A 113235-nucleotide genomic window follows, 5' to 3' on the forward strand; every position below is an offset into this window, starting at 1 on the left:
TGCAGGGAGGACGTCCTCGCCCGCCGGGCGGGGACGTCCACCGGCGGCTGATCCGCCTCTACCGCCCGCACAGGTTGGCGCAGGAGTGTCTTGAGTCGCGAAGGAGCGGTCTTCCGTGGATCGCTCAGATAGATCTCATGGTGCGGGCCGGCAAACGTGTAGCCCAGCGATGGCATCACCTCCTGGTGCAGCCTCGCGAGTGTCGGGCCTTCATCCTCATAGGGGCCCACGTGCAGCGTCTGCAGGCAGAGACCCTCCTCCAGCCGCTGCAGGCGCAGGCTGGAAGGTGGCGCACCGAGCTTCGCCCTCACCGTCTCCGTTGCTGCAGCGAACCGCGGCGTGTCGACGGCATCCGGGGTGCGGATCATCAGGGTCCAGGTCCATTCGTCCTTGCGGCGGGCGACGAAGCTGCCCGGATCCTCAGCGCTCCACAGCCCCTCCAGCGGCGCAACCACATGGTCCTGTCCCACCGCCTTGAGGGCGAACTTCAACGCATAGCTGACGGAGTAAAGCCAGCGTACGGCCTCGGCGTAGGCGATTGCCGTGTTGGGGTCGCCGCGGCCGTCAATCATCACGAACGGCAGGGAGGGCACTTGGAGCAGGACGAAGTCGCCGGTCGGCGCCCGGTACAGGGTGCGGTCAAGCGTCTTGAAATCGACTTTGCCCATTGGAGCTCTCCAGTAGACGGACAGCATCGCACGCGCGTCAGCATGCCACAGTTCCTGAATGCGTTCATTCGACTTTGCCGAACGAGGGATTCCGGCGTGGCGACACCTGCGGCTGCGATGCTCCGCGCCCCACTGCGCGCACGGTGCGACAACGTGTCGCAGCCAGAATGGGGCCTTTCCTGCGGAGGATCATTGTCAATGCCTTTCTTAAATGGTGGGTGACGGCCTAAAATTGCAAGGCTGACTCGACCCCACCTCCCTGCCTGTCTCCGGACGGGTGGGACCGGCTTTGGCCGGAGCGGGCAGGACGGGGAACGGCATTCCCTCGCAATTGGATCGACCGATGATTCCGTTGAAAACCCTTGGGCGCTGGTTGCGCCCGGGCCTGCTGCTCGCAGTGCTGGTGATGCTCACCGGCTGCGATGCCGTGGCCATCCTCAGTCCGAAGGGCCAGATCGGCCAGGATGAGAAGACCCTGCTGATCACGGCCACCGTGCTCATGCTGCTGGTCGTCATCCCGGTCATCATCATGACCCTGACCTTCGCGTGGAAGTACCGCGCTTCCAACACCAAGGCCCGTTACGAGCCGAAGTGGTCGCACTCGACGGCGATCGAGGTGGTGGTGTGGTCGATCCCCTGCATGATCGTGCTGGTGCTGGCTGTGCTGACCTGGCGCTCCTCGCACGCGCTGGATCCGTACAAGCCGCTGGAATCGGACGTCAAGCCGGTCACCATCGAGGCGATCTCGCTGGACTGGAAGTGGCTGTTCATCTATCCGGAAGAGAAGATCGCGGTCGTCAACGAGATCAAGTTCCCGGTCAACACCCCGCTGAACTTCAAGATCACCTCCGACACGGTGATGAATGCCTTCTTCATCCCGCACCTGGGCAGCATGATCTATTCGATGGCGGCGATGGAGACCAAGCTCCACCTGATCGCCAACGAAACCGGTGAATTCCCGGGCATGTCCTCGCACTACAGCGGTGCGGGCTTCGCCAAGATGCACTTCACTGCCTATTCGGTCACCGATGCCGAGTACCGCCAGTGGCTGGACCAGGTCCGCGCCGGTGAGCAGACGCTGGACAAGGCCTCGTTCAAGGCCCTGGGTGAAGCGCGCAATGCCGAGTGGTATCCGGTGACCTACTACGGCCGGTCCGAGGAGGGCCTGTTCGACTGGGTCATCGCCAAGCACATGGGCGACAACAAGCACTACGGCATGAAGCACGCCCATGCGGGCGCCGCTGCCGCCGATGCTGCCAGCCATGAAGGGCACGAAGGCCACGCCCCGAGCGAAGAGCACAAGTCCAAGGAGTCCGGGGAAAACCTGGATGCCACTGAACACGAGCACGCCGGCCACGCCGGTCATGCGGGCTCGGGAGAATGAACATGCTGGGAAAACTCTCTCTTGAGTCGATCCCCCACGATCCGATCGTGCTGACCACACTGGTCGGTGCGGTGCTGGGTGGCTTGGGCGTCGTCGCCCTGATCACCAAGTTCAAGCTGTGGGGCTATCTGTGGAAGGAGTGGTTCACCTCGGTGGATCACAAGAAGATCGGCGTGATGTACCTCATCGTCGCCTTCGTCATGCTGCTGCGCGGTTTCTCCGACGCGATCATGATGCGCACCCAGCAGGCCATCGCCGTCGGTGGCTCCGAGGGTTACCTGCCGCCGCACCACTACGACCAGATCTTCACCGCCCACGGCGTGATCATGATCTTCTTCGTGGCGATGCCGTTGATCACCGGCCTGATGAATCTGGCCGTGCCGCTGCAGATCGGTGCGCGCGACGTCGCGTTCCCGTTCGTCAACTCGCTCAGCTTCTGGCTGTTCGTCGCCGGTGCGGTGCTGATCATGCTGTCGCTGTGGATCGGTGAGTTCGCCGCCACCGGCTGGCTGGCATTCCCGCCCTTGTCGGGGATCGAATACAGTCCAAGCGTAGGCATGGACTACTACATCTGGGGTCTACAGGTGGCGGGTCTGGGTACCACGCTGAGTGGTATCAACTTCTTCATCACCATCCTCAAGATGCGCACGCCGAGCATGAAGCTGATGCAGATGCCGGTGTTCACCTGGACCGCCCTGGTGACCAACGTGCTGATCGTCGCTGCCTTCCCGGTGCTGACCATCACCCTGGTGCTGCTGACCCTGGACCGTTACCTGGGTACGCACTTCTTCACCAATGACGGTGGCGGCAACGCCATGCTGTACATCAACCTGATCTGGATCTGGGGCCACCCGGAGGTGTACATCCTGGTCCTGCCGGCGTTCGGCGTGTTCTCGGAAGTGATCGCCACGTATTCGCGCAAGGCCCTGTTCGGTTACAAGGGCATGGTCTACGCCACCGCCTGTATCGGCGTGCTGTCGTTCATCGTGTGGCTGCACCACTTCTTCACCATGGGTTCGGGTGCCAACGTCAATGCCTTCTTCGGCATCACGACGATGATCATCTCCATTCCCACGGGCGTGAAGATCTTCAACTGGCTGTTCACCATGTTCCGCGGCCGCGTGCAGTTCACCACGCCGGTGCTGTGGACGATCGGCTTCATGGTCACCTTCACCATCGGCGGCATGACCGGCGTGATGCTGGCCATCCCGGCCATCGATTTCGTGCTGCACAACAGCCTGTTCCTGATCGCGCACTTCCATAACGTGATCATCGGCGGCGTGGTGTTCGGCATGTTCGCGGGCATCACCTACTGGTGGCCGAAGATGTTCGGCTTCCGCCTCAACGAGTTCTGGGGCAAGTGCGCGTTCTGGTGCTGGTTCATCGGCTTCTACGTGACCTTCATGCCGATGTACGTGCTGGGCTTCATGGGCATGACCCGTCGCCTGCAGAGCACGGTCAATCCGGCCTATGAGCCGCTGCTGCTGGTTGCTGCTGCAGGTGCCTTCATCGTCGGTGCCGGCATCCTGTGCCAGATCATCCAGGTGGCCGTGTCGATCCGCGACCGCAAGAAGACCGTCGACCTGACCGGCGATCCGTGGGATGCCCGTACGCTGGAGTGGGAAACCTCTTCGCCGCCGGCGTTCTACAACTTCGCCACGCTGCCGGACGTCACCGAGCTGGACGATTTCTGGGAGCGCAAGCAGCGCGGTGAGGCCTGGCCGAAGCCGGCGAAGTACACCGACATCCACATGCCGCGCAATACCGGCACGGGTGTTGTCATCGGTGCCTTCAGCCTGGTGTTCGGCTTCGCGATGATCTGGCACATCTGGTGGCTGGCCATCGTCGGCTTCGTCGGCATGATCGCCACGTTCATCTACCGCACCTTCGACCAGGACGTGGACTACTGGGTCCCGGCCGCCGAGGTGGAACGCATCGAGAACGAACACCGCAAGCACCTGGAAGCCCAGGGCCTGGTGAAGTCGGAGCTGAAGGCATGAGCACCAATACCTCGACCCTGAGCCACGGGCACGCCGCGCATGCGGCGGCCCATGGCCATGACGACCACGAGCATCACGACACCGGCGGCAACACCGTCTTCGGTTTCTGGGTGTACCTGATGAGCGACTGCCTCATCTTCGCGTCGCTGTTCGCCACCTATGTGGTGCTGGCCGGCGGCACCGATGGTGGCCCCGGTCCGAAGGACCTGTTCGAACTGTCGTTCGTGGCCTGGGAAACCGCGCTGCTGCTGACCTCCTCGCTGACCTTTGGTCTGGGCATGATCGCCCTGCACCGCAAGCAGGTGGGCCAGATGTACCTGTGGCTGGCAATCACCTGGCTGCTGGGCTTCGGCTTCATGTGCATGGAAGTGTGGGAATTCCAGCACCTGATCCACCAGGGCTATGGTCCGGACCGCAGTGCCTTCCTGTCGGCGTTCTTCGCCCTGGTCGGTACCCACGGCCTGCACGTCAGCGCCGGCCTGCTGTGGCTGCTGGTGATGTTCGTGCAGCTGAAGAAGTACGGCCTGACCCCGACCAACAAGACCCGCATGGCGTGCCTGAGCCTGTTCTGGCACTTCCTGGACCTGATCTGGATCGGCGTGTTCTCCGTCGTCTACCTCAATGGAGCGCTGTAATGGCACATGACAACCACGCACACGATCATGGCACCGGTGGCGAAAGCCACGGCAGCGTGAAGTCGTACCTGATCGGCTTCGTGCTGGCAGTGGTGCTGACCGTCATCCCGTTCTGGATGGTGATGTCGGGCGACTTCTCCCGCACCGTCAACGGTGTGGTGATCGCGATCACCGCCGTGCTGCAGATGCTGGTCCACCTGGTGTTCTTCCTGCACCTGGACCGCTCCTCGGAGAGCCGCTGGAACGTCAACGCTGCTGCCTTCACCATCGTGGTGATCGGCATCATCGTGGTCGGCACCCTGTGGGTCATGCACAACATGAACGTGCATATGATGCACTGACGTCCCCGCGACGTTGCCACGCAGAAAGGCCGCCCCCGGGCGGCCTTTCTGTTGTCAGGTGGATGGGGTCGGATCCCATGTCGCAGGCGAGGGCTCCGACCTCGCACGCCGGGCCTCACCCCACCTTGCGCAGGAACTCCTCGGCATCCATCGGCCGACCCAGGTGGTAGCCCTGCAGCTGGTCGCAGCCCAGTTCGCTCAGGTACTCGCGCTGGGCCTGGGTCTCCACGCCCTCGGCCACCACCTGCAACTGCAGCGTACGGCCCAGGGCGATGATCGAGGAGACGATCGCGGCGTCTTCGGCATTGCGTTCCAGGTCGTGCACGAAGGCCCGGTCGATCTTCAGCTCGGTGGCCGGCATGCGCTTGAGGTAGAGCAGGCTGGAATAGCCGGTGCCGAAATCGTCGATGGCGATGTGCACGCCCATCGCGGTGAGATCGTTGAGAATCGCCAGGCTCGCGTCGACATTCTTCATCGCAGTCGTTTCGGTGATCTCAAGCGTCAGCAGAGGCGGATCGATGGCGTGTCGTTCCAGCGCCGCACGCACGCTGGCCAGCAGCGTCGGCGAGGCGAACTGCAGGGGAGACAGGTTGACCGCCATCGTCCAGCCGCGATGGCCGGCATCATGCCACGCACGCAGCTGGGCGCAGGCGCGATCCAGCACCCAGTCACCGATCGGCAGGATCAGCCCGCTGCGCTCGGCGATCGGGATGAACACGTCCGGTGCCAGCAGGCCCAGTTCCGGGTGCTGCCAGCGCAGCAGCGCTTCGGCGCCGCTGGCGGGGGCATCGGCGGCGGGAAATTTCGGCTGGTAGTGCAGCACCAGTTCGTCCCGGGCGATGGCCTTGCGCAGATCCTGCAGCAGCCGCAGCTGGCGGTTTGCACTGAGCTGCATCGAGGGAGTGAAGAACGTGTAGCCGTTCCGGCCGGTGTCCTTGGTGTGGTACATGGCTGCATCGGCGTGGGCCATCAGCTCGCGTTCGTTGCCGGCGTCGTCCGGGTACAGGGCGATGCCGAGGCTGGCGCTGACCTGCAGCTCGGCCGCGTCGAGAATGAAAGGCTCGCTGGCCGCGGCGATGATGCGCTCTGCGACGACCACGGCGTCATCCGGGATGTCGATCGCCAGCACGATCACGAATTCGTCCCCGCCCAGGCGCGCGAAGGTGTCCTGCGGTCGCAGCAGGCCGCCGATGCGTTGCGCGACGGCGACCAGCAGGCGATCACCCAGTTGATGACCGTAGGCGTCGTTGACCGCCTTGAATCCGTCAAGATCGCAGAACATCACGGCCACCGCGTGCTGGTGCCGGCAGGCCTTCTCGATGGCCTGTTCGATGCGGTCCTGCAGCAGCATGCGGTTGGGCAGCTGGGTCAGCGGGTCGTGCAGCGCAGCCTGGATCAGCCGGTTGTTGGCGTGCGCCAGCGAATCGGCCAGCAGCCCGGTGCGGACCCGCATCTGGCGATCGAACAGGGAGGCCACCAGCGCGATGCCAAGCGTCGCCACGGTGGTGACGATGACCAGTACCGCCAGCCAGCGGGCATCGATGCCGCCGTTGACCACGGCACCGCAGATGCTGCCGTCCGCGAAGCGTGCGGCGGCCATGCCGGTGTAATGCATGCCGACGATGGCCAGCCCCATCACCAGCGAGGCGAGCAGGCGCAGGCGCAGCGTGTTGCGCTGCTCGGTGCGCAGGCGGAAGGCGATCCACAGCGCAGCGCCGGCTGCGCCGATGGCCACCACGATCGATGTCGCGAACCATCCTGGGTGGTAGTCGATGCCGGGCTGCATGCGCATGGCGGCCATGCCCAGGTAATGCATGGCCGCGATGCCGGTGCCCATCAGCACCGCACCGGCCAGCAGCCGCCGTCGCGGCAGGCTGGGGCGGGAGACCAGCCACAGCGCATAGGCCGATGCGCCGATCGACACGGCCAGGGAGTAGAGGGTGATGGCCAGGTCGTAACCGATCGGGATCGGCAGGTCGAACGCCAGCATGCCGATGAAGTGCATCGACCAGATGCCCAGGCCCATCGCGGCGGCGCCACCAGCCAGCCACCAGCGGGCGACGCGTCCCTGCGCGCTGGCGACACGCCCGGCCATGTCCAGGGCCGTGTACGAAGCAAGAATGGCCACCAGCAGAGAGATGGCGACCAGGCTCTGACTGTAACTTCCAGTCATGTTGAATCCAGTGGGAAAGGGAGGGGCGCCCGCAAGGCGCACGCCCGCGACCCCTATCGGCGCAGGTGGGCGGTACTTGAGCGGTCGCAGCACCTGCGACCGGGCTCGGCTATCCTGCCACGCCCGTCCCCGCCGCAGGAAATTCCCAGATGGCAAAAGCCCGCACCGCCTACGTCTGCAATGAATGCGGCGCCGAGTACAGCAAATGGCAGGGCCAGTGCACCGAGTGCAATGCCTGGAATTCGCTGTCGGAAATCGTCCTGGAAAGCGCGGCGGCGGCCAAGGCGCCGGCATCGCGGCGGGCCGGCTGGGCGGGCAAGGTCGATCCGCCGAAGATCACCGCCCTGAAGGACGTGGAGCAGACCGAGCATCGCCGGGTCAGCACCGGCATCGGCGAGTTCGACCGTGTGCTTGGCGGCGGCCTGGTGGAGGGGGCGGTGGTGCTGGTCGGCGGCGATCCCGGCATCGGCAAGTCGACCCTGCTGCTGCAGGCGGTCGCCAGGATGGCGGCCGAGCTGCCGGTGCTCTACGTCACCGGCGAGGAGTCTTTGGCCCAGGTGGCCGGTCGCGCGCATCGGCTGGAACTGCCCCTGGATGGCGTCAACGCGCTCGCTGAAACCGGCGTCGAGTCGATCCTCCAGCACGCGGCCAAGGCCGGCCCGCGCCTGATCGTGGCCGACTCGGTGCAGACGCTGTGGACGGAAAGCCTGACCGCCGCACCGGGGTCGGTCAGCCAGGTGCGCGAGAGTGCCGCACGGCTGGTGCGTTTCGCCAAGGAAACCGGCACCGCCGTGTTCCTGGTCGGCCACGTCACCAAGGAAGGTGGCATCGCCGGCCCGCGTGTGCTGGAACACATGGTCGATGCGGTGCTGTACTTCGAAGGCGAAAGCGGCAGCCGCTTCCGGCTGCTGCGTGCGTTCAAGAACCGTTTCGGCGCGGTCAACGAGCTGGGCGTGTTCGCCATGGGCGACAAGGGCCTGAAGGAGGTCTCCAATCCGTCGGCCATCTTCCTGTCCGGTGGAAGTACGCACCAGCCCGGCAGCTGCGTGATGGTGACCCGTGAAGGAACCCGTCCGCTGCTGGTGGAGGTACAGGCGCTGGTCGACGCGTCGCCGCTGTCGAACCCGCGCCGTGTCGCCGTAGGCCTGGAGCAGAACCGTCTGGCCATGCTGCTGGCGGTGCTGCACCGGCACGGCGGTCTGCTGGTGGGCGACCAGGATGTGTTCGTCAATGTCGTCGGCGGCATCCGCGTGCAGGAGACGGCCGCCGACCTCCCGGTGCTGCTGGCGGTGCTGTCGTCGCTGCAGGACCGGCCGTTGGCCGAGAAGACAATCGCCTTCGGCGAAGTGGGCCTGTCCGGCGAGATCCGCCCGGTGCCCAATGGTGAGGACCGGCTGCGCGAGGCGGCCACCCATGGTTTCAGGCGTGCGATCGTGCCGAAGGCCAATGCGCCCAAGGGGGGCTCGGTCAAGGGCATGGAGGTGATCGCCGTGGAGCGCCTGTCCGAGGCGATCGACGCAGCGTGATTCCATCGGAGGCGCGCCGGCGGCCGCGATCCTGTTGAGCCGGCCCACGCGCGTCTGCTTCACCGGCGAAGGACCGCCGGGCATGGGCCAGACCCTGCAGACGTCAGATGCGGCTACGGTCAGCCTCGCTGTGCTAGTTTTTCCCGCTCGACGAAGGCGCCCTGTGGCGCCTTTCCGCGCCCAGGAGTAAACGATTACATGCAGGACCCCGCGCTTACCGCCCCCGCCGCCGAAATCCGCCGTGCGGGCGTCGACCTCAATGGACTGATGACGGTGCTGGGCAAGCACCTGTACTCCACGCCGATGGTGGCCCTGCGCGAGCTGGTGCAGAACGCGCATGACTCGATCATCCGCCGTCGCATCGAGCAGCCGGGCAGGGACGTGCCTTCCCGGATCTCCGTCCAGGTCGACGCCACCGTCGGCGTGCTGCGCATCAGCGATACCGGGGCGGGCCTGACCCGCCAGGAGATCCACGATTACCTGGCCACCGTCGGTGTCGGCTACACCCGTGGCCTGCGCCAGGGCGGCGCCGACGAGGATGGCCTGATCGGCATGTTCGGTCTCGGCTTCCTGTCCGCCTTCGTGCTGGCGCGTCGGGTCAGCGTTCGCACCACCTCCTACCAGACGCCGGACCTCGGCCATCTGTACGTGTCCAGCAATGCCGAGCAGTACACGGTCAGCGAAGTGCCCGCGCGCGAGATCGGAACCGAGGTCGAGCTGGAACTGCACTCCGACTTCCTGCCGCTGGCCAACGAAGCACGCCTGCACGAGGTGCTGGGGCGGTACTGCGCGCTGCTGTCCGAACCGATCTTCATCGGTGCCGCCACCTCGGCGATCAATCCGGAGCCGCCACCTTGGCGGGGGCAGGGCGAGGTCGCGTTGCACCCGGTGCAGGCGCGCCGGCAGTCCCTGCAGTTCGCCGCGCGTTTCGAGCATGACTTCGAGCCCATCGTCACCCTGCCGCTGCGCGCCGATGGCGTCAGCGACGCCACGGGCCTGTTGTGGGTGCAGGATGGCGCCACCTATGGCACCAGTGACAACCGCAATCTGTCAGTGTTCGTGCGCGGCATGCTGCTGGACGACGATGCACGTGACCTGCTCCCGCCCTGGGCCGGCTTCATCGGTGGCGTGATCGAGTCCTCGCGGCTGACGCCCACCGCCAGTCGTGAGGATCTGCAGCGCGATGATCATTACCGCGCCGTGCAGCACGCCCTGCTGGAAGCGTTGATCGATGGGCTGGCCGAGGTCGCACGGCAGCAGCCTGAAGCCTGGCGCCGGGTGCTGGCCCGCCACAACGAAGCGCTGCTGGGCGCGGCGCTGTGTGATGACCGCTTGTTCGAACTGCTGGTGGAGCACGTGCGCGTGCCGACCTCGCAGGGCGATCTGCCGGCCAGCGCGCTGCCGGCACGCGGCGCCGTGCATGTGATCCTCGACAACGGTGGCGGTTTCGAAGAGATGCTGTTCCGCGCGATGGGGGTGCCGGTCGCGCATGGCCATCGTTATGCGGTGGTTCCGTTCCTGCGTCGCTGGGCCCAGGCCAAGGGCCTGCGCCTGGTGGAACTGGGCACCGAGCAGGGCAACCGCGCGCTGTTCCGTACCGATGACAGCCTCGATGAGGCGCAGCTGGCCTGGCTGCGTGAGCAGTTGGGCGATGGTGAGCAGCTGCTGCCGGCGCGCTTCAGTCCGGAGGCACTGCCGGTGGTGGTGGTGCCTGACCGCGAGGCCGAACTGAAGCAGCGGCTGGAGGACGACGAGAACGACAAGCGGGTGTCGATGGCCGCGCTGCGGCTGGCCCGCCAGTTCACTGCACGCATCGAATCGCGTGCACCGTCGCGGCTGTATCTCAACCTCGACAACACCGCAGTGCAGGCGCTGCTGCGCGCACAGCGCGAAGGCCACCCGCAGGCCGAAGCGGCCGCACGCCTGCTGCGCTCCCTGAAGATCATCGTCGCCGCGCAGGGCAGGCCCCTGGCGCGGACGACGGCAACCGCAGGCCCCGACCTCAATGGAGCCTTCACCGACATCGCGGGCGCGCTGCAGCAGATGCTGCGCTGACGCCCGCTCTCATCCAGCCTTCGCTAGACAGGAGCACGTAATCCCCTCATGGACATCTGGAACTGGGTAGAAAAACTGCAGGGCGACCTGCGCCAGGCCGGGCAGGCGCAGAACGCGCACCTGCTGAACCGCCTTGCAGACGACGTCAGCGAGCTGCAGGTCGACCGCGTCGATGCGCTGTTGCCCGAGGCGCGTGCGCTGGGCAAGGCGCTGGACAATCCCTGGGTCGATGTCTACGTCGGCCACTGGGCGCTGCGCAACCGCGTGGGTAACCGCGTCGAAGGTGAAAGTGCACTGGGCGAGGCGGTCGCGCTGTTCGAGCGTGCGCATCGCGAGGACACCCTGGAGTGCCCGCAGTCGATCTGCGTGACCCAGGATCTGGCCGCCTGCTACGGCAACATCGACGGCCCCGGCTGGGTGCCCGAACGGGTCGAGGTCTGCGACGAGACCCTGGCACGCATCGATCCGAGCTGGGCCTGCTTCCAGTGCCTGAGCTGCGAGAAGGCGGACGCGCTGCTGGACGACGATCGGGGCCAGGAGGCGCTGGATTACCTGCAGGCACAGGCCGACGCGATCGAGGCCTGCGGCAAGGAGGTGTTCGACAGCTTCCCGGAGATGCAGATCAAGATCCTTCTGGGCCTGGGCCGCGCTGAGGAAGCGCTGGCGCTGATCGAAAAGCGGGAGGCCGAGGTGGTCGCGTCGGGCGAGTATGAGCCGGCCAACTGCACCGTGCCGCGCCGCCTGTCCAAGGCCTGGGCGCTGGCACAGCTGGGCCGCGACGAAGAAGCGCTGCAGCAGATGGTGCCGTGGAGCGAGCTGACGCCGAACTACTGGCGACTGTGGGCGAACACCGCCGCCGCGTTGTGCCGGCGCGATCCGGCGCGCAACACCTGGGACCTGGGTACGCGCTTCAACACCATCATCGAACATTTCGCCCGCGTCGGTTCGCACCGGCTGTTGATCGAGGTGGCTGCACTCAGCCTGGAGCTGGCGCTGCAGCGGGGCGCGCGCTGGGTGGCGCAGCGGCAGCTGGGCCTGGCCCGTGCCCACCTTCCGCAGCTGCGCCAGGACCGCGGCGCGTCCGCGCTGGTGGCCGCCCTGGCTGCACGCGTGGAAAGCCTGCCGGAGGTCGCGCCGTTGCCGGTGCCGGCCACGGAGCTGCTGGCGTGGCTGGAAGCGCGCGGGGAGCAGAACCACTCGCGCGATCCCGAGCAGGAGGCGCAATGGTTGCTGCAGGCCCACGCACAGTGTCCCGATGATGAGCCGTTGGCCGACACGGCGGCTTCGGCGCTCAATGCCTGCGGCGCGCAGGCCGAAGCACGCACACTGCTGTGGGACTTCGTGGCGGCGCATCCGCAGCACGATGGTGCCGCGGCCTACACGCTGATGCGGTGGCTGGCCGAACAGGGCGATGACGCGGGCCTGCGCCGGTTGGCGGATGTGTTCCGCGACAGCGTGCCGGTGTTCGCCCACTGGTGCGAGGTGCAGCGCGCGCGCCGGGTGTCCGACTGGCCGGCGTTGGAGCTGGCCGCAAAGGCACTGCTGGAGCTGTCGCCGGGATCGCATGGCGCGCGTGGCACGCTGGCCCGCATGTACATGGAGACCGGACGCTTCAGCGATGCCCAGGCCTGCTACGCGCAGCTGATCGAACTGCTGGAGGAGCCCAATGCCGCGCATTGGGACCACATGAGTGCCGCCAGCGCCGCGCATGACTGGGACGCCGTGCGGCGGTCGGCGGCGGCGATCGGCATGGAACTGTCCAGCACCGAGGGTGTGGTCGAAGAGCCGTGGGGCTGGGTGATCATCCGCAGCGAGGAAGAGGGCGAGCCGATGGAGTACTACGCCCGGCGCAGTGGCCCGGTGACCGCCCGCATCGTCGAGAACGCGCCGGCCAACCGCGCCCAGCAGGTGGGTGACTGGGTGGTGTTCGACGCGGCGCTGGTGCATCCGGCACCGGAAGACGAGGAGGCACGCGAGCACTTCATCCCGACCTACGCACAGGTGCATGTGCTGGAGCGTGGCGGCTTCGCCCGCAGCTGGCTGATCGACGGCGCCCATCCGGGTGAGGACGCCTGGAATGCCCTGGTCGAGGCGGTTGAGGCGCAGGGCTGGAAAATCTGGGCCCACAGCCGTCCCGACTACACCGTGACCGACCCGGAGGCCGAGGATGGCACGCTGCCGGGGCTGCTGTTCACCATCGCCCAGCCTCAGGATCACGCACCGCTCGCGCTGCACCGGTTCCTGCAGCAGGCCACCGCCGGCTGGGCACATCCGCTGTGCTGGCTGCGCCTGGCCGAAGCCTGCGACCAGGATCGCCAGCCGCATCTGGACGTGATCGAGCGGTACGGCCTGTAGGCACGCCTCGCTCGCCGGGGCATGGCCCGGCGCCACTGCTCTGCGCCGCCGGGCGATGCCCGGCGGACCTGTCATCCGATCAACGGGAGTGTCCGAACACCAGCTCGATCGCGAACTGGCTGCCGAAGAAGGCCAGCAGCAGCAACAGCATGGCCGTCAATGTCCAGTGCACCGCCTTCACCCCGCGCCAGCCGTAGCGGCGGCGGCCGATCAGCAGCACGCCGAAAACGATCCACGACAGCACGCTCAGTACGGTCTTGTGCACCAGCTTCTGTGCAAGCAGGTCATCGACGAACAGGACGCCGGTGACCAGGGTCAGCGTGAGCAGGGCGAAGCCCACCGCGATGACCCGGAACAGCAGCGCTTCCAGATCGGCCAGCGGGGGCAGGGCGCGCAGCCAGGGCCGGAATTCGCGGCGGCGCAGCGCGCGTTCCTGCAGCCACAGCATGATCGCCAGCAATGCCGCGATGCTCAGCGTGGCGTAGGCCAGCAGGGCCAGCCAGGCATGGCTGGCCAACCGCCAGCCCAGCACCTTGCTCGGCTCGTGGCCATAGCCGTGATAGGCCAGCAGCAACAGTGCCGCGAGCGGAAACACCACCACGCCCAGCGCGGACATGCGGCCGCGTGCACCCACCAGCGACGTCAGCCAGGCCATGCCCAGGCCGACCAGCGACAGCGCCGCGAAGAAATGCATGTCCGGCCCGCCGTTCGTGCGCATCGCCACCATCACGTGATAGCCGCCATGCAGCACGATGGCTGGCAGCGCCGGCCACAGCCAGGCGGGCGAACCTACGGCACCATCGCGGCCGAGCGCGCGCACCAGCAGGACGCTGGCGGCCAGGTAGAGCAGGACGGCGATGAGAACGATTGTCATCGTGGCAGTTTCGCATACCCCCGGGGTGCTGGCGACGGCCGCCGTGTCGCAGCCCGGGAGCAGGGGCGGACCGGCTATACTGTGTGCCTTATTGTCCCCCGTTTTCAGACAGGTCGCACCGCATGTTCGAGTCCCTGACCCAGCGCCTTTCCGGCACCATCGAGCGCCTGCGCGGCCGTGGCCGCCTGACCGAGGAGAACATCCGCGAGGCCACCCGTGAGGTCCGCATCGCGCTGCTCGAGGCCGATGTCGCGCTGCCGGTGGTACAGGCGCTGATCGAGCGCATCAAGGTGCGCGCCGTTGGCCAGGAAGTATTGAAGTCGCTGACCCCCGGCCAGGCGCTGATCAAGGTCGTCCGCGACGAGCTGACCGCGGTGATGGGCGCTGAAGCCAGCGACCTGAACCTCAACGTGCCGGCGCCGGCCATCATCCTGATGGCGGGCCTGCAGGGCGCCGGCAAGACCACGACCGTGGGCAAGCTGGCCAAGCACCTGAAGGAAAAGCGCAAGAAGAAGGTGATGGTGGTCTCGGCCGACGTCTACCGTCCGGCGGCGATCGAGCAGCTGAAGACCCTGGCCGAACAGGTCGGCGTGCTGTTCTTCCCGTCCAGCGCCGACCAGAAGCCGGAAGCCATCGTCCGCGCCGCCATCGACGATGCGCGCAAGTCGTTCGTCGACGTGCTGCTGGTCGATACCGCCGGCCGCCTGGCCATCGACGAAGCGATGATGGCCGAGATCAAGGCCCTGCACGCAGCGGTCAACCCGGCCGAGACTCTGTTCGTGGTCGATGCCATGACCGGCCAGGACGCGGCCAACACCGCCAAGGCCTTCGGGGATGCGCTGCCGCTGACCGGCGTGGTGCTGACCAAGACCGACGGTGACGCCCGTGGCGGTGCCGCCCTGAGTGTGCGCTACATCACCGGCAAGCCGATCAAGTTCGTCGGTGTCAGCGAAAAGCCGGACGGCCTGGATGTGTTCCATCCGGACCGCATCGCCAGCCGCATCCTGGACATGGGCGATGTGCTGTCGCTGGTCGAGCAGGTAGAGCAGCAGGTCGACAAGGACAAGGCGGCCAAGCTGGCCGAGAAGGTCGCCAAGGGCAAGAAGTTCGACCTGAACGACATGCGCGACCAGCTGGAGCAGATGCAGAACATGGGCGGCATCGGCGGCCTGATGGACAAGCTGCCGGGCCTGGGCAACATCCCGGACCACCTCAAGCAGCAGGTCAGCCAGGGCAAGGAAGTGCCACGCATGATCGCCATCATCAGTTCGATGACCAAGAAGGAACGGCGCAATCCGAACCTGCTCAACGGCTCGCGCCGCGCGCGCATCGCCAAGGGCTCGGGCGTGACTCCGGCCGACGTCAACAAGCTCATGAAGCAGTACATGCAGATGGAAAAGATGATGAGCAAGATGGCCGGCGGCGGCATGAAGGGCATGATGCGCAGCATGAAGGGCATGATGGGCGCCATGGGTGGCCGCGGCATGCCGTTCCGTTGATCAACATCGGGGGCGGAACCTGTTCGGATCCGACCCCGCCTGCAACGACTGGCGTATGCTGGGCGGCGACCTCTCCCGCAGGTATGTCGCGTGAACGCATCGCCGATTCTTGAACGCGCCGACGCCTTCTGTCGGCGTTTTTCATTGCAGCTTCCGATCCTCCTCGCCCCCATGGCCGGTGCCTGTCCGGTGCCGTTGTCGGCGGCGCTGGCCAATGCCGGCAGCATGGGCGCAATGGGCGCGGTGCTCTCCTCGGCCGCCGATATCGGGCGGTGGATGGATGAGTTCCGGGCCATCTCCACCGGCCCGGCGCAGGTGAACCTGTGGTTGCCGGACCCGGCGCCGACGCGCGACGTGGTCGCCGAATCCGCCAGCCGTGCCTTCCTCGCGCAGTGGGGACCGGAGGTGCCGGCCAGTGCGGCCGATGCCACGCCAGCCGATTTCGAGGACCAGTTCGCTGCGTTGCTGGCCGCGCGCCCGGCGGTGGCCTCGACCATCATGGGCGTGCTTTCCCCCGCGCATGTGCAGCGGTTGAAGGACGCCGGCATTGCCTGGATCGCCTGTGCCACCACGCTGGCCGAAGCGCGGGCTGCACAGGACGCCGGGGCCGATGCGGTGGTGGCACAGGGGGCTGAAGCCGGTGGCCATCGCGGGGCCTTCGATCCGGCGCTGGCCGAACGCCAGTTGGTCGGCCTGTTCGCACTGCTGCCGCGGCTTGCGGACCATCTTCAAGTTCCGGTGATCGCGGCCGGTGGCATCGCCGACGGGCGTGGCATCGCCGCGGCATTGACGCTGGGTGCCAGCGCGGTGCAGATCGGCACCGCGTTCCTGCGCACACCGGAGGCAGCACTGGCGCCGGCCTGGGCCGACGCGCTGGCGATCACGGAACCGGAGGATACCTGGCCGACGCGTGCGTTCAGTGGCCGACTGGGCCGCGGCCTGGCAACGCCCTATGTACGCGCCGCTGCGGCGGCCGGTGCGCCGGCTCCGCGCCCGTACCCGGTACAGCGTGGACTGACCGGGCCGATGCGCGCGCAGGCCACACGCGAGAACCGGCTGGCGGCGATGCAGGCCTGGGCCGGGCAGTCGGCGTGGATGGCACCGGCGCGGCCGGCCGCTGACGTGCTGCGCGGCATGTGGGAACAGGCGCAGGCGCTGCTGCGATGATGCTGACCTGCAACGGCCAGCCGGCGCAGGTGGAGGATCTGCTGCCGGCGCTGGTGAATTACGGTCACTTCACCTCGCTGCAGGTGCGTGGCGGAGCAGTGCAGGGATTGGACCTGCATCTGGCTCGACTGTCGCAGGCCACACGAGACCTGTTCGGCAGCGAGCTGGACACGGCGCAGGTGCGGGGCTGGATGGCGCAGGCGCTGCAGAGGGCCGGTCTTGCCGACGCCTCGCTGCGGGTGACGGTGTTCTCGCGTCACTTCGACTTCCGCGATCCACTGGCCCGCGTGGCGGTCGATGTGCTGGTGGCGGTATCCGCGCCGGTATCGCTGTCCACGCCGCGCCGCGTGCGCAGCGTCACCTGGCAGCGGGAGCTGCCGCAGATCAAGCACGTCGGCACGTTCGGCCTGTTCGCGCAGCGGCGCGCGGCGATGGCCGACGGGTTTGACGACGCGCTTTTCGTGGACACGCAGGGGCACGTCAGCGAGGGCACGACCTGGAACGTGGCCGTGCATGATGGGCACCAGCTGATCTGGCCACGCGCCGCCGCGCTGCGGGGTACCGCAGAGGCCCTGCTGCGTGAGCATTGGAACGGACCGCAGGTGTGCCGGCCCCTGCCGGCAGGCGCCCTGCATGGAGTGCAGGCTGCGTTTGCCTGCAACGCCAGCGGACTCTGGGCGCTGCAGAGCATTGATGGGCGGGCCCTGACCGGCTCGCTGGCGTTGGCTGAACAGGGCCGGGCGGTACTGGCCGGCGTGCCGTGGCAACCGCTTTCCTGAACGGATGCATGGCCTGCCGGCCGCCGGGCATGGCCCGGCGCTACCGTGACGCATGGGGTTGGCTCGGTCACGCTCTGCCGCTATAATCGCCCGCTTACCTCGCCATCCTGGCGACTGGGCAATAGGAAAACACACCATGGTCAAGATTCGACTGACCCGCGGCGGCGCCAAGAAGCGTCCGTTCTACCACATCATCGTCACCGACGTGCGCAGCGCGCGCGACGGCCGCAACATCGAGCGCGTTGGCTTCTACAACCCGGTCGCCCAGGGCGCCGAGAAGCGCATCGAGCTGGATCTGGCCCGCGTTGACCATTGGGTCAAGAACGGCGCCCAGCCGACCGACAAGGTCCGCAACCTGATCAAGGAAGCGACCAAGTCCCAGGCCGCTGCGGCCTGATCCTGACGGGCCACGCTCCGGCGTGGCCCTCCTGGTTGAAGCAGATGAAAGATATCGAGCGCCGCATCCTGCTGGGCAGGATTGTCGGCGCTTTTGGTGTGCGCGGCGAGATCAAGCTCGAGTCCTGGACCGAGCCACGTTCCGCCATTTTCCGTTACCAGCCATGGATCGTGCGCAGTCCGTCCGGCGTGGAAACCACGATTGAAGGTGTGCGGGGTCGCGACAGCGGCAAGCACCTGGTCGCGCGTTTCCCCGGCGTCGAGGACCGTGACGCGGTCGAAGCCATGCGTGGCACCGAGATCTATGTGCCGCGCAGCGCGCTGCCGCCGCCGAATCCGGATGAATATTACTGGGTCGACCTGGAAGGCCTGGACGTGAAGACGACCGAGGGCGTTGCCCTGGGCCAGGTCTCGCACCTGTTCAGCACCGGTGCCAACGACGTGGTGGTGGTCCGTGGCGACCGCGAGCGGATGATCCCGTTCGTGCTGCCGGACTTCGTCGTTTCGGTGGACTTCGAGGCGAACCTGGTCGTGGTCGACTGGGATCCCGAGTTCTGAGCATGCGTTTCGACGTCATCACCCTGTTCCCCGAGTTCCTCGCCCAGTCTGCTGGACTGGGCGTGGTCGGACGCGCGCAGGAGAAAGGGTTGTTCAGCCTTCACGGCTGGAATCCCCGTGATTACGCCGAAGGCAACTACCGCCGGGTGGACGACCGTCCCTTCGGCGGTGGCCCGGGCATGGTGATGCTGATCGAACCGCTGCAGGCCTGCCTGCAGGCGATCCGCAATGCCGATCCGACCCCGGCCAGGGTGATCTACCTCAGCCCGCAGGGGGCGCCGTTGACCCAGGCCAAGGTCCGTGAACTGGCGGCGCTGCCGCGCATGGTCCTGCTCTGTGGGCGCTACGAGGGCATCGACGAGCGCTTCCTGGAAGCCAATGTCGACGAGGAGATTTCCCTCGGCGACTACGTACTGTCCGGCGGCGAGCTGGGCGCAGCGGTCATCATCGACGCCGTGGCCCGCCTGCAGGAGGGGGCCCTGAACGACGCTGAATCGGCGGCACAGGACAGCTTCGAGGGCGACCTCGGCCTGCTCGACTGCCCGCATTACAGCCAGCCGGCCCAGCACCCGCTGGGGGTCGTGCCGGAGGTGCTGCGCTCGGGCAACCACGCGGCCATCGCCGCCTGGCGCCGCCAGCAGTCCCTGGTCCGTACCGCCCAGCGGCGCCCGGACCTGCTGGATGAACAGGCGCTGGGCAAGACCGACCGCAAACTGCTGGAGCAGGGCCGTCAGGCCCGGAAACAAAAGGCCAGCCCCTAGCGCAGGGCTGGCGTTATCGGCTATCATGGCCAATTCCCGCCGGCCCCGGCTGGCGTGCGCAGTACCCAAAACAAACGTGCAGCACAGTCCGGTGACTGCATGAGCCTACGTTGTCGAATCGACACGCCCACCCGAACAAGAATCGGTGTAACCCATGAGCAAGCTGAACAAGTCCATCGTCGCGGAATTCGAATCCGCCCAGATCACCCGCGAACTGCCGAAGTTCAGCCAGGGCGACACCGTTGTCGTCAACGTGAAGGTGAAGGAAGGCAACCGTGAGCGCGTGCAGGCCTACGAAGGCGTTGTGATCGGCACCAAGAATGCCGGCCTGAACTCCTCGTTCACCGTCCGCAAGATCTCGCACGGCTACGGCGTCGAGCGCGTCTTCCAGACCCACAGCGCCATCATCGACTCGGTCGAAGTGAAGCGCCGCGGCAAGGTCCGCGCCGGCAAGCTGTACTACCTGCGTGGCCTGGAAGGCAAGGCTGCCCGCATCAAGGAAGACCTGGCTGCCGCTGCGCAGGCCAAGGCTGCCCGTCTGGCCGAAAAGGCCTGATAGACAACTCCGGTTGTTGCCGCGACGGCCGCCTTCGGGCGGCCGTTTGCGTTTGTGCTCCTGCATCCGCTAGGTTCGTGCGATGAACAAGAACGACCTGCGCTATCCCGACCGCATCCGCGCGGCGCTTCGTCTGCTGGACGACAAGGGGCTGCCTCGCGCGCAGTCCGCACCGTTGCTGCATCGGACGCTGTGGCGGATGGGCGTCGCTGTGCCGCCGCCGATCCTGGCCGGTTTCCGCATCAACGCGCTGGTGCAGGGGCTGCTGTTCGGCCTGTTCTGGTGCGCCCTGATGTGGCTGCTGCTGTGGCAGGGCGGTGAGCGTCCACTCGGCCTGCTGCTGGGTGCCGGATTGCTGGCGGGCGGCCTGTTCGGTGTGGTGATGGCGCTCCTGATGCGCTCGCTTCAACGCCAACGACAGCTGCCCGAATGGCGCCAGTTCCTGGCCTCGCTGGCGGACTGAAGCGATGGCGCAGTGCGCCGTGACCGCAGGCTGCCGATGGCGCTAGTCTGCGGCTTCATTCCCATGCATGCGCCGTGCGATGCCTTCCAAGCGAGCCGCACCTTCCACTGCACCCAGGCTCCTGTCCGGGGGAAATCCGCAGATCGCCAAGGGCGAGGGTGATGCGCCGGTGCAGGCGTACATCGCCGCCATGCCGGACTGGAAGCAGCCCATCGGCGCACGCCTCGACGCACTGATAGGCCAAGCCGTGCCCGGCGTGCACAAAGCGGTGAAGTGGAACTCGCCGATGTACGCGGTGGCCGCCGATGCCGGCTGGTTCCTCAGCTTCCATTGCTTCGCCCGTTACATCAAGGTCGCGTTCTTCCGCGGCGCGGCCCTGCAACCGATGCCACCGGAGCCGTCCAGAAGCGCCGATACCCGCTACCTGCACATCACGCAGGAGGGCATGCTGGATGAAGCGCAGTTCCTCGAGTGGGTCCGCCAGGCCGCTGCATTGCCCGGCGAACGCATGTAAGCCCGCCATTCCGGACGTTCCGCCGACGAGAGCACACGATGACCACGCATGCACCGAACCCCGACGACGCCGGAACACCCGCGGCCGCACTGATCGATGCGCGCATCGCGGAACTGGGTGACTGGCGCGGTGAAACGCTGGCACGCGTTCGGGCGCTGATCCATGAAGCGCTGCCGGAGGTGCAGGAAACCTGGAAATGGCGGGGCATACCGGTATGGGAACATCACGGCATCCTGTGCACCGGTGAGACCTACAAGCAGGCAGTGAAGCTGACCTTCGCCCAGGGCGCGGCCTTGCCGGACCCGAAGCGCCTGTTCAACGCCAGCCTGGAAGGCAACACGCGGCGCGCGATCGACATCCATGAAGGCACCATGCCCGATGCCACGGCGTTCAAGACCCTGATGCGCGCGGCGGCCAAGCACAACGCCGCGAAGAACAAGCGGTAGCACCGGGCCATGCCCGGCGCTACCGGGTCACGGCATCCGGGTCCGCCACCGGTGACGGTGGGCAGGCGGGAATCTCCGACGGTGTGGCAATCGCCTCGGCCTTCGCGGGTGTGCTGATCATCTTCGCCTTGCGCCATCCCCCCCAGCGGTAGTACCCCAGCGACAGCAGCATCGACACCAGAGAACTGACCGGGAAACTCCACCAGATTGCATCTGCGCCCCAATAGGGCTGCAGCAGTTCGGCGAACGGAACGCGCACGCCCCACAGTGACGCGGCCAGGATCAGCAGTGGTGGAATCACCGCACCCGTCGAGCGCACCACGCCGGAAATCACGAAGCTTACGCCGAAGAACAGGAACGAGCCGACCACCACATGGTTGAGGTGGCGCGCGATCTGCAGCGACTCGCTGCCCTGCGGCAGGAACAGGGCCAGCGAGTACTGGTCCAGCAGCACCAGCGGCAGGATCAACGCACCGGTCAGCAGGAAATTGAACAGCACGCCCTTGCGTGCGGTGCCGCGGACGCGATCCCACTGCTGGGCACCCACGTTCTGTGCGGCCATCGTGGAACAGGCCGCGCCGATCGCCATCGCCGGCATCTGCACGTAGTTCCACAATTGCAACGAGGCGCCATAGGCCGCTGCAGTTTCGGTGCCGTACTGGTTGACCATGGTCATCAGCAGGATCACCGACAGCGAGATCAGCACCATCTGCAGGCCCATCGGCACGCCTTTGACCACCAGTGCCTTGAGGATGGTCAGGTCCAGCTTGAACAGGCGCATGTCGGCGCGACCCAGCCACAGCGTGTGGCGCTTGTGCCGCATGTACAGCAGCAGGCCGCCCAGCGAGAGGGTCTGCGACACCAGCGTGGCCCAGGCCGAGCCGGCGATGCCCAGCTCCGGGAACGGCCCCATGCCGAAGATCAGTACCGGATTCAATGCGATGTCCAGCACGACCGACAGCAGCAGGAAGCGGAACGGCGTACGCGAGTCACCGGCACCGCGCAGCGCGGCGCTGAGGAAGGCAAAGGCATACAACGTCGGCATTGCCAGGAAGATGATGCGCAGATAGGCCTCGGCCAGTGGCAGCGAGGCCGCCGGCGTGCCCATCGCCGCCAGCAGCGGATGAGCCATGAACCAGCCGGCGATGGCGATGATCGCCGACAGGCCGATGAAGAACGTGGCACTGGTGCCGACCACGCGCCGTGCCTGGGCGATATCCCGTGCACCGATGGCCTGGCCGATCAGGATGGTGGAGGCCATGCCGAAGCCGAACACCGAACCGATCAGGAAGAACATGATGTTGTTGGCGTTCGCGGTGGCAGTCAGTGCCGCTTCGCCGAGGAAGCGCCCGACCCATACCGCGTTCACCGAACCGTTCAGCGACTGCGCGATGTTGCCCGCCAGGATCGGCAGCGAGAACAGCAGGAGATTGCGGCCGATCGGGCCGGCGGTCAGGTCAAGCGGCGCTTTGGCCATGGGGTGGTGATCGAATCCCGGGAGGCGCACACTAGCACCAAGCCGGTTCGCGGGATGTGGCAATGCATCAACGACAGCAGGTGAGGTCGATGACGTTGGCCTTGATTGGCGGCCTGTTGGCCGCATGTTCGTCGGGAGACCGGCTGGGCGATACCCAGGTGCGGCCGACCGACCGCCCCGAATGTCTGGTCGGCAGCCAGCGCCAGGATCTCGCTGCCGGAGCACCGACCCTGATCGGGGGCAGCGGCTGCCGCACCGACCCCGACAATCCGCGCCCCCTGAACAAGCGAACGGAGTAGTACCTGCCGATGCCTGAGCTTTCCCCGCTGTCGCCCAGTGTCCGTCTGGACATCTGGTTGTGGGCGGCCCGTTTCTTCAAGACCCGCAGCCTGGCCAAGCAGGCCATCGAAACCGGCAAGGTCAGCGTGGCCGGTCAGCGGCCGAAGTCCTCGCGCGCGGTGCGCGTGGGTGAGCACCTGCAGGTCGATCGCGGCGAGGAGCATTTCGAGATCCAGGTGATGGGCCTGAGCGACCAGCGCGGGCCTGCCCCGGTCGCGCACCAGCTGTATGCCGAGAGCGAGGCCTCGAAGGCACGGCGCGCCCAGCAGCGCGCACTGCGCATCGCCGCGCGCGACGGCTTCCAGCCACCGGAGCACAAGCCGGACAAGCGCGCGCGGCGTCTGATCCGCGCGCTGGGCGACATCGACGCGCTGTAACGCGAACGCCCCCAAGGCAGCGCCGGGCCATGCCCGGCGAGCCCTTCAGTGGCAGCGCCGGGCCATGCCCGGTGGGCCTTCCGACAGCAGCGCCGGGCCTGCCGGTGATCAGCCGTGCAGGTCGTAGCGGTCCAGCTCCATCACCCGGGTCCACGCCGCGACGAAGTCCTGCACGAACTTCTTCTCGCCGTCTGCACTGCCATAGACCTCTGCCAGCGCACGCAGCACCGCATTGGATCCAAATACCAGATCAGCACGGGTGGCGGTCCAGCGTGCGGCGCCGTCGTTGCGGCTGCGGCCTTCGTAGGTTTCACGACCGGTGGCCTTCCACTGCGTGCCCATGTCCAGCAGGTTGACGAAGAAGTCGTTGCTGAGTGTCCCGGGCCGATCGGTGAAGACGCCGTGCGCGCTGCCATCGGCATTGGCACCCAGTACGCGCAGGCCACCGACCAGCACGGTCAGCTCCGGGGCGGTCAGCGTCAGCAGTTGCGCCCGGTCGATCAGCAGCGCTTCGCCCGGAACGCTGTAGGCGCCCTTGAGGTAGTTGCGGAATCCATCGGCCGCCGGTTCCAGCACCGCGAACGATTCCACGTCGGTCTGCTCCTGGCTGGCGTCGGTACGGCCCGGCGTGAACGGTACGCTGATGTCGTGCCCACCGGCCTTGGCGGCCTGTTCGATGCCCACGCCACCGGCCAGCACGATCAGGTCGGCCAGCGACACCTGCCTTTTACTGCCGGCATTGAACCCGCTCTGCACCTTTTCCAGCGCGGCCAGCACCTTGGCCAGACGGGCGGGCTGGTTTACCGGCCAGTCCTTCTGCGGTGCCAGGCGGATGCGCGCACCATTGGCGCCGCCCCGCTTGTCCGAGCCACGGAAGGTGGAGGCCGATGCCCAGGCCGTGGAGACCAGTTCAGGGACGCTCAGGCCGCTTGCGGCGATCGCCTGCTTCAGGGTGGCCACATCCCTGGCCTCAATGAGCGGGTGCTTTGCGGCCGGCAGCGGATCCTGCCAGATGAACTCTTCGGCCGGCACTTCCGGCCCCAGATAGCGCGCGCGCGGCCCCATGTCGCGATGGGTCAGCTTGAACCAGGCGCGCGCGAACGCATCGGCAAACGCCTGCGGATCGGCCAGGAAGCGGCGCGAGATCTTTTCGTAGGCGGGATCCATGCGCAGCGACAGATCGGTGGTCAGCATGGTCGGGCGGTGCTTCTTCGAGGCGTCGTGCGCATCGGGAATGACCGCCTCGGCATCCTTGGCCACCCATTGATGCGCGCCGGCCGGACTTTTGGTCAGTTCCCATTCGTACTTGAACAGGTTCTCGAAGAAGTCATGGCTCCACTGCGCTGGAGTACGGGTCCAGGTGACTTCCAGGCCACTGGTGATGGTGTCGCCGCCCTTGCCGCTGCCGAAGCTGTTGGCCCAGCCCAGGCCCTGGCTCTCCAGATCGGCCGCTTCAGGCTCCTTGCCGACGTTGTCTGCCGGGCCGGCGCCATGGGTCTTGCCGAAGCTGTGCCCGCCGGCGATCAGCGCCACCGTTTCTTCATCGTCCATCGCCATGCGGCCGAACGTGTCACGGATGTCATGTGCAGCCAGTACCGGGTCAGGATTGCCGTCGGGGCCCTCGGGATTCACATAGATCAGGCCCATCTGCACTGCGGCCAGCGGGTTCTCCAGCTTGCGCGAATGCACGTCGCCATCGGCATCGTCATCGGACACCAGCACGCCGTGGGATTCCACCACGCCCTCGGAGCCATGCTTGTAGCGCACGTCACCGCCCAGCCATGTGGTTTCGCGGCCCCAGTACACATCCTGATCCGGTTCCCAGGTATCGGGACGGCCACCGGCGAAGCCCAGTGTCCTGAAGCCCATCGACTCCAGCGCGACATTGCCGGTCAGGATAAGCAGGTCGGCCCAGGAGATGGCCTGGCCGTACTTCTGCTTGATCGGCCACAGCAGGCGTCGCGCCTTGTCCAGACTGACGTTGTCCGGCCAGCTGTTGAGCGGGGCGAAGCGCTGCTGGCCGCGGCCGCCGCCACCGCGGCCATCACCGATGCGATAGGTGCCGGCGCTGTGCCACGCCATGCGGATGAACAGGCCGCCGTAGTGACCGAAATCGGCCGGCCACCAGTCCTGCGAGTCCGTCATCAGTGCTTTCAGGTCTGCCTTCAGCGCGGCATAGTCCAGGCTCTTGAACGCCGATGCGTAATCAAAGCCGGCATCGAGCGGGTTGGAGCGCGCGGAATGCTGGTTGAGCAGGTCCACGCGCAGCTGGTTCGGCCACCAGTCGCGGTTGGTCGTCGCGTCACCGACGACGGCATGGTTGAAGGGGCACTTCGCTTCGCTTTTCATGGGTCTCTACCTGTGGACTGGCGAAAGGTGGAATCGGGGGAGGCCCGACCCACATTAGGTGGCGCCTGTGGATCGGTAAATTCGATTGATTCAACCAATGCGATAGTGGCTGTCTATTAGGTCCGGGGCTTGTACGGGTGTGTGCGATCAGCGCTTGAGCAACCCCGAGCCGAGCTTCAGCAGGTCGCTGGCCCCGAACTGGCCGTCGCCGTCCTGATCGAGCACACCGCCCAGCATGCTGCCGATGCCGCCGGACTGCTGCGCCTCCTGGCCGAGGGCGCTGCTGAGTTCGCTGGCGTTGCCCTGCTGGGCGAAGCGCTGGGCCAGGAAGGACATGACGATGGGCGCAAGGATCGCCAGCAGCTTGCCGGAGGTGCCGCTGTCCAGGCCGGTCTTCTGGCCAAGCACCTGCGCGGCCTGCGGCTGCTGGCCACCGAAGATGTGGCCGAGGATGCCGGCCCCATCGGTGGCGCCGCTGCCGCCGCCACCCATCACTGCGGCGAGGATGCTGCCGAGGTCGAAGCCGCCACCCCCACCACTGCCCAGATGGTCACGCTGCAGCGCATTGAGCAGGGACTGCGCGCCCTGCGGCTCGCTGGCGTTCTGGCCCATTGCGCCCAGCAGCAGCGGCAAGGCGCTGCCCACCGCCTGGGTGGTCTGGCTGCTGTCCAGGCCGAGCTGCTGGGAAACCTGCTGCAGGCCTTGCCCCTGCTGCAGCTGCTGGAAGAGGGATGCGGCGAGGGATTCGGTGTTCATGGCGGTCTCCGTTCTGTGAAGGAAGGACCGCCCGAGCATAACGCCGCCTGCACGACGGAAATGCGAAGGCTGCCGGGCGCAGGCTCGCTCTGACCGGGGGCGGGAGGGGGGCCGGCGTTGCGCCGGTCCCATGCCGGTTACAGCAGTGACTTCAGCCGATACAGCGCTTCCAGCGCCTGTTTGGGCGTCAGTTCGTCCGGATCGATGGCGGCCAGCGCCTCCTGCGCCTTGCTGGACGGGGCATTGAACAGGCCGAACTGCTGCGGGGCATCCAGCGCCTGAGGGGCCAGCTCCGCCGCATGGCTCTCGCTGCCCCGTTGTTCCAGTTCGGCCAGGCGCCGCCGCGCCTGTGCCACGGTCGATCGAGGCAGGCCGGCCAGCGCGGCCACCTGCAGTCCGAAGCTGCGGTTGGCCGGGCCGTCCTTCACAGCGTGCATGAACACCAGCGCTTCGCCATGCTCGACCGCATCCAGGTGCACGTTGGCGATACCGCTGCGGCCGCCCTCGTACTGCTCGTCGGCCAGCGCGGTCAGCTCGAAATAGTGGGTGGCGAACAGTGTGTAGCAGCGGTTCTCGTAGGCGAGGTGGCGGGCCACCGCGTCGGCCAGGGCAAGGCCGTCATAGGTGGAGGTGCCGCGGCCGATCTCATCCATCAGCACCAGCGAATGTGGGCTGGCGTGATGCAGGATGTAGCTGGTCTCGGCCATTTCGACCATGAAGGTCGACTGCCCGCGGGCGAGATCGTCGCCGGCGCCGATGCGGGTCAGGATGCGGTCGATCGGGCCGATCACGGCGCGGCTGGCCGGTACGAAGGAGCCGATGTGGGCCAGAAGCACGATCAGTGCATTCTGCCGCATGTAGGTGGATTTACCGCCCATGTTCGGGCCGGTGATGACCAGCATCCGGCGGTCCGGGTGCAGGTCCAGATCGTTCGGCTCGAAGGGCTGCTCGCGCACGGCTTCCACGACAGGGTGACGGCCGCGCTCGATCTTCAGGCAGGGTGCCGTTTCCAGTTCCGGGCGCGACCAGTCCAGTGCCTGCGCGCGCTCGGCGAATGCGGCCAGCACATCCAGTTCGCTCAACGCGGCGGCACACTGCTTCAGCGGCTCCAGCTGTGCACCCAGCGTGTCCAGCAGCTGCTCATACAGGAACTTCTCGCGCGACAGCGAGCGGTCGCGCGCGGACAGTACCTTGTCCTCGAACGCCTTCAGTTCTTCGGTGATGTAGCGCTCGGCGTTGGTGAGGGTCTGGCGGCGCGTGTAGTGCACCGGTGCGCGGTCGGCCTGGCCCTTGCTGATCTCGATGTAATAGCCGTGCACACGGTTGTAGCCGACCTTCAGTGTGGCAATGCCGCTGCTTTCGCGCTCGCGCCGCTCAAGGTCGACCAGGAACTGGTCGGCGTTCGTGGACAGGCGTCGCAGCTCATCCAGCTCCTCGTCGAAGCCATCGGCCAGCACGCCGCCATCGCTGAGTTTCAGCGGCGGCATTTCAGCGATGGCACGCGCGAGCAGCTGCGCGCAGTCGTCATGCTCGCCCAGCGCGGCGTACAGCGCCTGCAGGCGTGGCGAGTCCAGTGGCGCCAGCACGTCGCGCACCGCAGGCAACAGGCCCAGGCCATCGCGCAGTGTCGAGAAATCGCGGGGGCGTGCCGAGCGCAGGGCGACGCGGGTGAGGATGCGCTCGAGGTCACCCAGGCGACGGAACTGTTCGCGGATGTCGCCATCGCTGCCGCGATCGATCAGCGTCGCTACCGCATGGTGGCGCTGTACCAGCACCTCGCGCAGGCGCAACGGGCGATGCAGCCAGCGACGCAGCAGGCGGCCGCCCATCGGCGTGACGGTGCTGTCGAGCACGCCCAGCAGGGTATTGCGGGTATCGCCGTCGACCCGCGTATCCAGCTCCAGGTGGCGGCGGGTCGCGGCGTTCATGGCGATCGCCTCGCCGGCGGTTTCCATCGCGATCGAGGTCAGGTGCGGCAGGCGCTGCTTCTGGGTTTCTTCGACATAGCCGAGCAGGGCGCCTGCGGCGGCCGTGGCGCGTGGCTTGTCGTCGATGCCGAAGCCGCTCAGGTCATGCAGCTTGAAGAAGGCCAGCAGCTGCCGACGACCGCTGTCCGCATCGAACAGCCATGGCGCGCGGCGACGCACACCGCTGCGCTGGCGCAGGAAGTCCGGCCAGTTCTCCTCGTCCGGCACCAGCAGCTCGGCCGGCTCCAGGCGCGCCAGCTCGGCTTCCAGCGCGTCGTCGGTGTCGACCTCGTTGACCAGGAAGCGGCCACCGGCGAGGTCGGCCCAGGCCAGGCCGTAGCCCTGCCGGGTGCGCGACAGGGCCATCAGCAGGGTGTCGCGGCGTTCGTCGAGCAGTGCTTCGTCGGTGACCGTACCGGGGGTGACGATGCGGACCACCTTGCGCTCGACCAGCCCCTTGGCCAGGGCCGGGTCGCCGATCTGCTCGCAGATCGCCACGGATTCGCCCAGCGCCACCAGCCGTGCCAGGTAGCCCTCGTAGGCATGCACGGGCACACCGGCCATCGGAATCGGGGCGCCGCCGGAACTGCCGCGCTGGGTCAGGGTGATGTCGAGCAGGCGTGCAGCCTTGCGTGCATCGTCGTAGAACAGCTCGTAGAAGTCGCCCATGCGGAAGAACAGCAGCAGATCCGGGTACTCGGACTTCGCTGCGAAGAACTGCTTCATTAGAGGCGTGTGTTCTGCGCTGGCCTTGATCTGTTTCTTGTTTTCTTTTGAATCAGTGGTTTGCAAAATTTACGCCTCGATTTGTAACGGCCACTTCCGGTCAGAAACGGCAACTAACGGTGTTTTTTGTTGCGATCCTGTTGCGACGACTCTTGGTTGAGGTCAGAATCCTGTTGCGACAGAAAAAGGAGCGCTTGCATCCATGGCAAAAAATGTTGCGACAGAAACGGGCGCCCGACGAGCGGCGTTCAAGTTTAGTCTGACCCATGCTCAGCTGCTGCAGCTTTCAACCCACGTCATTCCCGAGCGCGTCGGCGATCGCATCAAGCTGGTCCCCCGCTCGCAGGCCGACATTGGGAAGCCCTATCGGATCGTGGATGCGGGTCAAGGCGCCCCTGTCGGATTTGGGTTCTACGTGGGGAAGACGAAGGTCACCTACGAGGTGGTGAGGCGAGGTCCTAAGGGGGTGCGTCGATTCGCCTTGGGCAACGCGACGGATATGGGCTTGGCTGAGGCCTATGAGAAGGCACGGGCCCATCTGGCTATCCTGATGGACACCGGAGAGAACCCCAAGGCCCACCAGGCCAAGGTCCGGAGGGTCGAAGAGAGCATCGAGCGGCTGGCAAGCATCACCGTGCGCCAGTGCATGGCCTCCTACCTGGCGGACATGGAAGACCGCTTGGCAAGGGGCTTGGTCAAAGCCAACAGCGTGTCTGCCTACAAAGACAGCATGGCTCGCTTGGCCCGACCTGAAGTGGCTTTGGCGGACAGGACGGTGAAGGAACTGCGCGAAGCGGACATCCGAAAGGCCTACGAGGCCATGCGCCGCAGCGCCATGGCCCGCTCCAATCGGATCCCCACGGCGATGCGCAACGCGTTGATGGGACACGACGACTGGGCCGAGCTCGACACCGCTACCTTGGAATCCTTGGGCATCACGGGGAAATACATCCAGCGGGTGAAGGCCTCTGGAGTTGCTGCAGCTGAGCACACCTTCACCGATGCCTACCGGGGCGTGAAGCACGTGGTGCTCAAAGAAGTGGAAGAAGCCAGCATCTCAGGGCGCCAGCCGCTGCTGTCGTTCAATCCGTTCTCCATCATTTTCAGCAAGAAGTTGGTGCGCAGTGCCCGCGAATTGCGCAAGCATTACGAACGGGCGGCGGTCAGAAACCCGCTGGACGACGACACGCTGCCTCGCGTGATGAAAGCCATTTTGGCCCGACGGGACGAGCAGGGCGGCCACAACGCCGGAGCGGCTGACTACCTTATGTTGACCTTGCTATGGGGCACTCGGCGAAACGAGGCAGTGGAGTTGCGCTGGTTTGATCGATGCACCAAAGGCGAGCTCTCCCAGCGTGAGGTTTCTTGGGTCTGGCTCGGTGAACCGGACGCGGTGAACCCTTACACCGGCCGGACCGGGCCGCAGGTCTTCATGAGCGACACCAAGTCCGGCGAGAGCCGTTTCTTGCCTGTTTGCTACTTCGCCCAGCGGATCCTGCGACGACGCTTGGACACCCGAATGGACGAGGTGGGTCCCAAGAAGGAGCTTGCTGCAGCCCGCCAACTGATGGAAGCGGCGCGCAAGAGTGGCGCTTCAAAAGCCGTGGTCGCAGGGCTTCAAGAAGCAATGGAGAAGGCAGAGCACGAAGTGCTGCGCTCAAAGTATGTCTTTCCTGCCCGTTCCAATCGCAGCAAGACGGGGCACTACTCTGACAGCAAGTCCATCCTGGCCAATGTGCGCCGGGACGCGGGCCTGACGGACGTCCGGAACGACGTGGATCAAGGGCTGACCCCCCACGATCTCCGCCGGACGTTGGGGAGGTATGCCGGTCTCCATCTCGGGGAAAGCCGTGTGGTCTCACAGATGCTCCACCACCACGTGTCCCAGCCTGGAGACCGCGGTATGGCTGAGGTGAGCAAGCTCTACACCGATCAAGAATGGAAACGGTTGCGCGAGGCCTTTACGGAAGTGGAGGAGCTGATGATTGCCCGTAGCCCACGGGTGTGGAACCGGCTCAAGGGCGCGGACAAGCCTCGGCTCGATGAATCGAAGGACGAACCGGTTACTATTTTTGCTCCCAGAAACCAGATCACGGCCCTGGATGACGATTGAACTTCAACGGACAGAAGAGCAGTTTCTGACGCGGCAAGCCGATGCGTTGGATCGGGAGCTTGATCGTGCTGCGGCGGGATTACCCCCGCCAACGGTGAGCACCCGGGCCGCCGCCCGATACCTTGGTGTTCATTTCGACACGCTGGGTGAGTGGCGTCGCCGTTCGCCTCCCCTTGGCCCCCCGTTCCAGAAGGGAGCGGGCCTGGTCGGGGCTGGGTTGAACCAGCACGTGAAATACCTCTACGGTGATCTGGTGGCTTGGCAGGAGGCTCGTCGGGGAAAGACGCCCAAGGAACGCCGCCTCCAAACCGAATTGGATCAGGCGCAGCAACGAGCACGGGAATTTGAGTTGGAGCTGGCCCTTCGGCAGGCCAAGGACGAGGTGGCAAGGCTTCAGAAGAAGCTGGGGCGGATTTCCCACTTGGCTACCCTGCGGGACGTAGCCATGGCCCCACACGATTGGGCGTTGGTGGGTAACCGAATCGCCGGCCACGTGCTGGTCGTGGATGACGTCGTTCTCGCGCAGGCCTTGGACGGGGGTGACGTGTGGGAAGGCACCTTAGAAGAAGCGTTGGCCCAGCCTTGGACAAGCACGGAGGCACGTCAGGCTTACCAGGATGCGTTTGTGGCCGTGCTCACCGGCACACAGCACCTGATCGAGGCCGCACGGTCGCGCCAGCATGCCAGTGATCTAGAAGAGCGGTTGGACAGTGCCACCCACGAGGCAAAGCCAGTGCGGCCGTTCGAAAAAGGAAGTGGTCGGCTTTGAGCACGCGTGATCCAGACATTCTGGGCGGGCGCCCTGGCCGGCCGTCGAAGGAGCCGAAGCCCCTGGCGTTGACAGCGGCTGAGGATGAGGAGTTTTCCAGGGCAAAGTCAGGCAAGCTGGAATGGGTCGGCCCTGGCGTGGCTGCCTACATGCTGGGCATTTCCAAGGATGCACTGAAGAAACGTCGCCAGCGCAACGAAGGGTTGATCCCAGAACACAAGCCCGTCAAGAATAATCGCCAAGGCGCGCAATACAGGTGGTCATCGGTGAGACGTTGTGCCGGTGCCGAACGCATTTCATCCGACGTTCTGGCGCAACGCCTCGGTGACGTCGTGGCCGCATTGAAGAAACTTGGCCTTGAAGGCTTGGAGCAAGACCTTCCCTGGGCCTACAACGACGTCGATCGCCTAGTGGGGTTTGCTTCGCTTCACCCACAACTGCCGGCGCGTGCGCTTACGGTGATTGAAGCCCTAGATGCACCGTGGGTAAGCAGCGAAGCACGTCAGCCCTTCCACGACTGGGCCATTGGCGTGCTCGATTCCGCCGCCGAAAGCGCCGCGAAAGCCGCCGACTAAACCTCATTCCCGACTTCTTGTCGGTAAACACCTAGGCGAGTCGCGCCAATGCTTTCCGGCCATTATCGGGACACTTGTCCCGATAAAACGGCGTTTGCGCGTGGATGGCCTACAGGGTCAGAACTGCAATCTCGTGTCCGTTCCGATTGGGAACGACATGCGGGATCGATATGCAGTCCAACGTTCTTCAATTCAAACGGGCCACCCGCCCCAACCGCCTCGCAGCGGCTAAACCCACCCGGCTCACCTCCGTTTGCTACAAGGCAAGCGACAAGGCCCACACGAGCGTCGATTGGTATACCCCGCCTGCCATCGTCAGGGCGCTGGGGGGAAGGCGCGGCTTTGACCTCGATCCTTGCACGCCCGAAGACCCGTCGCGGCTGCCGGCGCCCACGGCCCGCCGAATGATCCCGCCGAGCCAGGACGGCTTGGCAACGCCGTGGCCGATGCAGGCATTCGTGTGGATGAACCCGCCTTACGGAAAAGGGATGGAGAAGTGGTTGAGCAAGCTGGCCAACCACCCCGGCGGCGGTATCGCCCTGGTGCCGGTCAGCATGGAGACGGGATGGATGCACGACTGCGTGCTTTCCCACCCCAACGCGACGGCGATTCTGTTCACCCGTGGGAGGCTGAAGTTCGTGCGTCCCGACGGAACCACCGGCACGGCAGCGCCGTCGGGATCGTTGGTGGTGGCTTACGGCAAGCGCGCCGCCGGTCACCTTCAGCAAGCGCACGCAAGCGGCGTGCTGCGCGGGAAGTTCTTTGCCATCGAGCGGGTAGTGCAGGTGGCCAGTGCGAACCAGGGGAGTGCGAACGAAGAATGATCTTCTCGGGGACGGAACAAGCACCCGTTACACCCATCACAGGTGCTTGTTACGGCAGTTTGTCCAATGGATTCAATGGCTTTGCAGCGGCGAAGGCGCGTGTAACGGGTGTAACGGGTGGGTAGGCATTACTTGCAGCTGCATCAGAGATTTTGGCTTCAATGGCCAATCACTTTTTCAAATCAATGGATCTACTCGTTACACCTGTTACACCCGTGACAAACCTTGTCTGGTCAGGGTTTCAGCCGTAACAAGGGGTGTAACAAGCACCTGTTACACCTTGGCTGAAAAGCGTGAATTGCCTCTCGTTTATGCAAAAAATGCTGTTGAGGCAACAGATATTGGTTTTAGTCAAGAAGTTGATCTGGACAAGTTCGTGGGCTCTGTTTGGATGGGGTTGTGGCCACAACGGGACCACATCACCCAGGAAACGAGCAATGACGAACTCCCCCACATCGAAGAAGGCGACGCAACCGCGAGACGAAATGTTGAAGGCGCGGGTGAGTCGAGCGTTCAAGCGGCGGCTTCAAGCGGCGGCTGATGCCCAGGGCAAGACTTCATCGGAAGCCATGCGTCAAGCGCTGGTGGAATGGATGAGTCGCGTCCAGCAGGCCGCGTAATCAACAAAAAACCCCGGCGCCAACCGGGGTTCAAAAAACGGACAACACACACATGAACGATACAACACCAACTTCGGGTGTCAATGGGCGCCCCAGCAATGTCCTTTCCTTCCGTGGGAATGCGGCCCCCAAGGCGGCTTTTGGAGCACCAGCGCCCAAGGCAACCTTGAGCGATCAAGCATTCGAGGCAGATTTTGCCGATCACCTGAAAGCGACGGAGGAGTATGCGATCGGCGGCAAGTTGCCGGATGGTGACGACGATTGCAGCTTCTTCCGCTGGCTTCCTGAGCAAGGCTACTGGGACCGTTGCTCGGAGAAGGACATGGCGGCCAAGGCGCTTTCCTGGCTCCGATTGGAGCGCAAGGACAAGGCGAACGCAGGTCATGCAACCAGCTGCATCAACACGGCGGTGCTTGAGCTGATGGGGGATCGAAAATGCTGGTTGCCCAAGAAGTCCGATCGCAGGGCCATCGTTCCCCTCAAGGGGGGTTACCTTGAGATCGTCAAGCCTGACGAACCGCGTTGTGCTCGCGCAGCGGCGGATGGGGAAGAGGTCGTTGATCAGGACGTTTTTTCTGCGACGTATGGACAGGGTTTGGGCCCGCGGCAAGCACTCCTGTTTCAGAACGACGAGACGCCGTCCAGGGCGCGCATTCGGGTGCTGGCAGCCGCCAAGGAGCATGGAATCACTTACCAGGTCCCTGCCAGGCTGCGGCTGGAACAGGTTGACGGCGATGGCTACTACACTCCCAAGCCGCTGGATCCCAACTCGAAGTTCGGTCAATACCTGGATCTCTTTCAGCCCGACCTGGAGGTGCGTGCACTCCTTCAGGAGGCGGTGGCCAGCTCGTTGATGTCGATCTGCTTTGAGAAGGCCTTCTTCCTGGTTGGGTCGGGCAGCAATGGCAAGTCCACGTTCCTCCACATCCTGCGCGCCCTTCACCCCCGCAACGTGTCGCTGCGTCTGGAGAAGCTGGACGGGACTTTTGCCATGGCCCCACTGGTGGGCAAGAGCGCCTACATTGTCACGGAGACGCCAAAGGTCCTTGCCGCATCCATCCAGGAAGTCCTGAAAGCGCTCATTTCCCGTGACCCGATCCAAGTCGAGGCCAAGCGCAAAGACGCATACACCACCCTCCCGATCGGCACACTGTTCGCCAGCGTCAACGCCTGGTTCACGGTTTCCGGACATGAGCACGGGTTCTGGCGAAAGGTTCTGGCCATCCCCTTCAATGTTCGCATGGGTGAGAAGACCCATGAGGGCGCGAAGGGGGGAAATGGAAAGAAGCGTGAGCCTGACTTCCACCTGCAGATCACCGAAAGCGAGGAGGAAATGGCCCAGGTGCTGGACTGGGTGCTGGAAGGAGCGCTGCGCCTCATGGAGCGTGGCGGGTTTTCCGAAAAGCTGCCCGACGCCGTGCTGGCGCTGGCCGAGCAAAACCGAATGGCATCGGACACGACCATGGCCTACATGGCGGACCGCGACGCTTCCTACGACAGCGGTGTTTGCACCGACAAGACGGCCATTTACGCCGACTACCGCCAATACGTGTTGGAAGAGTTGGGCAAGAAGCCTGTCAACGCGGAGGACTTCTGGAAGCGCGTTCGCGAGAAGTTTCCCGAGGCCGGCATCTACCAAATCTCCCATGGGGGCAAGAAGCCTCGCGTGGCCGAGATTCGAATTGCGGGGATCAAACCACTGCGGGACATGGCGGATTTGGAAACGCCTGTGTGAGCCAGTTTCACAACAACCGTTTTGCGGTTGGCTGGCTTGTAGAGAGGCTGGGGCTCAATGCCGTCAACCGCAGGCGGAAGCAGTGGTCCCATTTCTCATCCAGCCCTACAGGCGCCCTGTCAGCAGGTGCGGTCGTGGCGGGGGGCTTGCCAAATCCCCATCTTGTCGCATGCTGAAACCATGATCCCTTCCGATGCTTTTGTGGACGACAGCATGGACCGCCAGGACGCCCTGGCGGCCTCCCCCCGTTTCACCGTGCACCGAACCCCCGAGGGCATCCGGGTGCAGCTCCAGGAGGGCGACACAGACCCCGGCACCGGTTTGACCATCGACCGGGTCTTGGCGTTGCTGGAGAGCCTGCTGGAGCAGGGGCGCGCCGTCACCATTCACGATTGAAGTTTCCAGCCTAACCCCCTTGGCGTTGCCGACAGGCGCCTTTCCTTGCCTTCCAGGAGAGCCTGCCCGTGTCCGATGCCACCCCCAACGAAAGCTTCCTTCAGCGCCATTCCCGCGACGTCGTCGAACGCCTGATCCGCCAGATGGAGGAGGGCACCGGTCCCTTCCTCAAGCCCTGGGACGCCCGCGTGGACCTCGGGTTGCCCATGAACCCCACGACGGGCAAGAGCTACCGGGGCGGAAACCTGCTCCACCTGTGGGCCCTGCAGAGCGCCTGGGACACCCAGGACAACCGGTGGATGACCTACAAGCAAGCTGCGCTCGTGGGCGCTCAGGTTCGCAAAGGCGAGAAAGCCAGCGTCATCGAATACTGGGATTGGTCACCGGTCGAAGAGGCCAAGAAGAGCGGGGACCCCGATCTCATCGCCAAGGCCCACCCCAAGGTCTTCTTCCCCCGCGTGTTCAACGCGATGCAAATCGATGGGTTGCCGGCGTTGGTCCTGCCACCCCCGCGTCCAGAGCCCGACATTCATCAGGCCTGCGAAGCGGTGCTCAAGGGTAGCGGAGCCGAGATCCACCACGACGGGGGCAACCAGGCGTTCTACCGGCCGATGACGGACAGCATTCACTTGCCCCAGCGCAACACCTTCCACTCGGCCAGCGGCTACTACGCCACCGCGTTGCACGAGCTGGGCCACTGGACCGGCTTTCCCACCCGCCTCAACCGCGACCAGAAAGGGGCCTTCGGGAGCATCGACTACGCCAAGGAAGAATTGGTCGCCGAGATCTCCAGCATGCTGATGGGCGAACGACTGGGCATTGGCCATGACCCCACCCAGCACGCGGCTTACGTGAAGTCGTGGATCCAAATCCTCCGGGACGATCCCCGGGAGCTCTTCCGAGCCGCGGCGGCGGCCGAGCGGGTGGTGGAGTTCCTGAAGGTGCCCGAGTTGGTTCGCGAGCCGCTCCCGAAGGTTGAGCAGGAGCGGCAGCTCGTGGCAGGCAACCAGCAGGAGCTTGAAAAACCTAAGGGCACGAAGGCCCGCACGAAAGCGCGTGAGAAGGCCAGGCAGAGGAGCCACGTGATGGTGGCCTGATACCCATTGCGCGTTTGCGAATCTGCGCTATGAGTGGATAGAACAACTCGTACTGGAGGTGACATGAACATTGCGCAAAGATTGAAAGAATTCGTGCGACTGACCCAAGAGGGGCCAGTCCTCTCAGGCCTCGCGCAGCTCATAGGGAGGTCAGCCGATACGGCCAATTCGGACCAGGAAGCGATGGGCATTGCGGACCTTGGCCCGGTGCCAAATCGTGAGGGCACACGTGATCTCCAACATGGCGTTCCGCTGCATGATCAGGTCGAAGCGGTGCCTGTCGTGCGACTTCATGCCGATACGTTCAATTCGGGCCAGGACGCGATGGGCATTGCAGACCCGGACCCGGCGCCAAACCGTGAGAGCACTCGTGACCTTCAAGGTGCTGTTCCGCCGCGTGAGCGGATGGAAGCGGCGCCTGTCGCGCTACTTCATGCCGGCGCGGTTGATTCGGACCAAGAAGCAATGGGAATTGCGGACCCAGACCAGGTCCCAAATCGCGAGAGCATTGTAGACCTTCAAGCTGCTGTTCCGCTGCATGAGCGGGTCGTAGCGGAGCCGGTCACGCTATTTCATGCCGCGACGTCCGAGGCGGTTGCCGCAGCACTGGCGCGAGGCGAGAGTGTAAGCGACACCGATGAGCAAGGCCGCACTGCTCTTCACCATGCTAGAAATGGGGAGGTGGTGCGGGCATTGGTGGAGGCAGGGGCCGATCTTGAAGCAAGGGATCTGGAAGGGAACATTCCTGCTCACACCGCGCACGATGATGCGATGGAGGAGCTGATCGCGGGTGTGGGTAGGAGCATCATCCAAGAAGGCGTTAAAAACAACCGTGGCGAGTGCGCATGGGATACCCGAGACTACTTTGAGGGGCGTCGCCGTGAGCAGGCCTACTACGAGCAGTTGGAAGAAGAGGAGGCAGCGAAACGAGCGGAGAGCGATAGGAGTGAACAAGCCTTCGTATTTAAGGCCGTTGCTCTCATTGAGGCCGGCGACTCGAAGGCGCTTCTTGAGCTGGTGGAGGACCCCGACACAGCGCTGGTCAGTAGGAGCCGTTCTTACAACATCGATGGTGACGAAGGATGGGCCTACAACGAGTATGCCGGCTACAGCGTCCTTCATGAGGCTGCGAGCGTTGGGAATGCCCAGCTGTGCCGCGAGTTAGTTTTCGCTGGGGCCGATTGGAACAAGAAGTGCTATTTGGTAGGCGAATCGGGCTTCGATGACTACGTCAACGGCTTTCGAGACGAGGGCCTGAAGCCCGTCGACTTTGCGGGGAACAAGGAAACGCGCACCTTCCTGGAAAATGCGGCGCATGAATTGCGTGCTCATAACCTTTCCAAGCGGTTGGAGGAGATTTATCCCTCCGCCGACTCCTGGAAGCCACCTGCAGGAGGCTTTGCCGCCGAGGCTCAGCGGCAAGCGACTGCCGCCTTGAGGGCAAATGGGCAGGACACCCAAGTTCAAGAGGCACCGCGCATGCGGGCCCGGCTCTGAACCTATGGAAAGGCAGCTAAAACCGCCTTTCCTTTTTCCGCCCCCCTTGCGCATTTCCAGAATCGATCTATGCATAGGTGAACCTACTCACGAAACGGAGGTGCACCTTGAAAACCATTGTTCTGGCCCTTGCGCTGGCGTTGTCTGCTCCGGCCGCCTTTGCCGCCGATTCCACCTCCGCTCGCCGTTACGGTTCGTCCGAGGCCCTGTCCGTCCAGGACGCCCGACTGGGTGAGGTCCTGATGGTCCGCACGGTTCAACTGAAGTCCGACCAGCGTCTGAACGCTGGTTCTGCCATTGGGGCGGCCGTTGGTTATGGGGCTGCTAACCAGGTCAAGAACCGGGACTACCGCAACGCCGCCCGTGTGGCAGGCGGCGTCATCGGTGGGGTTGCCGGAACCGCGGTTCAAAAGGGCCTCAGCGGCCGCCGTGCGGTGGAGATCTACGTGCGCGATTTGTCCGATCGCCGCCAGCGCGTCCTCGCGGTAGTCCAAGACGCCGACGTGGACGTGCGCGAAGGTGATCGGGTGTTCCTGGTGGGGAAGGGAAGCAAGACCCGGGTGGTGCCGATGGCACGGATTGAAGTGTGGGGTGGTGGTGAGAATGCATCGTCATGCAGAGAGCGCGCCTGCGGTGCCATTGGCTTGGCGGATGAGATGCGCTGATGAAATGGATTTCCTTGTTCGCTGGCTGGTGGTTGGGCGCATGAAGCGGCGATCCGTTGCCCACCGCCGCTCTGAAGTCGCCCGGATGTTTCGAGAGGGACACCGCCGGGCGGCCATCGCCCAAGCCCTGGGCGTTCCGTCGCCCGTGGTGAGCGCCGACCTGGCTCACCTGGGGTTGCGGCAAAAGCCCAGGCGCCCACTGGCTGACCAGCACGCCCTGGTGGTGCGCCTCCTGGAGCAGGGGAACAACGGCCCTGCAATTGCCAAGCGCCTGGGCGTGACCCGGCAGGCGGTTCACGCTTACCTGCATGCCCATGGCCTGCTCCCAACCCAGAGGAGGACCCCATGACCGTTTTTCTGGTGGTCGTGCTGTTTGAGCTCGCCATGTTTGCGATCACCTTCGGAATCGCGTGGCTGTGCGCCTCCAAAGCCCGCAGCGCCCGCAGCGGCTGGGAGGCGTTCCAAGCCGGCCGACAGGACGCCCCATCCGTGGCTGCGTTGCTGTGGCGGCTGGTCCTGTTCTACGCGTGCTTGGCGTTGCTGGCCTACCAACTTCAGCACGTGGTGACCGGGGTCTGGTTGGATCCTTCCAACCCATACCTGCCATCCTCGCTGGCTGTTGTCGTCTATTCGATGGCATGCGGGCTTCTTCACGGCAGCGGGCTGGCCCGGAGGCGAGCATGAGGACCAGCCATGGCCGGGTGCGCCCAGACCCGATCGACGCCCGCCCTCGCCACGACGGGCTGTTCCAGGGCGAAAGCACGGGCGAAGAGGTTCAGCAAGAGCGCGACCCGTTGCTCCAGGCGCTTTATACAGAATCGCTCCACGCCCGCGGGGACGTGGACGCGGTTGATCGCTTGCTCGATGCCCACCGGGAGGCGTTTGGGGAGCCCGAGCAAGTCGCCTATGCCCGTCAGCAAGACGAACGCCATGATCGGGCGTTGCCGTTGCCCAACATTGGTCGGCCGTTGAGGCCGTCCCTGGAGCGCTACTTGGACGAACATCGGTCATGGAGCCCACCAACCGCCAAAGAGGTCGCCATCGCACGTTCCAGGGGCCCCGCCATGGTGCGCGAAGGGAAGGCATGGCGTGCCGCAGACGACGTTGCCGAGGTTGCTGTAGAGGCGCCCAAGGACGCCCCACGGCAGCGGATGCGATGACCGCTCTATGGGACTTGAAGCGGTGTCTTGCCCAAGCCTTTGGCGGTGCGCTTGTTATGCAGGAAACACGCGAAGAAAACTGTGCGTGTTCTTACCAATGGCAGGATTCGGTAGGACCTTCTCTCCACCCAAAATCTTGCGGGCGATCTTCAGCGACGCGTCGTTGCCTTCGTCAACCACCGCCTCAATGACGTATCCACTCTTAAGCTTGCCCTGCATGCCGTTGGTGAATTCCATCAATGACTTCAACGCCACGGCGATGCCAAAGCCTTGCCCTCTGTAGCTTTCCAGAACCGCCCAGTCCATCTGAAACACCGGCGTGTTTGCTTCGACGCGATCGAGCAGCATGACGGAGCGGGCGATAACTTCGTTCTCGACGGTGGGGCTGATCATGACGTAAGTCAGCCTCATCATTCCAGCAGGTTGATCAGCGTGCGCAAAGATGTCTTCGTGAACCCGCCCGCGCTGGAAATCGATGTCCCCGTTCTTGGCGGCGATGGCCACCTGCCGAAGGCCTTCTTCCGCCAGCTCCGCCCCGGTCATAGGCTTGCTTGCCTGCTTTTTGAACTTGCCGAACATTCCTGTGTCCCCTGTTTGCGGTCCTTGATCCCTCAATGTATCGGATCGTTTGCATCCAGGCACGTGTTTTGACCACTGATTGCTCTCTTTGATTGCCATCCCCACCCGGGCAGTGGCCTCTTCACTGGGAATCCTGGCTCCGCTGACGCAGCCGCAAGGGCAGTCCTCCTCCACGGTGTTCCGGCCCTTCGCTGCGCGCCTGGCGGTGCTCGCTCCCGGGTGCGGATTCGTCCAACGCTTCGCCCATCGGTTCCCACGAGGCGCATCCCGCGCCGGTGGAGAAAGCAGATGAAGCGAGCCAACGACATTCGGGCCCAATACCAGCTGGCCATGGACGAGGAGGGCATCCTCCTGGCCGCCTCGCACATCCTGGAGCGTCGCCTCCTCCGCCAAGGAGCCATCACCGATCCCAGCAGCGCCAGCAGCTACCTCACTGCCCGCTGTGCGCACCTGGATCACGAAGTGTTTGGCACGGTGTTCCTGGACACCCGCCACCGCATCCTGGCCACCGAGCACCTCTTTCAAGGCACCATCGACGGGTGCGAAGTCCATCCCCGCATCGTCGCCAAGAAGGCACTGGACCACAACGCCGCCGCGGTCATTTTCTTTCACAACCACCCCAGCGGAAACCCCGAGCCCAGCGCGGCCGACCGCGCCATCACCGACCGCCTCAAGCAGGCCCTTGCGCTTCTCGACATCCGAGTGCTGGATCACCTGGTGATCGCGGGCGCCTCGCACGTGTCGATGGCCTCAAGGGGGTGGGTGTGACCACCCCCGTGGGAGAAAAAGCCTGTGCCGGAAGCCGCCGCCGGTCGCTGCGCGCCGGCATCTGAAAAAGCATCCGCATGGATGGAAAGCACCAACGCCTTCGGCGCGATAAGTGATGTTGGGAATAACTGCGGCCTTAGCTCCGCAGTCTTTGCTTTTAGTCAAAGTTTTGTCCGCTGCAGCCGTGGACAAATTTCCAGGGCGATCTACCTTGAATTCAGGGGTAGGCAGTGCCGCCGACCAAGCCAAGAGGTGTCACATGAGCGCAACCGTCACAACCAACGAAACCAAGATGATCGCGTTGGGATTGAATCCCGGCTTGATTTAAGATTATGCAGCGGTCTCCCTGGAGCCCGTGAGCTTTGAAGAAGAGGGCAGTCTGGGCTGGGCGACCACTTGGACCGCGGTTCATGCCGTGGAGCTCCACAACGGCGCGAAGGTCAACGCTTACGGACGATCCTTCCACGTCCCCCAAGCCAAGCCCGGCTACAAGCACTTGCTCAAGAGCTGGCGAGAAGAGCAGGGGCAGCGCGCGGACTTGCCTTATTGGGAGGCTCGGGATGGGCACTGATCTGGTGGGACACCGCTCTGCGAACAGTGAAGATGAGGCTGTGATGGATTGCCCTATCCGATGGATGAAAGAGCGCTTTTGTGAAGGCAGGACGAAACGTGGAAAGAGAACCGTTGTCATGGGGGCTATTCGATTCGCAAGTCCAAGCGTTTTTTTACGCTTGGGCGAGCGCGCAGGTGTTCTCACTTTGGCGGACCTTAGGGCCGTGCTATCGGATGCCAGCCTGTGCCGGGTGGCGGCGCGCGAGTTGCGGGACTATTTGGAATCCAGCGTCGAACCCCTCAGAGCGCAGCGTTGGGAGGGCTTGTGGGAGCCAACGGTGAACAGACTTTCAAGAACCTCTGCCAATGCCCAGCTCGTCATCGACTATGAGGACATTGGGGCGTTTGCCATTTTCATGAACCAGATGGTTTGCGAGGCGCTTGCGCGGCACAACGCGCACGCGTTGGACCAAGCGTGGCCCGAAGGTTCTCCCAGTCCAAAGAAGTGGCGGTTGTGATGGGTGCCGCGACCCCTCGGATGAACGGACATTGGGGAGACGGAGAGCTCGGAAAGAGTGAGAGGGCGACCGTGCTTCATGGCATCCATTTCATCAGTCCCTCGGTGGATGGCCCGCTGTTCAATACGGTGTGGCTTCCCACGCTGGCCGACTTGCGGGCGCTGCTCGCTGACGCCGACCTCTGCAAGGCAGCCGAAACCGAGGTGAGCGCGTTCATTGACACGTTCGTGGACCCGTTGCCCCCTGAGCTCGACGAGGTCATTTACCAGCCATCGATAAAAGAGATTTCCAGCTTGCCGGATGATTGCGGGATCGGCGTGGGCGTTTTTGTGACTGACGCTTTTGCGTTCGTCCTTCAGCGCCTGATTCAGGAGGCAATGGCTCAGCACCGTGCGCGTGAGCTGGATGGGTTATGGGAGCAGTCAGCCGCCGCAGGTGGCAAACGACCCAGGCTCTAACCGCTGGGTGGGTGGCCCCCTTGCGCCTTTTCAGATTCGAGGTATCGGTAAGGGGATGGCCCATTAAGGGCTACTCATCCCCACTCAATCCCTTTCAAGGAGACGATACCCATGACACGCAAGACCTTCCTTCGCGCCCTGCTGCCCATCGCCCTGGCCTCGCTGGCGGTGCCCGCCTTCGCCGCCGACACCACCGCAGACCTGACGATTCAGGGCACCCTGACCAACACCTGCAACTTGTCCGTTTCTCCGGTCACGGACATGGATTGGTCGGGCACTTCTGACAACTCCACCCGAACCTCTGCGTTGAGCATCGTGTGCAACCAGGGAACCACTTACTCCATTTCGCCAGGACAGGGACAGAACTTTGGAGCGTTGGCGGGTTACGAGACCTACCGCGCCGTCAGCACCGGTTCGGGTGCCTTCATCCCCAATGGCTTGTTCAAGGACATTCCCGGCACCCAGGCATGGGGCGATGATGCTGATGCGTTCGCGGGCACGGGTAACGGTGCTGTGCAAACCCACGAATTCGCGTTGAAGTTCTTCGCACTCAAGCAGGCCGTGGGCGGCAACTACACCGACACGGTCACCGTCACCGCCACTTACAACTGATGTCCCGACGCCCCCAACTTGCCCCGGGGGCTTTTTGTTGCCGAAAAGATGAGTAGGTATGGGTTGACGGAATGGTATTTCGATCTAGCTTGAATGGGGACACCCCCAAAGGAGACCCCATGACCCATTCCCAACGGTTTTTGGCTGTGGCCGCAGCGTCCTTGCTGCCCTTTTCGGCGTCCGCCGGTTCCATCTCCGTTGGCCCCACCACCCTGATGGCCGATACCTCGGCCAAGCACGTCGCCGTGACGCTGCACAACAGCGGGGACGCCTCGGTGCGTTACCAGGTGAAAGCGGTGGGGTGGGATCAGGCCACCGGGCAGAACGTGTTTTCACCCACCACGGAGATCGTGGGGGCGCCCACCTTCGTGGACGTCCCGCCCCAATCCAAGCGCACCGCCCGGTTGATGCGGGTGGGCGCGCTGGGCGAGCGGCGCTACTACCGCGTGCTGCTGATGCAGCTCAAAGACCCCAACGCCCAAGGCGTCCAGTTGCTGGTCAACCAGGACTTGCCCGTGGCCTTTGAAGCCACCAACGCACCCATCCCCCAGGTGACCGTCCAAGCGGTGGCCAAGGGCTACCGCCTGACCAACCACGGCCAGACCGCCGCCCGCGTGTCGTCCATCGGCCCGGCCGGTGGGAAGCCATGGCGCGAGGGTGCGTTGGGTTGGACGCTGCCGGGGGCTTCGATGACCTACGAGACCCATCCTGGCCAGCGCGCTGAGAACCTTTCAATCACCGTCAACGGCCAGCGCGTCACCGTCCCTGTGGGGCGGTGATCGATGCGTGGCCAAGCCTTGGCGTTGTTGCTGTTGGCTGCATCGTCGGCCAGCGCAGCGGTGCCCGATGGCGTGGCGCCAGCGTTCCTGGTGCCGGTCATCGGCGGCAAGGCCAAGGCGGATCCACTCCCCTTCTGGCAGCAAGACGGTGAGTGGTTCGCCGACCCGGTCACCTGGCGCGAGGTCGGGCTCCAGCTTTCCGCCGGTCAAACGGAGCCGGTGAGCGCCCAGGCGCTGGGCGTGGGCTTTGCCGTTGACGAGGCCACCGCCACGGTCGCTTTGGACCTGCCGGCAGACCGGCTCAAGGCCCAGCGCGTGGCCCGTGACCGCGCCGAGCGCGGCCCCATCGCGCCGCCCGCTCCCGGGGTGCTGGTGAACTACAGCGTGGCTGGCATGGTGTCCGAGCAACAGCAGGCGCTCTCCTTGGGGCACGAAGTCCGCAAGGCGGGCCGTTGGGGCGTTGTCAGCACCAGCGGGCAGGCCAACACCGACGCGTCGGGCACCGGCTACCTTCGCGGCGTGACGCGCTGGCAGAAAGACGATCCCAACCGCTTGGTGACCTACCAAGCCGGCGATGTGTTCGCTGGTCCTTCGTCCTCTCCGGTCAACCTGGGCGGGGTGCGCGTGGCCAAGGACCCGCGGGCCTTGGATCCGTTGACCCCAACCTATCCCGTCCCGATGCTCGGTGGCGTGGCGCTCGATCCGGCCACGGTCGAAGTCGTGGCCAACCGCGCCCGCGTGCTGCAGGGCCAGGTGGGGAAGGGGCCGTTCACCGCCGATGGCAGCGCCTTGGGCACCGGTGCACAGCAAACCCAGGTGGTGGTGCGAGACCCCTACGGCCGCGAAACCGTGGTGAGCGATCAGCGTTTCTACGTCGCCCCCACGTTGCTCCGCAAAGGGCTCACCACGTGGGAAGTCGCCGCCGGCCGTGTGCGCCAAGGGGAGAGCGATTACGAGGCATTGGGCGCGACCGCGTCGGTGGCTTGGGGCCTCAACGACCGGTGGACCCTGCGGGGCACCGCCCAAACCTCAACGGATGGGAAGGCCAACGTGGCGGTGGGGGCCACCACGGTGCTTGGCACCTATGGCACGTTGGATGTGGAATTGGGCACCTCCACGCAGGGCGGCCAACGTCAAGCCGTGGCTTACGACTACCGTGGCCTGAGATTTGGCGTGCGCTTGGAGCACGAGCGGCAGCAGGACTATTGGCGCCTGCGCGCCCCCAATGCGGTGGAGTTGGCGCAGCGCACCCGGGGCTCGATCTTCTGGCGGCCCACGCCCCAGTGGTCCCTCCGAGCAGGGTTCTCCGACGTGCGCACGCCGCGCTTTCGCACCGCTTACGCCGACGCCGGGCTGACCTGGCGTGGCGACGGGCACACCGTGGCCGTCTCCGCGTTGCGCGATCTGGAGCGCAAGGAAACTCGGGTGGAGGTGGGCTACAGCTACGATTTCGGCCGGGGCAAGGGCGTGAGCGTTAGGGCCCGGCAAGCCCCCGATGCCAACGCCTGGGCTGTCCAGGGACGCGCCCGTCCCACGGTGTTGGGAACCCCGGTCGGCTTGTCCGCTTCGGTAGACGAGGGGGCGGCCGGCCAGACGGCCCGGGCCAACGCCAACTGGACCACCCGGGCAGGGTGGGCCCAGGTCAACGCCGAGCACGGGCCCAGCAGCACCTGGGCTTCCGGTTCGATGGCCGGCGCTGTCCACCTGGACCGCCAGGGCGTGACGTTCCTAGGTCCGGCCGAATCCTTCGCCGTGGTGGACGTGCCCGGCCAAGCCGGGGTGCCGGTGAGGGTGGGCGGCAGATTGGTAGGGAAGACCAACGCCCAGGGCCGCCTGGTGGTGGGCGAGGTGACCCCAATGGTGCCCACCGAGGTCCGCGTAGACGATCGGGCGCTGCCACTGGGCACCCAGTTGGCCGAGATCGAGCAAACCGCCACCGCTGGCCGCCAAGCCGGCATGCACCTCACCTTCCCGGTCCTGACCGAGACCGCACGCACCTTCCGCCTCACTGGCCCAGCCATCGAAGCGGGCACGGTGGCCAAAACGGCGACCGAGACCACCCAGGTGGGCTACGACGGCGTGCTCTACCTGGAGCAGCCGCGCCCCGGCCAGACGGTGGATGTGGAAGGGGCCTGCAAGGCCACGTTGCCCAGCTATCTGGGTTCTGCGCAAACGGTGGCCGAGGTGGCTTGCCGCTGATGGGGAGAGCCTTTGGAAACAAAGGCTTGCTATGTCGCAGGTGCTGCGAAAGTGGCTCTCTACCATGGGGCTGAACGATACTTGGGACCTGTCTTTCGAGAGTTGCCGGATGTCATTGCTTCAACGCCACGTGGACTGCTCCCATCCTCCCTTCCGTCGCGCCTGTCACGGCGGGGCTTCGTCGTGGAACTTGGCCGTATGAACGCGGTGGAAATCGAAGAGGCCATCTACGAGCTGGCCCAGGCTCCCTTTGATTCTGCAGAATTCCCCTTCCAGTTCTTGGCGGCGTTTGGCAACAACGAGGTCACCCTCAAGCGCCTGAGAAAAGTCGGGTCAGGCGGGACGAATCTTTCCGACGTTCCAGGGGCCATTCTTCAACGCAACCACATCCACTTGGCAGTGTGCGAACGAGGAAAGGTGCGTGAGACGTTCGAAGCGTTGAAGGCCAGCGCCAAGAACTCGACGTATCGGATCAAGCTCGTCCTTGCCACCGACGGTGAATCCCTTGAGGCGGAGTATTTGGCCACAGGGGAGCCCTTGGCATGCCCCTATGCCGAGCTGGCCGAGCACTTTGGCTATTTCCTGCCCTTCGCCGGCATCACCACCGTTCAGGAGATCAAGGAAAACCCGATCGATGTCCGGGCGACGGGCCGTCTCAACAAGCTTTACGTGGAGCTGCTGACCCACAACCCAGATTGGGACACCGACGAGCGGCGATCGGACATGAATCACTTCATGGCCCGACTGATCTTCTGCTTCTTCGCCGAGGACACGGATATTTTCCACGGCGATAGCTTGTTCACGCGCACCGTGGACCGGATGTCGGCTCCTGACGGATCGAACACGGACACCGTGCTCGGAACGCTGTTCACGGCGATGAACTTGAAATCCGATGATCGTCCCAGCGCGGGCCTTCATGGTTGGGCGCTGGCATTTCCCTATGTCAATGGCGGGTTGTTCTCAGGCAGCACAGAAGTTCCGCGGTTCACCCGGGCTGCACGCTCGTATCTGCTCCGGATCGGTGAACTGAACTGGCGCCAGATCAACCCAGACATCTTTGGGTCCATGATTCAGGCGGTGGCCGACAAGGAGGAGCGCGGATCGTTGGGCATGCACTACACCAGCGTGCCGAACATTCTGAAGGTGCTGAACCCGCTCTTCTTGGATGACCTGAGATCACATTTGGAATCCGCGGAGGACAACAAGAGCAAGCTGCTCAACCTGCGCAAGCGGATGGCGCACATCCGTGTCTTCGATCCGGCGTGCGGGTCCGGCAATTTCCTGGTTATCGCCTACAAGGAAATGCGCAAGATTGAGGCGGAGATCAACCGGCGGCGCGGCGAGGAGGATCGGAAGTCCGACATTCCGATCAATAACTTCCGCGGCATTGAACTCAACGACTTCCCTGCTGAGATTGCCCGGCTGGCGCTCATCATTGCCGAGTTTCAGTGCGACGTGCTTTACCGCGGGCAGCAGCAGGCGTTGGCTACCGTCCTTCCGCTCGACAGCAAAAACTGGATCACCTGCGGCAACGCCTTGCGCATCGATTGGCTCTCCGTTTGCCCGCCGACAGGAACCGAGGTCAACCTCCAGGGCGACGACTTGTTCACTGCTCCCGCCGATCAGTCCGAAATCGACTTCGAAAACGAGGGGGGAGAGACCTACATTTGCGGAAACCCGCCCTACAAAGGGGGGACTGAGCAGGACGATCAACAGAAGGCGGACATGGAGGCGCTGTTCGGGAATGTCACCGACAGCTTCAAGTCCTTGGATTACGTTTCGGGCTGGTTCTACAAGTTTGCCCGCTACGCCCGTGCCACCCAGGCTTCTTGTGCTTTCGTAAGCACGAGCTCCATCACTCAAGGCGAGCAGGTCGCCCGCCTCTGGCCACTGTTGCTTGCAGAGGGCTTGCGGATCCGTTTCGCCTATACCCCATTCAAGTGGCGAAACCTGGCGGCGAAGAATGCAGGCGTGACAGTCATCATCATCGGCTTGAGCGAAAGGGACACAAGCAACCCCTTGCTCTTCCAGTCGGACGACAACGACACTATCACCAAGCGCGAGGTGGCGAACATCAATGCTTACCTCATCCCATTTCGAGACATCTACGTTCCCGCTCTTTCCAAACCGTTGTGCCCCATTGGTGAAATCATCAATGGCAGCAAGCCGGCGGACGGCGGTCATTTGTTGATGAAGGCAGATGGCGCGAGGGCTTTGGTCCAGGCAGAGCCCGAGACCGCGCGTTACGTGCGTCAATTCCTGGGTGCAAACGACACCATTCAAGGCAACTTGCGCTATTGCCTTTGGATCACGCCTGAAGAGGCGGAGCAGGCCATGGCCCTTGCTCCCATCAAGGCCCGCACCGATCAAGTGGTGGAGATGCGTAAGAAGAGCGGCAAGGCGCTCACCAAGGCAGGAGCCGCTACTCCCTATGCCTTCCAGCAGGTGCGCCAGACGGGCGAGGAGACGGTTATCTTGGTTCCGCGGCATTCTTCGGAAACCCGCCCTTATTTGCCTGTAAGCCTGTTTCCTCGAGGGGCCATCGTCGCCGATGGGGCATTTGCTATGCTCGATGCGGAGCTGTGGTCCTTTGCCTTGCTCGCATCCAAGATGCATCTGGTGTGGGTCGCAGCGGTCTGTGGTCGCATCAAGACGGACTACCGGTATTCCAGCACGCTGGGTTGGAACACTTTCCCCGTGCCGGTATTGACGGAGCAGAACAGGTCCGACTTAGAGGCCTGCGCGAAAGACATCTTGCTGGCGCGGGAGGCGCGTTACCCCGCCACCCTTGCGGACCTCTACGAACCAGATGACATGCCGGACGACCTCCGGCAGGCCCACGAGCGCAACGACGAGGTGCTGGAGCGGATCTACATCGGTCGCCGGTTCCGTAACGACACGGAGCGCCTCGAAAAACTGTTCGATCTTTACACCAAGTTGACGGCCACGCCGGCCAAGCCCAAGAAGGGGGGAGGGGCGAAATGACCATGGAAACCAATCCGACCAATCGGCACACCGTGCCATCCGTATCCATCACGGCCGCTCGCACCGGGGAGTCGAACAAGGTCAACGCGCTGGGCATGCGGCCCATGCAGGAGCGAGCCTACGCCAAGCGGGGCGAGCAGTTTCTGCTCATCAAGTCGCCTCCGGCATCGGGTAAGTCGCGAGCCCTGATGTTCATTGCGTTGGACAAGCTGGAGAACCAAGGGCTCAAGCAGGCCCTCATCGTGGTGCCCGAACGCTCGATCGGGGGCAGCTTTGCCGACGAAGAGCTAAGCAAGCACGGGTTCTGGAGCGATTGGGTGGTTCGGCCACAGTGGAACTTGTGCAACGCACCTGGCGAAGACAACGGGAAGGTCGCCAAGTCCAAGATCAAGGCCGTTGGCGAGTTTCTGTCCAGCGATGACCGGGTGCTGGTGTGCACGCATGCCACCTTCCGCTTCGCGGTGGACGAGTTTGGGATCGAGGCCTTCGACAACCGTTTGATCGCCATCGATGAGTTCCATCACGTCAGCAGTAACCCGGACAACAAGCTGGGCAGTCAGCTGGGTCAGCTCATCGCGCATGGACAGGTCCACGTGGTGGCGATGACCGGTTCCTACTTCCGTGGAGACACCGTGGCGGTGCTCTCGCCCTCGGACGAGGCACGCTTTGAAACGGTGACCTACACCTACTACGAGCAGCTCAACGGCTACACCTACCTCAAGTCCCTGGACATCGGCTATTTCTTCTACACCGGTCGCTACCTGGACGCGATCATGAAGGTGCTGGATCCTGGCCTGAAAACCATCGTCCACATCCCCAACGTCAATGCCCGGGAGAGCCTCAAGGACAAGCACCGCGAGGTCGAGGAAATCATGTCCCGCTTGGGCACCTGGAAGGGACTGGACCCGGGCACGGGGTTCCATCAGGTCGAGCTGGCCGACGGACGCGTGCTTAAGGTTGCCGACCTGGTGGACGACACCGACGCTGCACAGCGCACCAAGGTCCTGTCGGCGCTGAAGGATCCGGCGCACAAGGACGACCGAGACCACGTCGACATCATCATTGCCTTGGGCATGGCCAAGGAAGGGTTCGACTGGATTTGGTGCGAACACGCGCTGACCATCGGCTACCGCAGCAGTTTGACCGAAATCGTTCAGATCATCGGCCGCGCCACCCGCGATGCACCCGGCAAGGAGCGTTCCCGCTTCACCAACCTCATCGCCGAACCCGCTGCCGACGAGGCCGCGGTCGTGGACGCCGTCAACGACACCCTGAAGGCCATCGCGGCCAGCTTGCTCATGGAGCAGGTGCTGGCCCCGCGGTTCGAGTTCACGCCCAAGAACGCCGGCAAGTTGGACGGCTTTGACTACGGCGACGACGGCTACCAAGAGGGCGGTCACAACGTGGGCGTCAATCCGACCACGGGCCAAGTTCACGTGGAGATTGGGGGGCTGGCCATGCCGACCTCGCCCGAAGCGGCGCGCATCTGCCGTGAGGATCTGAACGAGGTGATCACCACCTTCATTCAAGACAAGACGGCGGTGGAACGTGGGCTGTTCGACAAGGAAAACACCCTGCCCGAAGACCTGACCCAGGTTCAGCTCGGCAAGATCGTGCGTGACCGATACCCGGACCTGACCGCGGAAGACCAGGAGGCCATCCGTCAGCACGCCATCGCCGCGCTCAACGTGACCCAACAGGCCAAGCAGCGTCTGGCGGAAGACGATGCCCAGGGGGAGCAGGGCAACACCTCGCTCATCGACGGGGTGCGGAAGTTCGTCAACGTGCGGGATTTGAACATTGACCTCATCGACCGGATCAACCCGTTCGATGCCGCCTACGCGGTGTTAGCCAAGGCCATGGATGAGAAGATTCTCCGTCAGGTCCAAGCCAGCATTTCAGCCAAGCGCGTGGCCATTCCTTACGACGAAGCCAAGGCGTTGGCCCTGCGTGCCCGCGCGTTCAAGGCAGAAAAGCAGCGAGCCCCCGACATCAACTCGCCAGACCCTTGGGAGCGCAAGATGGCTGAAGGCGTGGTGGCCTTGGCCAAGCACGTCCAGCAACGCAAGGCGGCAGAGGCTCGAGGCAGCGATCATGGCTGATTGGGACGAAGACGAGGCCTTATTGGCCGAACTGGGGCAAGATCTGGCCCCGATCAAGGCCGCTGCGCGAACGCCCCAGGAAGAACGGCTGATCGCCGGTTTCGAGGAAATCCTCCGGTTCGTGGATGAGCATGGGCGTTCTCCGCAGCATGGAGAGGAGCGCGACATCTTTGAACGCCTGTTCGCCGTGCGCCTGGACCGCCTGCGGTCGCTTGCCGATGCACATCCATTGCTCATGCCCTTGGATACGCACGGATTGCTCCGAGAAGCCCCAACCCTTGCTGCCACCGTGCAAGATGAATCGGTGGACGATGACGCCCTGCTGGCCGACTTGGGTGTGAGCGAAGGAGGAGCAGAGGACGACATCACCCAGCTGCGTCACGTTCGGTCCTATGAAGAGCGCAAGGCCTTGGAAGACATCGCCAGCCGCACGCCTTGCGCAGACTTTGAGCGCTTTGCGCCGCTCTTTGAGCGCGTGGAGGGGGATCTCAAGTCGGGGCTCCGGAAAACCCTGCGGTTTGGCCGCGACGCCAGCGTGGAGAAGGGCAACTTCTTCATTCTCGGCGGGCAGATGGCTTACGTCGCCGAGGTAGGCGAGCCGGTGCGCACGCCCAATGGGGAATCCAACGCCAGGCTGCGGGTGATCTACTCCAACGGCACCGAGAGCGATTTGCTCGAGCGCTCCTTGCAGCGGGCGCTCTACAAGGACGACACCGGCCGACGCATCACCGACGACGATTACGGTCCCCTGTTTGGGGATGCTTTGGAAACGGACGACGTGGTGAACGGCACCATCTATGTGCTGCGGAGCCTTTCCCGCAATTCATACGTCCAGGAGAATCAGCAGCTGATCCACAAGATCGGCGTTACCGGGGGTAAGGTCGAGACCAGGATTGCTAACGCGGAGAGGGAGTCGACCTACATGTTGGCAAAGGTTGAGGTCATCGCGACTTACAAGCTCGCCAACGTTAATCCCATTCGCCTTGAGAACATCTTTCATCGCATCTTCCAGTCTGCGCGTCTTGAGCTAACCCTCCGAGATCGGATGGGGGTTCCTGTGAAGCCGCGGGAGTGGTTCTTGGTTCCGCTTCCGGTGATTGATGAGGCGGTCAAGCGTATCCAAGACGGGAGCATCACTGACTACGTCTACGACCCTGCCCAGGCCATGCTGGTTCGCCGGAGCTGATCGTGCTGACGAACCCTCTCGATGACCACGTGTTGGAGCGGTGCTTGGGCGCCGCTTACGTGCTGCTCCAAGAGAGTGGGCACACCGACGCGGCTGATCTTCTTCGCACCTCCACCGCATCTATCCAGCACGACACGTCTGATAACTGGAATGGGGGCACGAACTACTGGAACGTGTTGCTGGAGGTGCCGGCGCCGGAGTTCGCGCGCTTGCGGCCCAAGCTCAAGGACGTATGCGAACAGATCACCGAGGCATTGTCGGAAGCCATCCCCCCGAATGGCCACGACTTCTTCGCCGCCCGGTTGATTCCCATCGTGGGCCAAAACGAAGACTGGCGCTCCGCCTCTCCGGTTGCCATTCCCCGAAACGTCCGCCGGAACATCTTCGATGGGCTTCGGCTGGAGCAGGTGAATGTGTTCGGCGCGTTGGACGACACCGAGTTCCTGAGCCGCATCTACGAGCTTCGGCGGTTGCCATCCACCGATCCGCGCTACAAGGATGCGGCCGGGGACATCTACCAGCACCGGGTCAACAATTTTGACTGGGACGATTACTGGATCTTCGACGACGACCGTTTCCCGTTGCTCGATGGTCCGGCCGATACCTTCCTGCGGTTCTTGGCGGAGATGGTCCACCCGGTGGTGAGGCCTGACCGGGAGGAGGCCGCCACCATCGTTGAGCACCTCAACGACCAACTGCGGCAAGCGGGTTGGCACTTGGTCGAAGTCGAGCGGATCGCAGGAAGGGCCCGGTATGAACCCCGCCCGTTGACCTCCAACGGTCACCGATCCTTTGAGAGGGGAAGGTCTGCCGCCGATTCCTTGGACGCGGGCGCCATCGCCAAGCAGATACAGCGCATGGAATACGCGGTTGAGAAAGATCCCGAGCTGGCCATCGGCAGCGCCAAGGAGCTGGTGGAATCGTGCTGCAAGACCATCCTGGGCAAGATGGGGGTGGAGATAGGCAAGAGCGACGACATGAACGACTTGGCCAAGAAGCTGGCCAAGAGCTTGGACCTGGTGCCCGAAGGGATCGATGACCAAGCCAAGGGGGCCGAGTGCATCAAGCGCATCCTGAGCAACCTGAACCAAATCGCCGGTAACCTGGCCAACCTTCGCCGCCTCTACGGCACCGGCCATGGCAAAGACGGCAAGCACCGTGGGCTGCAGCCCCGGCATGCGCGCTTGGCGGTGGCGTCTGCCGTGGCATTTGTGGATTTCGTCACGGAGACCTACCGGGACCGCACGCAAGCACGGCCGGCCAAATCGGAGGTGGATGGGTGACACCTCGATCGGCAAGGAAGCCGAAGTCGGCGCATCCTTCGGGCAAGAAGGGTCCTGTTGGGCGTTCTCCCAAGAAGCGGGTGTCAAAGAAGGTGCAGCCCAACGGACCGATTGTTCTGACCTCCGCCCAAGAGAGGTTCCTGGAAACGATCATCGTCGAGGGAATGACACGCATGGGGTGGTCCCGGGCCTGCGCGGAGCGCGGTGCGCGCATTTTTCTCCGCAAGGCCAATTCACCTTCGAAACTGCGCATGGTGGCTGCCAAGCTTGGCATGCTCAACGAAGCGCCGCCTGCACCGAAACCGAAGCCGCTTGAGAAGAAAGTGCCGGGGAAGACAAAGCTTCCTAAGAATCGGTTCAAGCCCTCGACCAAAATGAGCAAGGCTGAGATAGCCAAGCTGCCGTCCGTTGATGCCAGGCCAGCGCCCAAGACAGCGCTGCAACGTCTAGAGCGTGCGCTGGGTCCGGACGATGGGAGGCGGCGGCGAGGTGGCAGCCCGGTGGTGCAAGGCGGCAGTCCGGGGCTGGGGAGGCGCCGATGAACGCTACTTTCAACCAAATTCTCATCGTGGATTCCCTCCCGGAAGGCCAACTCAACACCGCAGCCCGCCTGTTCGCGGATGCCCAAGACTGGGCGCGGGTGATCGGCGACGTTCCTCACATCGCCAGCGTTCGTGTTCCTTCCAGCGGGGCTTTTCTCGATCTGTTGGCCCAGCTTGCTCAGCAAGCATCCAAGGAGCCCTACGTGCCGTTGCTTCACATTGAATGCCACGGTGGAGAGGGCGGGCTGGAGTTCGCTGACGGGTCTTGGTTGACGTGGGATGACATGAAGCCGGCGTTCGTAAACCTCAACGTGGCCACGCGCTTGAACCTCATCACGGTGGTGGCCGCATGCCATGGGGGGCGCCATCGCCAGTTTTGTTCGTGCCGAGCATCGGGCGCCGTTCTGGGCATTCTTGGCCCCCAAACGGCAGATATCGGCAGGAGATCTGGAAACAGCGCTGTCTGCGTTCTATCAAGCCCTGCTGATGACCCGGTCCTCGGAGCGGGCCATGGGTGCCCTTCGGGCAACGCAAGCTGGCGAAGAGTTCTGGCGGTTGAGCGCGCAGACCATCTACCGCTTGATTGTCGAAGGCTACGCGGAACGCCACCTGACGGACGAGGCCGTGGGACAGCAGGCCGAGCGTCTCCGGGTCCGCGCTGCGGAACCTGGCGCTGTTTGGACGCACGCGCAAATCGAGGCCATGATCCGTGACCCAGGAATCTTTGAAGGGTTCCGCCGGGAGTTCTTCATGATCGACCTGTATCCGGAACACGAAGAGCGTTTTCCGCCCGTCGCGCCTAGTCATCCCCTCGATTCTCCAGTGCCTGCGTCCGTCCCCCGGAGGCGGCATGTCCCTTCACGGGCCCAATCCCGACCTGAGCGTCCCATGGTTCAGCAGGCGAAGCAGGCACTCGGCCACGTCCAGTGCGGCGGCGGCCCACTCGTCATCATCGCCCAAATGCGGCTCTTCCTTGCCGCCGTGGAAGAGGTTGTTGCGCACGCGGCGTGCCGCTTCGAGCAATGCACCGGCATTGGATTGCTGAAGGGGCAGGCGCTGGAAGACAGCGTGGTTGAGGCCGTTGATCACCGCCACCTCCTGGACCATCGGGCGATCACGTGGAGGTGTGAGGATTTGCTCGTGCGTGCTGTCCGACACCCGATCGAAGAAGAGTGAATCGTCCAGCCGTGACACCGCTTCATCCACCGCGGGCCAGTTCACCTGGGCCATTCGGTAGGGACCGGCGCGAAGAAAGCCTGGATCGTTCTTGAGGCGAAACTCCAACTGCGCGAACGCCCGCAGCAGGTCGAACGCGAGGGGATCAGAGACGGGCATGGGCGCCTTCAAGGTCGGTGGAGGACGTGGGCTTTTTAATCTGTCGGCCAGAGGCCGCAGATTCTGAGTTTAGCCGTCCCGAAGCACTGGTCACCGCGCCGCTCTCTGTTTGCAGGGGGAGAAGGAATACAGACGTATTCCAGAAAGGAGGGTGATCCTGGGCGGCGGCGAGACGTCAAGGCGTGAGCGTGGTGGTGCTCATCCGTCGGGTGGTTATGATCCACGCGTTTCAATGCATGCAATGTCGCCGCGTCACCTGCGGACTTGGGCGTGGGACGGGCAGTTCTCCTGGCAAGACTTTTAGTCCAAATAGCTTGTAGCATTAAAGCTAGAAAATGGTTTAACGTGTCCAAGCCGCCTAGTTCGGCGGTCTACGGGGGGCGCATATGCAAAGGAAGAGCATGTGGTTGGCTGGTGCTTTGCTAGCCGTTTGTGGTCAGGCTTGGGCGGGTCAGGGGGAGGTGTGCTTGGCAGATAGCCAGAACACGCCCGCTGGCATCATGAAGCCTTTTGAGGACGCCACCGTCTTCCGCTGCAAGACGACCGGGGCGGTGACCGTCGCGCAGCTCTACGCGAAGGGTTGGCGGGTGGTCTCCGTGTTTCCGCAAAGCTCGCTCGATCCATCCAAGCCGGGTATGGCAAGCGTGGTCTGGACCATCGTGGCTGAAAAAGACGAGCGCTGAGCTCTGGGCCTCCGGTTGGAATTAGTGTTGATGCATCGATACCAAGAGGTTTCCCAGGAAGATCCATGGGGCTGCGCAGCCGCCTGCGTGGCCTCTCTCATGGCCATTCCGTATGCGCGAGCGAAAAGATGGCTGGAGAAGGAGAAGGGGCTGTCGGTGTCGGAGAAGCCCTATGGGTTCGAAATCGACGAGATAGCCAACGCCCTGTTTAAAAGGGGAACGAAGCTGATTGCCGACTGGAATCCCTCTTCGCCCGTTCCTGACGGCACCATCCTGTGTATCTACAGCAGAGTTCGCTACCGCGATTTTCATTACGTCCTCAAGGTCCCAGGGGGTTACATGGACCCCTGGTTTGACTTGAAGGAAGGCCAGATGGTCGGCAAGGTGCGTGCCTCCCTACCGAAGGGAACGAAGATCTACGTGGCACTTGTGCCGGCTCTTTAACCCGTGGTTCGCTCAAGGAGCGAGAGGCGTCGAGAGCTGGTGCTTAAGATGGAAGACTTCAGGGGGATCGGCTATAACCTTTGAATTCCCTAATGGAGCCCTCCCTTGGCCCTGACCACCCTGAAGTCCCTCAACGCCGAGATCAAACAGCTCGAAGCCCAGAAGAAGCTGGTCGAGAAGCGCGACGGCGAGGTGCCCAAAGCCCTGGCGGTCCTCCAGAAGTATGCGAAGGTCCTCAGTCCGGCCCAGCGGCGGCAGGTGGCCAAGCTCATCGGGGAAACGATCGACGCCAAGCCGGCGCGTGCCGCCAAGGCCGCCGCGGGTCCCCTCAAGGGACGCAAGCTTGGCAAGGTGGCGCCGAAGTATCGCCTTCCTACCGGTGAGGCGTGGGCAGGCCGTGGCTTGGCCCCCAAGGCCTTCACCGCGTGGGCCAGGTCCGCCGAGGGCAAGGCGTGGGCTCAGGCCAACCCGGGCAGCAAGTTCCCGTCGGCTGATGGGACGGTGAAGAAAGCTTCGGCCAAGGCGGCCAAGACTGCGGGCAAGCCGGTGAAGAAGGCCGCCCAGAGGGCCGTCAAAAAACTTGCGAAGAAGGCCGTCGCCAAGAAGGCCAGCAAGAAGGCTTGATCATGCGCGGCCTGTTTCCCAAGAAGAAGGGCCGGCTCTCGCCCCAAGGTAAGGCCATTGCGGCGGCCCACGCACTCCTGGACACCATGGAGGGCCGCCTTGACGAGAAGGCGGCTGGGCGTTGGTTGCGAGACGAGGTCGGGCTTCAGTGGTCAATGCTGACCTGCGTGCAATACCTCTCGGGAAAGGAAGCCCTCGGGGCGCTAAAGGCGCTGCCGAACGACTGGTCGGAGCGCGGTCGCACTAAGAAGCACCTCCAAGCCGCTTCCATCCTGGCCGCCCATGCCGTTGCAAACGTGCGGCAAAACGGGAGAATGCTGTGCGCCAGCGACTTTGCTCACGAATTCAAAGGAAAGACAGTCGAGCAGTGGTTGGCTGAAGCTTCCATTGGCGCTGCGAGCGGCACGGGGCCAAGCGTCTGACAAACTGGCGTCGGAGCGTTGGCAGCGGATCCGTCAGCTCAATCTCCGTCCCTGATCGGAGGTGCCCCCACCCCTGGCGCCCCTAGGCATGCTTTGACCTCGATCTTGCCCCTGGTCGCCGATTGTGGATAGAGCATGTTTGGCTCCCTATGCTTGGTCTTGTTGGCATCCTTTGGGCCGGCAATTCCGTGTTCAAGAGGCCCTCTATTTTCAGATCGTTAGCTCCTTCGATCGAGGCCGCGCTCCACCCGGCGGTTGCAAGAATCGGTATCTCAAGCTGGGCCCTTGCCGGCCGCTAACCTCACGGACGACCAGGCTTGTGGTGCCAGTTGCGCAAGGGGGCGGGGGCACAAACTATGTTCTCCACTTTCTCAATCCGTGCGACGAGATTCGGTTCCACTGGCGTCCCAACCAACACAAGGAGCTTCAAGATGGCATTGGATATTTCGGCCGCCCAGGCGCGCGGCAACATGGCCGCGGTGCGCGAACAGTGGGTGACGGCACACTTGGAGCAGATCACTGCGGTGATTTCGGCCGCCTCCGATAGCGGCGAGATGGCAGCTTCCTATGAGCTCCAGGTGACTGAGAGCCAGGAGGCTGGCCTTGACGAGGTCATGGATGCCCTCACTCACCAAGGCTTCAACGTCTCGCAGCGCGGGAAGCGCCTTGCGGTCCCAAAGGCTGTTACCAAGAAAGTGCTGCGGACTGCCGCTGGCAGTGGGGCCGACGCCGATGCCTTTGTAGAGGCGCCGAGTCACAAAGAAGATGTGGTTCTGGACATCAGTTGGGCCGATGAACAGGAAGTTTCCGACGACGCAAGTGGTTTCAGCCTGCCGCGGACCCCGGCGCCGTTGATCTGATCACCTCGCCAAGCGAAAGGAGCTCGTTTTGAACACGATTGTTTCGGCTGCAGACCTCCGCCGGACGGCGCAGCAGCGTTCCGACGCCTGGGCGGACAAGGTGCTGTCCACGTTGACCACCCACATCGATGCAGCGTCCCGCGGCGGGCATGGCGCGCTGCGCTTTGTGATGGATACCCCAGCGATCGCTGGCGGATTGGAGCGGGTGTTGAAATCACTCGATGCTCAGGGTTTTGTGGTCTCCAACGTCGCAGGGGAGGGTGAATCCCCGATTCTGGTGATCCGTTGGGATGAGACTGCTGCGTCCGTGGTCATGGGAACGGTGGCGTTGTCCGATCCGCCCGGTATCGGCAACCTGTATGAAATGCTGTCAACGTCGGCGGTAGCCGTCGCCTTGGAACGCACCCAGATCAACAAGTTCCACACCAAAGGTGGAACGGGCTTCGCCGCCGAAGAGGCAAACGCGTTTGCCGACATCCTTGCTGGCCGTAAGGTTGAGCAGGTTGGCGCGGACAATTCGCTCAATGGCCCGGATCGAATCGTCGATGGCGTTCGGATTCAGACCAAGTATTTCGCGACGGCGAGGGAAACGGTTGGATCGGCGTTTGGAGCGGATGGGTATCGATACGAAGGGCAGTTGCTCGAAGTGCCCTCCGATCAGTATGAGGACGCAATCGAGCTGATGCGCAAGCGCATCAGCAGCGGTCAGGTGCCGGGTATCAGCGATCCGGCGGAAGCCGAGCGCATCATCAAGAAAGGCAGCACGACTTACCGCCAGGCGAGGAACATCGCCCGAGCCGGCAACATCGATAGCCTGACTTACGACATGAAGACGCAGAGCATTGCCTCCAGCTATGCGTTTGCGATCTCCTTCTCCATCAACTTCGCTCGGCAAAAGTGGGATGGACGGACCAACATGGAGGCGCTCAATGGTGCGCTGACCATGGCACTGGAATCCGGTGCAACTTCCTTTGTTTCTGGGATTGCCACCGCCCAGATCCTGCGAACCAAGGCCGCGGCCATTGGAGTGGTGGCGGCCCGGGATGGGGTCAAGTTCGTGTCCCAGAGCGCCCTTGGCCGCAGTGCAATTCAGAAGGTCGCTCAGGTGTCCTTGGGCAAGGCTGTCTACGGGGCCGCTGCAGTCAACCACGTCGCCAAGCTGTTGCGGACCAATGCTGTCACAGGGGCTGTGACCACTGCCGTGATTTCTGGCCCGGACTTCTACCGGGCTGCGTTCAGTCGCAACATTTCTTGGGCGCAGTTCGGTAAGAATCTGGCGGTCAACGGCGCAAGCGTAGCCGGTGGTGCTGGCGGCTGGATGGCTGGCGCTGCGGGTGGGGCTGCCGTTGGTTCGGTGGTTCCGGTCATTGGCACCGCTGCTGGTGGGGTGATCGGTGGCATTCTGGGGGCGCTGGCAGGTGGCACTGCGTCGAGTGTGGCGTCCAAATACCTGCTTGATGGGCTGGTGGAGGACGATGCCAAGGAGATGCTCCGCCTGCTTCCTGGCTATGTAGAAGCCGTGGCGAATGACTACTTGCTGTCCGAATCGGAGACCAACGCGTTGGTTGAGATCATCAAGTCTCGGCTCAATGCGGCATTCTTGAGGGACATGTATGCGAGCAAGGACAAAGCTCGGTTCGTCTACCAAGCCTTTGAGCCGGATTGCGAGAAGATGGCCAAGGCCCGACCAACGATCACGCTGCCGAAGGAGACCGTCGTTCAGGCTTCCCTCGACGAGATCGAGGAAGAGGTGCTGAACCAGGTTGAGTGACGCGGCTGGCCGTGGCCCGGTGAGTTGTCGCCGGGCCACTAGGTTGGGATTGCTGAAAGTCTCATCGAGCGGCCCCTAAGAAAAGACCCAGCGCCTGATCAGGCGCTGGGTCTTTTTTTGCCCCGTTGGCATCTCTGCGGCGCGGTGTCAGTCCTGGCGCTTCTGGCCGCTGTTCTCCACCTTGGTCACTTTGACGATGGTCGCATTGTCGATGTCAAAGTCTCCGGTGATGGCGCAAATATCGTCGATCTTGCAAGCAGCAAAGATCTGGGGTGCAACGTTCTTGTCTTCCATCTCGAAATCGAAGGTGCCTGCATCCGGCGTTTCAAAGTTGCAGATCATCGTCCCGCATCCATAGTGGCCGACGATGCGCTCACCCTTCAGGATTTCCGCATGGGCAAGCGCTGGCAGGGCCAGGGCGGCGGCGAGAGCGAGGGTGGAGGTGCGATAAGAGAGCTTCATCCCGAGTCCTTGAGAAGTTGTCAGTTCGCTTGGGGTCCAAGCATTTACGAGCCAATTGTCTGGCACTTTGGTTTATCGGAGGGACATCGGGAATCTTTAGGTTCTACGTTTTTAGTTCGCCAAACGAGCTCGACAGCGGTCGCCATGTTCCTTCAGATGTGCAGGGTTAGGTCGATTCGTGGCCAGCTGGGGGAGCCGCAAGGGAACGCCCTGCAGGTGGGCGTAGTCCGTCTGCAACAGCGATGGAGCCAAAGCAACGGTTTGTTCCTCGGTAACCCAAAGCAACCCGCAATCGAACAGCGTGTGAAGGTCTGCACGCAGCAGTAAGCCGTTGTCGATTCGGTCAGTGTGGTCACCGCGGTAGGGCAGCACATGGGCTGCTTCCAACACCTCCACGGCTGAGCAGCCAGTGATGGCGCAACGGCCACCGTAGGCGTCCAGCAGCTTGGCGCGGAACAGCGGCTGGCCCCTGCGCTGGGCAACGGCCCTCATGCTCCAGACGCGTGCATCGTGTTCTGAGTCAAGGGGGGGCTGATGTTCAAAGGCTTCTTGTAGCGCCTGCGCCTCGACCATCAACTCGGGAGTCGATGCAATCTTGACCGCAACCCATGTGCCGTCACCGTTCTGCTGCAGGCTCCAGTGACCATGCACGTTGGCGTTGAAGGGTTCATACGTCACCTCACGTAACCGTCCTTGGCGGAACACCAGATCCTGGGGATGGCTTGAAGTGGAGCGCCAGTCTGTTCGAGCCTTGTTGTGATGCCTGCGATTGGCATCGTTCACGGTCAGCAGCGTGAGGTTATCGCCGGCGTCAGAGTGATTTTCGGTGGGGTAGCGCTCTTTCAACCAAGCGCGGATGTCCGCGATCGAGGACGGGCCTCCAAGCGCTGTGACGGCCTCGGCCACGTGCCAGTATTTGACCGGTGCTCGGTCACTTCTTTTTCCGTCGCTATTGGGCGCCACGCCCACCCGGTCGAACGTCAATTCAAATCCGTCGGAGTTTAGTGAGGCCACCTGGCCTACCAAGCTGAAGTCGGGCTCAAAATCGTTGCGCACACGCGCTGCATTGCCCGCGGTGACTTCATCGGGCCTTTCAGACGTGGCCACCACGACACGGATGGGCAGCCCCTCATCCAGGGCCTGTTGGAGATGGCGTCGGAAGAAATGCTTTCCCTGCCCCTTCCACTGAGACGTATCACCAACGTAGCGCGATCGGTCCGGCTGGAAGTTGTGCGCCCAGAGGCTTACCACCACTTGGCGTGGATCACCCCCAACGGCAGAAGAAGTGAACTGAGGGTTCTTCAGTTCCACGCCATACTGGCGGAAGGCCTCCGTGATTCGCATGCTGAGTTCCTTAGATTCGTTGCCAAGAGGATGTAGGGTCTAGGGCTGCGAGGTAGTGGCCTGCGGACAGCTTTTCGATCGAAGTCAGAAAGTGCCGGCGCAGAACGGGGTCCGTCGCGAGCTGACCATGGATTGCAGAAAGGAATGCTTCGCGGTCCTCCCTCAGCCCGTCAAACGACCGCTGGATCGCGGCTTCAAAGTCTTCGTCTGGATGCTGCTGGCTGCGGGAGAACGTTGGTAGCGGGGTTTCCACCCGCGGCTGCGCGTCCTCGGGCTCGTGGCGGTTTGCTTCCAGTGCTTCGGACAGCGATTCGTAGGCTTCCTTGAAGCGAAGGTCTTTCAGTTTTTCTTCCAACGAGATTTCGGATCTCGCCAGTTCCAATGCACTTTCTATCGTGCTTCTTTCAACGAAGATCCGGTGCTTCAAGTCGGACGTCGCGCTTTGCACAGCGCTGGCGCGGGAAACGTTGCGGTTGATCTCCGCCAGCCCATTGTTGAAGGACTCGAGCATGGACATAACCGTTCGCTTGGGAGGTTCAGGCTGGAGGGCAGAGGAGGGCCGGACGGGTCGGCTTGGGTGCGCCACCGACGCGCGTTTGGGGGGCGATGGTGGAGTGGTGGGGAGGGAGTGGGCTGTGCCGCGCCGCCTCGGCTTGTAGCTGCAAACGGGGAAGTTGGAACAGGCGCGAAACTCCCCGTAAGGGCCCGTGCGCAGCACCAGCACGCCTTGCTTGCAGGCCGGGCAGGGCGTTTCCTCGACGGCCTCGCCATCGGTGTTGGTGAGCACCACGGCCCCGTCTTCTTCCAGCTCGCGAAGGAACGTCGAGCATTGCCCCTGGGCGGTGAACATGGCCACGGTGCGCCGGGCCCGGGTCAGAGCCACGTAGAACAGCCGACGCTCTTCGCCCAGTGGGAACGTGTCACCTTCGGGCATGGCCAAGGCCAAGACTGGATCATCGGTGCGGGTGTTGGGGAAACTGCGCCGACGCGGGGCGCTGATCATTTCCGGAAGGATGACGTAGTCCGCTTCGCTGCCCTTGGAGCGGTGGATGGTCAAGAAGGACACGTCCACCCAACGGTTGAACCGGCCTTGCCTCATCGGCACATACTGCCGATCAGCGTTGTAGCGCCCCAAGACGTAAACCGACACCTTGCCGTTGCGCCCCGGTGGGATCGTGCCATCGCGCACGCCTTCGGCCAGCTTCACCACGAATTGGTCGATTGCATCGGCCAGTTTGTCCTTGCTGTCCACCTGGAACGCTTGGAGCACTGGGCCGTGGGCGGGGGTGGCCGAATGCACGCGCTTGGCGATCTGCCCCGGGTTCTTGGAGACAAACGCACTGGAGACGTCGCACAGCGCCTGGGGGCAGCGGAACGTTTGCTCCAGCTTGAGCACCTGGCCGTGGCCAAACCACTGGCGAAAGCCGGTCATCACCGAGACGTCCGCGCCGGCAAAGCGGTTGATCGACTGCCAATCGTCGCCCACGGCGAAGAAGAAACGGCCCTTTTCTTGGACCAGGGCGCGGCACAACCGGGCCCGGGCGCGCGAGGCGTCCTGGAACTCGTCGGCCATCACTAGGTTGTAAGGCGATTCCACGCGTCCGCTTTCCAGGTGGCCAGCGGCGAGGTTGAGCATGTCCTCAAAGTCGATGCCATCCTCTGCTGCCAAGGCTTCGTCCCACGCCGCCATCACCGGAGCCGCAATGTCCAGGAACATCTGGTAGCGCAGCTTGAAGGTGTCGGCCGGCATCGCGGCCAGCCGCTGCTGCAGATCCGACGTGCTCAAGCCGTTGCTCTTGGCGTGGCTCATGAACGTGCGCAACAGCCCAATGAGCTCGACCGAGGCCATGGGCTGCTGGCCGTCCTTGGGAATCTCCCGGTCGGGGTTGGGATCGAGCACCAACCCACGGGCGGTCAGTTCGCGCTCTAGCCGATCAAAATCGTCGCTGTGGCGCAACCCGTGGCTGGTGGTTTCAAACAGCTCGGTGCCTTTGTCCGCGTGGAGTTGCCGCTTCCAAATCACTCCTTCCAAGTAACCTTCGAAGTGCGCTGGTGGCACGCCGTTGGCGTCGAGCGCGAAGTGCTCGTGGAACAGGTTCAAGTCGGGGTAGTAGAAATCGGGCTTGTATTGACGGTGCGTTTCGTCGGCGGTTCGGTGGGGGTAGGGGGCCTCGTAGCGGTAGTTGACCCCGTTCAAGAAGAGCAAGTTGGCGATCATCGCCTCTTCCACGCTCTTCACCCGCTCGCCGCGGTTGGTGACCAGCGCGCCCTTGCCCTGGGCGTCCCACACGTCCGACGGCTCTGGTGCACCAAACGCCGGAAGGTCCTTGCCAAAGACAAAGCGGAACAGGTCCCACTGGCGGCGGAACGCGGGCGACCGGTCTTTGAGCTGGTCCACGATGTCGGTGAGCTTTCGCACCCCTCCGGCCGCGTCGGTGGCCCAGTCAGGAATGTCGGGTTTTTCCCCGGTGGCCTTGCCGATGAGGCGCAAACCCAGCGCGTGGAAGGTAGACGCCTCCACGGTCACCTCCGCCATGCCCAAGCGCTGAAATGCCAAGGTCGCGCGCTCCTTGAGCTCTTCGGCGGCCTGCTTGTTGAACGCCAGCAGGACGATCCGTTTGGGATCCACGAACCCGCGTTGGATGGCGTAGGCCGCCTTGGCCACCATTGTGGAAGTCTTGCCCGAGCCGGCCGAGGCCACCACCTGCACGCGGTTGTCGAAGCACACCACGGCCCTGGCTTGTTCCGGGGTGAGCGGCTTGCTCTCCACCCGGTCCAGCAAGTCTTTGCAGGCCACCAGCTCGCGTTCCACGTGGGCAGCGTTGAGCGCGGCCCAAGCAGGGCGGTGGTCCGCCTCCCACGCGGCCAGCGAGCGCTCGATCGCCTGGGCAGCCGGTCCCAGCCGGATCGCCACGCCGGGCTTCTTCAGGCGAGATCGGAGGACGGCCGGGTCAACCGTGGGGCGGGCCGCCAGGACATCTTCCTGCTGCTCGTGGGTGAACCAGCGGCGCTGTGCGAAGCAGGTCCGCTCTTGTTCTGCCTTGTGGTCCAGCCATGAGTCGATCGTGCCCTGCTGGTCCTTGAGGAATGCCACCTCCTCGCGCAGGCGCTTCTCCTTCAATGCGACGTTCAGCGCTTGAATCAAATCGGCGCCTTGGGCATTGGGCAACCCGTCGGCCGTCACTTCCCGGTGCTGCCCCGGGTGGAACGTGATGTCGGTCCAAAAGGTGCCGGCGTTGACGCGGTAAGCCGCCTCGTCTTCGACGTTGACCCGATGGGTGCGCCCGTCCAGCGCCAGGGTGAGCTCCAGGCCCTCCAGGCGCAAACGCCACTCCGATGATCCCGTTACGCGCTGGCCCACCCACGACGGGGTCCATTCCTTCGCCATCCTTTTGCTGTCCATGCCCCGCGATCATCCAGCGCTAAAGTGAGAAGCCGATCACGTCATGATAAAGCGTGAATGCCTGTGCGGGCGGCCACCTTGGCCAACCCCGGGTGCCAAGTCCCCTTGGCCATGCGCTGCTGGACGCGGGCGCGATATGCATCGGGTGAGGGGGCCGGAGTGGGGCGCTTGTGGCGCCGCAGGTTGCACAGGTGGCACGCGGCCACGACATTGCCCGCCACGTCCTTCCCACCGTCCTGGCGGGCCAGCAGGTGTTCTGCCGTGCATCGGAAAGGGGCGGCCGAACGGGGGCGCAGGCCCAACTCGTCGGGCGAGCACAGCCACATCGGGCCGCTGCAGTAGTAGCAACGGCCTTGTTGGGCGTGAAAAGAACGGGTGCGCAGGGTTTTGAGGGTCTTCGTGCTCAACTGTGGGCTCCGGAATCGAAAAGGATTCCCGTGCCCCCATTGGGTGGACCTCGGGCACCCGGAGCCTATTGGCTATGCGGGCACAACACCGACGCTTTAGCGACCGACAGGGGTTTTATACGCCGTGCCACGGGCCTGAGCAAGAGGGCGCCACTCACAAGTGGCCGTAGTCTCGGTTAGAACAACCCCGCTGAATCCAGGTGGTGATGTTGGCCTGGCAGAGATCCTCGTCCTGTCCGTCCACGTTGGTCATGCCCGATGGCGGCGCGGACCACATCTTCTGCAGCACGTAACGAGGCTCAACGCCCATGCTGGTCAGGTAGCCAACTATTTGCCGGTAGGGCTGGCTGTCAAAGGGGATGGCATGACCATCGGGTGTGTAGATCTGATGGAATCCGAGCTTGGGATAGGGCGACCAGTTCTGCCGTTCAACCCCAGCCATGAAGACCAGAGGGCAGGCGGAGTAGCAGTTGTTGTAGAGGGTGGTGTCCAGCCGCTTGCGTCGAATGTAAGCACCGGCCTTCATGGCTTCATCGACGTAGCCCCCGCCGCTTCCCAGCATCACTACTTCTACCGTGGGGTTGGCCTCGATGGCGTCTTCGATCTTCTGTGCAAACCCGGCCTCAATATCACCCAACACCTTCAGGGCATGGCCCTCGTTCGTCACCACATAGAACGAGGATTGTCCCTCCTGCTTGATGTAGGCCTTGGGCAGGCCAAGCTGGCCGGCACAGTCCAGGTTCCAAGTGATCACACGTTCGTCGTGCGGCATGTCCAGCATGCGCTGAGCAACGCTGGCGAAGTTGCCTAGGGAATTGCCCATGATTCGGAGGTCTGAAGCATTCTCGGTGGTTTGAGTCTCGTAGTCCGGCTCGTATTCGATAGCCAGCGGGGTTACCAAGTCCGCCTTGTCCAGCAGCTGGCCGAGCACAAAGCACGTGTGCTCAGGGATGTGGATTTCGTTGAACGCCGTGCCGGCCGAACTTGCCCCATCGATGGACACGCCAGCCTGGAACACCTTGGTGCCCAATGCGTCCCTTTCTTTGATCAGCTTTCTCAGCCGCGCCACCACTGCCGGATCATCGGCGTGCCCCTTCGGTTCCTCGGCGGCGGGAGCAGGCTCTTCCACCGGCACCGGTTTCGTTTCCGGTTCGGGAATCGGCTCGGGTAAGGCCGGAGCGGGAGTCGGTGCCGCCACGGGCGGCGAGGGTGGTGTGGGCGCGTTGCATCCCGCGAGCATGGCCACGAGGGCCAGGCCAATGATCCGTTGGCTCATGGTGGTGTCTTCCCCTGTCGGGGAAAGGATACCGGAAAGAGATCTTCACCACTTTTCAAATGAAAACCCTTGTGCTGCAAGGGTTCTTCGGTTTTTCGGGGTGGTGGACATAAGTATTACGTCAAGCCCGCTCGGCTTCGACGCTAACTTATGAGGATTTCAATTATGAGCAAACAAACTCTAACGCTGTATCGAATGACCGCCGACCACACCGGCGAGCACCTCCACGTCTTGTTCCAGGACGACCATCCAACGCTTCCATCGCTCTTGGGGCCGTTGGAACCGGTTGAGGTGGCAGCCGACCATCCCGTGAGGATGGTTGAAAGAGAACGCTGGCTGCATCGATGCAACCTGATGGACCGAGGATGGACCGTGCTGGGGTCAGAGCATACCTTCGGATGAGAAGGGGCCTTCGAGCCCCTTGTTCGTTCTGGCGCTGGTCTTCGACGGATCGAAGTCCCCGCCGATGGCTGGCAACGATCGAGGTCTAAAGGGAGCGGGCCAGCTGCCTGCCCAGTGGCACTTGTCGCCAAGCTCTCCACCAAGCCACGATTGGGGGACGTTCTGAAACCGTGCCACTTCTCCACCGGGCGCGGTTGCCGGGTGCGAAACCTTGGGCCCACGCGTCCGAGCGCAAGTGCGTTGCACTCCTCCACGGTGTTTCGGCCTCTCTGGCCTCCTGCGCTGCCGCTTCGTCGCTGCCGAGGTGCTGCACGGCCTTTCGTCTCCCCGGATCGGTTCGCGAGCAATCCGCTCGAACCCAACGGAGCAACACCATGGCCAAGAAGAACCCCCAGCCCGCCACCGACCGCCTCGACGCCTTTCTGGTGGAGGAATACGAAGTCCAGGGCGAGAAGCGCAGCAACTGGTCGAAGATCGGCGCTGCCTGGCCGCACCAGGACGGCAAGGGTTACCGCCTCGTCCTCAACGCGGTGCCGGTGAACGGTGTGGTGGTCCTGCGTCTGCCCGAGCCGAAGGAAGATTGAGCCCACGAGGCCCTTCGGGGCCCCTTTCATTTCCTCAGGGAGAACACCCATGACGACCGTCAATGCCCAGTGGATTAACGCCTTCAACGCCGCTCTGCAAGCGCACTTCGCCCTCACCATCCAGGACGCCGGGCTCACCGACACCGAGCTGGCCCGCTACGCCGACTTGGGGCCCAAAGAGGCTGCCCTCACATTCGGCGAAGACCACGATCTGGACCGCGTCGATCGCGGGTGGTTCACCTGAAGGGGCATTGAGCCCCTACGTTTTACTCCCTCAAAACCGGGCTTTTCTCCCGGTTTTTGTCTTTAGTCAAAGCGATCCCCTTGCGGGTTTTTCGTGCAGGTGTATCCCAAACGTATGACGTTCGCGATGCGTTCGTCTGACACCGACCAACGAAATACAAAGGGGGAGAGATGTTCATTGGATTCAGACTGACGAAGCGGCTGGTCGTCAACGCCGTGGTTGCCTTGGTGCTGGCGCGATTGCTGTTCATGGGCATGGACGGCTTGGACCGGTTTTCCGACACGTGGAACCGCACCTTTGGGGCGAGCATGCCCAACGCCAGCGGGTTGCGCGGCGCCGTCAACGGCGCACGCCAGGTGTTCCCGTCTGGGCTGGACGAGTATGCGCGCCAAGCCGAACGGGACGCGGCCCAAAGCACCTCGCTTAAGGACGTGTTTGCCAGCGTGTTCGGACGCGTGAAAAACGAGGAGGTCATGTTGCCCTCCACCATCAATTCCGCTGGAGGGGAGGGCTCGATCTATGACCGCTACGACCATTGACTTTGAGTGGCTGTCCATTCTCTCCGGGTGGTCCTTGCTCAACGACAGCGCGGCGCTGCTGCGCACCCCGGGCCAGCGCTGGGCGGGCTTGGAGGGATTGCTCGTCGGCTACGGCCTCATCGCTGGACAGTGGTTCGTCCTGGCCGCCATGGCCGGAGCGCTGGCATGACCACCGTGGGCGCGGTGCTGGCCGCCATGTTGGCTGCAGCGTTCCTAGCCGCTGTCCTGGGCCTGGCCGGTATCCATTGGGTCAATGCCCGCCACGCCAGCGGGGCGCTTCGTGTGCGTTACCGCTTGCGTGCCCAAATCCTGGCCGGTTTGGCGTTGGCGTGGGTGCTCACCCTGGCGAGGCTGTCCACGTGAGCCGGCCACCTTACGTGCAGATGGCCGTTCGCGTGCCACAGGAGCTGAAAGACCTGTTGGAGCAGGTGGCTGACCGGGAGGGAATGCACGTCAGCGAACTCGTTCGCCTGCTGTTGTCTCAATCGTTGACGGAAAACAGGCGGAGAACGCAGGCCGTTCGCCCTAAAGAGCCGAAACTCCCTCATTCCGGGTTTCCTTGAGCTTCGACGTGACGGTCTGGGCAATAGCCTTCAGTTCGATCACAAGAGCAGTTCCGTTCGCCTGTGCCAAGTGATCGGCTAGGTATCGTCGTTCCTCACCCACGAAGACCATGTATTCCTGAAAAGGTGGCCAGCACATGACCACGGCGTCTGTGGTGGCACTGCCTTCCCTGAAAAGCGCACGCATTTCTTCGTTCGAAACGATGGAGTTGGCCTGATCAAAGCTCAGTCCCATATCGACCAGCTGTTTTGCCAAACGCATGAGGCAGAGGTCTGTGAATCCAAAGCGCTTCCAAGAGGCGCGAACCGCACTCTGGTCTGGGGCAGGCGAATCCTTCGAAACCAATGGGGGCATCAGTCCACTTTTACCCAGCAGTCCTCGCTTTAGGTAGCTCCGAAGTCCCTCATATCCAATGCCTATGATTGCCGCTGCGCGCGACGTGGTGACTGCTGTCTGCATAGCCTTAGTCTTGAAATGGTCTTGACGGAACCGATCTTGAAGCCTTCCAGAATCGGTGTCAATAGGACCGATCTTTGCATTGTTGGCCATTGGCACCCAAGGAGGTCGCAGAACTCGCCGCTTCAGCGCCGCCATGAGAGCTAGCTGCGGCGTGGAGACGTTTAAGTAGCGGCCCTAATGCGATGGGATGCTCAAGCTACCCGTGCCTCCGGCCGATTGGTATAACGATCCACCCCCCAAGGAAAGGACGGTTATGAGCGAAGAAGCAAACACAACACCGCTTGAGGAAATGAGCTGGGAGGAAAAGCTTGAGGAACTTTTTCGAAACGGGGTGCAGTTGTCACGGCTCAGGGTGGTGCGATTGCCGGACGAAGTTCAGCGCTATGGGAAGGTGTGGGTAGAGGCAACAGAGGCTGCGCTCGCCTCGGATAATTTCCTTCGGGCGTTGGCATCTGCATTGGATGAAAGGGAGGATGCTCCGGCTCTGGCTAGGGCGCTCCGCACTGAGGTTGATGCGGTTATCGCGCTGCAGCGCCATGCTCTCAGAGTTGTTGGCTCCTCTCCGCCCAGCGAGCCTAACGGCAGGAAAGAATGGATTCGCCGGTGGATTGGGCCAGGGAAGCGAGCGGGCGACGCCACGCACTCAATTTCTGGAAGCTTCCGTGAGGCTTTGGGTGACCTGTTGCCAGATTGGGCAAAGGGCACTCTGAAGGTCGGCGAGGAACTCTGGGAAATCTACGGTAAGAAGTAAAGGGCAGTCGTCCAACAGCCCTGATCTACCCCTGGCGGGGACAGGGCTACGACTTGGTTTCCCGTTCCGAAAGCTCTAAAGATTCCGCGTAGGTTCTCACCCGCGCCAGCAATTCACGCTGGCGTTCGGGTGGGAGCCGGGAGACCACCAAGATCACTTCCGCCAGCACGTCGGACGCGGCGTGGAAATAGGCCACTGGCAGTCCCAGTTCCTCGGCCAAGCGTTCCATGGTTGCTTCGTCGGGCATGCGCTCCCCTCTCTCATAGCGAGAAATGCGCGGTGCCGCAGAGTTCTGGTCTTCCAATCCCAAAACCGCCCCGAGATCCGCCTGGCTCAGCCCTCGGGCCAGGCGAGCCTCACGGAGGCGGCGGCCGTAGGTAGTGGACACAGGAAGCGGGGCTGGCATCGGTCGAAGCTGAACGCATGGATCGGCCCGCCAGTGTGATGCTTCCAAGCATCGCTTGCATTTGCCAAAATGGCAAATAGGAATGTGCATCCGACAGGGGTAGGAGCATGAAGAAGATGCTGTGCGTAGCGGGGGCTGTTGCAATCTTTTGGTGCACCGCTGAGCAGGCCCGGGCCGAATCGGATCTGCTTCGCCAAATCGGCCGAGCGGTCCAAGGCACGCCCAAGGTGGTCAGCGATAGGTCGCGGAGCCCTTACCTTGAGCCGGCAGGGACCTATTGGGATCTGGATCAGGAGGTCTTGGAAGGGGCTCAGCACCTGCGGGCCGGGATGACGGCTGTCGGGGGCGGGGGCGTGGACACCTGCGACATGCAGCTGCTCGCCATGGCCCATTCGTCGTATCGCATCGACGCCGACAAGCGCCAATGGTGCCTGAGGCAGTGGTGGCTGATGGACACGAAGGCCCAGGGCGCCAACGGCATCTCAGGCGATGATCCGGCTGCCATCGAGCGCCGTTATGGCCCGGCTTTCGACGCGCGCCTGCAGCGCTTCAAGGCCATCCGACGGTTTGCCGTTCGTCCCACGTTCCAAGCCCTGGGCGATGTCGCCTACCGAGCCGACCGTGGGGTGCTGGAAGGGTTCATCCCGATGCCTCAGGTGTCCGCGGCGGGACAAAGCGTCACGGGCAAAGGCTTTGTGCCGTGGGTCCACCGCACCTCCACGGGGGTGTCCAGCCCACCCAATGCCGGCCGCTTCCACCTGCTGGTCCGAATGGACGCCCAAGAGGCTGCCAACCTGGCGCGACAAGGTCGCAGCCACCGAGACGATCTGGTGGTGTTCTCCGTCAACCGAGTCTGGGTGGAGGGAACGGTGCCAAAGATGGACGTGACGATAGAGAAGGTTCGACTTGGATACCGAGACGAAACGATCGACGTTGATTTGACCAAAACGCAAGGAGCTCCGGCATGAAAGCAACCCTCGTTTCCCTCGCCCTGATCACCGCAGGGTTGGCTGCCTGCAGCAGCAAAGCTGATCTTCCCACCATCGAACAAGTCGCCCACGCTTACGAGGAGCACGCCAACGCCAACCTTTCCAGCGAAATGGGCCAACGAATTGAGGTTCGGGGTTGGAAGGACCTCACGGCGGATTGCTCGTCCAGTGGTCCCCAGCGGGCCACGTGCGTGACCGGTGGAACGCTGGACGTGGTCGGGTTCCAGGGCGGGCAGCAGTTGAAGCCCGATCCCGTTCCCGTGCCGTCGGCTTACGACTTCGTCTTTGAGAAGCAACCCACAGGCTGGGTGCCGGTCGGAGCCCAGAAGAAGGGCTGACCTTGCCAAGGCGCGGAATCGCGCTATGCATTGAGGAACACCAGTTCAAGGAGGCCCCATGTCTTACAACGCTCACCACACCCCCGGCGGTCACATGCAGTGGGGCTTGCTGGCACCGGCCACCGTCATCCTCGGTGGTGCAGGCCTGCTGTTTCTTGCCGGAGCCCAAGAGATCGGCCAAAACGTGCGTTACGGCTGGCAAGCCGGCGTGGCTGCTGCTGGTGGGGCAGCCGTGCTGCTCTTGCTGCTCCTGCTCTACGTGTTGAACTGGCGCGCGGCCCGCGTGCGCGCGGCAATGGCAAGCGGGCTACTGGTCTCGCCTCGCAAGGGCGGCTTCGGAAAGGGCGCCATGACGGGCATGTTCTTCGTCGTTGCCCTGCAGCTGGCCAGCGTTGCCGTGGGCCTGCTCTACCCGGGCTTGGACGAAGGCGAGCGAAACTTCTTCACCTACGTGCCTCCGATGGCTCTGATGGCACTCCTGCCCGTGGCGCTGATCGCAGGTGGCGTCGTAGGCAATCTCTGGCGCTCCACCAGCCTGTAAGATCAGTCCATGTCCTTTGGGGCCCCCGCGAGGGGGCCTTTTTTTTTCAAAGAACAAAGCCCAGAGCCACCGCCGGTCGCTTCGCGCCGGCTCCTGTAAAAGCGGTGGTGGGAAAAGAGCAGATGACGCCTTCGGCGCGAGAAACGTTGTTAGGAATGTTTGCTTCCGAAAATCGCAGTTTTTAACTTTAGTCAAGAATAGATCCGTTAATCGCATGGACAAAATCGCATGGCGATCTACCTTGAAATCGTGGATAGGCAATCACGCCGTCCGAAACCATCAAGGAAATCAACATGAAAATCCATCACCTCGTCAGCGACGGAAACCAAGCGGTCGCTATCACTGAAGCTGCGTCGAGTGGGGGTGGGCACTACATGCACCCCGTTAAACTCTCCGCCATTCGCTTCGATGTGAAGGACGCTGAAGCGGCGCTTGGCGAGCTCAACAGGTCTGGCCACCGCCATGAGAAGGCGTTCGAAGTGATCGAGCGTTGGGATGTCGATGCTCGCAACCAAGGGCGAAAGTCAAAGTTCGGTCGAACCCTTGCCGCCCTCGTGGACGAAGCGCAGGGTCACTTGAAGGGGCAGGTGATCTACGAAGCCAAGAGCATGGAGGAGGGCACCGCGCGTGCGCTCAACGCCATGGCGAAGCAAGCCAGGCTTTCGCAGATTCTTCCTGCTGCAGGTGGTCCGAGCATGATCATCGGTGGGCAGGTGTGGAACCCGCGCCAAGAGGCACCGAACCAAGCTCCAGATCCGGCGGCCGCCCTGGAAGCTCCCCGTCAGCGCGTGCGCCTGTAACTGGTGATGCTGTCCCTGCGCAACCCCCGCCTGGATAACCCCATGGGGCGCTTACCGACTTCCTTCGTCAACGCCCACGATGCCGACGAGATCCGCCGGTTGGCCGGGAAGCACGGCATCCCGTTCAACGAAGCCGTGCGGCAAATCCTGTCGCTCTACTTCATCCAGCCTTTCCCGCTGTCCAGCAAGCGGATGGGCGATAGCAAGACCGATCGATTGCCCCAAATGGTGGCTAGGCGCCACATCGTAGAAGGCATAGAAGTGCTGGCGACGACCCTAGGCCTGACCCGCGGCGAAGTGCTGCGTCAGATCATCCGTGGCACGTTGAGGAAGCGCCATGGTCGTCATTGATCGCACCCTGTCACCGCTCGGCTGTCTTAGTGAGGAACTGATCCGCGTGTAGCCAGGGAAACCTAGTAGGCGTGCTGCAGGCCCTCCGGGAGGGGTCGAGTCCCAACGCCTGGCGCGAGAACGAGGGTCCGGCCCTCATTCCGCTCTGGCTTGGCCCCGCATCGTTGAAGCCTTGATCTAGGCGGGGGCGGAACCGCACGCGCGTAACTTCTGGATTGAACGGCCGCTGGAAAATCTCGCGTCGGACTACCTGTCCAGTGAGCATACGATGGAGCGGGGGCGCACGGACAGACGGCGCGTCTGCTGATGAAGCTTGCCGGCACCGCGCACCGCGCCAGCCCGTTCTGGCGGACGGGCACATTGCGCGATGCAATGCCCGAGGTAGTGGAGAAAGTGGAAGCCGAACTGCGGCAGGACGTGTTGCAGGACAGGCTGGTGACCGTGGCCGGCACGCCGACGATAATCCGACCGCGTCTTTAAGCAATAGCAACTGCACAACGCCGCCACCGGCCGCTTCGCGACCGGCGATCTGAAAAGCACTCGATGGAAGAAAGGTAGCAACGCCTTCGGCGCGGATTCGATGTTAGGAATATTTGCGTGAAAATGCGCATTATTTGATTTTAGTCTTGAAAAGATCCATTGCAGCAATGGACATTTTCATGAGGCGATCTACCTTGAATGTATGGAAGGCGCAGTGCTTTCCACCGACTGGAACCGCCGACATGACCCTTTCTCTCCTCGCCATCGCCGCCCCCATCGCCCTTCCTTTCAGCGTTTGGTTGGCCCGGTGCCTTGAAAGCTGTATCGACCGCGCCCTCTGGGCTCACTGAGGGAAACACCATGGCCCCGCGTGCCGCACGTCACCGCTATTACGCTTATGAGCGACACGATGGCTCTGTGTGTTACCTGCCCAAACTGTTGCACGAGGGGATTCAGCGCTACCCACGAACGATCGCGCACTACCACCTGGTGCAGTGGTTGGGGGTGTCCAAGCTGCTCAGCCGGGACGAATACAGGCAGAGGGGCTGGATGCAGCGAAGGCTGGAGAATATGGACGAGCTTCCGATATAACTAGGCATCAGCTCATTGCCACTGGGGCGAGCTGACAATCGGGGGAAGAACTATGCAGAAGAACATCTTGTCGCCAAGCGGTGCCGCGCATGTCCTCTATGAGATCGACGGACACCTTTATACAACCTTCGTTGTGGCGAGATTGGTCGGCATGCCAACACCGCGTTCCCTGGAGCTCGCCTGGGGCTGCCAGGTGCCCGACGCCAATAAAAAATACACGGCCGTCAGTGCAGCCTGGAGATCTCTCTGGAAGACGTATGAGCTTGACCTCATGAGGGTTCTCCACTCCATTCATGGAGGGAAACAGGAGCAAGTGAGGAAGAGGCGTGAGGACCTGAAGCAGCTCATCACGGAGGCCATCCAGCGGGGCGATCCTGATTGGCGGACAGGCTTGATGATTCATGCTTACGGTGACTCCTTTGCTCACACATTTTTGAAGATGGGCGAGGAGCATTCTTACGAGCCACCTTTCGGGCACGCAGGCCATGGTCACAAACCAGACAAGATTGGGAATTTTCCCGAGAAGTATCTGGAGTATGTTGCAGGCCTCTACGCTGCATTAGGTGGCCAGGGCGATCCGCCGACAGCACTCGATGGGTTGATAAAGATTGTGGAGGACAATGATGGGAATAATTCCAAGATCAGTTCATCGATTGCCACATACGCGGCGGAGCTTGGTATGACCGATGAGGGGAGTGATTCGGTTAGAGATCGTCTCCTAAAAGACATCACGGAAAAGGACGTAGTTGAAACGATGGCGGCCATGGAAGCCAGGTTTGCGAAAGATTGATGCAATCCATTGAGGTTGTTGAGGGGGCATCCCCTCAACAACCGATGCTCTGACGGGCACAATAGGAAGATGAGCAATCATGCTTCAGTCAATCCTGGCCAGATCCTTCTCCGGGCCCCAGCCTACGGCCTGCTGCTCGGTCAGGCCGGCTGCCATTTCTGTCATGCCCCCACTCCCACCGCCGCGGTCTGGGTGCCCTCGTTCGAGGAGCACGACGACGAAGGTATGGCAGATCAGGGGGAGGGCGCTGTGTTGCGCTACATCGAGCGCTTGAACGAGGAGGCCGCTGCGTTCGTTGCCGGTCACGCCCCTTGGCTTCGCTTCGCCACTACTCGAACGTCCGGGCAAACCTACCTGGCCCACCATTGCACCACCTGCGGGGCCCTGCAGGGCGATCACTTCTTGTTCTCGCCGGATGGCCCGTATTGGCCCCAAGACGATGTCCAACTTGCGTCTCTTCGCTTCATCCGAGGTTTGGGCCCGCTCACCGCTCAAGCGTCCGCGGCGCAGAGTGGTTGGATGAACAACGTTCCCGAGGTTTGTTCATACGTATGACCATTTCCATTCGTTCCGGTGTTGCAGAAGATGCCGCATGGATAGCTGCGCTGCTTCGCGACGGAGCGCGGCAAGGGCATTTCCGCGAAACCCTCAGCGCCCAAGCGGTTCCGTTGGTGGAAGGGCTGCTTCATGTCGGCTTCTTGACGATGGTGAAGCTGCGACACAATCGACCGGAGGTTTGCAGGGTGGACGGCGAGGTGAGGGTTGCGACCTGGGAGGGTCAGCCGGCGGCGTTTCTGATCTGCATGCATGATCGCGAAGGCTACGAGCTCCATCTCGCCGGCACGCGACCAGAGTTCATCCGGCATGGTTGCTTCAAGGCATTGGTGCGCCACGCGTTGGCAAGTTCACCGGGAGAAAGTAGGGTCTTCGCACGGTGCTATGCGACGTCCAGCGTCGCCATTGAGGCATTGAAGGCCCATGGCTTCGTGCGCACCAGTGGCGGCGATCCAGTCGAGTTGGACTGGGACAGGACGTTTCCATTGCCAGAGAGCCCGCAAGCGGTTTCCCGGTCCTGGTGGCAGCGCTTCTTTGGAGGATTCAGGCGGACCGATTGAGGGCCAGTCGGTGTGCCGTTCACGGCACGTCATCAAGCTTCATGCGCTGCGCGCGGCCCCATCGCCCGGCTCTCCGGTCAAGGGTCATTCCAGGGCCCGTGTCCTCGCTCCGCTGCGGGCCGCGCCAGCCCTTCCATTTCCTCCCTTGACCGCGCCTGTCGGTGGGGCAGTGGGTTTCCCATTCCAGGACATCCCGACCGGATGCCCTGGGCGGGCCATCACTGACAAGAGGAACTGCGCATGTTCGAACCTTCTGATCTCATCCATTCCTACACCCGCGCCCAGGCGATCGAGGATGGCGTCTTGGTGGACGTGTCCGACGTGGCTAAGGAAGCCGGCTTCAAGTTGCCCGTGGCCATCACCCGTGCTGCATGGACGCGCTACGTCGAAGTGCCCAGAGGGTTGGAACTGCGCGGCCAGTCGGTGGACGGCCGGCTTTGGGACGTGCTTTTCATGCTCCATGTGGCCATCAAGCGGCAGCAAGGCAACGGCTCGGAGCTCCAGTTCCAACTCCACGTGGCCTTGCCGGATGCCGGCGACTGGTTGTCGAACGAAGCCCACCCGGAGGCCGGGTCTGGCCTGACGCGGTCCACGCACCGCCTTGTCACCTTGAAAGCACTGTGTGGGCCCGGGGACGCCCTAGAGCCGGTGGTCACCGTCATGCTGCCCAACGAGGATTGAGAAAGGGGGGCCGGAAAACCGGCCCTCATCGTTTTCCCGTGCTGGTCCCGCCGCTACCATGGCGGGACGACAAGGGAGGAGTAGGGGATGGAAAAGTTCGATTGGTCGAAGGTGGAGTTTGCACGCACACCCTGGCGGAGCCGGGTTATCCCGGACGCGCTGCCCATCCTCATCCGGTGGGCGCAGGAGGGCGAAGCTCATTCCTACAGCGACCTGGCCCAAGAGCTGCACGACACCTTCGGACACGAGATCAAACCCCGCAAAGACCTCTACGGCACCGTCGCCGGGGGAGTGGCCCAGGCCCTGCGGTGGCTCAGCGAGCAGTGGAAGGAACCCATCCCGCCCCTCCACGCAATCGTCGTCAACAAGAACACGAAACACCCTGGCGAGGGTGCTATAACGATTTCGCCGGCCTACTTCGCGGGCAAGAAGCTGGACACCGAGGAAGAGCGCCGCGCGCACTTGCGAGAGGCGATGGAAGACGTTTTCACCTATCCCAATTGGGACCGGGTCGCCCGCGCTCTGGGAGCCACCATGCTGACCCCGTCCGCCGGGGCGGTTGAAGAGGTGGCAGCGGATGCGCCTCTTCCCCTTCCTAAAGTCCAGGAGGGGGGGCGGCCAGAGAGCGACGAGCACAAAGCGTTGAAGGCGTGGGTGGCCAGCCATCCCGAAGAGTTCGTGGACTTTGGGTGCTTCCCCATGGGGAGCAACGAGAAGTTGTTGAGCTCGGGTGACCGATTGGACGCGCATTTCGATAACGGAAGACATCGCCTGGCGGTGGAAGTTAAAACCAGCAAGTGCTCGGAGGACGAACTCCAGCGAGGCGTCTATCAAGCGGTGAAATACCGCGCCGTTCTCCGGGCCGAGCAGAAGGCCATCCGCCACGTGCCCAACGGGGAGGCGGTGCTGGTGTCCACGCGCGCTCCGAACGCGGAAACCCGTGCGCTCATCAAGCGGCTGCAGGTGCGTTTCCAGCAGGTGCCGCTGGAGGCGGAGCAAGAATGAAGCCTGAGGAACTGGAACAACGTATTCGCCAAATCGATGGATTCGTTCGGGTGCTCACGCAGGAGTGCCACATCCTCGACGAGCGCCGGCACATTTTGTCCCCACTCATTCAAGATCCCGAGATCCAGGCAGGGCTGAAAACCAAGCTGGACAATACGCCGGGTGCCAATGCCTGGAACCACCTGGCGCCGCTTCTTGGACAAGACCTGGTGCGCGATCAGTCACGGCTTTTTCTGGATAACGATTCGCGGTCCGGTAGCTTGACCAACCTCTGGCGAAAGCTTCAAGCAGATCCCGCGATCAAGGAGCACTACCGGGAGCGCTACGGGCGCATGTTCGATCACTTCCACGACGAACCGATCAGTGACCTGCCGCCCGAAAGCTCGGCTGTTTTCCAGGAGAAGTTCAGACAGAGCGATCGGGACGAAAATTACTCGCGCTTCGATAATGGCTGGGAAAAGGTCTCCAATGAAATGGTGATCCTTTCGGCTGATCCCGTGGCAGCGAAAATCAAGACCCTACGGGACAAGCACCACGCCCACCTGGAAATGCGAAAGTTGGACGAGGAGCCCGGCGCCTTTGACATCAACACGCTTGGGTTGACGTTCAATGAGGTCTTGGCTTTTGGTGATCGTTGCCAAGCCACCGTGGCAGAGCTGGGGCTGCTGCTGACCGGGACCAGCTGGGATCCACAGCAATACGCATCGGTTCACGAAGCCCAGGGCAAGGCGATGTGGAAAACCTTGGCTGGGGTTTGACTTCGAGGCACAACATCGAAGAGCCCAGAAGCCGCCGCAGGTGGCCAAGCCACCTGCCTTCTGAAAAGCACCCTGGGCGGGTAGGTGATTCGCCTTCGGCGCTTGAGCCCGGTGCCCCGCCTTCCGATCAGATGCAGCGAATGGTGAGGGTGCCGTAGTAAGTGTGAGAGGCCGAATCGGAGCAGTAGGAGATGTCCGTCCATCGTCCCACGTGCTGGCCTGAACAGAACGCCCTCGCTTCCGCTGGAGCGGCGTCTTCGCGCAGCCCGCCTCGGCAGCCGTAGGGGGTGGAGTTGCCAGACCCCCAGTCGCTGAGCACCTCGTAGGAACCGGTGGACGTGCAGCTGGTGCGCTTCTCCCACCGGTATTCGTCCCAGCCCCAGAATTCTCCCATCCCTGATTCCCACCCGCTTTGCGAGCCGCTTTCGATATACGTATCCCCTAGCTGCGCTTGGGCGGCCCATTGGGACTGGGCCAACACACCGTTGGCGCCTGCGCTGCAGTCGCCAGACCCCCGCACTCCATTGTCGCGGCGGCTGGCCGAACAGCCGCCCCAAGACCCGGCCAAGGAGTAAGAGATGCTGTAGTAGGCGTCGCTGGCGTCCAGCGTGCCGCTGTTGCTTTCGGTCAAACACGCTTGGCCCACCGGGGCGCAGGTGTTTGTCTCGTCCCTCCGACCGCCAGTGTCCGCCCAGGCGGTCCATGACGTGAATGACGGGCTGGGCAGCGACCACGTGGTGGCCGGGCAGTTGTATGACCCGGTTCTCGTCCGCCGCTGTTCGGTCTGCCATGTGTGCGATCCACTCTGGCCCGCCGGGCAAGCGGCCGCCGTGGTGACCCACTGGGTTTCGGCTTGTGGGAAAGGCGCTGGGCAAGCCGTGCAGGTGGTGTTGGTTTGCGTCCAGGCGTTCCACGAGCCGGTGCCCGTGCATGAGAAGATCCGCTGCTGGCCGATCGCGCCAAACTGACCGGCAGGGCATCCCACGTTGCGCGTTTCGGGAGCAGGGCACGGTGCGCAGGTGCTGCTGGTCGTGGTCCAACTGCCGGCCGTCGTGAATCCCGCCCACGCTTCGTAAACGTTCGGGTCGGTTCCGCAGTGGTGACGGCGGTTCTGGATCATCTGGCCCACCTGGCCCGAGGGGCAGGCGATCGTCCGGTTCTCGCTCCACTCCTGACACGGCGGCACCGTGCTTGTCGGCGGTGGTGGCGCGGTGGGCGGTGACGTGGGCGGGGCCGGAGGCGTCACGCTCACCGAGGGAGCGGGCGGCGTGACCGGTGGGGGCGTCGTGGGCGGAACGCTTGGTGGCGGGGCGGTTGGGGGCGACACCGGCGTGGAAGGCGCGACTGGTCCTACGGGCCCCACCGGGGTTCCCACCGGCGGAGAAACGGGCGGGGTGACCGAGGGCGTGGCGGGTGGCAACACCAGCGGCGCCCCGGTCCATTCGCCCGCCAACAACCCGCTGTGGTAGACGAAGACCACGCGCGATTTGTCAGCGCAGGTGCGGCCCAGTAATCCCACGTCGAGCCGGCCGCCGGTGTTTCGAATCACCGACACGTCCGATACCTGAGCGTCCCACACCCCGCCCGCGTTGGCCGCGACCAGGTCCACGCACGCTTGGCGAGGAAGGCCGGCGTAGCTCACGGAGAACGAATCACCAAAGCGATCAACGGTGTAAGGCTGAACGTTCACCGCGCCGCCCCACGCGTTGGTCAAGACGCTTTCCCCGACGCCGAGTTGGGATTCGGGGGCCAGGCCATCGACCACCACGGCGGTGGTGCTCACCCCGCGGAACGGTCCCACCACCCCAAAGCTGCTCTCGATACGACGGGACAGCTCGCGCAGGTTGCGCGTCTCGCTAGCGAGCTTGGCCTTTGCATCGACCTGCCCGAAGAACAGGAACATCGCGCCCGTGGCGGCAGTCACAACGCCCAGCGCCAGTAAGGCCTCGGTGAGGGTGAAGCCCAGCGCGCTGCGCACGCCTTTGGACAGGCGGGTGAGGGTGGGCGAACAGCGGAGGCGGGTCGTGTGCGTCATGCATTCAGCATGCGATGCACTTTGGATTCCGCAAGCCCCTGTTTTTAGTCAAAAAAAGTTGGATTTTTCATCTTGACATTGCTCGGTGGTCTGCTTCCATGAGGTTAAGGGAGTGGGGTGACCTACTCACGTAATCGCTTCAAACAACCCAAGAGATCGCCGCCATGATTGAAAGCCCCATCCGCACGGCCGGGCCCATCGCTGACCTTTCCGTCGCACACATCCCTCCCACGGTCCCCGCGTTCCTGCCCGAAGGCAAGCTTCGCCGGCAAGCCCGCCTGGCGCGCGAGCAACGCCACTTCGAGCGCCAGCTGCGCAAGGAGCTGAAATGGAAATGACCACCGACCGGCGTGCTCAACGGCTTCTGGAGGCCATCGAACACCGCAACCCACAGGCTTTGAAAAGAACCATTGCGGCCATCCACGAGGCACGTCTGAAGGCGTGGAGGGGCCTAACGGCTTTCCCGTCCTTGGACCACCCGGTGGGGCCCAACGGAATAACCGCTTTCCACGTCGCTTGCATGGCGTGGCACGTAAACCAGGATGACCTGCACGAACGGCAGTGCTACGACAAGATGGCCGGAATGCTGGCCGAAGCCGGGGCGGACGTGTTTGCGGAGTTCGGCCCGGCAAAGCAACGCTGGACGATCATTGAAGCACTGCATGGCGCTGCGCCGCCGTCTGTCAAAGCATGGATGGCCTCTCAGCCGTTCGATCTGCATTGCTCTGCGTCAAACACCGCCCACACGATTCGGTGGGACTGCCGTCGTCCAGTCGTCTCGCTGGAAGAATAGAAAAGAATCCAAGGCCTGAACGGCCCGAAAGGGTTGCAAAAACATGCACTTGCGAAATGGTGGCGTCGGGGTAGATTCGGTAGGAACCCCTATCTACTCACGAAAGGATGCCTTATGCGACTGTGCAACTTCTCACTCAAAGGTGGCGTCGGCCGCACGACGCTGGCCCTGAATCTTGCCGGGTGCTATGCCCGTGACCCCAGCCTGCGTGTGTTGGTCAACGACCGGGACCCCCAAGGCGGAGCCTGTGCGTTTGCCTCACTGTCGGACGAAACACCGTTCAGTGTCGGGCGCTCGCGCTCCCCGGGCTTCGACGTGGAGATCACTGACACTCCACCACGCCTGCCGGACAACGAAGTGATCCCCGAGGCCGATCTCTACCTGGTGCCCACGTTGCTCGATGGGGCCAGCTTTCTCATCTTTCTGCGAACCGTGGATGTTCTTGAAAAGAAGGGAAAGCGTTACCTGCCCATCGCCAACCGGGCCAACGAGAAGCGGGCAGCCCATCGACGCCGCCTGGAGCACCCTAAGATGTCGGGTGCCGTCCTGGTGCGGGATCGTGCGTTGTTTGCGGACTGCTACGAGGAGGGAAAGACCGTGTTCGACGCCAACGGCCGCTGGGCCCGGGTGGCCCAGGAGGAGATCCACACCCTGGCTGTCCGGGTGCGCGATACCTTGGCCGCTGGTGCAGGCCGGAGGGCTGCGGCATGATGGAGCTTCCTTTGGTTTCCCTCCCAAACCTACCCATGGCCACTCGCAAAGCTCCTGCCAAGAAGGCTGCCACGAAGAAGGCCGTCAAGCGCACGTTGGATGACGTCAAGGACGTGACCCATGCCAAGGCTCGCCGGACCAGCAAAGCGGCAGGCCTTCCGATCGCCCGCATCCCGGAGCACCTGTTGCTGGGGCCGGGCGACTACCCGGAGCGCAAGTCCTACTTTGACTACGACGACAGCCAGAAGGCGGGAAGCGTGGGAGGCAAGCGGGTTCACATGGTCATGCCCCGATCGGTCACGCTGCACGACTACCGCCGTCGGGAGGACGGGCTGCGCCACCACCGGGCCATGGTGACGATCCCGCCGAAGCTCCGCGAGAACATCGCCCAGCTGTTCGGCTTTGACGATTCGGAAGACGCCGGCAGTGAAGTCGCGCTGACCACCGCGATGGTGGCGCTGGCAGACTACGCGGCCGCGTCGCTCATTAAGGACAAGACGCTGCTGATCGTGAGCTCGCCGGTGGACGAGCACGCGGAGGACCGCAAGGCCGCCCGGGTGGCGGTGCGGAATCTGGGGATGAGCAAGAACGGAAAGATCTACTGAGCGTGGCACTTGGCCCTCTGACTGCTGATCAAGAGCACGCCATTTGGGCCAAAACCTGGCGCGTCCCCGGCATGACGGCTCAACCGCTGACCGGTTGGCTGCTTCACTCGACGGGAATCTGGGCAGACAAGCGCATGCTTTCCGATCGGTTAATCAAGATTTTTAAGGTGTCCGCCAAAACTTGGGAGGCTGGGATTCCGCGCAGGCCTAAGAAGCGGCAGCAGGTCTGTGATGGCCTGGTTGCTTACGTCCGGCAAAGCCACGCTGAGCTGATGGCGGAGTGTGCGGAGCGCCAAGCCCGTGCGATGGAGCGAGGTGCACGCGCTCTGTCCGAACATCCAACGCTCCCCCCGTGTAACTTCTTCCACCACACGCTTGGTATCGCAGGCGGAGATAGGCTGGAAGCACTGGCGGTTGCATTCGACGAGGTTTCCGCCCACGTCCTGCATGGGCGGTTGTCCAGGGACAGTATGTCAGCGGCAGTGGTCAAAGCGGCAGCAGAAGTGGTTGGACTGCCCGCGGGAGCTATGCAGCCGGATAGCCGGCTGGATCCAGGCTTGGATGCGTTGCTCTTGCTACTGGCTCAGATGGATCACGACCTCACCACTTCCCTGATGGCCAATGCGGGTGAGATCAACAGCTTGGTGGCACTTTTGATTGATGCGCCCGGAAGTGGGGCGAGGAAGCGGGTTCAGCACCGACTTTTGGACATCTATTACGCCCTGGCGCTTGCTGCGGCCGGGCGTAACCTGCCAGAGAGCTTGCCGAAGGTCCGAGAGATTGAGGATGTGCTCATGGGCGGCCCGCCCGAATCCGGTGGCCAGTCCTGGGTGGTGCGTTGGCGCAATGGAACCAAGGCGCTTCGAGAAGAGGACGTGCTATCGGTAATCGCGCACGTCGGACACGTTTCGGGGAAAGACGTGTCATGGACGATGCGACGTCTCTATGTCGCCGCCCAAGCGTGGGGGAGGGTGGAAGAGCAGGGTGTGGAGGCAGTAGTGCTGGCCGGTGAGCGCTACCTCCAATGGTGGAATGCTCTGTGCAACCAGGGTCGGGTTAAGACCCCATGGGTCCAGCCCTACTGGTGCCAGTTTTCGACACGCAACGGATGAAGCGGCTCCCCTCACCGGGAGGCGAAGCCGCCATGGCTCACTTGCCGTTCCGCTTTGCAACCACTGAGGCTGCTTTGGCCTTGAACGCCCGTTGTTGAGGGGAGGGGCTGGGTTGGCGATCCACCGCGCTTTGGATACGTCGCTGGGAAGCCTGGGTCATTGGGGTCTTCTTGCGGTTGCTCATCGTGTTGTCCTTCCAAGAGATCGGGGTGAGCGGTCAGCCTAGAAGTGAGAAGCGGGGAAGGTGGTTAGAAATCTTGGGAATTTGATGAGCTCTTGAGACAGCTGGGACCAGTCAGGCGCTCACATCGGTAGGGGCGTGTTGCTCAACTTGGATGACTCCTGTTCAGTCACCCTCCTTCGCAACGCCTCCTTGGACATCTTGGCTGGGGCGTCCAGCGTGAGCTCCTTTCCGTCCAACGAACGGTAAAACGGATCGTCCACCCCCGCGCTGACGTAAACGACCAAGTCCGGCCCGATGGTCAACAGGCCTGCATCGAACAGTGCGTGGATGTCCTTTCGTAGCAATAGGCCGTTGTTCAGAGCGTTGGTGGAAGCTCCGTTGTAAGGGACGATGTGAGCGGCGTCGATGACGCTGGCCAGGGCGGTCCCGGTGACCATGCACACCGCTCCATAGTGAGCGACTAGGCGCTTGCGAAACTCGGCCTGGCCCTCTCGAATCACCCGGAGGACCTGCTCCATTCGCTTCCCCTCTGCTGCGGCAGCATCAGGAGCGGGGGGCAGTGGCTTTTCCACTTTTAATCGCCCGCTCTCCTCAAGGACGCCCTGGAGGGCTTGGATCACATCGTGACTGAAAAGCTCTGATGCCGGGCGCAACTGAAGGTCAATCCCGGACCGGTGCCGGATGTGCGCCAACAGAAGTGCGGCGTCCTCCACATACTTGAGTTTCTTTTCGCGCATGCTCCAAAGTTGGTTCAGCTCGCCCAAGCTCAAGACCTTTAGCGCTGACCTAACATCACGGCTGCTCATCCGGAGGTGGCTCAGCCCTTTTTGCAGGTGTTGACGAACGAGGTATTCCTCCAGCTCCGGCGGGTTTCCATCTTCGTTATCGCGAATGGTGAACAGGCTGCTGAAAGGCTTGTTAAATTGCTCCTTCCACTTCTTCTTTCGCCGCTGAGGCTTCGACGGGCTCCGGTTAGCCCTACCGTCGCTTTCCCTGTCCTGATCCTTTTCGTCCATGTCGGTCAATTGATTGTCTGAGCTTGCCTCAATGGTAAGGGATCCCTGGTGTCCGGGCGCCCTTTCGACTGGCGCCTGCGGGCTTTCAACCAAGCCGCCGCAAGATCGTCCACGTCGGCCTGCAGCGCGGCCCGTTCCCCAGGCAGCCATGGCCTCAACGTCCCACTGGCCACCCCAGCGTCCCGGATCGATAGACGGCGCCGGGCATTGAGCCACTGTGCCTTGGTTTCCCCCTCTCGTGTGGCTCGGCGCTGGGTCCGCATGCGAACCGCGTTGGGCTTGTCGCTGTAAGTCGGGACGTGGCCTTTGCATTGGCTAGGCCAGGGTGTTTCGTGCGCGCCCTGTCGCCGCCGGCGGATCTGGCTCAGGCTTGGATACCGGGCCATCCACCGATTCTCAAACGTTCGATCGGGAGGGGGCGCTTTCCCTTGGGGCAGGGGGATGACCAAGGCGTGGAGGGCGATCAGTTGCCACGCCGCCGATTGAAAAACATCCTCGGTTAACCGGAAGGCCACCACGTCTGGGTGTTCCAGCCATTGGCCTTGGTGCATGTTGCGCAAGAGCGCGGCCAAGTCGTTTCGCGTCAGATCGGCACGGTGGGCCAGTGGCCACCCCAGCATCCAGCCGTCCGAATGCCTCTGGACGTGAACGACGAACCGGGGGTGCATCCAGCGCTCTTGGAGCTGGGCAAGGACGGTGGCTGGCTTGGCAAAGCGCCCCACCTCGACTAGGTGGTTGTCGGAGCGCTGCAGGACAAACAGCCGGTCGGCCAGCAGGGCGTCCAGGGGTTCTGGTGGCAGCCGCTGGCTCAACTCGGGCCAGGCCAACAGGTCACGGGTGCCCCGCTCGGTGATGCAGCGCTTGCAAGCCATGCGCAGGTTCTCGGTGTCCCTTGGGCCGGCTAGGCTCAACGGAACGAGCGGTGAGAGCCCCCACGAATGGCGACGGTCCAAGTCCAAGGGGGCGGTGCAGAAAGCGCACACAGGGCTTTCGGAACGGCGGGCCACGTCCAGCGCCCAGCGTGGGGTGGCAGGCGCACGGGCGCCATGGAAGGCCAGCACGCGACGGGCAAACGCGTCCAGGTCAGCGGTGTTCATGAGAGCATTCCTGAAACGACAGCAGGCGGATCGTTGATGGCCAATGGCGGTGAATGGAGGCCATGGCGCGCACCCTCGTTTGACTAAAACGAATTGGTGCGAGGGATTTGCGGCTTCCTTCCAGTGGTTCTTTGGCTGCCCACGGATGATTCGGAAAACACGGTGTCGGTGTATCCAATGGCACTGCACACGTTTGACTAAACCCAGCGTGGCTTGGGTGTCGTGGGGCGGTGCAGCGGGCGGGCGAGGGCAACCTGTCCTGGGGATCCGGGGCAATGCGAAACGGTGGGCTGAAAAACTTTGCACGGATTCCCGGGGTGGGGCATCGGTGGGCGTGAGGGGCGGAAGAGCGGGAGCGTTGCGTGGGCATGGCGTGGGCGGTGGTCCTGTGGGGCGAGGGGGCGTAGACCACCAATAGCGCACCTGGGGCAACACGCAAGGGGCCGCCGAAAAGCAACTGCAAGAGCTCAGCGTGGGTGGAAGCAGTGTCGGCAGTGGCAGAGAAGCAGGAGCCCGGACGGTTCCCTAGAGTCGTCATACACATGACGCACTGAAGTGGGAGTGCGGTTTTCGCCCAAGAATCGGCGTCACGCCTGCCGAAACCTTAATGCAATCAACGCCTGACCGTGTCTCCAGCGAATGGAGACAGTGTCAGTGCTTGTTAGCTCGTTTGGCCCTTGTTTTTCAGGCTCCTGCGGTGGGGCCTTGCCAACTCCGAGATTCGCGGTATCGGTGGAGTAATCCAAAAAACGGAGTTACTCGAACAATGGCGTTCGTTCGTCAAAACGTAAACCTCGACCGCGGGCAACTGAAACTTGCTCAGCGGCTTGCCCGTGAATCGGGCAGTGGGTTCAGCGCTTACATGCGAGAGGCGCTGGAGCGACACAACACCGCCACGTCGGTGGTGAGCGTGCTGGAGAGCGCCAACGCTCAGCTGGAGCGCCTCATCGACGATCTGCGGGAAGAGAACGCGCTGTTCCGCAGTGCGCTCCAGGAAGACCTGCGGAGGCTGCGAGACGAAACGAAGGCGGAGCAGGACAGCGCCATTCAGCGCTACGAAGAAGCGCTTCGCAAGGTGGTGACGGCGGCCCTCTCGCAACCCTCTCCCAAAGGTTCTGGTGCGGCCAAGGTGCCCGCAACCGGACCCATGACTGCTCCACGCACCTAACTTTCCCCCACAGCAGGAGATCCATCCCATGAAACGTTTTTCCGTTCCTCTCACTCTCTGCCTGGCGGCGTTCATGCCGCTTCACGTTTCCGCCCAGACCGCCCCTGATGCGGTCCATGCCGCGGAGGACGATAGCAAGCCCAAGGCCGACAAAAAGCGTCTGTTCAAAGCCGGTGGCATCGGTTGCGTGGCCGGCGGAGCCATCGCCTTGCTCACTGGCAAGAAAGACAAGGCCTTGGGCGCTTGCGCCGCCGGTGCTGCCGTGGGTGCTTCGGCGTCCTACGTGGCGCAGCAGCGGGAGCACGCCGAGCAGGCCGCCGACGCCGCCCGTGCGGCTGGCATGAAGGCCGAAGTGGTCACCAAGACCGAAACCGTGGATGGCAAGCAGGAAGCCGTCCTGGATTCGTTGCGCTTGAACTACAACCCCACCGACATGAAGCGGTTGGACAGCGACACTCGGGCCTTCCTCGACAAGTTCGCGGGTCTGTTGAACAAGTCCAGCAACGGGTTGACGGTGGTGTTCCAAGGCGCCGACAAGGCCGCCTGCCAGGTGCCCATCGTTGAGCTGGCCAAGCGTGGCGCGCTGTCCAAGGTCACGGTGGACGACCGCTGCGGCAGCGGTGAGCCCGTGATCGTCGTTACCCCGGTGCCTGACGTCCGCTGACGCCAATCGCCCGGGTGTCTTGCGATGCCCGGGCTTCCTTTCCCCCCATTCCCAGGAGCCGACATGACCCCAGAAGAAAGAATCCAGCAACGCAAGCGCGAAGAATTGCTGAAGCGTGCCAACGCAACCCCGACCGCATCGCCCACGCAAGAAGAGCGGCTGGTTTCCGACGGCATGAAAGAGAACCTGAAAGCCGCCAGTCACTGGGCCGGGGTGATCAGCAGGCGCACTGCCGAGTTGACCCAGAAGGGCGTTGCTGCCGCTGCAGAGAAGGCGAAGCAAGCCAAGGCGCAACTGGACGCAAAGCGCACCCGAGGAGCCCAGGAACATCGTGCTGTCGAAGAGAAGCCTCAAGACGCTCCGCTCACCCTGGAGCAGGAAATGTTGGTCAGGCAACTGACGTCCGATGCAGCTGCACCGGTTCTCGTGGGAGCGGGTGACAAGGGAATGTGGGTCCCTTGTGACCTTGGCGAGGACGTTGATGAATTAGTAGACGGCGCACAGGTTGTAGATGGGTTGGGTGGCCCTTCGGTGGACGCCAAGGCGTTGAGCAATGAAGATACGGCAGCCTTGGTCAATCTGTCTCAGCAGGACGCAGTGGAAGTCCTGTCCGTTTCCGCGGTGCCTGAAGGGTCCAACCGGCTCCCGGAGGCCGCGTCACCAGAGCAGCCAGTAACTCCAATCCAACCCAGCCCCCGCTCTCGTTTGCCTTGGGTCTTGGCCGGTGTGGTGGCGGTGGCATTGGTCGCGGGGGCGATCTACTTCTTGCTTGGGAAGAACAACCAGGCGCCTCCAAGCACACCGGCTCCCGTGGCACCGGTTGCCACTCCAGCCGCTCCCGAGCAGTTGTCCGAGGTGGTCGAAGCCCCCGTGGTTGCGCCTGCTCCAGCAGTGCTTCCAGAGCAGGCCGAGCCAGAACCTGCGATAGAGAAGCCAGAGCCGGACGCCACTCTCCATGTGAAAGCGTCAGCGCCGATTGCGACCCAGCCCAAGCCTTCGCAGAAACGTGCGACCGCCTCCTTGCCGAGGAAGGCCCCCGCACCCGCCGCCGACCCAAGGAACGACTGGCAGCAAAAAGCCAACGCAGACCTGGACGCCTGGGCGAAGAAGTCCGGCATCGAATGATCCCCCTTGCGCATCCGCGGATTCGATCTAGAAAGAAGTGACCTACTCACGAACAAGGGGGAAGCATGTTCAAGTGGCTGTTCACGCAATACCGGGAACCCGGAAAACTTCATTTCGGCTCAAAGTGGCTGAACCTGCACGGGCGCTTGTTCCTTGGCAGCCCTGAATCGTTAGGCATGGGCCACCTGAGCGAAGGCGTCCGCCGCACCTTCTACTACTTGCGCGCCGATCGCAGGCCTCCGGTCAGAGACGACGCCGCGTATGACGCATGGACCAAGGATCGGCTCTATGCGAGCAAGGTTGAGCAGGTCGCAGAGCGCTGGGTGGCCAAAGCGGGCTTCCTGGCGTGCGCGCCGCTTTGTTTGGTGCTTGCCGTCTTGGCGCATTGGCTTCGTTGATTTGACAGGGGAGGGAAACAGAGATGGCAGCAATCAGTTTGTTCAACGTTCTGGACTGGACGAGCGGCTTGGGCCGCAAGTTCCGACGGAAGAGCGGCGAGCCTTCGGGCGTGAAAGAAGAAATCATCGTCAAATCCAACGAGGAGTATGAAAACCTCGTGGGGCGCTTTGACGTGACCGATCGCGTTCGCAGCCGAGAGCTCGATGTGCCGGAGGCTGATCGGGATTTCGCGAAGGAATGCGGCGCGGTCTGGGACGAGAACGCCCAGGTGTTCAAGGTCCCTGATGGACGCAGCGAGGACGAGTTCCAGGAGTGGTGGCCGAAGGTTCCGGAGGATTTGCGCGACACCCAATCGCGGATCATCACGACGAAGCGTGGGCGGCGTGCCGAGGGCTTCTTGCAGGGCAACGACATGGGGCAGGGCGGCGACAGCCTGGCCACTCCCTTGATGTATCTCGCCTTCCCCGTGATCGGCGTTTTGGCGACCTTCCTAGTGAGCCTCATCGGCTGGGCAGGCTGGGCCGCTCTGCTGCTGACCATTCCATACTTCATCGCCCTCAAGCAAGGCGAGGGCATGAAGGAGGCCCTGAAGGCCCTGGTGCTGTTGCAGTGGGTTCCGATGGCGCTTCAGTTCATGGTCGGCGACAGCAAGGGCGGCACCGAGGTGGCAATGCAAGCCGGCGGCATGGCTGTGTATGCCCAGATGGCCAAGACCTACCTGTGGTGGGCCTTTGGCTTGGTCGGCGTCCTGTTTGTGGTTTGCTTTGTGGCGGCGGCCTCGCACCCGCACCGGGGCGTCATTGGCGGGACAGCCGCGCGCTTCATTCAAGCGATGAAGTGGGTGGGCCTCATATTTGCCGCCTTGGTTGTCGCCAAGGTCCTGCCGTTTGGCTTGGGCGAGGCGGCACCTTACGTGTTGGCCTGCATGTATGCGATGCAATACGCCGAAGGCAACTTTGTCCAAAACGCCGCCCGGCTCTACCTGCAGAACAACGACAACAACCTGGCCACCCAAGGGGCGTTGATCAACGCGCACGTCAAGGCACGTGAACAGCAAGCCGAGGCGGCCCTGCGGGACAAGACCCCGCTGATCACCATCGGGCGCGCCACGGGGCACCTGTCCGACAAAGGTTATGGCTACTCGCCCGACTTGGGCACCGTGATGATGTTCTCATGGCGCGATTGCCAGCAGGGCCTGCTCGTGTTCGGGGCCATCGGTTCAGGCAAATCCTATGCCGCGTTGCGACCCATCGCTCGTCGGTTCCGTAAAGCCGCCTTGGCAATGGCGTGTGTGGCGTCGGAACAAGGCGATGTAAGGGAGCATTTGACGCGGCAGAAGCTGGCCGGCGGTGCTCTCATTGCCGACGGTAAAGACGGAGCAATCATCGCGGATCTGGAAGGGTTGTTCGACATCGTCGTCAAGCCAGGAATGCGCGTGGGGCCCTACGAAGGGTTGGCGCCGGATCAGATCGTGCGGGCATTGCGTGGCGCATCCGGTGGGCGCGTGGACGAAAAATCCAAGCTTTGGACGGATGGTGGCGATGCGTTTCTCTACCACACCGGCATCATCCTTCGTGCGCTCGTGGATCACGAGATGGCTTACAGGTCCTGGTGCTCGGCCAAGCTGGAAGGGTTGGAGCGTGCACAGATGAACGCGGAGCTTGAGCTGGTCAAACAGCGAAAGCTGGGCGAGGACGTGGCCGAGACTGAGGCGTTGATCGAGCGGATCGCCGAGCAGATCGCCATCCATCGAATCCCGGTGAGCGATGACAGGCAATGGCATTACACGCCATTCCACCACATCAAGTTGTTGTCCATTGTGGAACGCGTGATTCCCGCCAGCCCCGCGCCTCGTGCCAATGCAAAGCTGATGGAGGTGGTGAAATACTTGGGCCTGGAAGAGGCGGACACGAGCCATGACGAAGAGGGGCGGCTGGCCTATGCGGCTTACCTGCAGCAGCACCGCCTTCGTCAGGACAACGCTCCCGAAACCATCCATCCAGACCTCTTCCGTCCCATGTCTCAGCTGCAGAGCTCGCTGGAATGGGCGTTCCAGGAGATTCCCGCGATGCATCCGGAACAGAGGCAATCGTTCACGCTCAACTCACGAGGGCTGCTGGAGAAGCTCTTGCGAGGCGAAAAGCTGCGGGACAGCAAGACGGACATGCCTTGGCATTCGATTGAAACGGGCGAGGTGGACGTGTCCGACGCACTCTATGGAGCCATGGTAGGCCTCTTCTTGCCCCCCACCCAATTCGGTGAAGCGGGTGAAATGATGATGCGCCTGCTCAAACAGCGGGTCATGAACGGAATCAAAGCGCGTGGTGCATTCGGTGACAAGTGGCGTGAAGCACTGCCCGGCCAGACCGAGGTGATGCTGATGATGGACGAGGCCCACCTGCTGTTGACGGCCGATGACATCAACCTGTTCTCCGTTTCGCGCTCGCTGGGGTTGATGCCCGTGCTTGCAACCCAAGGGTTTGAAAGCTTGGTCAACGCGTTTGGGTCGGTCAACGAGGCGGAGCTGATGGCCAACACGATGCAATCGGTGATCGCGCTGAAGTGCTCGCACAACACCCACGAATACCTGGAAAAGCGGTTCGGCCAGGCCACGTTGACCACCTTCAAGCAGCGCACCCGGGGCATCGACTACCAAGGCGGCATGAACAACTGGCGCCACTCTGTGCTCAACGACCCAGATCATGCCTACGCGTCCGCCTACGACAAGATGCGCATGGAGGGGGCGGGGCGGTTGACGGCTTCGCGCATCGACGCCGTGACGGGTCGCCGCTGGCGGATTGGATCGGAGGACACGCTGGGCCAAGACGAGATCGCGCGCGACATCGACATGCCCACCGGGGGCAAGCGCGAGGTGCAGCCGCTCTTCCTGCAGGAAGAATACTCCGCTCTTCTTGAGCCCCGCGGTCACGCCATCGTGGCGCTGAGCCGTGCCGGCATCAAGCGCTTCGACCTGGCGGAGCTGCTGCCCGATGCGGATTGATGCGGATAGGCAAGGGGGGCTCGCCCCCCTTGCCAAACCCACGGATTGATCAACGATGAACCCATTCACCCCAGCGGAGGAAACAAACATGAGCGACCCCCTTTCCCAACCCATCGAAGAAATGACCGAGCTGCGAGCACTCCAGGCGCAGCGCAACGAGCGGCTTCTGGGCGATCGCCCACCGCCCCAGAAGGACAGCGCGGCACGGGCGGACTTCGAGCAGAACGTGGTCCAAGCCCAAGACGCCATCGAGCAACGCCGACAGCGCGTTCTGGATTGGGCAGAGAAGGCCTCGCCCGATCAGATCGCCGCGCTCCAGGCAAAGATCCAGGAGGCCGACAAAGCCGTTCGTGATGCAAAGCCGGACGACAAGCACGAGCAGGTGGTTCATGCGACCGTTGCGCAGTGGCGGCAGCAACGCGGGGCCCAGCGGGAGGAGACCCCTCCCATGTTGACCCGTGAGCAGCGGATGGAGAATGGACCTGGGCGCCTGGGATACGCCGATTACGCCCGCAGTTCGTTGAAGGAGGCGGCTTTCATGAAGGACTACGCTGCCAATTACGATTGGGAGAAGCACCAGAAGCAGGCCCAACTGAACGTCTTCCGACAGTAATTTTTCATCGATGTTCAAATCTGCCCGGTTCTGCGCAGAATCGGGCATTTTTGCGTCTTGACGTCCAGTTTGATGGTGCTTTACTGGTTTTGTAAAGAGTAGGTAGACCTACTCATAAAGCCAAAAGGAGAGCCACCATGTCCACGTTGTTCAATGCCCTCAAAGACTTCGCTTTCGAAAACGCGGTTCCACTGCTGACCAGCTTGTTCCTGCTGACCGCGGCCTTCGCAGCGGCTGTTCTCGCCTACCCTCCGGCCGTTCCGGTTCTGCTCAAAGTGGTGGCCATGGCGGTGGCGGGCTTTGTGACCATCGGGGTGGTGGTCCAGAGTTCCTTCCGGTGAGCAGCCGGCGCTGGCTCAAGCTGCGTGCAAGGTGCAGGAAGCGTTGGCGCCGGTTTGACTGGGAGGGGTTTGATTTCTGGTTCTATCCCGCGCTGATTTTCTACATGTTGGGTTGGATCGTCTTTGGCCCACCCGACAGCGTTTAGCGATCGGGTCAGTAGTCCGGTAACGAAGCCGGGGCAGTCTGTAAAACTGCTGGTTCACTCCCCTGCAGGTTCAAGTCCTGCCTGACCCACCATTTCTGCGTGTTGGCTTGACGGCCAGCGATTCAACGCTACAACCATGGGGATGGACACTCAAGAATCCCTGTTGCGCCTTTTGCGTCCCCTGGACCTCCAACGAGCGGAGGCCTTGGCGGCCGCGCTCGCGCGCGAAGCCGGCGCATCCAAAGGCCTTCACGATTCGCAAGTGTTGCTGCGTGCCCACGCACTGAGCGTTGCCCCTGTTGAGGGTCGGTTGGGCGATCTGGTTTGGCAGGTGCGCCAGCGGGAGCACGATGATGTGCCCCAAGTGGACCTGCGCTGGGGCTTGCATCGCCTGGGGTTCGACGCGCCCACGCGGGCCTCCACCCAGAACCTGGTGCGTGCTTACGAGAGGCGCTTGGCAGACCGTGACGAGCCGATGGTTTACAGCACCTTGGCAGAGAGGGGGGCTGGGTTGTCCATGGCAGAGCACGTCTCGCTCTTCCAAGGCATGGCGATGGCGGTGGAGGAAGCGCGGGCACGGCAGTCCGATGCAAACCGGTTGCGGGAGAACGCACCGTGGCAGGGCTGGCTCGTGGGGGCGTCCCGGGCGGGCCACGAAGCAGCACTGCTGGCCTGCATCGGCATGGGCGCAGACGCCCGGCTGCCCGATGCCAGCGGCAACACACCACTGCATCATGCGGCCCGGTTTGGTCACTTCTCGCTGGTCACGCCTCTGGTCGAAGCCGGCGCCGACGTGGCGGCCCTCAACGCCCACGGGTGGGCGCCGCTCCACCTTGCCGCCCTCCACAAGCACGCCCGGGCCTGCCTCCACCTGATGGCCCACGGCGCCAATCCTGAGCAGCCAGGGTGGCGGGGGCGGACCCCAACGCGCATGCACCGACATGAGCAAACCCAAGCCCTTTGACGCGCTGGGCGACGTGCCCGGCAGCGTTGCGCCTTCCCAGCCGGTCCGATACTGGCACCGCGCCGTTCTTGCCGGTGCATTCGTTTTTGGCTTGGCCTACGTGGGGAGCATGGGCGTTGCCTGGCTCTTGCCGAATCCCGATGGCTCGCTCATCCGTTTTGCCGATGCCTTAAAAGGCGGACTGGTGACCGCCTACCACTTCCTGACCGTCGGCATCTCGGCTCGGGCTCCGGCACGGGAGTTCATCGAACTGGTGTCCTACCACCACCCAGTGGCGACGTGGTCCCGGATCGGGGTGTCGCTTCTGCTGGCGGTGGGCCTTGGCCTTCGCATGTTCCTCAAGGCAGCTGAGCCGGTGAGCAACACCTGGCACCTGTCCGGACCGCGGTTGTTGGAAGGAAAGGAGGCCGTGGACGAAGCCCGGCACCGCTCGATAACCCCTAAAGAAGCCGAGGCGGATCCCTTCGCCCTGTCCCTCCACCCCGATCTGTTGCTGTCTAAAAAGCACTGGGCGCGCCACGTCCTGATCACCGGCTCGGTGGGTTCGGGCAAGAGCGTCATCCTCAAGCACATCCTGGAACAACTGACGGGAAAGAGGGACGCAAAGCTGTTCCTTTACGACATCAAGGGTGATTTCACGTCGATTTTCAAAAGGCCCATCATCGTGTCGCCCTTCGATGCGCGCTCCCACGTGTGGGACGTCGCCGCCGACGTGCGGACCCCAACCCAAGCGGCTGCGTTTGCTGCCTCGATCATCCCGGAGGGCGACGGCAACGCCAAGTTCTGGAGCATGGCCGCCCAGGACTTGTTGATTGGGTGCGTGCGCGAGCTCCAAAACACCCGGCCTGGCGAGTGGGAATGGCCCGATCTGGCGGCCTTGGTGCGCCGCCCGGCCGCGGAGATGGCCGCAGGCATGCGCCCGCATTACCCCCGCGGCGCGGCACTGGTGCGTGATCCGGAGAGCCAAACCACGTCCAGCGTGCTGTCTTCCCTGGGGGGCTTCACCCGCCTCATCGACGATCTGGCCACCGCATGGCCCAAGGTTGGGAAGCGCCGTTTCTCCATGACCGAGTGGATACGGGATGAATACACCGGGCGCAAGCAGGTCATCGTTCAATCCGGACCCGATCCAACCCTGACGAAGGCCTACATCGCCGCCATGATCAACGTGGCCGTGCCGGATCTCATTGGGCCGGGCTTGCCGGACAATGAGGGTGGGCGTGGGCTCTACTTCGTGTTCGACGAGCTGACCAGCGCCGGGCGCTTGAACATCGATCCGTTGCTCGCATTGGGGCGAAGCAAAGGAGTGGTGGCCATCATGGCCGTCCAGGATCACTCCCAGATTGAGCTGGTCTACGGGGACAAGACTGCGCAGGCCTTCTCGTCGCTGGTGGGGACCCACGTGGTGTGCCAAGTGCAAATGGGGGCGACCCGGGACAAGCTGGCCAGCCAGCTCGGCAAGCGAAAAATCGCCTGGTGTGGGCACGACGACAAAGCTCAGGTTCACGAGGAAAGCCGCGCCTTGGTTTCCAGCGGTGAGCTCACCGACCGGCTGGGTTTCCGCAAAGGCAAGCGCTACGGTCCCGAGAGGTGGGGCATCGAGGCGATCGTGCAGATGGGCGGGGACGTGCTGTTGCTGACATGGCCGGGGAAGAGCTATCCAACGGTTCGAGAGGGGCAGTTGGCCGCTGCGTGGACCACCAAGCCAGCTGGCCCGGTGGTCGAGGGTGAAGGGCCATCACCGGCCGCGTCCCCTGCAAGCGCTGGCGCGTCCGCCTTCCCAACCACCGCCGAAGGCATCGATGCGGTGCAGCGGGTATTGACCATGACACCGGAGGAAATCGACGCGCTTTTCCAGCGGTGAGCGGCCTTGCCAACTCTCCTTTTTCTGGGACCTTGGAACAGTCAACGTTCTTTAGGGGAGCCCCATGATCAATCGCACGCCCATCAATGCCAAGGGCCAAAACTCGCACAGTGGCAACATGTTCGACTACATGCTGGCCACCGAGCGCCTGACCATCGACAGCGCCGTGGCCTATTACGCCGGCAGCGGTCCCGATCCGCGGCAGACGCTCAACTGGGGCGGCAAGCTCGCCGCCGAACTCGGCCTGGAAGGGCAGCCGGTCACCCGCGAGGTGATGGAAAAGCTTGGCAAGGGCTTTTCTCCCACCGGAAGGCCGTTGTGCAAAACGCGGGCAAGGAGCCCCAATTGGTTATCAAAACGGATCGCTGGGGAAACGTGCGGTTGGACGACGACGGCAAGCCGATGGAGAAGTGGGAGGGTGGCCATCGGGTGGGGTTCGATCTGACCATTTCCGCCCCCGGGGACGTGAGCGTGGCGTTCGCGCTGGCGGATGATCGCGAGAAGCTGGCCATCCTGGAGGCCCACCGCCAGGCCTGCGCCGTGGCGATGCGCTACATCGAGAGCAAGGTAGAGACCCGGCGCGGAGAAGCGGGCGTAGACGTTATAGGCACGGCGGGATTGGTTTGGGCAGCCGCCGACCACGTCAGCAACCGGAACGTGGAATCCGACCTGCACACCCATCATCTTGTGTTCGGGGTTTCGAGGGGCGAGGACGGTCGGTGGGGCACCTACGACGCAATTGAGATCTATCGTCACACCCGCGCTGCGGATCACCTTTACAAAGCCGAGCTCTACGCCGCGATGAAAGCGCTGGGCTATGGGATTCAGCGGGAGCGCGAGGTGGACGTGATGGGGCACGAGACGGGCCAGATCCTCACCACGATTGCCGGCATCGACCGGGAGCTGGTGCTTAAGATGAAGACCCGCCGCCAGGAAATCCTGGACTACGTCAAAGAACACCCCAACGCCAGCCACGACGAGGCCTGCAAGGCCACCCGCAAGAAGAAGGAAGAACCGCCCTTCGAGCAGGTGGTCAAGGACTGGCAGCAAACCTTGTCCAACATCGCTAAAGAGCACCCGGAGCTGGTTCCCACCACCCAGTCGCTCAAGCAGACGAAAGGCCAGCACCTGGACCCGCATACGTTTGACGAGGTTTTGAAGCGCATGCACGAGAACGAGGCGATGTTCTGCGAGCATAACCTGGTCCGGGAGTTGGGGATGGAGTTCGCCGGGCAAAAGAACTCGGAAGAGGTTCTCCAAATGGTGAAAGAGTTCACCGAGCAGGACGATCTGGTGCGCGTGAAACCCGAATACCTCCACAAAGAGGACCGTGGCGCTACGCTGGCACGAAGGCACAGTGAGGACCGTTTTTCCGCCACCTGGATGGTCGAATTGGAGGCCGAGATCATCCGCCGCTCGAAGGAGCGGGAGAGCGAGACGGACCTGAAGCTTTTCCGCTCCACCGTGGATCGGGAGATCGCCGCTTACGAAAAGCGAAAGGGGTTCACCCTCACAGAGGAGCAGAAAGCCGCCATCGGTCACCTCACTTACGGCACGGCCGGTGTGGGGGTCATGTCGGGGTTGGCCGGCACCGGCAAGACCACCGTGGCCGAGGTCTACAAGCAGTGCTTCGAAGCCGAAGGAAAGCAGTTGATGGGCTTGGCCGTGTCGGGTAAAGCCGCGGCCAAGCTGGAAGAAGAGTCCGGGATGCCCTGCATGTCTGTTGCAAAGTTCTTTTCCCAGATCCGGCAGGGCAAGGTTGCTCTGACGAAGAAGGACGTGGTGGTGCTCGATGAAGCCGGCATGGTGGCCACCGATGACACCTTGAAGCTCATGACCTACTGCCAGGGGGTGGGCGCCAAGCTTGTCATGCAGGGGGACAGTGACCAGCTTCAGCCCATCGCTGCGGGCAACGGCTTTGAGCTCGCGAAGATGGCCTTGGGGGACAAGAAACTGACCGAAATCCGCCGGCAGAAGAACGCTGATGACCTGACCACCGCCAACAGCTTCTACGAGCGGGACGCCGAGGGAAAGGTCAAGAACATGCGACGCGGGCACCGCAGCCGCCAAGACATATTCCATATGGGCGAAGAAATCCTGAACAACCTCAAGCAACGCGACTGCATCGACGACTTCGGCACGGACAAGCAGGCCATCAAAGCGTTGGTGGACGATTACTTGAAAGACAAGACGCCCATGGACGAGAAGCTGGTCTTGGCCCACACGCGCTCTGAAGTCAAGGCGCTCACCACAGGAATCCGAAAGGGGCTCCAGGAGCAAGGCGTGCTGGACAAAGAGGAGTTCACCTTCCGCTCGATCGTGAAAGGGCAGTGGGAGGACCTGACGCTCTCACGCCGCGACCGTGTGATGTTCACGGCGACCAACAACGACTTGGGCGTCATCAACGGCACCGAGGGCATGGTGGAGAGCATTCGGAAGGACAAATCCGGTGGCTACGACCTGGTGGTGCGCATCGACTCTTCGAACCCGAAAGAGGACGGGCGCATCCTGAAGTTCAACACCAGCGAGCACAACGCCTTGGCCCACCGGTATGCCATGACCGTTCACAAGGCGCAGGGGCATGGGAAATCCGAGGTTTACCACCTGGCCACGAACATGGGCATGCTCGACCAGCAGTCTGCCTTGGTGGCGTTCACCCGCCTCACCAAGGGCAGCTACCGCATGTATACGACGGACAACGTGATGGATCGCTTGGCCGAACGGCTGGGAACCGAACGGCACAAAGAAATGGCGCTGAGCGTCGGACTGTCCAAGAGGCAGGCCGTCCCGGTGCGCAACCTGGTCCAAGACGTGGAAGCGCTGTTGGCCGGGCTGAAATCGGAAACCGAGGTGCCAATCTCGAACGCGGAACGGCGCGAGATGAGGCTTACCCGGTGACGCATCGGGCCAGTGTCAATACGCTGCTCACCACCACTACCCATGGCCACCACCCCACGCGTTCGGAGGGGGCTTTCACCGGTGTTCCCAGCTGCCACCGCCGTTGGTGGGCCAGCCATCGCACGTGCGGCGTTGCCCGACGGTGGGGGTTGACCACAATCCCTGGCGGCTTGGCGTAGATGCTGCGTCCCAGGTTGTGGCGATGGGTCATGGTCTCTCCGTGAGTAAAACGACCCACTCACGAATAGATCAGAATCTGGAGTTGGCAAGCCTGCTGCGAAGGACGTGAGAGGCCACACGTCGCTTGCGTGTAATCTCTTCGCAGTTCATGGCGAGCATGGGGCGGGCGAGTGACCTTTAAGTTCCCGGTTGGACCTTCCAAAGGGCGTTGCAACATATGCGGGCAGGAAACCGACCTGACCGAAAATCACGTGCCACCCAAGGCGTGGGCTCAAGGCATCGCTCTGAGGGTGTCCAGCGTCGCCGACGCAATCAGTGGAGAGAAGAAGCCGCGGTCCCACAAGATGCCCAATGGTGTTTGCTTCAGGAGCATCTGCAGGACCTGCAACGGCTCGGTGCTTTCTCGATACGACAAGGCGCTTGTATCGATGAGCCGGCAGGTGACGGAGATCTTGCGTGATCGAAGCAAGGTCACCTACTACCAGAGCATCCGCATCCAGCCGCAGCTTGTGGCAAGGGGAGTTCTGGGCCACATGTCATCGGTGGGCTTGAATCGCTACGACGAACGGCACAGCCAGCACCTGTTCGATGACCGGTCAGATCTTCTACGCCAGGTTCGGCTTCACTACTGGGTGTATCCCTACAGCGGGAGAACGGTTCTTCGCGACTTCGGGCTTTGTGTATTGGGAGGGAAGGGCAGTTCGGCGGTGTATGTCCTGAAGGCCTATCCGCTGGCCTTTGCAATGGTCTGGAACAGGGAGTTCCAGTTCGAGGACTGGCAGCCACGGAGCTTCGATCCGTTCGCTGGGTTCGAACCAGACCAAGAGGCGAGCCTTCCGCTGGAGTTCGTGGGCCTGCCAGGACAGGTTTGGCCAGAGCACGTCCAGGGGAGCACTATCGCGCTTTTACACTCCGATGGAGCCTTCGTGGCGAAGGAGAAAAAGCGCCGCTAGGCTTGGGAAAGTTCCTGATCTTCTCGATTCGTGTGGCCACGGGTCGCTGCAACGTTCCAAAGAAAAAGCCCGGGCTGGACCCGGGCTTTTCATATCGGTCAACGGGGAGCGTGGCTCAACGCGCGTTCACCGGGTGTGCGGTGGGCAGCTGGCTAGCCGCTACCGCAATGGTCGTCTGATACACCACTTCGTGTGCCACGCCGATAGCGACACCAAGCGGATGCTTCTTTAAGCGATAAATCGTGCTCTTGAAGCGTTCAATTGTCTTTCTTACAACATTCTTCTTTTTCATTTTTGGTTCCTTGTAATTGTTTTTATCAACACATTTGACTTCTTCCTTTGCCTTTAGGTTAACCACCCATCGTCTGAGGGCTTTCAGAGCGATGGCAAACGACGTTACGACCATTGCGACAACCCAGGACTTGCACCCGGAACTGTCCACAAATTCGGATGAGGCGATTATACGGCGAAAGAGGAAGATTTTCAACGAAAACAATTGTATTTGAATTGTTTTTGTGCTTGGAGTTCGCGAACAAGGGCCCCGAAGGGCCCTTGCCGAGATACGATCACCTCCTTCCGCCGCTGACATTCTTTGATTCGTTACCAGCCAATGGCCCAGGCTGCGCCCACGGCCGTGTCCTGCCCGCTGCGGGAAACCCCGATCGAGAAAGCCGATGGGGATCCGCGTGGGGTGGTCACGTCACGGGTGTAGCCAATGGAAATGGCGGCTTGGCCGCTGCAGCCACCGACGCCCACGGCCAAGCGGTTTCGGTTCTCTCCGTGGATAGCCGACGTCGAGGTGGCCATCTGGGCGTTGGCTTGGGCCATGGCGCACACACCGCTCACCCGTTTGTCGAGCTGGCGGAAACGGCGGTCCGTCAGGTTCCAGCGGTCGTCTTGCTGCCGCTGGTAGTCCCACAATTGGCCACCGTTGATCGCGTCCGTGGACCCAGGAGCGATCGCCCCTGCAGCCACCCCAGTTACCCGCTGGTTGCCGGCGTTGATCCCGGATCGGGTGACCGATGGGCCGCCTTGGACAGTGAAGCCGTCGCTGTTGTGGATGGCCTTGGCCACTTGGACCGAGCCCTGCTCGGAAAGCTCAATGGTGTCTTTCAAGGCAACGGTTTGGGTGCCGTCCCCGTTGTCCGTGACCTCGATGTTGGCCCCGGCCACCGCAGAGCTGCCACCGCCATCCTTGCCGTCCTCTCCATCTTGTCCAGCCGGACCTTGGGGGCCTGCTGGCCCTGGTGTTCCGCTTTGTCCGTCCGATCCTGCCGGGCCTGGCTCGCCTTTATCTCCCTTCAGCGACGCCAACCATTCGCGCTCATTGCCCTGGTAGCCATTGTTCACGGCCACTTGGTAGGCACTGGCACCATCGGAGCCTGCTGGACCTTGGCCGCCGCCGGGGTTGTTCTCAATGGTGTGAAGTCGTCCGTCGATGTCGTAGAGCGCGTCAGCAACCGTGTGGTAAGTGTTGCCGCTCTGCATAACATACGTCGGAGCGATGAATTGTCCATTGACGTAACGTGCACCGGCCCCCAGTGCACCAGCCATAGGATTTAATTGCCCGACTGTCGCAGCGTCTGTGTCGTAGAGGCCGTCGGCCACGTTGGACACACGGCGCTTAAGCGTAGCGTTACCCACGGAGACGGTGTTGGCTTCGCGGCCGCAGTCGCTGGTAGCGCCGAGGGCTACGCAGCCATCAGCGTCGGCGTTGGTGAAGGCTCCCAGCGCGGTTGTCGCGGTCTTGGCCCCCAAATGATTGGAATTGAGAGCTCGGCCGCCATCGCCCACTACCACAGTGCCTGCGCCAGTAGCTCGAATGTTCTTGCCCACGCCAACCCCTCCTTCATTGCTATTGGAGGGGTTGCCGTTGACTTGGCTGTTGCTGCCAATGATGGTTGCGTTGTCTCCGTTGCTGTTGTGGCCAACGACGACCGTGCCGCTCACCGCGCCAGCAGGCGCGAACGCGTCGTTTCCAATAACAATGACGCCGCCGGCGAGGGCTCGAACCCGAGCTCCGAAGCCAATCGAACCAGTTCCAACGACACTGTCCGCTCCCACTGCGATGCAGTCGCCGAATGCTGCATTGGGACTTCCAGCGAGGGAGCCCTTTCCTACTGCGACGCAATTGTTGTAGGCGGTCGAGTCGTCACCGACGGAGGTGCCTTCAGAGTCTGTGGCAGTGGCGTTGTTGCCAACTTGGGTTTGAGCATTTGCTAAACCCGCTACAAGGACTGCCAACCAAGCGCAGTGGATGAGGGAGCGTTTCATAGGGTGGCCTCCTGGGTCTAAATTGAGTGAGCGTGTGCACTCACGAATAGATCAGATCCTGGAATGCGCAAGCCCCCCCCCAACGAAACTTCCCGGCGCAACGGCAGGAGGACCGTTGAGCCGGGAAGCGGTGGGGCCGACTTTTCCCCACCCCTGTTCTTCTACGTCAGGGAAAAGATTCCGCAAGCCCCCTTGCGCGTTTTCGATTCTCCGCTTGCATGGGTGTATCGCTCATGTGAGTAAGGAGGCCTACTCATGTTTCAACGCTTGTTGCTCGCGCTCGCATTGGCCAGCGCCCCCATCTTGGTCCACGCTCACGTGCCAGCCACCGATTCCGTTGAGGTCCACGGGAAGAAGCCAGGGTTTTTCAAACGCCTGTTCCACCGCCACAAAGACGCCCCGCAGTGGGACGGTGTCCAGCCCGAGCTTCGCTCAACGCTGGAACGGATCGCTTTGCAGATGAGGGGCGAGGGCTACGACCTGCGCCTGATGGAGGGTTACCGCTCTGAACAGCGCCAGGCTGCGTTGCTCGCCAGCCAGAAGGGCGTGACCCAAGTAGGGCCTGGCAGCAGCTGCCACAACCACGGCTGGGCGGCGGATATGGTCATCTACAAGCGCGGGCGCCCTTCTTGGGACCTGAGGGACGAGCAGGTGCGGCAGGGCTACCAGCGCTTCGGTGAGCTGGCCCAGCAGGCGGGTTTGAGGTGGGGTGGCGCTTGGAAGAGATTCCAGGACATGCCCCACGTCGAGATGCGCAGCGAGTGCCTGGTGGCGATCCGGTCCTACCGTGCCGGCCAGCCCATGTTGGTGGCCGAGGTGGTGCCCGAACCGGTGGTCCCCTTGACGCCGATGTGGCCCGGGCTGATGCCGCTGGCGATCACGCCGGCCACGCCCTGCGAGGGCTGGATGTGCGCCCGGCGGTGGGACTGGAACCTGTCCGTGGCAAGCGTCCCGATGGGGGCATTGTGGATGCGCACCCTGCAACAGGATGCCTCGTTGCAATGTCCCGTCAGCTCACCGCTCTGGGTTGCCTAAGCCACATTGTGTTGCGATGGTGTTGCGATGCGTTCGCCGGATGATTGCGGGAATGCCGGAATTTCCTTGAAATCAGCTGAAAATTGATATCGATAGAAACACACGCCCATGGTGCTTCATGAGGGGCGTGTGCTCTGCACTGGCCTTCGATGCAGACGGTTTCGCTTTTGAATCAGTGGTTTGCAAGAGAGCTTCCTACCGGTTGTAGCGGTCGATCCGGGGCCACGGCGGCGGCAGTGACTCAAACAGGATCACATTGATGGCGCGACAGGCACACAGCGGATCGACCATGGATACGGTTGTTGCGACGCAGGCAGATGCCCGGCGCCGCCGACGCATCAAGTTTAAGCTGACCTACCGGCAAATCTGCCAACTGGGCATCATCGGCTGACACATCACGCAAGAGGTGGAGCTGTGACGCGGCGATTCGGTCCATTGTGGGTGATTGCGATCCTCTTCGCGCCGCTGGGAGCCAGCGGTGGGACGCCTGCTGACCCGGAGCTGCGCGGCGAGCTCCTGCGGATGAAGGATGCCGATCAGGCGGTCCGGGACCTTCCGCTGACCACGGAGGGCGAGGAGAGGGTGCTCAGTGCCGTCGATGCGGTGCATACCGCTCGGCTGAAGGCGATCGTTGCGGCCCATGGCTGGCCGACCGTGGCGCAGGTGGGCCAGGACGGGGCGGACGCGGCCTGGCTGCTGGCCCAGCATGCCGACAAGGATCCGGCGTTCCAGCGCTCTGTTGCGGAAGCCATGGAGCCCTTGGTAGCGACGGGGCAGGTCAAAGCGTCCAATTACGCCTACCTCTGGGACCGCACCCACGACCCCCAGCGCTATGGAACGCAGGGGCGTTGTGCAGACCCGGGGCGTTGGGAGCCACGTGCGGTTGAAGCACCTGAGACGCTTGACGAGCGTCGCGCTCGAATGGGCCTGGCGCCCATGGCGGAGTATCAAGCGATGGTCTCCAGGCATTGCGAGCAGTTTGGGCGTTAAGATCGGATCAGCAGTTGGGGCACTGCGCGCGGAGAGGCAGGGGTGAGTCGCACACTCCTTCGGTTCAGGCCGATGGTGGAGGGGAGCGAATGCCGGCCAGCGGATCCCGCAGGATGCCGAGCCAAGGCTCGACGATCTGCTCGAATGCAAAAACGTGTTCCCGGTGCAGGTCCATGCCGCTGAGGTAGTGGCGGATGCTGCGTTCGAATTCATCGGCCGCGTCCAGATTGCCTGCGTTCGTGCGGAGCAGAAGAACGGTGGCCGCTTCCAGTGCCGCCACACGGACATGCATCCGGTTCATGGCCCCCTGGAGGCGCAGCAAGGCATCCCGCGTCTCAGTGTTCATCGGACCTCCCGGGGAAGATCGCTGCATCCGTCCGCGAACCTGCGAGCCGCCGCTGGAGAGTGAGAGCGACGCTCGGATCAATGAGGGCAACCTCCTGGTTGGATGCCAGGCAGACCCGGTGGCTGCAGAGCGGCAATCCCTGCCCATCGTTGCTGATGGAGTGGACGTGGCCGAGCGGGACACTCTCGATGGTGAGCACCTCGTCAAGCGCCAGGGCGACAAGCTGGACGCCAGCCTGCACCAGCAGCATCGCCGGGCAGCGGGCACCGCAGCGGGTGCCGCCCGTGACAAGGCCAAGATCCACGACGGGCACCGTCTGCCCGCGTACGGACACGCTGGACAGGCCGTCCGTACCCCGGGTCAGAGCCTCCGGACCACGTATTTCCACCGCCGATTCAACATCGATCCCGAACAGCGCCGCACCGGCACGAACAACCACAAGTTCCAGGAACGGCTGCGGTGACGCGTGGTGAGCGGGAGCGGCGGCAAGCGGGAGGGCACTGTGGTCGATGGCATCCGCGCGGGGCAACCGCTTGACGAACTCCTCGAAGCGCATGCGGCTGACCGCCTGCCGGTTGTGGCAGCAGGGGCAGACCAGGATCCCTGCGCCACGCAGATCGGTCAGGCCTGCGCCCGCCTTCAGCATCGAGGTGTGGTTGCATGCACGGCATGTTGCTTGCACTGCGTGCAGGCGTGTCAGCGCTCCTTCAGTGGTCAGGTCTCCCTGAACAAGGCGAAGCAGAAAGGAACCTGTGTTGGCCACTGGCAGACTTCTCGGATGGATCAGGAGCAGGCAACTGCCCCGGGATTCTCGGCGGCTTCCATGAAGGGATCAAACGCACGCCGCGCAGTCCATCCGCGGGTGCAGGCCTGGCTCATTCGAGCAGGTGGGGTGCAACAGTGAGTCTATCGGTCAGTTCGGTCGCACTGATGGGCCTGCACAATGCAAAGCCCTGGATCTGGTCGCATCCGAGCTCCCGCAGCGTGGTGACCTGGTCGGCGGTTTCAGCCCCCTCAGCGACGGCGGTGTAGCCCAGATCATGGGCCAGGCCGATGATGGCACGGACTTTCAGGCGGGCCCGCGTGTCGGTCGAGATTCCATCAATCAGCGATTTGTCCAGCTTCAGCGTGTGGATCGGCAGTTCGGTCAGGTAGGCGAAGTTGCTGTAGCCGCTGCCGAAGTCGTCCAATGCCAGGCGGATTCCCGCCGATGCCATCCGCCTGAGCTGCTCGCCGGGCACGGAGTTCACCCGCAACCATTCTCCTTCGGTGATCTCGATCTCGAGGTCGCTGCAGCGCAGCCCCTCGGCATGGATCCTGGCGACCAGCGCATCGGCCATGCCGGCACGGGCCACATTCCGTGCAGACAGATTGATCGACAGGCCCAGCGTGATGCCGTCGCGTCTCCAGCATGACAGCTGCTCCAGCGCTCGGTCGACGACCCACTCCGTGACTTTCTCCATCAGTGCGTTACGTTCGAATACCGGGATGAATTCGGCAGGGCTGACCGGGCCAAGCCGAGGATGATCCCAGCGGATCAGCGCCTCCGCTGACACCGCACTGAGATCAGACCCGCGGAAACGAGGCTGGTAGAGCAGATGGAATTCGTCGTGGCGCAGGCCGTCGCGGGCGCCGGCAAGCAGGTGATACTCGCGCCGCAGACTTTCATCGCGCGGGGCGGAGTACCAGCAGTAGGTGACCTGGCTGGACACTGCCCAGTGAAGTCCCACGAACATCCCGCGGATGATGTCGTCGGCGCTGTCCTTGCCGGTTTCGGCCTGGCAGAGGCCGACGTGGACGAGAGGCCGGAGGGGCTGCGCTGCACCCTCCCTGGGCTGCGTCAGGCGCAGGTGCAGCGCTTCCACCAGGCGCTCGACGGCGTCACGGGCGGGCAGCTCCACGATGAAGGCGAAACGGCTGCCGCCCATATGGTGGACGTCCGCCTGGCCGTCCAGGGCGGCCTCGATGCGTGCTGCGTCCTGCCTGACCCGCGTCTCCAGCGAGGCCATGCCGAAGGCCTGACAGGGCTCGGCATTCGGCAGGTCAAGGACATCGACGAGGACGGCGACGGGCGATCGGCCCGGTAACCGGGATGATCGTGTGGTGTAGTCGATCGTGAAGGTATGTCTGTCCAGCAGCCCGCTGGAGGTCCCGTGGCGGCTGGACAACGCATGCGGCCGCAGGGGGCGTGTCACCGCCCCGATGAGGGACGGCAACGTGCGCCGATCAGTCAAGGAGAGTTTCCTGGGCAGGCTTTCCATCGAAGGACCCCGGGCATCGAGGGCGGCGCGGAGTGGCGCCGCCCTTGAGGTTTACTGCCGGGCTACCAGGGTCAACCCGGAATATGTTCCCGTGAGGCGGATCATGTAGGTGACCGCCGAGGGCGAGCCGATCCGCACCGACTCCGAATTGGTCGGTCGGGTTGATTTCGCATCGTAATCGGAGGCACTGGGGACGCGCTGCGCCGCTACATACAGCGATACGTCGCCTTTGCCGCCCAGCGTCATGATGGTCAACGGTGTGCCGGCCCGGGCGGTGAAACTGTAGGTCCGCTCTGCGGAGGTGCTTGACAGCCCGCGCAGTTCGACTGCATTGCTCAGTTCCACATTCGGCGGGGTGCAGCTCTCGACGGTGGGATCGCAGGGTTCGGTGGTCGCGGCGGTTACCAGTGCATTGGCGTCGAGGATTCCCGCGCCCATCGGTGTGCTGGTGGGAATGCTGGCCGGGAAAGGACGCGCAGTGGACTTCAGCAGGTCCCGCATCTGATCCCAGCGCAGCGGCGTGGTGGCCACGCTCTGGACCAGCGCTGCCGCCGCGGCCACATGGGGCGATGCCATCGAGGTGCCGGTATATCCCCCGATGCCGAACTCGGTCGTGGGGCGGGTGGTGCCCGTGTTGACGATCTGGAAGATGTAGCCGTTCGGGTCTCCATCTACACCTCCACCGCCACCTGGCGCGGACAGATCCACCCGGTTGCCCCAGCTGGAGTAGCTGGCCTTGCCGCCGGTGACACGCGTGGCGCCGACGCTGATCACATCCTTGCAGGAGGACATCGTGTAGGTGCCGGCATCGGCGTTGGAGTTGCCGGCTGCCACCACCACCATCGCACCGCGTCGGTTCACTTCGTCGATGGCGTCCTGGTAGATCTGCGGGCAGGCGTCGGGCCCATTGCTGCCCAGGCTCATGTTGAGCACTTCTGCCGGATTGGCATTGACCGGCAGGCCGGCAACGGTCGCACCGACCGCCCACAACATGCCATCGGCAATGTCGCTGCCGTACCCGCCACACGAACCCAGCACACGCACCGGCAGAATCCTGGCGTTGTGGGCCAGACCGGCCAGACCGACACCGTTGTTGGTCTGCTGCGCGACGGTACCGGAGACGTGGGTGCCGTGCCAGGAGCTGTCGCGGGCGGCGTGCGGAGGCGCGCCCAGCGCCGTGCAGTAATTGGCTTCCATCCAGTCGCCCTGGTCCCAGCCACCGGCGACGCGGGCGTCGGTGTCGCGACGGGAGATCAAGCGGTCGGAGATCATGTCATAGCCCGGCAGCACGTTGTCCTTCAGGTCGGGCGTGTTTTCCACGACGCCGGTGTCGATCACCGCCACCACGACGCCTGCGCCGGTGGAGATGTCCCAGGCCTGGTCGGCGCGTACTCCACCGGTCTGATCGTGGAAGTTCCACTGCAGCTGGGCATATTGAGGATCATTCGGGATCAGTTTCGGCTGCACCATGCCGCGCCCGGTGTCGAGCGCCTGGTAGAGCCGGTCCACTTCGACCGACGTCACGCCGGGTTCGGCCGCCAGCTCGCGGACGAAGGCTGCCGTCTCGGCGGAGTTGAGCCGGCGTGAGGTCTGCACCACGTACCAGCCAGGTACGGCCATGTTGCGCAGGACACTGGCCCTGGCGGCCGGACGGGCGGCTGCGCGTGCCGTCGCCGCAGCCGCCGTGGTGATGCCTGAACGCTGCGCCGAGCTGGCGAGCGACTGCGTCAACAGGCTGCGTGACTGGGTGGTGGTGCCGGTGGTCTTGACGATGAAGCGCTGGCCGACCGACGGCTGGGCGGTCGATGTGGCGGCAGCCACGTTGCGCTTGATCACCTTGCTGGTATCCAGGCGTGGTGCGGCATGGGCGGCGCTGGTGGTGATCAACACCGAAGCGATTGCAGCGGCCAGTGAGGTGTGGATGGACATGGTGGGTCTCCAGGAAAAGGGTGAAGTGCGTCGGAGCGGGAGTGGTCGGTGTCGCTCTGTCACAGGTCGATGCCGAAGCCCACGCCTGCGGAGGATTCGCCACCACTGAAGGCCCCGCCCAGACTGAAGGAGCCGCGTTCCCCGATCTTCCGTGCATAGCCCACCGACAGCGCCTGCTCGCCGCTCTGGAAGCCCGCACCGACCGCGATGCGCCCGCGTTCGCTGCGGGTGCCTGCGGCGTTGGTCGCCATGTTCAGCATCGCCGCGCTCATCGCGCCCTGGCGGTCCAGGCGGCGATCAACCGAGCTGAGGCGGCGGTCCACGTCCGTACGATAGGTTTCGAAGGAATCGTTCAATGCGGTGAACCGTGCATCGGTATAGGATTTCGCCGCGTTGACACCGGCATTGACCTGGCCCACGTTCGCCGCATCGGTCGCCTGGGTACCGGCGGCCACATGGGTGATCTGGCGCTCCGCACCGCTGGCACCGACCGACACCGTGTCGGCGCGATCGGCGACCGAGCCGCGCCCCAATGCGACGGCGTTGTCGGCGGTGACGCTGGCACCTTGGCCGAGTGCGGTGCCGGAAGCGCTGCTGACGGAGGCCGACTCACCCAGGGCCACGGCGTTGCTGGCCTGGGCACTGATGCGGCTGTTGGCACCGACGGCCGTGCTGCCGTCGGCATTGACCCGCGCGTTGCCGCCCAACGCCGTGTCGTTGGGTCCATGGGCGTAGGCGCCGGCGCCCAGCGCCACGCTGTTGTCCGCGTTGGCGGTCGCCCCGGATCCCACTGCCACGGCGTTGGTCCCTTCGCCCGCCTGGGCTGCGGAATCGCCTCCCACGGCGACCTGATCGTTGCGGCCATGACCTGCACCGACGTCCGCCTCGATGTCATCCAGTCGGGTGGTCAGCCTGCCGATCTGCACATCGATGGCTGCGAAACTGTCGGCGAAATTGCCGAGCGCACCCGACACCGCATCCAGCTGTGCCTTGTTGACCGCATCGGTTGCCGCCGTACCGGCCGCCACGTTGACGATCTGGCGTTCGCTGCCTGCGCGTCCCACCGAGATGGTGTTGTCACGATCGGCGTAAGAGCCTGCACCGAGCGCCACCGCGCGGTCGACGGGGTGGGTCACGCCGTCGACGAACGACGGGTCGCCCACGGTTGCACCGCCGCCGATCGCCACCGACTCGCTGCCCCACACGTCCGAATCCGTGCCGATCGCCACGCTGTTGGTGAACAGCCGCGGTGTATCCCCCCAGAAATCGCCATTCCAGGTCATGCCGTCACCGACCACCACGCTGCCTTTGCCGGCGGCCCAGGCGCCATAACCGACTGCGGTGGCGCCCTCGATCAGGGCCAGCGCGTTGGCGCCCAGGGCCGTGGTGTTGAGCGCGCCCGCCCGGGCATTGCTGCCCACGGCCACGGTCAGGTCGTACAGGGCCAGTGCGCCCGAACCGAACGCATTGGAGAACTCGCCCAGAGCCTGGGCCCGGTCACCGACGGCCATGGCGTCATACGCGCTGGCCACCGCGCGGTAGCCGATCGCGGTGGAGCGGATAGCGCTGGCACTGGCCAGCCCGCCCATGGAGATTGCTGCATAGGCGGTGGACTGCGCGCCGCCGCCGACGGCCACCGAAAGGCGACCGGTGGCCTGCGTGTTCTGCAGCAGCTGGCCGGCAAAACCTTCGCCGATCTGGTCCTCCAGATCGTCGGCAATGCCGCCGATCGCCACGCTGGATTTGCCGCTGCCCAGGGCGCCGGCGCCCCCGGCAGTGGCAAAGTCACCTTCGGCCTGCGCGCCGGCGCCCAGCGCCGTGGACGCCACGCCGGTGGCGGCGGTCTGCTGGAACAGCACTACGCCATACGGGTTCTGCGACTGGTAGTCGATGTCCAGCATGCCGCCGATCGCGGTGCTCGAGTCGGCGATGGCCAGCGCTTCATTGCCCACCGCGG

At 63.3% G+C, this 113235-nt stretch carries 111 protein-coding genes, 1 tRNA gene and 2 pseudogenes (1 of these 114 only partly in view); 86 read left to right on the forward strand and 28 right to left on the reverse strand.

Features of this window, described 5'->3' with window-relative positions; all coding sequences use genetic code 11:
• Positions 1-668 (reverse strand): GyrI-like domain-containing protein (locus AC06FB_RS07575; protein ID WP_478053523.1); only part of this gene is annotated, 668 nt, incomplete at its 3' end.
• Between the two features lie 343 nt (positions 669-1011).
• Here AC06FB_RS07575 and cyoA point away from each other — a divergent pair.
• Genes cyoA through cyoD form a run of 4 tightly spaced genes read left to right on the forward strand, consistent with a single transcriptional unit; the run spans position 1012 to position 5028 of the window.
• Positions 1012-2052, forward strand: coding sequence for a ubiquinol oxidase subunit II (gene cyoA, locus AC06FB_RS07580; RefSeq protein WP_053518989.1), 1041 nt, complete (start codon positions 1012-1014; stop codon positions 2050-2052).
• Positions 2053-2054: 2 nt separating this feature from the next.
• Complete coding sequence (gene cyoB, locus AC06FB_RS07585; protein ID WP_053518988.1) at positions 2055-4052, forward strand: cytochrome o ubiquinol oxidase subunit I; 1998 nt, start codon at positions 2055-2057, stop codon at positions 4050-4052.
• Positions 4049-4687: a cytochrome o ubiquinol oxidase subunit III gene (gene cyoC / locus AC06FB_RS07590; RefSeq protein WP_065174633.1), complete on the forward strand. Its 639-nt coding sequence runs from the start codon at positions 4049-4051 to the stop codon at positions 4685-4687. Before cyoB ends, cyoC begins: the two co-directional genes overlap by 4 nt.
• Positions 4687-5028, forward strand: coding sequence for a cytochrome o ubiquinol oxidase subunit IV (cyoD, locus tag AC06FB_RS07595; RefSeq protein ID WP_053518984.1), 342 nt, complete (start codon positions 4687-4689; stop codon positions 5026-5028). Before cyoC ends, cyoD begins: the two co-directional genes overlap by 1 nt.
• 115 nt (positions 5029-5143) lie before the next feature.
• Here the strand turns inward: cyoD and AC06FB_RS07600 are convergent, their stop codons facing one another.
• Entirely contained in the window at positions 5144-7201 is a 2058-nt protein-coding gene (locus AC06FB_RS07600; protein WP_053518982.1) for a putative bifunctional diguanylate cyclase/phosphodiesterase, read from the reverse strand.
• Between the two features lie 149 nt (positions 7202-7350).
• Between AC06FB_RS07600 and radA the strand changes: the two genes are divergently transcribed.
• The 3 genes from radA (at position 7351) to AC06FB_RS07615 (ending at position 13137) form a co-directional block, all read left to right on the forward strand.
• Positions 7351-8727 carry a DNA repair protein RadA gene (gene radA / locus AC06FB_RS07605; protein WP_478053524.1) on the forward strand — a complete coding sequence of 459 codons (1377 nt, stop codon included), beginning with the start codon at positions 7351-7353 and terminating at the stop codon, positions 8725-8727.
• Between the two features lie 198 nt (positions 8728-8925).
• Entirely contained in the window at positions 8926-10782 is a 1857-nt protein-coding gene (locus AC06FB_RS07610; protein ID WP_478053525.1) for an ATP-binding protein, read from the forward strand.
• A 48-nt stretch (positions 10783-10830) separates the two neighbouring features.
• Positions 10831-13137 (forward strand): tetratricopeptide repeat protein, encoded by a 2307-nt coding sequence (locus AC06FB_RS07615; protein ID WP_263177827.1) that lies wholly within the window; start codon positions 10831-10833, stop codon positions 13135-13137.
• 79 nt (positions 13138-13216) lie between these two features.
• On the opposite strand, the gene AC06FB_RS07620 is transcribed toward AC06FB_RS07615, so the two are convergent.
• Positions 13217-14011 (reverse strand): cytochrome C assembly family protein, encoded by a 795-nt coding sequence (locus AC06FB_RS07620; protein ID WP_053518974.1) that lies wholly within the window; start codon positions 14009-14011, stop codon positions 13217-13219.
• Between the two features lie 122 nt (positions 14012-14133).
• Here AC06FB_RS07620 and ffh point away from each other — a divergent pair, with 122 nt between their 5' ends.
• The 10 genes from ffh (at position 14134) to AC06FB_RS07670 (ending at position 21150) form a co-directional block, all read left to right on the forward strand.
• Positions 14134-15510, forward strand: a complete 1377-nt coding sequence (gene ffh, locus AC06FB_RS07625; protein WP_053518973.1) for a signal recognition particle protein — start codon at positions 14134-14136, stop codon at positions 15508-15510.
• A 90-nt stretch (positions 15511-15600) separates the two neighbouring features.
• Positions 15601-16677: an NAD(P)H-dependent flavin oxidoreductase gene (locus AC06FB_RS07630; protein ID WP_253118959.1), complete on the forward strand. Its 1077-nt coding sequence runs from the start codon at positions 15601-15603 to the stop codon at positions 16675-16677.
• Complete coding sequence (locus AC06FB_RS07635) at positions 16674-17456, forward strand: aminotransferase class IV family protein (RefSeq protein ID WP_478053526.1); 783 nt, start codon at positions 16674-16676, stop codon at positions 17454-17456. The genes AC06FB_RS07630 and AC06FB_RS07635 overlap by 4 nt, the downstream gene beginning before the upstream one ends.
• Positions 17457-17592: 136 nt before the next feature.
• Positions 17593-17853: a 30S ribosomal protein S16 gene (gene rpsP / locus AC06FB_RS07640; protein ID WP_005415733.1), complete on the forward strand. Its 261-nt coding sequence runs from the start codon at positions 17593-17595 to the stop codon at positions 17851-17853.
• Between the two features lie 44 nt (positions 17854-17897).
• Positions 17898-18410, forward strand: coding sequence for a ribosome maturation factor RimM (rimM, locus tag AC06FB_RS07645; RefSeq protein ID WP_053518968.1), 513 nt, complete (start codon positions 17898-17900; stop codon positions 18408-18410).
• A 2-nt stretch (positions 18411-18412) separates the two neighbouring features.
• Positions 18413-19171, forward strand: coding sequence for a tRNA (guanosine(37)-N1)-methyltransferase TrmD (trmD, locus tag AC06FB_RS07650; RefSeq protein WP_478053527.1), 759 nt, complete (start codon positions 18413-18415; stop codon positions 19169-19171).
• 154 nt (positions 19172-19325) lie between these two features.
• Positions 19326-19727, forward strand: coding sequence for a 50S ribosomal protein L19 (gene rplS, locus AC06FB_RS07655; RefSeq protein WP_053518963.1), 402 nt, complete (start codon positions 19326-19328; stop codon positions 19725-19727).
• Positions 19728-19809: 82 nt separating this feature from the next.
• The gene (locus tag AC06FB_RS07660; protein ID WP_053518961.1) at positions 19810-20190 is read left to right on the forward strand and encodes a DUF6404 family protein; all 381 of its coding nucleotides are present in this window, start codon (positions 19810-19812) and stop codon (positions 20188-20190) included.
• A 79-nt stretch (positions 20191-20269) separates the two neighbouring features.
• The gene (locus AC06FB_RS07665) at positions 20270-20704 is read left to right on the forward strand and encodes a DUF1801 domain-containing protein (RefSeq protein ID WP_053518995.1); all 435 of its coding nucleotides are present in this window, start codon (positions 20270-20272) and stop codon (positions 20702-20704) included.
• Between the two features lie 38 nt (positions 20705-20742).
• Positions 20743-21150, forward strand: coding sequence for a DUF1801 domain-containing protein (locus AC06FB_RS07670; RefSeq protein ID WP_111186813.1), 408 nt, complete (start codon positions 20743-20745; stop codon positions 21148-21150).
• Between the two features lie 19 nt (positions 21151-21169).
• On the opposite strand, the gene AC06FB_RS07675 is transcribed toward AC06FB_RS07670, so the two are convergent.
• Positions 21170-22627, reverse strand: coding sequence for an MATE family efflux transporter (locus AC06FB_RS07675; RefSeq protein ID WP_478053528.1), 1458 nt, complete (start codon positions 22625-22627; stop codon positions 21170-21172).
• Positions 22628-22689: 62 nt separating this feature from the next.
• Between AC06FB_RS07675 and AC06FB_RS07680 the strand changes: the two genes are divergently transcribed.
• Both AC06FB_RS07680 and AC06FB_RS07685 read left to right on the forward strand, forming a co-directional pair.
• Complete coding sequence (locus AC06FB_RS07680) at positions 22690-22926, forward strand: hypothetical protein (RefSeq protein WP_053518955.1); 237 nt, start codon at positions 22690-22692, stop codon at positions 22924-22926.
• 9 nt (positions 22927-22935) lie between these two features.
• On the forward strand, positions 22936-23343 hold the full coding sequence (locus tag AC06FB_RS07685) for an RNA-binding S4 domain-containing protein (protein WP_262219230.1): 408 nt from the start codon (positions 22936-22938) through the stop codon (positions 23341-23343).
• Between the two features lie 108 nt (positions 23344-23451).
• On the opposite strand, the gene katG is transcribed toward AC06FB_RS07685, so the two are convergent.
• From katG to mutS, 3 genes are all read right to left on the reverse strand, one after another.
• Complete coding sequence (gene katG, locus AC06FB_RS07690) at positions 23452-25692, reverse strand: catalase/peroxidase HPI (protein WP_478053529.1); 2241 nt, start codon at positions 25690-25692, stop codon at positions 23452-23454.
• Positions 25693-25839: 147 nt separating this feature from the next.
• On the reverse strand, positions 25840-26448 hold the full coding sequence (locus AC06FB_RS07695; RefSeq protein ID WP_346480578.1) for a DUF937 domain-containing protein: 609 nt from the start codon (positions 26446-26448) through the stop codon (positions 25840-25842).
• Positions 26449-26585: 137 nt separating this feature from the next.
• Positions 26586-29141: a DNA mismatch repair protein MutS gene (gene mutS, locus AC06FB_RS07700; RefSeq protein ID WP_253119072.1), complete on the reverse strand. Its 2556-nt coding sequence runs from the start codon at positions 29139-29141 to the stop codon at positions 26586-26588.
• Positions 29142-29343: 202 nt separating this feature from the next.
• Between mutS and AC06FB_RS07705 the strand changes: the two genes are divergently transcribed.
• The 12 genes from AC06FB_RS07705 (at position 29344) to AC06FB_RS07760 (ending at position 40592) form a co-directional block, all read left to right on the forward strand.
• Positions 29344-31254 (forward strand): integrase, encoded by a 1911-nt coding sequence (locus tag AC06FB_RS07705; protein ID WP_478053530.1) that lies wholly within the window; start codon positions 29344-29346, stop codon positions 31252-31254.
• Entirely contained in the window at positions 31244-32023 is a 780-nt protein-coding gene (locus AC06FB_RS07710) for a nucleotide-binding protein (RefSeq protein WP_478053531.1), read from the forward strand. The genes AC06FB_RS07705 and AC06FB_RS07710 overlap by 11 nt, the downstream gene beginning before the upstream one ends.
• The gene (locus AC06FB_RS07715; protein WP_478053532.1) at positions 32020-32598 is read left to right on the forward strand and encodes a hypothetical protein; all 579 of its coding nucleotides are present in this window, start codon (positions 32020-32022) and stop codon (positions 32596-32598) included. The genes AC06FB_RS07710 and AC06FB_RS07715 overlap by 4 nt, the downstream gene beginning before the upstream one ends.
• Positions 32599-32768: 170 nt before the next feature.
• Positions 32769-33422, forward strand: coding sequence for a DNA N-6-adenine-methyltransferase (locus tag AC06FB_RS07720; RefSeq protein ID WP_478053533.1), 654 nt, complete (start codon positions 32769-32771; stop codon positions 33420-33422).
• A 280-nt stretch (positions 33423-33702) separates the two neighbouring features.
• Complete coding sequence (locus AC06FB_RS07725; RefSeq protein ID WP_152905568.1) at positions 33703-33963, forward strand: hypothetical protein; 261 nt, start codon at positions 33703-33705, stop codon at positions 33961-33963.
• 131 nt (positions 33964-34094) lie between these two features.
• Positions 34095-35777 carry a DNA primase family protein gene (locus tag AC06FB_RS07730; RefSeq protein ID WP_478053534.1) on the forward strand — a complete coding sequence of 561 codons (1683 nt, stop codon included), beginning with the start codon at positions 34095-34097 and terminating at the stop codon, positions 35775-35777.
• Between the two features lie 180 nt (positions 35778-35957).
• Positions 35958-36173: a hypothetical protein gene (locus AC06FB_RS07735; RefSeq protein WP_478053535.1), complete on the forward strand. Its 216-nt coding sequence runs from the start codon at positions 35958-35960 to the stop codon at positions 36171-36173.
• A 68-nt stretch (positions 36174-36241) separates the two neighbouring features.
• Positions 36242-37270, forward strand: a complete 1029-nt coding sequence (locus AC06FB_RS07740) for an ArdC family protein (protein WP_478053536.1) — start codon at positions 36242-36244, stop codon at positions 37268-37270.
• A gap of 63 nt (positions 37271-37333) precedes the next feature.
• A complete protein-coding gene (locus AC06FB_RS07745) occupies positions 37334-38767 on the forward strand; it encodes a hypothetical protein (RefSeq protein ID WP_478053537.1) in 1434 nt (477 codons plus the stop codon).
• Positions 38768-38874: 107 nt separating this feature from the next.
• A complete protein-coding gene (locus AC06FB_RS07750; protein ID WP_478053538.1) occupies positions 38875-39432 on the forward strand; it encodes a glycine zipper 2TM domain-containing protein in 558 nt (185 codons plus the stop codon).
• Between the two features lie 345 nt (positions 39433-39777).
• Positions 39778-40116: a hypothetical protein gene (locus tag AC06FB_RS07755; RefSeq protein WP_478053539.1), complete on the forward strand. Its 339-nt coding sequence runs from the start codon at positions 39778-39780 to the stop codon at positions 40114-40116.
• Entirely contained in the window at positions 40113-40592 is a 480-nt protein-coding gene (locus AC06FB_RS07760; protein WP_478053540.1) for a hypothetical protein, read from the forward strand. Before AC06FB_RS07755 ends, AC06FB_RS07760 begins: the two co-directional genes overlap by 4 nt.
• A gap of 54 nt (positions 40593-40646) precedes the next feature.
• On the opposite strand, the gene AC06FB_RS07765 is transcribed toward AC06FB_RS07760, so the two are convergent.
• Complete coding sequence (locus AC06FB_RS07765) at positions 40647-41171, reverse strand: GNAT family protein (protein ID WP_478053541.1); 525 nt, start codon at positions 41169-41171, stop codon at positions 40647-40649.
• A 288-nt stretch (positions 41172-41459) separates the two neighbouring features.
• On the opposite strand from AC06FB_RS07765, the gene AC06FB_RS07770 reads away from it, so the two are divergent.
• From AC06FB_RS07770 to AC06FB_RS07820, 11 genes are all read left to right on the forward strand, one after another.
• Complete coding sequence (locus AC06FB_RS07770; RefSeq protein ID WP_478053542.1) at positions 41460-41939, forward strand: JAB domain-containing protein; 480 nt, start codon at positions 41460-41462, stop codon at positions 41937-41939.
• A gap of 560 nt (positions 41940-42499) precedes the next feature.
• Positions 42500-43009: a hypothetical protein gene (locus AC06FB_RS07775; protein WP_478053543.1), complete on the forward strand. Its 510-nt coding sequence runs from the start codon at positions 42500-42502 to the stop codon at positions 43007-43009.
• On the forward strand, positions 43009-43467 hold the full coding sequence (locus AC06FB_RS07780) for a hypothetical protein (protein ID WP_478053544.1): 459 nt from the start codon (positions 43009-43011) through the stop codon (positions 43465-43467). Before AC06FB_RS07775 ends, AC06FB_RS07780 begins: the two co-directional genes overlap by 1 nt.
• A gap of 111 nt (positions 43468-43578) precedes the next feature.
• Positions 43579-44079, forward strand: a complete 501-nt coding sequence (locus tag AC06FB_RS07785) for a Csu type fimbrial protein (RefSeq protein ID WP_478053545.1) — start codon at positions 43579-43581, stop codon at positions 44077-44079.
• A 119-nt stretch (positions 44080-44198) separates the two neighbouring features.
• Positions 44199-44858, forward strand: coding sequence for a fimbrial biogenesis chaperone (locus AC06FB_RS07790; RefSeq protein ID WP_478053546.1), 660 nt, complete (start codon positions 44199-44201; stop codon positions 44856-44858).
• Between the two features lie 18 nt (positions 44859-44876).
• The gene (locus AC06FB_RS07795; RefSeq protein WP_369969272.1) at positions 44877-47057 is read left to right on the forward strand and encodes a fimbria/pilus outer membrane usher protein; all 2181 of its coding nucleotides are present in this window, start codon (positions 44877-44879) and stop codon (positions 47055-47057) included.
• A 198-nt stretch (positions 47058-47255) separates the two neighbouring features.
• On the forward strand, positions 47256-50042 hold the full coding sequence (locus tag AC06FB_RS07800) for a DNA methyltransferase (RefSeq protein ID WP_478053547.1): 2787 nt from the start codon (positions 47256-47258) through the stop codon (positions 50040-50042).
• Positions 50039-52144 (forward strand): DEAD/DEAH box helicase, encoded by a 2106-nt coding sequence (locus tag AC06FB_RS07805; protein ID WP_478053548.1) that lies wholly within the window; start codon positions 50039-50041, stop codon positions 52142-52144. Before AC06FB_RS07800 ends, AC06FB_RS07805 begins: the two co-directional genes overlap by 4 nt.
• The gene (locus tag AC06FB_RS07810; protein ID WP_369969271.1) at positions 52137-53330 is read left to right on the forward strand and encodes a GIY-YIG nuclease family protein; all 1194 of its coding nucleotides are present in this window, start codon (positions 52137-52139) and stop codon (positions 53328-53330) included. The genes AC06FB_RS07805 and AC06FB_RS07810 overlap by 8 nt, the downstream gene beginning before the upstream one ends.
• Before the next feature lie 44 nt (positions 53331-53374).
• Entirely contained in the window at positions 53375-54613 is a 1239-nt protein-coding gene (locus AC06FB_RS07815; RefSeq protein ID WP_478053549.1) for an abortive infection family protein, read from the forward strand.
• Positions 54614-54693: 80 nt separating this feature from the next.
• On the forward strand, positions 54694-55155 hold the full coding sequence (locus tag AC06FB_RS07820; protein ID WP_369969269.1) for a hypothetical protein: 462 nt from the start codon (positions 54694-54696) through the stop codon (positions 55153-55155).
• A 333-nt stretch (positions 55156-55488) separates the two neighbouring features.
• Here the strand turns inward: AC06FB_RS07820 and AC06FB_RS07825 are convergent, their stop codons facing one another.
• Together AC06FB_RS07825 and AC06FB_RS07830 are read right to left on the reverse strand one after the other, a co-directional pair.
• A complete protein-coding gene (locus AC06FB_RS07825) occupies positions 55489-55962 on the reverse strand; it encodes a hypothetical protein (protein ID WP_369969268.1) in 474 nt (157 codons plus the stop codon).
• Between the two features lie 51 nt (positions 55963-56013).
• Positions 56014-56490, reverse strand: a complete 477-nt coding sequence (locus AC06FB_RS07830; RefSeq protein ID WP_180854967.1) for a hypothetical protein — start codon at positions 56488-56490, stop codon at positions 56014-56016.
• A gap of 467 nt (positions 56491-56957) precedes the next feature.
• Here AC06FB_RS07830 and AC06FB_RS07835 point away from each other — a divergent pair, with 467 nt between their 5' ends.
• The 6 genes from AC06FB_RS07835 (at position 56958) to AC06FB_RS07860 (ending at position 61294) form a co-directional block, all read left to right on the forward strand.
• Positions 56958-57173: a hypothetical protein gene (locus tag AC06FB_RS07835; RefSeq protein WP_369969267.1), complete on the forward strand. Its 216-nt coding sequence runs from the start codon at positions 56958-56960 to the stop codon at positions 57171-57173.
• A gap of 30 nt (positions 57174-57203) precedes the next feature.
• Positions 57204-57617 carry a hypothetical protein gene (locus AC06FB_RS07840; RefSeq protein ID WP_478053550.1) on the forward strand — a complete coding sequence of 138 codons (414 nt, stop codon included), beginning with the start codon at positions 57204-57206 and terminating at the stop codon, positions 57615-57617.
• Between the two features lie 105 nt (positions 57618-57722).
• Positions 57723-58241, forward strand: coding sequence for an H-NS family nucleoid-associated regulatory protein (locus AC06FB_RS07845; protein WP_369969265.1), 519 nt, complete (start codon positions 57723-57725; stop codon positions 58239-58241).
• Between the two features lie 2 nt (positions 58242-58243).
• A complete protein-coding gene (locus AC06FB_RS07850) occupies positions 58244-58663 on the forward strand; it encodes a hypothetical protein (protein ID WP_369969264.1) in 420 nt (139 codons plus the stop codon).
• Positions 58664-59094: 431 nt separating this feature from the next.
• Entirely contained in the window at positions 59095-59523 is a 429-nt protein-coding gene (locus AC06FB_RS07855; protein ID WP_369969263.1) for a hypothetical protein, read from the forward strand.
• Positions 59524-59551: 28 nt separating this feature from the next.
• The gene (locus AC06FB_RS07860) at positions 59552-61294 is read left to right on the forward strand and encodes a hypothetical protein (RefSeq protein WP_369969262.1); all 1743 of its coding nucleotides are present in this window, start codon (positions 59552-59554) and stop codon (positions 61292-61294) included.
• Between the two features lie 147 nt (positions 61295-61441).
• On the opposite strand, the gene AC06FB_RS07865 is transcribed toward AC06FB_RS07860, so the two are convergent.
• The 5 genes and pseudogenes from AC06FB_RS07865 to AC06FB_RS07885 form a co-directional block, all read right to left on the reverse strand.
• Positions 61442-61756: a hypothetical protein gene (locus AC06FB_RS07865; RefSeq protein WP_478053551.1), complete on the reverse strand. Its 315-nt coding sequence runs from the start codon at positions 61754-61756 to the stop codon at positions 61442-61444.
• A gap of 111 nt (positions 61757-61867) precedes the next feature.
• Complete coding sequence (locus AC06FB_RS07870) at positions 61868-63100, reverse strand: HNH endonuclease (RefSeq protein ID WP_369969260.1); 1233 nt, start codon at positions 63098-63100, stop codon at positions 61868-61870.
• A gap of 637 nt (positions 63101-63737) precedes the next feature.
• A pseudogene (locus AC06FB_RS07875) lies at positions 63738-66488 on the reverse strand (UvrD-helicase domain-containing protein); the annotation flags it as partial.
• A 56-nt stretch (positions 66489-66544) separates the two neighbouring features.
• Positions 66545-66910, reverse strand: coding sequence for an HNH endonuclease (locus AC06FB_RS07880; protein ID WP_478053552.1), 366 nt, complete (start codon positions 66908-66910; stop codon positions 66545-66547).
• 154 nt (positions 66911-67064) lie between these two features.
• The gene (locus tag AC06FB_RS07885; RefSeq protein ID WP_369969258.1) at positions 67065-68186 is read right to left on the reverse strand and encodes a COG3904 family protein; all 1122 of its coding nucleotides are present in this window, start codon (positions 68184-68186) and stop codon (positions 67065-67067) included.
• Positions 68187-68962: 776 nt separating this feature from the next.
• On the opposite strand from AC06FB_RS07885, the gene AC06FB_RS07890 reads away from it, so the two are divergent.
• The 5 genes from AC06FB_RS07890 to AC06FB_RS07910 all read left to right on the forward strand — a co-directional run bounded on the left by AC06FB_RS07890 (position 68963) and on the right by AC06FB_RS07910 (position 70318).
• The gene (locus AC06FB_RS07890; protein ID WP_054172074.1) at positions 68963-69172 is read left to right on the forward strand and encodes a hypothetical protein; all 210 of its coding nucleotides are present in this window, start codon (positions 68963-68965) and stop codon (positions 69170-69172) included.
• Between the two features lie 49 nt (positions 69173-69221).
• Positions 69222-69416 carry a hypothetical protein gene (locus tag AC06FB_RS07895; protein ID WP_369969257.1) on the forward strand — a complete coding sequence of 65 codons (195 nt, stop codon included), beginning with the start codon at positions 69222-69224 and terminating at the stop codon, positions 69414-69416.
• Between the two features lie 170 nt (positions 69417-69586).
• Positions 69587-69955 (forward strand): hypothetical protein, encoded by a 369-nt coding sequence (locus tag AC06FB_RS07900; protein WP_369969256.1) that lies wholly within the window; start codon positions 69587-69589, stop codon positions 69953-69955.
• Positions 69936-70124 carry a hypothetical protein gene (locus AC06FB_RS07905; RefSeq protein ID WP_369969255.1) on the forward strand — a complete coding sequence of 63 codons (189 nt, stop codon included), beginning with the start codon at positions 69936-69938 and terminating at the stop codon, positions 70122-70124. Before AC06FB_RS07900 ends, AC06FB_RS07905 begins: the two co-directional genes overlap by 20 nt.
• Entirely contained in the window at positions 70121-70318 is a 198-nt protein-coding gene (locus AC06FB_RS07910) for a hypothetical protein (protein ID WP_049419577.1), read from the forward strand. The genes AC06FB_RS07905 and AC06FB_RS07910 overlap by 4 nt, the downstream gene beginning before the upstream one ends.
• A gap of 162 nt (positions 70319-70480) precedes the next feature.
• Here AC06FB_RS07910 and AC06FB_RS07915 read toward each other — a convergent pair whose 3' ends face one another.
• Entirely contained in the window at positions 70481-71113 is a 633-nt protein-coding gene (locus AC06FB_RS07915; protein WP_369969254.1) for a hypothetical protein, read from the reverse strand.
• A 118-nt stretch (positions 71114-71231) separates the two neighbouring features.
• Here AC06FB_RS07915 and AC06FB_RS07920 point away from each other — a divergent pair, with 118 nt between their 5' ends.
• Entirely contained in the window at positions 71232-71729 is a 498-nt protein-coding gene (locus tag AC06FB_RS07920; RefSeq protein ID WP_369969253.1) for a hypothetical protein, read from the forward strand.
• Positions 71730-71775: 46 nt separating this feature from the next.
• Here AC06FB_RS07920 and AC06FB_RS07925 read toward each other — a convergent pair whose 3' ends face one another.
• Positions 71776-72225: a helix-turn-helix domain-containing protein gene (locus tag AC06FB_RS07925; protein WP_478053553.1), complete on the reverse strand. Its 450-nt coding sequence runs from the start codon at positions 72223-72225 to the stop codon at positions 71776-71778.
• A gap of 17 nt (positions 72226-72242) precedes the next feature.
• Between AC06FB_RS07925 and AC06FB_RS07930 the strand changes: the two genes are divergently transcribed.
• From AC06FB_RS07930 to AC06FB_RS07985, 12 genes are all read left to right on the forward strand, one after another.
• Positions 72243-73103, forward strand: a complete 861-nt coding sequence (locus AC06FB_RS07930; RefSeq protein ID WP_369969252.1) for a hypothetical protein — start codon at positions 72243-72245, stop codon at positions 73101-73103.
• Complete coding sequence (locus tag AC06FB_RS07935; protein WP_369969251.1) at positions 73100-73462, forward strand: hypothetical protein; 363 nt, start codon at positions 73100-73102, stop codon at positions 73460-73462. Before AC06FB_RS07930 ends, AC06FB_RS07935 begins: the two co-directional genes overlap by 4 nt.
• A 58-nt stretch (positions 73463-73520) precedes the next feature.
• A complete protein-coding gene (locus AC06FB_RS07940; protein WP_369969250.1) occupies positions 73521-74003 on the forward strand; it encodes an ABC transporter permease in 483 nt (160 codons plus the stop codon).
• A gap of 293 nt (positions 74004-74296) precedes the next feature.
• On the forward strand, positions 74297-74803 hold the full coding sequence (locus tag AC06FB_RS07945; RefSeq protein ID WP_369969249.1) for a hypothetical protein: 507 nt from the start codon (positions 74297-74299) through the stop codon (positions 74801-74803).
• 6 nt (positions 74804-74809) lie between these two features.
• Positions 74810-75154, forward strand: a complete 345-nt coding sequence (locus AC06FB_RS07950) for a hypothetical protein (RefSeq protein WP_369969248.1) — start codon at positions 74810-74812, stop codon at positions 75152-75154.
• Between the two features lie 306 nt (positions 75155-75460).
• Positions 75461-75634, forward strand: a complete 174-nt coding sequence (locus tag AC06FB_RS07955) for a hypothetical protein (RefSeq protein WP_369969247.1) — start codon at positions 75461-75463, stop codon at positions 75632-75634.
• Positions 75635-76277: 643 nt separating this feature from the next.
• Positions 76278-77015 carry a hypothetical protein gene (locus AC06FB_RS07960; RefSeq protein ID WP_478053554.1) on the forward strand — a complete coding sequence of 246 codons (738 nt, stop codon included), beginning with the start codon at positions 76278-76280 and terminating at the stop codon, positions 77013-77015.
• A 69-nt stretch (positions 77016-77084) separates the two neighbouring features.
• Entirely contained in the window at positions 77085-77570 is a 486-nt protein-coding gene (locus tag AC06FB_RS07965; RefSeq protein ID WP_369969245.1) for a hypothetical protein, read from the forward strand.
• Positions 77567-78130, forward strand: coding sequence for a GNAT family N-acetyltransferase (locus tag AC06FB_RS07970; RefSeq protein WP_369969244.1), 564 nt, complete (start codon positions 77567-77569; stop codon positions 78128-78130). The genes AC06FB_RS07965 and AC06FB_RS07970 overlap by 4 nt, the downstream gene beginning before the upstream one ends.
• A 240-nt stretch (positions 78131-78370) precedes the next feature.
• Complete coding sequence (locus AC06FB_RS07975) at positions 78371-78811, forward strand: DUF6573 family protein (protein ID WP_369969243.1); 441 nt, start codon at positions 78371-78373, stop codon at positions 78809-78811.
• A gap of 87 nt (positions 78812-78898) precedes the next feature.
• Entirely contained in the window at positions 78899-79816 is a 918-nt protein-coding gene (locus AC06FB_RS07980) for a hypothetical protein (protein WP_478053555.1), read from the forward strand.
• Positions 79813-80574, forward strand: a complete 762-nt coding sequence (locus AC06FB_RS07985; protein WP_369969240.1) for an AbiU2 domain-containing protein — start codon at positions 79813-79815, stop codon at positions 80572-80574. The genes AC06FB_RS07980 and AC06FB_RS07985 overlap by 4 nt, the downstream gene beginning before the upstream one ends.
• Before the next feature lie 127 nt (positions 80575-80701).
• Here the strand turns inward: AC06FB_RS07985 and AC06FB_RS07990 are convergent, their stop codons facing one another.
• Positions 80702-82609, reverse strand: coding sequence for a type 4 pilus major pilin (locus AC06FB_RS07990; protein WP_478053556.1), 1908 nt, complete (start codon positions 82607-82609; stop codon positions 80702-80704).
• A 164-nt stretch (positions 82610-82773) separates the two neighbouring features.
• Between AC06FB_RS07990 and AC06FB_RS07995 the strand changes: the two genes are divergently transcribed.
• From AC06FB_RS07995 to AC06FB_RS08015, 5 genes are all read left to right on the forward strand, one after another.
• Positions 82774-82947 (forward strand): hypothetical protein, encoded by a 174-nt coding sequence (locus tag AC06FB_RS07995; RefSeq protein WP_369969238.1) that lies wholly within the window; start codon positions 82774-82776, stop codon positions 82945-82947.
• Entirely contained in the window at positions 82938-83402 is a 465-nt protein-coding gene (locus tag AC06FB_RS08000; RefSeq protein WP_369969237.1) for a hypothetical protein, read from the forward strand. Before AC06FB_RS07995 ends, AC06FB_RS08000 begins: the two co-directional genes overlap by 10 nt.
• 114 nt (positions 83403-83516) lie before the next feature.
• Positions 83517-84113 (forward strand): AAA family ATPase, encoded by a 597-nt coding sequence (locus AC06FB_RS08005; protein WP_478053557.1) that lies wholly within the window; start codon positions 83517-83519, stop codon positions 84111-84113.
• Positions 84114-84148: 35 nt separating this feature from the next.
• Positions 84149-84718, forward strand: coding sequence for a hypothetical protein (locus AC06FB_RS08010; RefSeq protein ID WP_369969236.1), 570 nt, complete (start codon positions 84149-84151; stop codon positions 84716-84718).
• 2 nt (positions 84719-84720) lie between these two features.
• Positions 84721-85830 carry a hypothetical protein gene (locus tag AC06FB_RS08015; protein WP_478053558.1) on the forward strand — a complete coding sequence of 370 codons (1110 nt, stop codon included), beginning with the start codon at positions 84721-84723 and terminating at the stop codon, positions 85828-85830.
• Between the two features lie 37 nt (positions 85831-85867).
• Here the strand turns inward: AC06FB_RS08015 and AC06FB_RS08020 are convergent, their stop codons facing one another.
• From AC06FB_RS08020 to AC06FB_RS08030, 3 genes are all read right to left on the reverse strand, one after another.
• Positions 85868-86014, reverse strand: coding sequence for a hypothetical protein (locus AC06FB_RS08020; protein ID WP_369969234.1), 147 nt, complete (start codon positions 86012-86014; stop codon positions 85868-85870).
• A 119-nt stretch (positions 86015-86133) separates the two neighbouring features.
• Positions 86134-87030 (reverse strand): HNH endonuclease, encoded by an 897-nt coding sequence (locus AC06FB_RS08025; RefSeq protein WP_478053559.1) that lies wholly within the window; start codon positions 87028-87030, stop codon positions 86134-86136.
• Between the two features lie 5 nt (positions 87031-87035).
• Positions 87036-88127, reverse strand: a complete 1092-nt coding sequence (locus AC06FB_RS08030) for a hypothetical protein (RefSeq protein ID WP_369969232.1) — start codon at positions 88125-88127, stop codon at positions 87036-87038.
• Positions 88128-88893: 766 nt separating this feature from the next.
• Between AC06FB_RS08030 and AC06FB_RS08035 the strand changes: the two genes are divergently transcribed.
• The 13 genes and pseudogenes from AC06FB_RS08035 to AC06FB_RS08095 all read left to right on the forward strand — a co-directional run bounded on the left by AC06FB_RS08035 (position 88894) and on the right by AC06FB_RS08095 (position 102443).
• Positions 88894-89295, forward strand: coding sequence for a hypothetical protein (locus tag AC06FB_RS08035; RefSeq protein WP_046272103.1), 402 nt, complete (start codon positions 88894-88896; stop codon positions 89293-89295).
• 28 nt (positions 89296-89323) lie between these two features.
• Positions 89324-89959 (forward strand): hypothetical protein, encoded by a 636-nt coding sequence (locus tag AC06FB_RS08040; protein WP_046272102.1) that lies wholly within the window; start codon positions 89324-89326, stop codon positions 89957-89959.
• 63 nt (positions 89960-90022) lie between these two features.
• Positions 90023-91084 (forward strand): hypothetical protein, encoded by a 1062-nt coding sequence (locus tag AC06FB_RS08045; RefSeq protein WP_478053560.1) that lies wholly within the window; start codon positions 90023-90025, stop codon positions 91082-91084.
• 65 nt (positions 91085-91149) lie between these two features.
• Positions 91150-91482 (forward strand): hypothetical protein, encoded by a 333-nt coding sequence (locus tag AC06FB_RS08050; RefSeq protein WP_478053561.1) that lies wholly within the window; start codon positions 91150-91152, stop codon positions 91480-91482.
• Positions 91483-91505: 23 nt separating this feature from the next.
• Complete coding sequence (locus AC06FB_RS08055; protein ID WP_478053562.1) at positions 91506-94484, forward strand: TraM recognition domain-containing protein; 2979 nt, start codon at positions 91506-91508, stop codon at positions 94482-94484.
• A gap of 88 nt (positions 94485-94572) precedes the next feature.
• Positions 94573-95097: a hypothetical protein gene (locus tag AC06FB_RS08060; RefSeq protein ID WP_478053563.1), complete on the forward strand. Its 525-nt coding sequence runs from the start codon at positions 94573-94575 to the stop codon at positions 95095-95097.
• Positions 95098-95234: 137 nt separating this feature from the next.
• Positions 95235-95438 (forward strand): hypothetical protein, encoded by a 204-nt coding sequence (locus AC06FB_RS08065; protein WP_478053564.1) that lies wholly within the window; start codon positions 95235-95237, stop codon positions 95436-95438.
• A 151-nt stretch (positions 95439-95589) separates the two neighbouring features.
• Positions 95590-95676: transfer RNA gene (locus AC06FB_RS08070), tRNA-Tyr, on the forward strand.
• 50 nt (positions 95677-95726) lie between these two features.
• On the forward strand, positions 95727-96548 hold the full coding sequence (locus AC06FB_RS08075) for an ankyrin repeat domain-containing protein (protein WP_478053565.1): 822 nt from the start codon (positions 95727-95729) through the stop codon (positions 96546-96548).
• A complete protein-coding gene (locus tag AC06FB_RS08080) occupies positions 96526-98412 on the forward strand; it encodes a helicase HerA-like domain-containing protein (protein ID WP_046272097.1) in 1887 nt (628 codons plus the stop codon). The genes AC06FB_RS08075 and AC06FB_RS08080 overlap by 23 nt, the downstream gene beginning before the upstream one ends.
• Before the next feature lie 130 nt (positions 98413-98542).
• Positions 98543-99414: pseudogene (gene mobF, locus AC06FB_RS08085) on the forward strand (MobF family relaxase); the annotation flags it as partial.
• A 381-nt stretch (positions 99415-99795) separates the two neighbouring features.
• Complete coding sequence (locus tag AC06FB_RS08090; RefSeq protein ID WP_478053571.1) at positions 99796-101310, forward strand: ATP-dependent DNA helicase; 1515 nt, start codon at positions 99796-99798, stop codon at positions 101308-101310.
• Positions 101311-101660: 350 nt separating this feature from the next.
• Complete coding sequence (locus AC06FB_RS08095; RefSeq protein ID WP_478053566.1) at positions 101661-102443, forward strand: hypothetical protein; 783 nt, start codon at positions 101661-101663, stop codon at positions 102441-102443.
• Positions 102444-102558: 115 nt separating this feature from the next.
• Here AC06FB_RS08095 and AC06FB_RS08100 read toward each other — a convergent pair whose 3' ends face one another.
• Together AC06FB_RS08100 and AC06FB_RS08105 are read right to left on the reverse strand one after the other, a co-directional pair.
• On the reverse strand, positions 102559-102735 hold the full coding sequence (locus AC06FB_RS08100) for a hypothetical protein (RefSeq protein ID WP_005410152.1): 177 nt from the start codon (positions 102733-102735) through the stop codon (positions 102559-102561).
• Between the two features lie 308 nt (positions 102736-103043).
• Positions 103044-104717, reverse strand: a complete 1674-nt coding sequence (locus tag AC06FB_RS08105; RefSeq protein WP_478053567.1) for an adhesin — start codon at positions 104715-104717, stop codon at positions 103044-103046.
• Between the two features lie 255 nt (positions 104718-104972).
• Between AC06FB_RS08105 and AC06FB_RS08110 the strand changes: the two genes are divergently transcribed.
• Positions 104973-105752: a M15 family metallopeptidase gene (locus AC06FB_RS08110; RefSeq protein WP_478053568.1), complete on the forward strand. Its 780-nt coding sequence runs from the start codon at positions 104973-104975 to the stop codon at positions 105750-105752.
• Positions 105753-106166: 414 nt separating this feature from the next.
• Complete coding sequence (locus tag AC06FB_RS08115) at positions 106167-106742, forward strand: DUF6624 domain-containing protein (RefSeq protein WP_197600850.1); 576 nt, start codon at positions 106167-106169, stop codon at positions 106740-106742.
• Positions 106743-106806: 64 nt separating this feature from the next.
• Here the strand turns inward: AC06FB_RS08115 and AC06FB_RS08120 are convergent, their stop codons facing one another.
• The 5 genes from AC06FB_RS08120 to AC06FB_RS08140 all read right to left on the reverse strand — a co-directional run.
• A complete protein-coding gene (locus tag AC06FB_RS08120; RefSeq protein ID WP_146256219.1) occupies positions 106807-107088 on the reverse strand; it encodes a hypothetical protein in 282 nt (93 codons plus the stop codon).
• Positions 107078-107734, reverse strand: coding sequence for a chemotaxis protein CheW (locus tag AC06FB_RS08125; RefSeq protein ID WP_111185871.1), 657 nt, complete (start codon positions 107732-107734; stop codon positions 107078-107080). The genes AC06FB_RS08120 and AC06FB_RS08125 overlap by 11 nt, the downstream gene beginning before the upstream one ends.
• A gap of 229 nt (positions 107735-107963) precedes the next feature.
• Positions 107964-109349 carry a GGDEF domain-containing phosphodiesterase gene (locus AC06FB_RS08130; RefSeq protein WP_111185869.1) on the reverse strand — a complete coding sequence of 462 codons (1386 nt, stop codon included), beginning with the start codon at positions 109347-109349 and terminating at the stop codon, positions 107964-107966.
• A 51-nt stretch (positions 109350-109400) separates the two neighbouring features.
• The gene (locus tag AC06FB_RS08135) at positions 109401-111278 is read right to left on the reverse strand and encodes a S8 family peptidase (RefSeq protein WP_164150750.1); all 1878 of its coding nucleotides are present in this window, start codon (positions 111276-111278) and stop codon (positions 109401-109403) included.
• A 59-nt stretch (positions 111279-111337) separates the two neighbouring features.
• Positions 111338-113235, reverse strand: the 3' portion of a protein-coding gene (locus tag AC06FB_RS08140) for an ESPR-type extended signal peptide-containing protein (RefSeq protein WP_340044071.1). 394 nt of this gene lie beyond the right edge of the window; the window shows 1898 of its 2292 coding nt (coding positions 395-2292); its start codon lies beyond the right edge, outside the window; it ends in the stop codon at positions 111338-111340.

The organism is Stenotrophomonas sp. Steno-C15, assembly GCF_056393265.1.

Excerpts from the sequence above, each read along its gene's own strand:
- cyoA (WP_053518989.1), top strand. The coding sequence starts at position 1,012 with ATGATTCCGTTGAAAACCCTTGGGCGCTGGTTGCGCCCGGGCCTGCTG.
- cyoB (WP_053518988.1), top strand. The coding sequence starts at position 2,055 with ATGCTGGGAAAACTCTCTCTTGAGTCGATCCCCCACGATCCGATCGTG.
- cyoC (WP_065174633.1), top strand. The coding sequence starts at position 4,049 with ATGAGCACCAATACCTCGACCCTGAGCCACGGGCACGCCGCGCATGCG.
- cyoD (WP_053518984.1), top strand. The coding sequence starts at position 4,687 with ATGGCACATGACAACCACGCACACGATCATGGCACCGGTGGCGAAAGC.
- AC06FB_RS07600 (WP_053518982.1), bottom strand. The coding sequence starts at position 7,201 with ATGACTGGAAGTTACAGTCAGAGCCTGGTCGCCATCTCTCTGCTGGTG.
- radA (WP_478053524.1), top strand. The coding sequence starts at position 7,351 with ATGGCAAAAGCCCGCACCGCCTACGTCTGCAATGAATGCGGCGCCGAG.
- AC06FB_RS07610 (WP_478053525.1), top strand. The coding sequence starts at position 8,926 with ATGCAGGACCCCGCGCTTACCGCCCCCGCCGCCGAAATCCGCCGTGCG.
- AC06FB_RS07615 (WP_263177827.1), top strand. The coding sequence starts at position 10,831 with ATGGACATCTGGAACTGGGTAGAAAAACTGCAGGGCGACCTGCGCCAG.
- AC06FB_RS07620 (WP_053518974.1), bottom strand. The coding sequence starts at position 14,011 with ATGACAATCGTTCTCATCGCCGTCCTGCTCTACCTGGCCGCCAGCGTC.
- ffh (WP_053518973.1), top strand. The coding sequence starts at position 14,134 with ATGTTCGAGTCCCTGACCCAGCGCCTTTCCGGCACCATCGAGCGCCTG.
- AC06FB_RS07635 (WP_478053526.1), top strand. The coding sequence starts at position 16,674 with ATGATGCTGACCTGCAACGGCCAGCCGGCGCAGGTGGAGGATCTGCTG.
- rpsP (WP_005415733.1), top strand. The coding sequence starts at position 17,593 with ATGGTCAAGATTCGACTGACCCGCGGCGGCGCCAAGAAGCGTCCGTTC.
- rimM (WP_053518968.1), top strand. The coding sequence starts at position 17,898 with ATGAAAGATATCGAGCGCCGCATCCTGCTGGGCAGGATTGTCGGCGCT.
- trmD (WP_478053527.1), top strand. The coding sequence starts at position 18,413 with ATGCGTTTCGACGTCATCACCCTGTTCCCCGAGTTCCTCGCCCAGTCT.
- rplS (WP_053518963.1), top strand. The coding sequence starts at position 19,326 with ATGAGCAAGCTGAACAAGTCCATCGTCGCGGAATTCGAATCCGCCCAG.
- AC06FB_RS07660 (WP_053518961.1), top strand. The coding sequence starts at position 19,810 with ATGAACAAGAACGACCTGCGCTATCCCGACCGCATCCGCGCGGCGCTT.
- AC06FB_RS07665 (WP_053518995.1), top strand. The coding sequence starts at position 20,270 with ATGCCTTCCAAGCGAGCCGCACCTTCCACTGCACCCAGGCTCCTGTCC.
- AC06FB_RS07670 (WP_111186813.1), top strand. The coding sequence starts at position 20,743 with ATGACCACGCATGCACCGAACCCCGACGACGCCGGAACACCCGCGGCC.
- AC06FB_RS07675 (WP_478053528.1), bottom strand. The coding sequence starts at position 22,627 with ATGGCCAAAGCGCCGCTTGACCTGACCGCCGGCCCGATCGGCCGCAAT.
- AC06FB_RS07680 (WP_053518955.1), top strand. The coding sequence starts at position 22,690 with ATGCATCAACGACAGCAGGTGAGGTCGATGACGTTGGCCTTGATTGGC.
- AC06FB_RS07685 (WP_262219230.1), top strand. The coding sequence starts at position 22,936 with ATGCCTGAGCTTTCCCCGCTGTCGCCCAGTGTCCGTCTGGACATCTGG.
- katG (WP_478053529.1), bottom strand. The coding sequence starts at position 25,692 with ATGAAAAGCGAAGCGAAGTGCCCCTTCAACCATGCCGTCGTCGGTGAC.
- AC06FB_RS07695 (WP_346480578.1), bottom strand. The coding sequence starts at position 26,448 with ATGAACACCGAATCCCTCGCCGCATCCCTCTTCCAGCAGCTGCAGCAG.
- mutS (WP_253119072.1), bottom strand. The coding sequence starts at position 29,141 with ATGAAGCAGTTCTTCGCAGCGAAGTCCGAGTACCCGGATCTGCTGCTG.
- AC06FB_RS07705 (WP_478053530.1), top strand. The coding sequence starts at position 29,344 with ATGGCAAAAAATGTTGCGACAGAAACGGGCGCCCGACGAGCGGCGTTC.
- AC06FB_RS07710 (WP_478053531.1), top strand. The coding sequence starts at position 31,244 with ATGACGATTGAACTTCAACGGACAGAAGAGCAGTTTCTGACGCGGCAA.
- AC06FB_RS07720 (WP_478053533.1), top strand. The coding sequence starts at position 32,769 with ATGCAGTCCAACGTTCTTCAATTCAAACGGGCCACCCGCCCCAACCGC.
- AC06FB_RS07730 (WP_478053534.1), top strand. The coding sequence starts at position 34,095 with ATGAACGATACAACACCAACTTCGGGTGTCAATGGGCGCCCCAGCAAT.
- AC06FB_RS07735 (WP_478053535.1), top strand. The coding sequence starts at position 35,958 with ATGATCCCTTCCGATGCTTTTGTGGACGACAGCATGGACCGCCAGGAC.
- AC06FB_RS07745 (WP_478053537.1), top strand. The coding sequence starts at position 37,334 with ATGAACATTGCGCAAAGATTGAAAGAATTCGTGCGACTGACCCAAGAG.
- AC06FB_RS07755 (WP_478053539.1), top strand. The coding sequence starts at position 39,778 with ATGACCGTTTTTCTGGTGGTCGTGCTGTTTGAGCTCGCCATGTTTGCG.
- AC06FB_RS07760 (WP_478053540.1), top strand. The coding sequence starts at position 40,113 with ATGAGGACCAGCCATGGCCGGGTGCGCCCAGACCCGATCGACGCCCGC.
- AC06FB_RS07765 (WP_478053541.1), bottom strand. The coding sequence starts at position 41,171 with ATGTTCGGCAAGTTCAAAAAGCAGGCAAGCAAGCCTATGACCGGGGCG.
- AC06FB_RS07770 (WP_478053542.1), top strand. The coding sequence starts at position 41,460 with ATGAAGCGAGCCAACGACATTCGGGCCCAATACCAGCTGGCCATGGAC.
- AC06FB_RS07775 (WP_478053543.1), top strand. The coding sequence starts at position 42,500 with ATGGGCACTGATCTGGTGGGACACCGCTCTGCGAACAGTGAAGATGAG.
- AC06FB_RS07780 (WP_478053544.1), top strand. The coding sequence starts at position 43,009 with ATGGGTGCCGCGACCCCTCGGATGAACGGACATTGGGGAGACGGAGAG.
- AC06FB_RS07785 (WP_478053545.1), top strand. The coding sequence starts at position 43,579 with ATGACACGCAAGACCTTCCTTCGCGCCCTGCTGCCCATCGCCCTGGCC.
- AC06FB_RS07790 (WP_478053546.1), top strand. The coding sequence starts at position 44,199 with ATGACCCATTCCCAACGGTTTTTGGCTGTGGCCGCAGCGTCCTTGCTG.
- AC06FB_RS07800 (WP_478053547.1), top strand. The coding sequence starts at position 47,256 with ATGAACGCGGTGGAAATCGAAGAGGCCATCTACGAGCTGGCCCAGGCT.
- AC06FB_RS07805 (WP_478053548.1), top strand. The coding sequence starts at position 50,039 with ATGACCATGGAAACCAATCCGACCAATCGGCACACCGTGCCATCCGTA.
- AC06FB_RS07810 (WP_369969271.1), top strand. The coding sequence starts at position 52,137 with ATGGCTGATTGGGACGAAGACGAGGCCTTATTGGCCGAACTGGGGCAA.
- AC06FB_RS07825 (WP_369969268.1), bottom strand. The coding sequence starts at position 55,962 with ATGACTAGGCGCGACGGGCGGAAAACGCTCTTCGTGTTCCGGATACAG.
- AC06FB_RS07830 (WP_180854967.1), bottom strand. The coding sequence starts at position 56,490 with ATGCCCGTCTCTGATCCCCTCGCGTTCGACCTGCTGCGGGCGTTCGCG.
- AC06FB_RS07840 (WP_478053550.1), top strand. The coding sequence starts at position 57,204 with ATGCATCGATACCAAGAGGTTTCCCAGGAAGATCCATGGGGCTGCGCA.
- AC06FB_RS07850 (WP_369969264.1), top strand. The coding sequence starts at position 58,244 with ATGCGCGGCCTGTTTCCCAAGAAGAAGGGCCGGCTCTCGCCCCAAGGT.
- AC06FB_RS07855 (WP_369969263.1), top strand. The coding sequence starts at position 59,095 with ATGGCATTGGATATTTCGGCCGCCCAGGCGCGCGGCAACATGGCCGCG.
- AC06FB_RS07865 (WP_478053551.1), bottom strand. The coding sequence starts at position 61,756 with ATGAAGCTCTCTTATCGCACCTCCACCCTCGCTCTCGCCGCCGCCCTG.
- AC06FB_RS07870 (WP_369969260.1), bottom strand. The coding sequence starts at position 63,100 with ATGCGAATCACGGAGGCCTTCCGCCAGTATGGCGTGGAACTGAAGAAC.
- AC06FB_RS07885 (WP_369969258.1), bottom strand. The coding sequence starts at position 68,186 with ATGAGCCAACGGATCATTGGCCTGGCCCTCGTGGCCATGCTCGCGGGA.
- AC06FB_RS07890 (WP_054172074.1), top strand. The coding sequence starts at position 68,963 with ATGGCCAAGAAGAACCCCCAGCCCGCCACCGACCGCCTCGACGCCTTT.
- AC06FB_RS07895 (WP_369969257.1), top strand. The coding sequence starts at position 69,222 with ATGACGACCGTCAATGCCCAGTGGATTAACGCCTTCAACGCCGCTCTG.
- AC06FB_RS07900 (WP_369969256.1), top strand. The coding sequence starts at position 69,587 with ATGTTCATTGGATTCAGACTGACGAAGCGGCTGGTCGTCAACGCCGTG.
- AC06FB_RS07905 (WP_369969255.1), top strand. The coding sequence starts at position 69,936 with ATGACCGCTACGACCATTGACTTTGAGTGGCTGTCCATTCTCTCCGGG.
- AC06FB_RS07910 (WP_049419577.1), top strand. The coding sequence starts at position 70,121 with ATGACCACCGTGGGCGCGGTGCTGGCCGCCATGTTGGCTGCAGCGTTC.
- AC06FB_RS07915 (WP_369969254.1), bottom strand. The coding sequence starts at position 71,113 with ATGGCGGCGCTGAAGCGGCGAGTTCTGCGACCTCCTTGGGTGCCAATG.
- AC06FB_RS07920 (WP_369969253.1), top strand. The coding sequence starts at position 71,232 with ATGAGCGAAGAAGCAAACACAACACCGCTTGAGGAAATGAGCTGGGAG.
- AC06FB_RS07925 (WP_478053553.1), bottom strand. The coding sequence starts at position 72,225 with ATGCACATTCCTATTTGCCATTTTGGCAAATGCAAGCGATGCTTGGAA.
- AC06FB_RS07930 (WP_369969252.1), top strand. The coding sequence starts at position 72,243 with ATGAAGAAGATGCTGTGCGTAGCGGGGGCTGTTGCAATCTTTTGGTGC.
- AC06FB_RS07935 (WP_369969251.1), top strand. The coding sequence starts at position 73,100 with ATGAAAGCAACCCTCGTTTCCCTCGCCCTGATCACCGCAGGGTTGGCT.
- AC06FB_RS07940 (WP_369969250.1), top strand. The coding sequence starts at position 73,521 with ATGTCTTACAACGCTCACCACACCCCCGGCGGTCACATGCAGTGGGGC.
- AC06FB_RS07945 (WP_369969249.1), top strand. The coding sequence starts at position 74,297 with ATGAAAATCCATCACCTCGTCAGCGACGGAAACCAAGCGGTCGCTATC.
- AC06FB_RS07950 (WP_369969248.1), top strand. The coding sequence starts at position 74,810 with ATGCTGTCCCTGCGCAACCCCCGCCTGGATAACCCCATGGGGCGCTTA.
- AC06FB_RS07955 (WP_369969247.1), top strand. The coding sequence starts at position 75,461 with ATGAAGCTTGCCGGCACCGCGCACCGCGCCAGCCCGTTCTGGCGGACG.
- AC06FB_RS07960 (WP_478053554.1), top strand. The coding sequence starts at position 76,278 with ATGCAGAAGAACATCTTGTCGCCAAGCGGTGCCGCGCATGTCCTCTAT.
- AC06FB_RS07965 (WP_369969245.1), top strand. The coding sequence starts at position 77,085 with ATGAGCAATCATGCTTCAGTCAATCCTGGCCAGATCCTTCTCCGGGCC.
- AC06FB_RS07970 (WP_369969244.1), top strand. The coding sequence starts at position 77,567 with ATGACCATTTCCATTCGTTCCGGTGTTGCAGAAGATGCCGCATGGATA.
- AC06FB_RS07975 (WP_369969243.1), top strand. The coding sequence starts at position 78,371 with ATGTTCGAACCTTCTGATCTCATCCATTCCTACACCCGCGCCCAGGCG.
- AC06FB_RS07980 (WP_478053555.1), top strand. The coding sequence starts at position 78,899 with ATGGAAAAGTTCGATTGGTCGAAGGTGGAGTTTGCACGCACACCCTGG.
- AC06FB_RS07985 (WP_369969240.1), top strand. The coding sequence starts at position 79,813 with ATGAAGCCTGAGGAACTGGAACAACGTATTCGCCAAATCGATGGATTC.
- AC06FB_RS07990 (WP_478053556.1), bottom strand. The coding sequence starts at position 82,609 with ATGACGCACACGACCCGCCTCCGCTGTTCGCCCACCCTCACCCGCCTG.
- AC06FB_RS07995 (WP_369969238.1), top strand. The coding sequence starts at position 82,774 with ATGATTGAAAGCCCCATCCGCACGGCCGGGCCCATCGCTGACCTTTCC.
- AC06FB_RS08000 (WP_369969237.1), top strand. The coding sequence starts at position 82,938 with ATGGAAATGACCACCGACCGGCGTGCTCAACGGCTTCTGGAGGCCATC.
- AC06FB_RS08005 (WP_478053557.1), top strand. The coding sequence starts at position 83,517 with ATGCGACTGTGCAACTTCTCACTCAAAGGTGGCGTCGGCCGCACGACG.
- AC06FB_RS08010 (WP_369969236.1), top strand. The coding sequence starts at position 84,149 with ATGGCCACTCGCAAAGCTCCTGCCAAGAAGGCTGCCACGAAGAAGGCC.
- AC06FB_RS08020 (WP_369969234.1), bottom strand. The coding sequence starts at position 86,014 with ATGAGCAACCGCAAGAAGACCCCAATGACCCAGGCTTCCCAGCGACGT.
- AC06FB_RS08025 (WP_478053559.1), bottom strand. The coding sequence starts at position 87,030 with ATGGACGAAAAGGATCAGGACAGGGAAAGCGACGGTAGGGCTAACCGG.
- AC06FB_RS08030 (WP_369969232.1), bottom strand. The coding sequence starts at position 88,127 with ATGAACACCGCTGACCTGGACGCGTTTGCCCGTCGCGTGCTGGCCTTC.
- AC06FB_RS08035 (WP_046272103.1), top strand. The coding sequence starts at position 88,894 with ATGGCGTTCGTTCGTCAAAACGTAAACCTCGACCGCGGGCAACTGAAA.
- AC06FB_RS08040 (WP_046272102.1), top strand. The coding sequence starts at position 89,324 with ATGAAACGTTTTTCCGTTCCTCTCACTCTCTGCCTGGCGGCGTTCATG.
- AC06FB_RS08045 (WP_478053560.1), top strand. The coding sequence starts at position 90,023 with ATGACCCCAGAAGAAAGAATCCAGCAACGCAAGCGCGAAGAATTGCTG.
- AC06FB_RS08050 (WP_478053561.1), top strand. The coding sequence starts at position 91,150 with ATGTTCAAGTGGCTGTTCACGCAATACCGGGAACCCGGAAAACTTCAT.
- AC06FB_RS08055 (WP_478053562.1), top strand. The coding sequence starts at position 91,506 with ATGGCAGCAATCAGTTTGTTCAACGTTCTGGACTGGACGAGCGGCTTG.
- AC06FB_RS08060 (WP_478053563.1), top strand. The coding sequence starts at position 94,573 with ATGAGCGACCCCCTTTCCCAACCCATCGAAGAAATGACCGAGCTGCGA.
- AC06FB_RS08065 (WP_478053564.1), top strand. The coding sequence starts at position 95,235 with ATGTCCACGTTGTTCAATGCCCTCAAAGACTTCGCTTTCGAAAACGCG.
- AC06FB_RS08075 (WP_478053565.1), top strand. The coding sequence starts at position 95,727 with ATGGACACTCAAGAATCCCTGTTGCGCCTTTTGCGTCCCCTGGACCTC.
- AC06FB_RS08080 (WP_046272097.1), top strand. The coding sequence starts at position 96,526 with ATGAGCAAACCCAAGCCCTTTGACGCGCTGGGCGACGTGCCCGGCAGC.
- AC06FB_RS08090 (WP_478053571.1), top strand. The coding sequence starts at position 99,796 with ATGGTCGAATTGGAGGCCGAGATCATCCGCCGCTCGAAGGAGCGGGAG.
- AC06FB_RS08100 (WP_005410152.1), bottom strand. The coding sequence starts at position 102,735 with ATGAAAAAGAAGAATGTTGTAAGAAAGACAATTGAACGCTTCAAGAGC.
- AC06FB_RS08105 (WP_478053567.1), bottom strand. The coding sequence starts at position 104,717 with ATGAAACGCTCCCTCATCCACTGCGCTTGGTTGGCAGTCCTTGTAGCG.
- AC06FB_RS08110 (WP_478053568.1), top strand. The coding sequence starts at position 104,973 with ATGTTTCAACGCTTGTTGCTCGCGCTCGCATTGGCCAGCGCCCCCATC.
- AC06FB_RS08120 (WP_146256219.1), bottom strand. The coding sequence starts at position 107,088 with ATGAACACTGAGACGCGGGATGCCTTGCTGCGCCTCCAGGGGGCCATG.
- AC06FB_RS08125 (WP_111185871.1), bottom strand. The coding sequence starts at position 107,734 with ATGCTGAAGGCGGGCGCAGGCCTGACCGATCTGCGTGGCGCAGGGATC.
- AC06FB_RS08130 (WP_111185869.1), bottom strand. The coding sequence starts at position 109,349 with ATGGAAAGCCTGCCCAGGAAACTCTCCTTGACTGATCGGCGCACGTTG.
- AC06FB_RS08135 (WP_164150750.1), bottom strand. The coding sequence starts at position 111,278 with ATGTCCATCCACACCTCACTGGCCGCTGCAATCGCTTCGGTGTTGATC.